The sequence below is a fragment of the Lysobacter fragariae genome (assembly GCF_054779775.1).
Map to the genome: position 1 here is coordinate 57672 of NZ_BAAGXP010000003.1, position 113696 is coordinate 171367.

Genomic DNA, 113696 nt, shown 5'->3' on the forward strand with positions numbered 1-113696 from the left:
GAGCCTGGGTGACGGTTTCGCCTGCGGCCTGCGCGCCAACGGCAAGCCCGAATGCTGGGGTTACATCGACCAGCAGCAGGTGCCGGTCCAGGAGGCCTTCATCGCGATCAGCGCCGGCGCGCGCCACGCCTGTGGCCTGCATGCCGACGGCAGCGCGCGCTGCTGGGGCGAAAACTGGGCCGGACAGGCGACACCGCCGGCGGAACTGTTCACCGCCATCAGCGCGGGCGCCTTCCATACCTGCGGCCTGCGCCCGGATGGACACGCGCAGTGCTGGGGCGAGAACGGTTCGGGCCAGACCACGCCGCCGCCGGACAGCTTCGTCAGCGTCACCGCGGGCGTCCAGCACACCTGCGGCGTGCGTCCGGACGGCCACGTGACCTGCTGGGGCGCCGTGAACTGGAACTACGACTACGAGCCCCCTTCGCCGTCGTCGCCGATGCCGCCAATTCCGCCGCAGGAAACCGTGTTCGGCATGGGCCAGCTGGCGGCGGGCGACTGGCACGACTGCCAGCTCAATGCGGAAGGGCAACTGAGTTGCTGGGGTGGCTTCCCGCAGGATCCGGAACCCTGGTCGCGCTTCAGCGCCGTCTCCAGCGGTCAGGACGCCACCTGCGCTCGCGACGACAGCGGTCACCTGCGTTGCTACGGCAACAACGGCATGGTGCGCGAGGGCCTGCCATTCGAACCGATGCGCCAGTTCGACCTGGGCTACGAACACGCCTGCGGCGTGGCGGCGCTGGATGGGTCGCCCAAGTGCTGGGGGCGCGAAACCAACGGCAAGACCGTGCCGCCCGCGGGCCTGTTGTTCCGCAACACCAGCGCCGGCCTGATGCACAGCTGTGGCGTCGGCGTCGACGGCAACGGCCAGTGCTGGGGATTCAACGGTGATGGCGAGACCAATATTCCGCCGCTGCCGCCCGAGTGGGGCTTCCTCGATGTTCAAGCCGGCGAGCGGCACAGTTGCGGTCTCGACAGCGCCCTGCACATCCGCTGCTGGGGCATGAGCCCGCCGCCGTACGATCCCAGCGACTACAACCCGGCCCACAACCCGGACTTCGCCACCTTCCGCGCGCTGTCGGTTGGCGCGTACCACAGCTGCGCGATCCGCACCGATGGCAGCCTGCTGTGCTGGGGTGAGAACTGGAGCGGCCAGCTGCAGGCGCCGGAAGGCACCTTCGTCGCCGTGTCCGCTGGACACAGCCACACCTGTGCGATCCGTACCGATGGCACCCGCGCGTGTTGGGGCGATCCGTGGCTGAGCCCGCGACTCGTGCTCGATCCCGACCGCGTTCCTGAAGTGCGTCCGGGCCAATGGCTGGACGTGTCGTTCCAGCTGCGCAGCGAGTCGGCGTACCAGCTGCGCGATCCGCGTTACGCCATCGTGGCGGGCACGCTGCCGATGGGCTTCTGGTTCGATCCATACGGCATGTTGCGCGGTTCCTCGAACGAAGCCGGTCGTTACCCGATCACCATCGAAGGCCGCGACCGCAACGGCTTCGCCGCACGGCGCGATTTCGTGCTGTCGATCGACGGCACGCCGCCGGTGATCGAACCGCAGGTCAGCGGCACGCAGGGCGAAAACGGCTGGTACATCGGCCCGGTATCGCTGGCGTGGTCGATCACCGATCCGGAATCGGACATCCTCGGCCACTACGGCTGCGACCCGGCGACCATCGACTACGAGGCGCCGGAAGCCCACTTCCTCTGCGATGCCGCCAGCGCTGGCGGACCGGCGCACCAGGAAGTGATCGTCAAGGTCGACCTGGTCGCGCCGCTGAAGCCGGAGGTGACCGCCACCATCAGCGGGACGCAGGCTACGTTTGCATTCGTCGGCCATGACGCCGCGTCGGGCATCGAGCACTACGAGTGCAGCGTGGACGGTGCGGCGTACGGCGCTTGTGCTGCGCCGCTGCAACTCCAGGTCGCCGCGGGCCAGCACAAGCTGCAGGTGTTCGCCGTGGACGGTGCTGGCCATCATGGCGATGTCGCCGAATACCTGTGGATGACCGATACCACCCCGCCGACCATCGCCGACACGATCGACGGCATCCGCGGACTGGGCGACTGGTACATGAGCGATGTCCAGGTCAGCTGGACGGTGACGGATCCGGATTCGCCGATCACCGAAACCAGTGGTTGCAACACGGTGACCCAGGCCACGCAGACGCCGGGCGCCGGCTTCACCTGCACCGCCACGAGCGCTGGCGGCGCGGCCAGCAAGGAAGTCGTCGTCAAGGTCGACAAGGAGGCGCCGGAAACGATCCTGCAATCCGCACCGGACGCGCAGACCAACAGCCTGACGGCGACCTTCGCCTTCACCGGGCAGGATTCGCTCTCCGGCGTGGGTAGTTTCGTGTGCATCCTCGACGGCGGCGCCCCCACCATCTGCAGCAGTCCCTTCACGCGCGGCGTGGGCGATGGCAACCACACCTTCGTCGTGCGCGCCTATGACCAGGCGGGACTGCGCGACCTGACGCCGGTGACCTACAGCTGGGTGGTCGACACCTCGCCGCCGCAGGTCACGCCGACCGTCACGGGTGTGCAGGGCAGCAACGGCTGGTACACCGGCAACGTGCAGGTCAGCTGGTCGGTGGCCGACGATTCGCCGATCACCACCAACACCGGCTGCAACACGGTGACGGTCACCACCGATACGTCTGGCGCCAGCTTCACCTGCACCGCGACCAGCGCCGGCGGCACCACCACGCGCACGGTGACGATCAAGCGCGACGCCACCGCACCCGTCGTCACCGCCGCGGCGACTGCCGCGCCGAATGCGGCCGGCTGGTATCGCGGCGACGTGACCGTCGGCTTTACGTGCGGCGATGCCGCTTCCGGCGTCGTGTCATGCCCTGCGGCGCAGGTGCTGGGTGGCGAAGGCAATGCGATCGCCTCGTCGGCCCGCACCGTAATGGATGACGCCGGCAACAGCGCAACGAGCAACGTGGTGACGGTGAACATCGACCGCACCGCGCCGACGCTCGCTCCGACGGTGACGCCGGGCACGCTGCTGCTCAACGCGGTGACCACGGCCAATCCGAATGCCAGCGACGCGCTCTCGGGCATCGCCCTCAAGCAGTGCGGGGCGTTGGCCACGGGCACGGTCGGCAACAAATCGGTGACCTGCACGGTGACCGATGAAGCCGGCAACAGCGCCAGCGGCAGCGGGAACTACAGTGTCGTCTACGGTTTCAACGGATTCAGTTCGCCGGTGCAGAACCCGTCGGTGCTGAACGTGTTCAAGGCCGGTCGCTCGATTCCGCTGCGCTGGCGCGTGATCGACGCGCAGGGCGCGCCGGTCACCAGCCTGGGCTCCGCGTCGGTCGCCGCGCTGGCGATCACCTGCCCCAGCGCCACCGAAAACCGCATCAGCATCTACGGCGGTAGCAACGGGCAGTTGCAGAATCTCGGCAACGGCTACTACGGGCTCGACTGGGCAGCGGCGGCATCGCTACGCAATGCTTGCCGCCGGCTCGAGCTCAACCTGGGCGATGGCGTGGCCCGCCCCGCGCAGTTCAAGTTCAACTGAGTCACTACTCAACCGGATCGATTCAATTGAATCGTTTCGACCAGATCGCCCCGAGCGGCGGGCCTAGCGCCCGCCGCTTCGGAGCTTGCGGTCCGTCATGCGCGACGTCACCGAACCCGCGTAAGCTGCCTGCATGATCGAAACCGACGATCCCTCCGTCATCGCGCGCCAGCTAACCGAGTTGAAGCTGGAGCACCGCGACCTCGACCTGGCCATCGAACGGCTGGCCGCCGACCTCGCCGCCGATGAACTGGCAATCAAGCGGATGAAGAAGCGCAAGCTGTGGTTGAAGGATTGCATCTCCCGGCTGGAGTCGGCGCTGATTCCCGACGAGCCGGCGTAGGGCGGGTCTTGACCCGCCACGGGCGCGCAGTGGTGAAGACCCGCTCCAACACGATGCAATGATGGAGCGGCGGGCTCAGGCCCGTTTCAACACGACGCGGTGACGCAGCAGCGGGCCAAGGCCCGCCTTACGTTGTCGACGGCGCGTCCGGCTTCGCGCTCTCCGGGCTGATCTTCTCGATCGTGTGCCGCAGCTCGCGGCCCAGGATCACCTTGGCGTCCTTCGCCCAGGTGGCCAGGCGCTGGTCGAAGGCCAGCTTGCCGTTCTCGTCCGGCCACACCAGCCGGAGCTCGCGCAGCTTCTGGATGAAACCGCGGAACAGCGACTTGTCGAAGAACTCCGGTGCCGCCGGCGCGTACAGCAACGACAGGCGTTGCGCGGCGAGGTGGCAATGGCTTTCCAGTTCGCCCGACGACAGCGTGCCGGCGCCGTTCTTCACCAGCACCGAAATCGCGATGTAGTAGCGCTCGAAAGCCTGCTGCAGCGAATGGCCGATCGCGCGCAGGCGGAACACCTCGTCGGTCTGGCCGGCGTTGCGGGCCAGGATGCCGCCGTCGTCGTCGCTCACGCGTTCGAGCAGGCCTTCGCCGATGAACAGGTCGACGGTGCGGGTCAGGCGCTCGCCGAATTCGTCCTCGCTCCACGGCAGGAACAGCTCGGCCTGCAGGAACGGATACACGCTGCGACCCAATTCCAGCACGCGGTTGAGGCTCATGCGCCGGTTGTGCTGGAAGCAGCAGGCAATCCACGCCGCCGCGGTGTACAGGTGCAGGACGTTGTTGCGGAAGTAGGTGAGCAGCACCGCCTTGTCGTCATCGTGCACGCCGAGCACGTCGCCGAGCGGATGCCTGGTGCGTTCGAGGACATTGATCTCTTCGCCATGGGCGATGATCTGTTCGGGCGTGTGCGGCGTCACCGTCACGCGACCGGAATACGGCAGTTCCGCCAGCAGCTTCTGCGACAACGCGATCTGCGCGCGCAGGTCTGCCTCGCCCATCGCGTGCTTGGGCGTGGACAGCAGCGCCAACGCGAGCAGGTTGATCGGATTGACGTCGGCGGCGCCGTTGATGTTGGTGTTGATGCGCTGCGCCAGCGTGTCGACGGTGTCGGCGAGCCACGCAGGCTTTTCGTCCTCGGCCACCGGCTTGCCGTCCCAGTCGGGCGCGTGTTGCGCCAGCACGTCGCCCAGGCGGATCGGTTCGCCGAAGTTCACCACCACCTGGCCGTAGTTGCTGCGCAGCACCTTCGGGATGCCCATCAACAGGCCGAAGATGGATTCCTTCTCCTTCGGCTTGCCGGTGAGCTCGTCGAGGTAGCTGTTGCCTTCCATCAGCTTCTCGTAGCCGATGTATACCGGCTGGAACAGCACCGGCCGCGTGGGCTGGCGCAGGAAGCCGCGCACCGTCATCGAGATCATGCCGCCCTTGGGCTGCAGCAGGCGCCCGGTACGCGAGCGTCCGCCTTCGGTGAAGTACTCGATCGAGTAGCCGCCGGCGACGAGCTGCGCGACGTATTCGCTCAGCACCGCCGAATACAGCACGCTGCCGCGGATGCTGCGGCGGATGAAGAACGCGCCGCCCTTGCGCAGGATGCTGCCCACCACCGGCAGGTTCAGGTTGACGCCGGCCACGATGTGCGGCGGCACGATGCCCTTGGTGTAGAGCAGGTAGCTCAGCAGCAGGTAATCCATGTGGCTGCGGTGCGACGGCACGTAGATCACTTCGTTGCCCGGCGCTTCCTGCTTGAGTTTTTCCAGGTGGTGCACCAACACGCCGCGGTAGATGCGGTTCCACACCGGGGTGAGGATGAAGCTGAGCGAGCGCACTACCGGATGCGAATAGTCCGCGGCGATTTCGTAGGCGTAGGAATGCGCCTTCTTCCACGCCTCGGTGAGCGAGGTCTTGTCGCGCGCGGCCTGGTCGGCGATGGCTTCCTTGACCGAGTCGGCGGCCAGCACGCTGTCGATCAGCAGGCGGCGGGTCGACAGGTCCGGGCCGACCACGGCCGCGCGGATGCGGTGGAAGTGGGTGCGCAGCACGCGCGAGAACTTGCGCACCGTGCGTTCGGGCGGCAGTCCTTCGTCGAGGATGCCGCGCAGCGACACCGGCGGGGCGAACTGCACCAGGGTGTCGCGGCCATTGAGCGCGATCGCCAGCAGGCGGCGGAAGCGGCCGACGATGGTCCAGTTTTCCGAGAACAGCACCGAGAACCAGCCGCTGCTCTTGTCCGGCGAACGACCGACGAAGATCGACACCGGCACGACCTGCACGTCCAGTTCCGGGCGGTCGCGGTGCGCGTCGAGCAGGCGCGCCAGCGAGGCCGAATGGGTCTTGGCCGACGCCGGCTGTTCGCCGGTGAGCGGCCCCAGCGGGTTGACGACGTTGGCGTTGCGCCGCGACAGCGCGAGGTAGGCGCGCTTGCGGCCGACCGGGTCGCCCGGCAACGGCTGCAGCGGCGAAGGCAGGCCGGCCTGGCGGCAGGCGCGCTCCAGGATCAGGGCGTTGGACAGCCCGTAGTCCTCCAGCACGTAGCAGACCGGGCGGCCAGCCAGTGCGGCGACGTGTTCGGCGGTGGTCGCGGGCTCGATGGTGAGGTCGACCCACGGCTCCAGCAGCCAACCCAGCAGGCGCATCCAGCCCGGGCGCCGGACGGACGGCGATGGGCGCGGCGCGTCTGCGGGGTTGGCCGCGGCCGGCGGTGGTGCCGGGATCGCCAGTTCGGCCTGGCCGGGGGTGAGGTGGGGGGGCGCCGTGGGCGGCGGTTCGGCCACGGGCTCGGCCGGGGCGGCTTCGGGGGCGTGGGATTCGGAGGCGTTGGCTTCAGGAGCGGCGGTCTCGGCAACGACAGCTTCGGGCGCGGCGCTTCCGGCAGTGCCCACCCCATCCGCGGGCAGTTCGCCAGACGGTTCGGTAGCATTTTCAGCGGGTTGCGTGGCCGCAACCGGAGCGGCCTGGCGCCGGGAATCGTCGTCCGGAAAGAGGGAAGTCTGCTTCGGCATCCGTCGGATTATGCCCGCACCGGCCTGCGGGAACGTGGCGGTGGCGTGTTCAGGGTCGCCGGGCGGGGTTTTTCAGCAGGGCTGTCGGCAGAGCTTCGCCAGGCGGTCCTGCCAGGGTTGAGGACGTTCCGGACGGCTCAGGGGTGCATCGCGGCGGGCGCCGGTTTGCCGCCCGTGGACGGCTCGGCCGTGGCGGTGAGGGTTCCGGCGCCGGCCTCGACTTCGGCCCGGCGCAGCAGGTCGGTGAGGTACCAGCGCCCGCCGCGGCGCTCGACCAGGACGATGGCGTCGATGGGCTGCCCGGCCATCGCGTACTGCAGGCGGACGCGGGCATGGTCGCCGGTCTGCTGGTCGAGGCGGACCTGGAGGCCGGCGAGGGACGCCTTCAACCCCAGCCCGTAGTCGTCGGCGACCTGTCCCAGCCGCTGCACGAAGGGTCCCAGTCGTTCCAGGCTGGCATCCATCCCGGCCTTCCTCAGACCGTCCGCTCCGGCCAGCCCAGTACTGCGCGCGGCCAGCGCCAGCTGCGGGATCGCCTTGCGCGCGTGGGCGAGGTCGGCGAGCGGCGCGCGCTGGCCCCAGCGGGTCAGCGCGGCGATCAGCTGGACGTAGTGGTCGCGCTCGACGTCGCTGTACGCCGCTTCCTGGCCGACGTAGCGGGTGGCGAACAGGCCCAGCGTCGCCGCCGCCGTGCGCAGCTCGATGCGTTCACCGGCGAACTGCAGCCGGTAGGTCGCCAGCAGGCGCTGTTCCGAGCCGGGTGCCGCCAATGCGGTGATGAAATCCTGGAATTTGGCGTCCAGCGGCAGCTCGGTCAGTGGCCACAGGGTGTGGCCTTGCGACCAGGCGGTGGCGAGCCGCGCGTGCAGGTCGGGCGGGACGGCGTGGCGGGCATAGGCGTCGAGCTCGCCTTTCCGCAGGTCGTCGACGAGCTGCCGCACCGCCTGCGCGGGCGCAGCCGCGCCCGCGCCGTCGGGCGCGGCGAGGCGGTCGCAGCCCGGGGCGAGGACGAGGAGGCAGAGCAGGGCGCCGACGCGGACGCGCCGGAGGAGGGACGAGGACATGAATGCGGATTCCCGATCGCTGCCGCGAGTTTCACGGGGACTTGGCGGAGGTACAAGCCAAACTGGTCGCGCTTCCGGCGCCGGCTGCCCTGTCGTGTGGGGACAGAAAGTGACGCGACCGCCCTTCCGGTGGGTCGGGAATCAGCTGGCCTGCCGTCGGCGTCGCACTTGCTGACCGGGTCTTCACGAAAGCTGAATCCGCGTTTGGTCCACTTCGTGATGGTTGGCACGCTTCATGCGTTATCGTACCGACCGTCACGTGTCGTTAACGTTCCACCGCATCCGGAGAGTCCCATGAAGTCCAGCAACACCGCACTGCTTGCCCTCGCCCTGTTCGCCGCGGGCGCACCGAGTGCCTACGCCGCCAACGCCGCCGCCAATTTTGGCGTGCAGCTGATCGTGCAGAACTCCTGCACCATCACCGCCGGCAATGGCCCCGCCGACATGGACTTCCTCACCGTTACCGGCAACATCGCCACCAACATCGATGCGCAGACCGACCTCACGGTCAACTGCAACAACAACGCGCTGTACCACGTCGGCCTCAATGACGGCCTCCATGCTGCGGCGGGCCAGCGCCGGATGTTCAGTGCGGCTACCGGCGATTTCGTCAACTACGATCTGTTCACCACCTCCGGCCGCACCGTCCGCTGGGGCGTCACCGCCGCCGGTGGCACCGCGACCGACGTCGACGGTACCGGCACCAATGCCAACCAGACCCTGACCGTTTACGGCCGCGTCCCGGGTGCACCGGTGCAGTCGGTCGGCGCCGGCACCTACAACGACACGATCATCGCTACCGTCGAGTTCTGATCGTGCGGCGTGCCTGGACCATCGCGCTTGCGGGCGCGCTGGGCCTGTTCGCGTCGGCGGCAGGGGCGCGTGGTCAGCTGCAGGCGGGCCCGACTCTCGTCGAGCTCGCCCCCGGGGCCACCGCGGGCCGATTGACCCTGTCCAACACCGGCGACGCGCCGGTGGCGGCGCAGGTGCGTGCGTTCGCGTGGAGCCAGGAGTCGGGCGAGGACAAACTGCGCCCGACGACCGATCTCGCGCTCAGCCCGGCCATCGTGCAGATCGCACCCGGCGCGAGCCAGGTGGTGCGGGTGGTGCGGATCGGGCCGGCGAACGAAACGGCCGTGGACGCGACCTACCGCGTCGTGGTCGATGAACTCCCCGGCGCGGACACGGCAACGCAATCCGGCATCCAGTTCCGCATGCGCTACGTGGTGCCGGTGTACCTGCGCTCCGCCAGCGCCACGCCGCCGGCATTGACGTGCCGACTGCAGTCCGCCGAGCTGGCGTGCCGCAACAGCGGTGGCCAGGCGGCGCAACTGGGCGCCAGTCGACTGGTAGATGGCAAGGGTCATGCCCTGCCGTTGAGCCCCGGGTTGTTCGGGTACGTACTGCCTGGAAGCGAGCGCCGTTGGGCATTGCCTGCCGCGTCGCCGGCGCTCGCCGAGCTTCGACTGGAAACCCGGATCAATGGCAAGTCGGCCACAGTCCCCGTTGCCGGTACACCGTAAGTCACTGGCCTTCGCCGTCGGCGCGGCCTTGGTCGCGTGCGCGGCGACGGCGAGCGCAGGCACCGGGACGGACGCGGCTTCAATTTCCCTGGGTGAACTCGACCTGCCCGAAATCGGCAGCGCACCCGGAGCGGCGGCCAACGACCAGCCGCTCTACCTCGAGGTCTACTTCGACGAGCGTCCGCGCGGCCAGCTTGTCCAGGTGCGACTGCGCGACGGACGGCTGCACGCCACCGTCGACGAGTTGAAATCGATTGGAATCGTGGTGGACCCCGCGCTGGCGAGTCCGGCCGATGGGCTGGTCGCGCTCGACGCCGTGCCCGGGCTCGCCTACCGCTATGACGTGCCAGCGCAGCGCCTGATATTCACGCTCGCGCCGACGCTGCGGCCGAACCAGGCGTTGGGTTATCGCGCGCCGCAGCCCGTCGAGGCCTCGCGCGGAACCGGCCTGCTGCTCAATTACGACGCCTACGCGCGCCGCTTCGACGGGCACGACACGGCTTCGCTCGCCACGCTGCTGCGTGGGTTCGGGCGTTTTGGCGCGATCGAGACCAGCGCGCTCAGTCGCGCCGGCGACGGTGGCGGCGATGCCTACCAGCGCCTGGACACGCGCTGGACGTGGAGCGATCCGGCCCGCATGACCACCTGGACCGCGGGCGACCTCATCAGCGGTGGCCTGGGTTGGACGCGGCCGGTGCGGCTGGGCGGCCTGCAGTGGCGCCGCAACTTCGGCGTGCGCCCGGATCTCATCACCTTTCCGGTGCCGCACTTCGCCGGGCAGGCGACGGTGCCGTCCTCGGTCGAGTTGCTGGTGAACAACGTCCAGCAGTTCGGCGCGGAGGTGGACGACGGGCCGTTCGTGCTCGACACCTTTCCGCACCTGACGGGTTCGGGCGAAGCGACCCTGGTCGTGCGCGACGTGCTGGGCCGTGCCACCCGCACCAGCGTGCCGATCTATGTCGACCACCAGCGGCTGGCACCGGGCCTGAGCGACTTCAGTCTCGAAGCCGGACAGTTGCGACTGGGCTACGGCGGCGACAACGACCGCTATGCGGACGATCTAACCGCCAGCGGCAGTTATCGCCGCGGCGTCAGCAATGCGGTGACGCTCGAAGCGCACGCCGAGTACGGCCCGGACCTGCGTGTGGGCGGGCTCGGGGCCGTCTGGGCGCCGGGCGGCTACCTGGGCGTGGTGACCGCCGCGCTCGCACGCAGCGACGGTCTGGCGCAGGGCAGCCAGCGCACTGTTGGCTACCAGTGGATGAGTCCGAAGTTCGGCATCGACCTGCAGGCGCAGCGGCGCAGTCGCGGGTTTCGCGACCTGGGCGATCTGGCCGATGGCGGCAACGAACCCACCTCGCTGCGTGCGGAGGATCGCGCGTCGATGTGGTGGTCGATCCCGCGCGGCAGCATCGCGCTCTCGTGGCTGCATTGGCGCAACCGCGGCGGCGACACCGATCGCATCAACACGCTGTCGTGGTCGCAGGTGATCGGTCGCGAGCTGTTTGCCAGCCTCAACGTGTTCGACAGCGGCCGTACGGGCCGCGGCGTGAGCCTGAATCTCAACCTGCCCCTGGGGCGGCAACGCGACGCGTCGTTGTCGGTCAGTCGCAGCCATGGCAATACCGATACCGTCGCTGCGCTGCGCCAGTCGGCCCCGTACGACGGCGGCTGGGGCTGGGACCTGCAGGCCGGCGACAGCCGCGGTGGTCACGCGCTGGCGTCGGCCAACGTGCGCGGTCGCCATGGTGAAGCGGCCTTCGGTGCCGATCATTCCGATGGACGCAACGGCTACTTCGCCCAGGGCAGCGGCAGCCTGGTGTGGATGGGTGCGGCCGCATTCGCCAGCCGCCGGGTGGGCGACGCCTTTGCCGTGGTCGATGCGCGCATCGGCGGGGTGCCGGTGCTGTACGAGAACCGCGAATTCGGCAGGACCAACGCACGCGGCTACGTCCTGTTGACCGACCTGCGCGGATGGCAGCGCAACCGCATCGCCATCGATCCCGATGGCCTGGGCGTCGGTTACCGCCTCCCGCCGCTGGAGCAACTGGTCACGCCGGCAGACAGCGGCGCAGTGATGGTCAGCTTCGACGTGGCACGCACGCATCCGGCCCTGGTCACGCTGCTGGATCGTGCCGGCCAGCCGGCGCCGGCCGGGTCGCGCGGAACGGTTGCGGGAAGCGGCGCCGAATTCCTGGTTGGCCTGGACGGAGAGGCCTACGTGGATGACCTCCCCGATGGCGGTACGCTGGAGCTGGAATTGGCCAGCGGGCGCTGTCGCTATCCGCTGCCGTCCGGCCGCGACGCGTCCGGTGTAACCCGATTGGACCCGCAGCATTGCCAGGAGGCACCATGATCCGTCGCCAGATCCTTTCGCTGTTGGCTCTGCTGCTGTCGGTGCTGGCTCCGGCGGCGTGGGCGCAAAGCTGCACGACGGCGGGGCAACCGCTGGCCTTCGGCGTCATGGGCACGCCGACCGCACAGCGCGACACGACCGCGAATATCACCGTGACCTGCAGCGGTGGCGCCGCGAATGGCTCGTTACGCGTGTGTCTGGGCATCTCGGCGGGTACCGGCGGGGTGACGCCTACCAATCGCCTGCTGGTGAACGGCGGCAACAACGTCGCTTACCAGATCACCACTACGCCGGGCGGCGCCAATTGGGGCGACAACATCGGTGGTCGGCCGGGTTCGGAGGTGACCGTCCCGCTCAACGGCAGTGGCAGCGGATCCGCCAGCACGACCATGTTCGGGCGCATCGGTGGCGGCCAGAACGTCGTGGCGACCACCTACAGCTCAACGCTGTCCGTGCTGGGGCGCATTCCCAGCGGCGGCTCGCCCTGCGTCAACGGCACCGGCTCGGCATTGCCGACGACGACGTTCCTGGCGTCGGCCAACCTGACCGGCACCTGCACCATCAGCGCGGTACCGCTCAATTTCGGTATCGCCGCCAACCTGTCCAGCCCGATCGATGCCAGTGGCGGATTGACGGTGACCTGCAGCAACACCCTGGCCTACAGCGTCGCGCTCAACGCCGGTACGACCACGGGCAACACCATCGCCGCGCGCAAGCTCGCGCTGGGTGGCGCGGGGGCGGGGGTAGTCAGCTACCAGCTCTACCAGGACAACCCGCGCACCATCGTCTGGGGAGACGGGGTCGCCGGCGGAAGTGCGTGGGTGGGGACCGGTTCGGGCACCGCGCAGACCCTGACGGTCTTTGGCCGGGTGCCGGCCCAGGCGACGCCTGCCGGCGGCACCTACACCGACACGGTGACGGCGACGGTCACGTACTGAGTGTTTGCCCACTGGGCTTGCCTGCCGCGGTCGTGTTTCGCGCGGTTGCCGGCATGCGGGCAAAAGAAAGGGAGGCCGGTGGGGCCTCCCGCAAATCCGGCGCGAGGCCGGAGGACTTGGTTGTGGCGCGGTTCCGGCAAGGCCGGGCGGGATCAGGCTAACCGCAATCAAAAGCTGATGCAATACTTGAATTTATGCGATGTAACTTATTGATTTACTTTGATGCGTCGTCCAGAGCGGCCTGCTTGGCGGCTCGGCGGGCGGCTTCGGGTTGTCCCCATTCGTTGTCGAACAGCGCCGGCTCCCAACTGCCGTAAAGCGGGTTGGGCAGGGCCCACCAGCGTTCGCCGATCCACTTCAGGTACGGGGCGATGGCGTCGCGGCGGCCGTCGCGGGTGTTGGCCACGATCTGGACGAAGTCGCCGACCTGGTCGCCGAACTGCATCAGCACGCGGTAGTCGCGGGCGACGCGCTGGCGTCGGCAGGTCTTCTCGGATCCGTTCTGCTCGCAGCCATCGACCACGGTGCCCAGGCCGAGGAACTGGCTGGCGTCCTCCAGCGGGAAGCCGGCTTGCCGCAGGTTCGCCACGGTCGCCTCGGCGAGGCTCGCGTCGCGATTGCTGATGTAGAAAACGGTGACGCCCTTTTTCGCAGCGGCGTTGAGGAATTCGACCGCGCCGGGCAACGGCTTCGCCTTGCGTTCGTTCACCCATGCGCCCCAGGCGGCCTCGTTGAAACCGCGGTGCTCGCGGATCTGCCGCACCGAACTGGGCGAGTTGTCGAGCACGGTTTCGTCGACGTCGACGATGATCGCCGGTGGCAGCCGCGCGGGATTGTTGCTGCGCTCGTCCTTGGGCAGCGCGTCCCAGTGCCGGTCGCGCAGGGCCGCGTCGAGGCGCTGGCCGGCGGCGCGGTAGATCGCGGTGTAGACCAGGTCGCGTTCGACCGAAGTCTGGAACCACACGGTGGCGTTGAGGCTGTCGTCGGCCGGCGGATACTGTGACTCCGCGGCGCTGCCGATGGCGGTCGTGGATTCCGGCGCCGTGGTGGCCGGGACGCTGGCACAGCCGGCGAGCAGGGCGAGCGGGATGAGCAGGACGGGAAGGCGCATGGATAGGCTTCGCTGGAAACTCGGCGTGAGTTTAGCCGAGCGTTGCTACGCGTCCGTGGCGGGTTCGCGATGGATTTGCGAATAGCGAAGTCGCTTCGCGATGAAGTCGCCGCCTGCGATCAGGCCGCCGCGACCTGCAGCGACACCTGCTTCTTCCCGCCTGCGACCCACTGCGTGCCGACTTCGCGGAAGCCGAACTTCGCGTGGAAGCGGCTCGAGGCTTCGTTGAACGGTTCGATGTAGAACTCGCACGCGATCGTGCCGACGCCGTGCTGGCGCGCGAACGCGAACAGGTCCTCGTACAGCAGCCGACCGATCTGCCGGCCCTGGTGCGTACCGGCCACCGCGATGCGGTCGATGTAAAGGAATGCGGCGTGGCGTTGCGCGAACCACAGGTAGTTGGGGCTGTCGTAAGCGGCGCCTTCGCGGAACGCGAGCAGGAACGCCACCACCGTGTCGCCGTCGCACGCGACGCGGTGGTACGTGGCCTGCGCATGCAGCTGCGCCAGGCGCGCCGCATCCAGCGGGCTCATCAGGTCTTCGGACTCAAGATTGAGTGCGAGGATCGCGGCGAGGTCGCGTTCGGTGGCGTCGCGAACGACAGCATCGTGAGCGTCGAGCGCCATCGTCATCCGTCCAGCAGCGCCTTGATCGCAGCGAAACCGGCGCTCGCGCGCTCCTGCTTGCGCACCGCGTCGGCGACCGGGTCGGCGCCGTCGCGCTGAAGTTCCGCCGCGGGCAGTTCGTCGAGGAAGCGGCTCGGCTTGAGCCGCATCTTGTCGCCCCAGCGCTGTGCTTCGCGCGAGTGCGACAGCCACAGCTGTTCCTTCGCGCGAGTGATGCCGACGTAAAGCAGGCGACGTTCCTCGTCCAGGCTGCCTTCCTCCAGCGCCATCTCGTGCGGCAAGGTGCCGTCCTCGCAGCCGACGATGAACACGTAGCGGAACTCAAGCCCCTTGGCGCCGTGCATCGACATCAGCCGCACCTGGTTGCCGGCGTCGCCCTTGTCGGCGTGCGAAAGCAGCGCGAGCTGCGCGGCGAGTTCGCCGGGACCGGAGCCCTTGCCGCCGTCGAACCAGCCCGCGAGTTCCTCGAGGTTTTCCTTGCGCCGCAGGAAGCTGGCTTCGTCCTTGCACTGCGCGCGGATCGACGCGAGCATCCCCGACTTTTCGCCGAGCACGCGCACCAGTTCCGCCGGGCTCAAGCGCTGCGCGTCGCTGCGCAGCGAACGCACGATGCCGGTGAAACCATCCAGCGCATTCGCCGCGCGCGGCGCCAGCTGCTTCAACGCACCGACCGACTCGGCCGCACGCGACATCGGCATGTGCTGTCCATGGGCGAGCTCGGCCAGTTTCGCCAGCGTGGTCGCGCCGACTTCGCGCTTGGGTGCTTGCACCGCGCGCAGGAAGGCCGCGTCGTCGTCGGGATTGGCGACCAGGCGCAGCCAGGCGAGCGTGTCCTTCACTTCCTGGCGTTCCAGGAACGCAGTGCCGCCACTGAGGTGGTAGGGCACGCGCAGCAGCTGCAGCGCTTTTTCCAGCGCGCGCGACTGGTGGTTGCCGCGGAACAGGATGCAGAAGTCGCTCCACGGCGCGGCGTTCTTCTGCGCGATGAAATGGATTTCGGAGGCGACTTTCTCGGCTTCGTGCCCGTTGTCGCGGCATTCCCACACGCGGATGCGTTCACCATCGGGCTGGTCGCTCCACAGCGTCTTGGGGTACTCGTGCGGGTTGTGGGCGATCAGTGCATTCGCTGCGCGCAGCACGCGGTTGCTGCAGCGGTAGTTCTGCTCGAGCTTGACGATCTCCAGCGCCGGGTAGTCCTTCGACAGCTGCAGCAGGTTGTCGGGATTGGCGCCGCGCCAGGCGTAGATCGACTGGTCGTCGTCGCCCACGCAGGTGAACAGGCCCTTGTCGCCCGCCAGCGCCTTGAGCAGGCGGTACTGCGCGTCATTGGTGTCCTGGCATTCGTCGACCAGCAGGTAGCCGATGCGCTCACGCCAGCCCAGGCGCATGTCCTCGTCGGCTTCGAGCAGTTGCACCGGCAGGCGGATCAGGTCATCGAAGTCGACCGCGTTGAATGTTGTCAGTCGCGCCTGGTACTTCTGGTACAGGATCGCCGCGTCCATCTCGCGCGGGCTCTGCGCCTTGGCGAGCGCCTCGTCCGGCGACAGCCCGGCGTTCTTCGCCCGCGAGATCAGATTGCGCGCGTTGTCCAGCACGTCCGGCTTGCTGCCAGGCGGCAGCAGGTCCTTGAGCTGCGCGCCGGTGTCGTCGCTGTCGAACACGGAGAAGCCGCGACGCAGGCCGGCCTTGGCGTGCTCGATCTGCAGGAACTTGAGCCCCAGCGCATGGAACGTGCAGATGGTCAGGCCTTCGGCGGCGTCGCCCTTGATGCGCTTGGCGACGCGCTCCTTCATCTCGCGCGCGGACTTGTTGGTGAAGGTGATCGCGGCGATCCGGCGTGCCGGCATGCGGCCCGACGAAATCAGGTGCGCGATCTTCTCGACGATCACCCGCGTCTTGCCACTGCCGGCGCCGGCGAGGACGAGCAAGGGACCTTCGCAGTGCAGGACCGCGGCGCGTTGTGGGGGGTTGAGGCCGTGCATTGGACATCGGGGCGAAGCGGGCGCCCATTGTAGGGCGGGCCCTGGCCCGCCGCTGCCGCAAACAGCGGGCGCTTGCGCAAAAGCGCGAACCTGTTGCGGATGCCCGTTGCGGACGCCCGGTGCCCGTACCGGCGGGTCGAGACCCGCCCTACACTTCACAGCATGGCCAAGCTCTACTTCTACTACTCGGCGATGAACGCCGGTAAGACCACCACGCTGCTGCAGTCCGCGCACAACTATCGCGAACGCGGCATGCGGGTGCTGATCCTCACGCCGAGGCTCGATGATCGCGCCGGCAGCGGCACGGTGGCGTCGCGCATCGGGCTGAAGGCGCAGGCGGTCGCTTTCGATCGCTCTGACGACCTGGAACGATGCGTGCGCGAGGACATCGACGCGCACGGCAAGCTCAATTGCGTACTGGTGGACGAAGCGCAGTTCCTCTCCAAGCCACAGGTGTGGCAACTGTCCGAAGTGGTGGATGCGTTGCGCGTGCCGGTGCTGTGCTACGGATTGCGCACGGACTTCCGTGGCGAGCTGTTCGAGGGCAGCCAGTACCTGCTGGCGTGGGCGGACGAGCTGAGCGAGATCAAGACCATCTGCCACAGCGGCGCGAAGGCGACGATGACGGTGCGCGTGGATGAATCCGGCCACGCAGTGCAACAAGGACCGCAGGTGGAGATCGGTGGCAACGATCGCTACGTGTCGGTGTCGCGCGCGGAGTTCAAGAAAGTGATACGCGGCGAAAGCACCATCGACGCACTGCCGGACCCCGCACAGCCACCACTGCTGTGAAGCGCCAACGCGGCGCGCGCAACGATCATTGCCGTGGCGCGACCGCCGTGCCGCAATGGTCGCGGACCACGCCGACGGCGCGGAATACGACACCGCCCTCCGGCAGCGCGGCCTGCATCTCGTCCATCAGGGCATCGAGCTCCAGTCGCGCCTGGTCGGGTGCGCTGGTGCAGCGCGTTTCGCTGGCGTAGGCACGTGCGAGCCAGACCGCCTTGCGCAGCTCCGGGTCGGCCTCGCGCCGCTGGGCGGTGGTCGCGAGGAACTGCAGCGCGGCGATGTCGCCATCGCGCGCGAGCAGGCGCGCCTGCGACAGTTCCGCGCGCAACGTATGCGAATGCTTCGCGCCGTAGCCCAGGCGCGTCGTCGCCACTGCCTGCTGCAGCGCCGTGCGCGCGGCTTCGTGCTCGCCCAATGCGTCGCTGACCTCGCCGATCATCCGGTCGGTATCGCCGACGATGCCGTGCTGCGCGCCGAACTGCGCCTGGCGCAGGCGCCGGGACTCCAGAAGCAACGGCAGCGCCTTCGCGTCCTCGCCGACGTCGTGCAGGACCATCGCCTGGTTGAACAGGCCACTGGCGAGCATCGGCTTGTCTTCGCCCTTGCGCCAGATCGCGACCGCGCGTTCCAGCGACGATCGCGCCGTCTCCAGGTCGCCGCGCTCCCATGCGGTGATGCCCAGGCTGTTGTAGTTGAGCGCGACGTCCTTGTTCTCCCTGCCCAGGCGCGCGACGAGCCAGGCCTGGGTGTCGGCGAACTCGGTTTGTGCCTCGGCGAATCGGCCCTGGTCGACATACAACGCGGCCAACTGCCGGCGCGCATCGACGCTGGCGCGGTGGTCGTGGCCGTGCAACTGCAATGCCAGCGCCAGGGCGTCGCGGCAGTCGCGCTCGGCGCCGGCGGAATCGCCCTGCTGGCGTCGCAGCGAGCACTGCTTGCGCTGGATGTCGATGGCCAAGGGGTTGCGCTCGCCGACGCGACGTTGCAGGTAGGCGAGTGCTTCATCGAGTTCGCGCAGCGCGATCGCGGTTTCGCCGACGTCGCCGTGCAGGCCTGCGATATCGATCATGTTCTCGACGATGCCTGCTTCGTCGGTGGGCGTCTCGCGGCGAATCGCCATCGAACGCTCGAACATCTGCCGCGCGCCCTGGCGTTCGCCGATCGCGCGGCGGCAACGGCCAAGCTGCGAATAGAACTCGCTGGACTGCGTCGGCAGCTGCGCCTGTTCGTTGCGTGCCAGGGCGAGCGCGGGCTGCATCAGGGTGATGCAGTCGCGCGTGCGCCCGAGCTGCGTGTCCATGTGTCCACGCAGGGTGAGTGATTCCAACTGCAGGCTGGCCGGGATGTCCTTGCCGGCATCGACGATCACGGCCTGACGCAGCAGCAGCGATTCGGCCTCGGGATAGTCGCCCAGGCCCAGGCGCAGGCGGGCGAGCAGGCCCAGCAGTTCGGCGCGCGTGCGCGGTTGGCGCGCGGGTTCGTTGCGGTCGCGCTGTTCGGCCGCGGTGAGCAGCGAGCGCAGGTCCATCGATTCGCCGGGCGCGGCGCCGCCGGCGTATTCGAACAGGCCGACCATGAAATCCTGCATCGCCTGTGCCCGCGCGGCTTCGGCCAGCGCCTGGTTGGCCTGCCATGCCACCAGGCTCAGCGCGATCGCCAGCACCAGGGTCACCGCGGCGGCGGTCACCAACGCCCAGCGGTGTCGCGCCATGTACTTGCGCATGCGATAGCCGACGCTCTGCGCCCGCGCCTGTACTGGACGTCCTTCGGCGTAACGGCGCAGGTCCAGCGCGAGGGCTTCCACCGACGGATAGCGCTGCTCGGGTTTCTTCGACAGCGTCTTCAGCACGATGTTGTCGAGGTCGCCGCTGACCATGCGCGCGCGCCGGCGCAGGTCGGAGGTGTCGATGTCGACGCGCGGCGAGGTGTCCGTCTCGATGCGGCGCAACAGCGTCTGCGAGGGGCGCAACGGGTCGGTGACCAGGATCGCTTCTTCCCACGCTGCGTCGCTGTCGCGCTTGAGCCGGTAGGGCTTGCGGTCGGTGAGCAGTTCGTAGAGCACCACGCCGAGCGAATACACGTCGGTCATGGTGGTGATGGGTTCGCCGCGGATCTGTTCGGGTGCGGCGTAGTGGAGGGTGAAGGCGCGCACCCCGGTGCGGGTCTGGTCCACCAGCGGCACGTCGCTGTCGAGCAGCTTGGCGATGCCGAAGTCGAGCAGGCGCACTTCGCCCGCCGGCGTGACCAGGATGTTGGACGGCTTGAGGTCGCGATGGACGATCAGGTTGGCGTGCGCGTGGCTGAGCGCATCGCAGATCTGCTGGAACATCTGCAGCCGTTGCGACAGCGAGGTGTTGAGCTGGCGGCAATAGTCGGTGATCGGTTCGCCGTCGACGTATTCCAGCGCGAGGTACGGCAGGCCGTCGGCGGTGACGCCGGCGTCGAGCAGGCGCGCGATGTGCGGGTGCGCGAGCCGCGCGAGGATCTGCCGCTCGCGGGTGAAGCGCAGGCGCAGGTTCGCGTCGGTGAGCCCGGGTCGCAGCAGCTTGAGCGCGACGCGGCGCTGGTACAGGCCGTCGGATCGCGCCGCCAGCCATACCTGGCCCATGCCGCCTTCGCCGAGCATCCGTTCCAGGCGATACGGACCGACTTCCATCCCCGGCATCGCGCCACGCGTGGAAACCAGCGGCTCGGCGAGGAAGTCGGTGCGTTCCTCTTCCAGCGCGATCAACGCTTCCAGTTCGACCGCCAGCACCGGATCCTCCGCGCGCAGCTCATGCAGACGCTGCGCGCGTTCGTCGTCCGGCAGCTCGAAGAGGGAATCGAGCAGCGGTGAGAGGCGTTGCCAGCGCTCGGGATCCATGGGGCGGTCGTCGGCTCGCGATGATCGGTTGTCGTTGGATGCGGTGCCCGGCAGTCAGAACGCTGTTGCGTCCGCAGTCCAGCCGCGAACCGGCAACCCTAGTCTTTCAACGACGCCAGCAGGAACAGCCGCGCCTTCTGCCAGTCGCGACGGATGCTGCGTTCGGAGCGTTCCAGCAGTCCGGCGATTTCCATCTCCGACAGGCCGGCGAAATAGCGCAGCTCGACTACCTGCGCGAGTTTCTGGTCGACCGCGGCGAGCTTGGTCAGCGCCACGTCCAGGCCGAGGGTTTCCTCGTCCAGGCGCACGCCGCCTTCGACGTCCTCGGGCAGGTCGGTGACACGGTGCAGGTCGCCACCGCGCTTCTGTGCCAGGCGCTGGCGGGCGTAATCGACCACCACGCTGCGCATGGCCGAGGCGGCATAGGCGAAGAAATGCGCGCGATCGTCGAAGCGGGCTTCGCGGCGACCGATCAGCTTGAGGTAGGCCTCGTGCACCAGCGCGGTGGCGTCGAGTGTCTGCCCGTGCTGGCCGGCGAGCTGGCGGCGCGCCATGGAATGCAGTTCCGAATACAGCCGCGCGAGCACGTTGTCGAGCGCGCCGCGATCGCCCCCGCGGGCGGCGTCGAGCAGCAAGGTGATATCGGCGCTGTCTGCCATGCCTCTCCCCAATCCTTGCCGCGAATATAAACCCTTTGGTTTGCCGGGGCAGGGGTCTGGCCGATTGCGGTACGGCCCTGCGTTCGAAACTTTTCGGCCCGACGGGCAGGTATGGAAGGCTGCCGGCGAGCGGATCGGGTTACTTCTGGCAATGCCCGCACCACACCGTCGCTCGCTGGCCGATGGCCGCCTGCTTCAGTGGCCGCCCGCAACGCGGGCACGGTTCGCCGCCGCGGCCGTAGGCGGACAGTTCCAGTTCGAAGTAGCCCGGCAGCCCGTCCGGGCTGATGAAATCGCGCAGCGTGGTGCCGCCCCGGTCGATGGCATGCGCCAGGATCCGTTTCACCGCATCGGCGAGCAGCACGTAGCGTTCGCGCGAGACCCTGCCGGCCGCGCGCAGCGGCGAGATACCGGTGGCGAAGAGCGCTTCGGCGGCGTAGATGTTGCCGACGCCGACCACCACCTTCTGGTCCATCAGGAAGGTCTTCACCGGCGCCTTGCGGCCGCGCGAGAGTTCGAACAGGTAGTCCCCGTCGAACACCGCGCTGGCGGCGGCCGCGTCGACAGTCGCGCCGGATGCGTCCGGCAGCGGCTCCGGGCCCAGGTCGCGCAGGAGTTCGTGGACTTCGCCCGGCGGTTGCCACAACAGGCAGCCGAAGCGGCGCGGATCGGTGAAGCGCAGCACGCGGCTGCGACTTTCGCGCCCGCCGCCTTCCAGCGCGATGTCGACGTGGTCGTGCGGGTTCACCGGCGTGGTCGCGGGCAGCACCCGCAGGCTGCCGGACATGCCCAGGTGCAGCAGGGCGCTGCCGGCGTCGGTGTGCAGCAGCAGGTACTTGGCGCGGCGACGCACGGCGTTGATGCGCTGGCCCGGCAGGACCTCGCGGATCTCAGTCGGGATGGGCCAGCGCAGGTCGGGCCGGCGCAGCACGACGCCAGCGACGCGACGGCCTTCGACATGCGGCGCCAGGCCGCGGCGGGTGGTCTCGACTTCGGGCAATTCGGGCATGGCGGCAGCGTACCCGCGGCGTGCGCGCTGGCATATCGTGGGCGGCATGTCTTCCGCGCCGATCGAAGCCGCGCCGCCGCCCCCGGGCCTGCGTGCGCATGCGCTGGAGGAACATGCGCTGGCAGGCGATGCATTGGAAGGCCATGCATTGGAAGAGCTCGACGCCGCCATCGGCCACCTCGCCTGGCGCGGCGGTCGCCGGCACGAGGGCGTGCACCAGGCGCGCAAGTCGCTGCGCCGCGTTCGCGCGACCCTCGCGCTGGGTGGCGAGCGGCTGGGCCCGGGCGCGGGGCTGGTCGACCGGGCGCTGCGGAAGCTCAATCGTGGCCTGTCGCGGTTGCGCGATGCGCACGCGCTGGTGGAAACCTTCGACCGCCTGCTCAAGGCGGGTTACGACTCCCGCACGACGGCGCTTCTCGGCCGCGCGCGCCGCATCGCCGCCGCGCGGCGGGCGAAGGTGGCGGCCCAATTCCAGCGCGACGACGCCGACCTGTCGCGCCGCCGCGCGCTGCTGGGGGTCCTGCGCGCCACCCTGCTGGCGCTGCCGTGGGACGCGGTGCACGCCGGACAACTCGAAGCCGCCACCGCGCACAGTCGCGCGCGCCTGGATGCCGCGCGTGCCCGCGCCTGCCGCAGCGGCCGCGACGAGGACTGGCATGCCTGGCGTCGTCGGGCACGCCGGGTGTCGCAGCAGCGTCGGGCCCTGGCGGCCATCGGGCTCGATCCGGGCAAGCAACCCGGCTTCGACAAGCACGTCACCGAGCAGTTGGGCCTGGCGCAGGACCTGACCCTGCTCCTGGACCATTGCGGCCGGCGCTCCTGTTTCGCCAGGAACGACCGCGCCGCGCTGCGCGCCTTCGCCGAACCCGAGCTGGCGCGCCTGCGCCAGCAGATCGCCGCCGCCGCGCCGTGACCCGGGAGCCCACTCCGACGTGAACCGGTTTGCACGAAGAAAAGGCTGAACAGGCAAAGACTTAGCCCTTGGCCCGGGCGGTCACGACCCCCATCACAAAAGCGGCTTCCATACCGAAGCGCACGTCACCGGACAGTGGCAAACTTCCGGCCGGGGTCGCGCGAAGCACCGCTCTGTCCATCCATCGCCTCTCATCAGGCCTGCTCCCGTCAGGTCTGGCGCGTCCCGCCGGAGTTTCCATGTCTTCTCTGCTCGATTTCCTCGCCGGCGGCCTGCTGCAAGCCGGCATCGGCACGCTGGCGATCTACTTCCTCGTCGCGACCCAGCTCACCATCTTCTCGGTGACCCTGTACCTGCATCGCAGCCAGGCGCACCGCGGGGTCGACTTCCATCCGGTTGTCGCCCACTTCTTCCGTTTCTGGACCTGGCTGTCCACGGCGATGGTCACCAAGGAATGGGCCGCCATCCACCGCAAGCACCACGCCAAGTGCGAGACCGAGGAAGACCCGCACAGCCCGCAGGTGAAGGGCATCGGCAACGTCTTCTGGCACGGCGTGGAGCTCTACAAGGAGGCCCGCGACGACCGCGCCAGCATCGAGCAGTACGGCAAGGGCTGCCCGGAAGACTGGATCGAGCGCCACCTGTACACGCCGCACGCGACGATGGGCCCGACGCTTTACCTGATCATCAGCTTCGCGCTGTTCGGTTTCGCCGGCGTGGCGCTGTGGGCGCTGCAGATGGCGTGGATCCCGTTCTGGGCCGCCGGCGTGGTCAACGGCATCGGTCACTGGTGGGGCTACCGCAACTTCGAAAGCGCCGACACGTCAACGAATCTCTCGCCCTGGGGTGTGTGGATCGGTGGCGAGGAACTGCACAACAACCACCACGCCTTCCCGTCGTCGGCGAAGTTCGCGCTGCGCAAGTGGGAAGTCGACATCGGCTGGGTCGTGATCAAGGCCTTCGAGGCCGTTGGCCTGGCCAAGGTGCTGCGCATCGCGCCCTCCCTGAATGTGCGCCCGAACATCAACATGCCCGACGGCGAGACGATGAAGGCGCTGCTCGCGATCCGCTTCCAGGCGATGACCGATTACTACCGCAGCGTCACCTTGCCGGCACTGCGCGAGGCCAAGTTCAAGCTGCCGCGCAAGCTGCGCCGCGGCCTGGCCGATGGCGGCCGTTGGCTGGATGAGGACAAGCGCGCGAAGCTGCAGTCGTGGCTGGCCGAGCGCCCGCGCATGGCGCAGCTGGCCGAGTTCCGCGCCCGCCTCTCGCAGGTGCTGGACGAGCGTTCGCATGACGCGCAGGCCACGCTGGCGAAGCTGCAGGCGTGGTGCGCGGAAGCCGAGGCTTCCGGCAACGCCGCGTTGCAGGCGTTCTCGATGCGCATGAAGGGTTACGCGATCGCACCGGTGCGCGCAGGCGCCTGACCCGCAACTCATGGATATGGAATACGAAGGGGCGGCGACGCCCCTTCGTCGTTTTCGAGGCGGGCCGCCGCGATCTGCTGCCGGGAGCCTGCCGTTGACAGTCGCCGTCGAAAATCCGCTGCCGACATCGCGGCAAGCCCGAATGGGCGCCGCGTATCTGGTTGAATCGCGGCGCAGCGTGGCGTGGCTGAATCGCCGCATGAGCGAAGCGGCTTTCGCGGTTTACCCGGCGCCGGAAAGTCGGCAGTCTGCGCGTGGTTGCCCGCCACGTTTCGCTGGGCCCTGCCATGATCGGACGCAAGCCATGAGCAAGCCCGCCGCCACCGTTGCTACGCGCATGACCATCGCAGGGATGCCCTTCGCATGCATGGCCCTTGCATTCGCGGTGTTACCCGCGATCTCCCTCGCACAGGTCACCGCCGCCGACCAGTACCTCTCGCGCATGGACGTGGACCGCGACAGCCGCGTCGCGCTCACCGAATACCAGGCGTGGATGGGCTATGCATTCGAGCACATGGATACCAACCATGACGGCCTGCTCACCGCGAACGAGCTGCCCGGCGGCCGGGGACGCACCGTCAGCCTGGCCGAACATCGCGAAACACTGGCGGCCGCGTTCCGTCGGCAGGACGCGAATGGCGATGGTTTCCTGAGCGCGAAGGAACTGGCCGCGCCGCCACGCTAAGGAACGTCTGAATATCTCGAATGCCATCCCGAGCGTGGCGAGGGATCGGCTACCTGCTGGAAACAGATCCCTCGCTACGCTCGGGATGACAGGGCAGGGTTGGTAAGGCCTGCATTCCAGGGCCTGACGGCGACAACCTCCGGTGTTGCCACGGCTGTCGGTCATCGCCCCAGCAAAGCGACTTTCACACCGGAGGCATCGAAGCAAAAGAAAACGGCCGCAACTGCGGCCGTTTCCTCGGGTGCTGGCGCAAGCGTTACCAGATCTTCACCCGGTCGTCCGGCGCGAGGTAGAGCTTCTCGCCGGACTGCACCTTGAACGCGTCGTACCACGCGTCGATGTTGCGGACCGTCATCGCGCGATACGCGGCTGGCGCGTGACCGTCGGTGAGCACGCGCTGGCGTAGTGCGGCATCGCGGATCTTGTTGCGCCAGGCCTGGCCGTAGGCGAGGAAGAAGCGCTGGTCGCCGGTGAGCCCGTCGATCACCGGCGATTCCTTGCCACCCAGCGACTTGCGCCACGCCATGTAGGCGATGGTCAGGCCGGACACGTCGGCGATGTTCTCGCCGGACGTCTGTTCGCCGTTGACGTGCAGGCCGGGCAGCGGCTCGTAGGCGCTGTACTGCGCGGCCAGCTTCGCGGTGGCTGCCTTGAAGTGCTTCGCATCCTCCGGCGTCCACCAGTTGGCCAGGCGGCCCTGCGCGTCGAATTCGGCGCCGGTGTCGTCGAAGCCGTGGCTGACCTCGTGGCCGATCACCGCGCCAATGGCGCCGTAGTTCGCAGCGGCGTCCGCAGCGGGATCGAAGAACGGCGCTTCCAGGATCGCCGCCGGAAAGTTCATCGCGTTCTGCAAGGGCAACTGCACGGCGTTGATCGTCTGCGGTGTCATCCACCACTCGCCACGATCCACCGGCTTGTCCAGCTTGCCGATCTGGTGATGGTATTCCTGCAGTTCCGCGCGCAGGCGGTTGCCCAGCGCGTCGTCCGCGCGCACGTCCAGCGCGGAGTAGTCGCGCCAGGTGTCCGGATAGCCGACGCTCACGCGCATCGTCGCCGCCTTCTCCTTGGCCTTCTCCTTGGTCTGGGGTGTCATCCACGCCAGCGAGTCCACGCGCTCGCCGAACGCGGCGAGGATGTTGTGCACCATCTCCTCGACCTGCGCCTTGGACGAAGCCGGGAAGTACTTCTTCACGTAGAGCTGGCCGACGGCGTCGCCCAGCGCGTTGTTGGTGGCGTCCAGTCCGCGCTTCCAGCGGTCCTTCTGCTTGGGCGTGCCCTGCAGCGCGGTGCCGTGGAAGCCGAAATGCAGGTCGGCGTAGGCCTTGGGCAGTAACGCGGCGTTGTGGTCGAGTGCGTGGACCGTGAGGTAGTCCTTCCAGGACTGCAGCGGTTCGCTACCGACCAGTTTCGCGATGCCGCTGATCGCGCCAGGCTGCCAGGCGACGACGGTCTTCTGCGAAGACAGGCCGGCGGCGTCGAAGAACGCGGGCCAGTCCAGTCCCGGCGCCTTCTGCGCGAAGCCCGCCGTGTCCCAGGGGTTGTTGGCCTTGTGTACGTCCTGCGAGTCGATGATGGGCGCATGCGCCTTGGCGATCTTCGTTTCGAGTGCGAGAACGGCCTTCGCCTTGTCCTGCGGATCGGCGATGCCGGCCTGCTTGAGCAGCGCGGCGACGTAGGTTTCGTACTGCTGCCGCGCCGTCGCCATTTCCTTGTCGGCCGAGAGGTAGTACTCGCGGTCGGGCATGCCCAGCCCGCCCTGCATCAGGCTGGCGACGTAATGCTCCGGATCCTGCAGGCCCTGCGCGACGAACACGCCGAACAGGTTGTCGGTCTGGAAGTTGGTCGCGTTGAGCGGATCGGTGTCGGCGCGCACGCCTGCACCGAGCACGCGGGCGAGGTCGGCCTTTGATGCGATCGCGTCGATCTTCGCCAGCTCCGGCTTGAGCGGCGCCAGGCCGCGCGCCTCGATGCCGGCCTCGTCCATGTAGGCGGCGTAGTAGTCGGCGATGCGGCGCTCGTTGCTGCCGGCGGCGGGTTGCGCGGCCGCGAGCGACTTCACCAGGTCGGCGTTGCGCTGCTCGGCGCGTTCGACCAGTACGGTGAAGGTGCCGTAATTGGAGCGGTCTTCCGGGATGGTCGTGGCCTGGCGCCACGCGCCGTTGGCGTAGCCGTCGAAGTTGTCGCCGGGCTTCACCGACTTGTCGATGCCGGCCAGGTCCACGCCTGCGGTGGGCGCGGCGGCCGGTTGCGGTGCCGTAGCGGCGGTGTCGGCGGTCGGGCCGGCGGACTCCTGCTTGCAGGCGGTGACGAGCGCGCATCCCAGCGCGACGAACAAGGCGCTGCGCAGCAGCGTGGCGGAGCGGGAAGCGGGCATGGCGGTCTTCGGCAAGGGAGGCGGGTCCCCACCTTAACCGCGTCGCTCTTTGCATCATGTGTCGAAAGTCATCGCCACCGATGCGGAGCCGTGGTCAGTGCGGGGGATCGCGAAACCATGTGCCGGCGGCCAACAGCTTGGGGCACACTGGCAGGCCCCGACTCAGGAGCGCGCAATGTCGCAGCCAGACGTCTATCTCGTGCCGGACGCCTTTGCCGCGCAGGCGCGCATCAAGGCCGACGACTACGCGCGCCTGTACGCGCAATCCGTCGCCGCGCCGGACGCCTTCTGGGCCGACGTCGCCCAGCGCATCGACTGGATGAAGGCGCCGACGCAGGTTCGCGACGTGAACTTCGCGGTCGACGACTTCCACATCCGCTGGTACGCCGACGGCGAGCTCAACGCCAGCGTCAACTGCCTGGATCGCCACCTGGCCGCGCGCGGCGACCGCACCGCGCTGATCTTCGAGCAGGACGATCCGGCGAAACCCGCGCAGCACATCAGCTACCGCGAACTGCACGCACGCGTGTGCAAACTCGCCAACGCGCTGCGTGCGCTCGGCGTCGTCAAGGGCGACCGCGTCACCATCTACCTGCCGATGATTCCCGAAGCCGTCGCGGCGATGCTGGCCTGTGCCCGCATCGGCGCGATCCACTCGGTGGTGTTCGGTGGCTTCGCGCCGCAATCGATCGCCGACCGCGTCCACGACTGCCGCAGCAAGCTGATCATCACCGCCGACGAAGGCTGGCGCGGCGGCAAGCGAATCCCGCTCAAGGCCAATGTCGACGCCGCGCTGAAACTGCCCGGCACCCACTCGGTGGAAACCGTCCTTGTCGTGCGCCACACCGGCGGCGCGGTCGACATGCAGATGCCGCGCGACCGCTGGTACGCCGCCGTGGTGGACAACCAGCCCGCGACGTGCGAACCCGAGCGCATGAATGCCGAGGATCCGCTGTTCATCCTCTACACCTCCGGCAGCACCGGCAAACCCAAGGGCGTGCTGCACACCACCGGCGGCTACCTCGTCTATGCGAGCTACACGCACGAAGCGGTGTTCGACCTTCGCGACGACGACATCTACTGGTGCACCGCCGACGTCGGCTGGGTGACCGGCCACAGTTACATCGTGTACGGACCGCTGGCGAACGGCGCGACGTCGCTGGTGTTCGAAGGCGTGCCCAACTACCCGGACGCCTCACGCTTCTGGCAGGTGATCGATCGCCACAAGGTCACGATCTTCTACACCGCGCCGACCGCGATCCGCGCGCTGATGCGCGAGGGCGACGCGCCCGTGCGCAAGGCGTCGCGCGCGTCGCTGCGCCTGCTTGGCAGTGTCGGCGAACCGATCAATCCGGAAGCGTGGCGCTGGTATCACGAAGTCGTGGGCGACGCGCGTTGCCCCATCGTTGATACCTGGTGGCAGACCGAAACCGGCGGCATCCTGATCACCCCTTTGCCGGGGGCGACCGATCTCAAGCCCGGTTCGGCGTCGAAGCCTTTCTTCGGCGTGCAGCCGGCACTGGTGGACGCCAATGGCGCGCTGCTCATCGGTGAAGCCGAAGGCAACCTGGTCCTGCTCGATTCATGGCCCGGCCAGATGCGCACGGTCTACGGCGACCATCCGCGCTTCATCGAAACTTATTTCAAGACCTATCCGGGCATGTACTTCACCGGCGACGGCTGTCGTCGCGATGCCGACGGGTACTACTGGATCACCGGCCGCGTCGATGACGTGATCAACGTCAGCGGCCACCGCATGGGCACAGCGGAAGTGGAAAGCGCGCTGGTGTCGCACCCGAAAGTCGCCGAGGCGGCCGTGGTCGGCTTTCCGCACGACATCAAGGGGCAGGGCATCTACGCGTACGTGACGTTGAAGGCGGGCGAAGCCAGCAGCGACGAGCTGCGCAAGGAATTGATCGCCCATGTGCGCAAGGAGATCGGTCCGATCGCATCGCCCGACCACCTGCAGTGGGCGCCGGGACTGCCCAAGACGCGCAGCGGCAAGATCATGCGGCGGATCCTGCGCAAGATCGCAGAGAACGCACCGGATCAGCTGGGCGATACCAGCACGCTTGCCGATCCGTCGGTGGTCGAGGCGTTGGTGCGGGAGCGGCGCGACGCCTGACCGCCAGCCCGGTAGTGCGCTCCGCTCGGAAGGCTGTTCTTGTACGGCCCGGGTTGGGCGCTGACGTCGCAAGCGCTTTTGCGGGTCCTTCAGCCACCACTGCCGTGCAACGCGGTGCCGTGCACGAGATAGTGATTGAGTCGCGCTTCCCAGTCGCGCATGAACTGTTCGTAGTACGCCGGCGTGAACGCGGCGACGAAGGCATCGCCCTCGGCGCCCAGGCTGGTGTGCGTGTAGGTCACCTGCGCCTGCGAACCGGCTTGCGTGGCCTGCACCTGGATCGACAGGCGACACGCGGTGACCCCGGGGGTGATCTTGAGCATCTCCACGAAGCCGGCGTGCGGTTCGTGGCGGGTGACGTACCAGATCGCGTCGGCAGGATCGGCGGCGGTGACGAAGACGCAGTCGGTTTCGGCGACACCCGATTCGCTCAGCACCAGCAGCGGGTTCCAGCCTTCGATCCAGTCGGCTTCGCGCACGGGGCACAGCAGCGGAAACACGCGCTCCGGTGCGGCGACCAAGTGTTGGGTATAGCTGTGTGCGGCACGGTTGGGCTTGCGGATGTTCATCGTGTTGTCCTCGCGGTTGGAAAGTCTGCGGCGTCGCCGCCGGGCGACGGATCCGCAAAAAGAAGAAGCCCGCCTTGCGGCGGGCTTCTGTATTGCATCCAACAAGCCGGAAGGCGGCTTACTTGATCTTGCCTTCCTTGTAGATCACGTGCTTGCGAACGACGGGGTCGTACTTCTTGACCTCCATCTTGTTCGGCGTGTTCTTCTTGTTCTTGTCGGTGGTGTAGAAGTGGCCGGTGTTGGCCGAGGAGATCAGGCGGATCTTGTCGCGCTTGGAAGCCATGGTTCGATCCTCCTCAGATCTTCTCGCCGCGTGCACGCAGCTCGGCAAGGACGGAGTCGATGCCGTTCTTGTCGATGGTGCGCAGGGCAGCGGTGGAAAGACGCAGCTTCACCCAGCGGTTTTCGCTGGCAACCCAGATCCGGCGTTCATGCAGGTTCGGGAGGAAACGGCGGCGGGTTCGGTTGTTGGCGTGCGAGACGTTGTTACCCGTCTGCACGCGCTTGCCGGTAACTTGGCATACGCGGGACATACGCACCTCGAGAGGTAATGAGTGCTTCCCTTGGCCAGGGAGGCGGCGGCTCCTCCGTCGCGGTGTTCTGCGGCGGCACACGATTCAGGGTCTTGGTGGGCTCCACAGGGTGGAGTTCCGCTGCCGGCGGTGGGTCGGGATCGTGGTCCCGGGGGCCACCCGGTCCTGCCCCAAGGGGCGACCGGACGCAGCGAGCCGCGCATTATGCATGCGCCGGCGCGGCCAGGCAAGTACTTATCCACAGGCTGGCGGGGCCGTCACCTGCCAGCTCCAATGGCGTCGCACGCAGGCATAGGGCGGGTCTCGACCCGCCATCGACGAGGTGGTCCCATCCGGTTCCGCCTGGCCGGGAACGCCTGGCGAAAACAGCTAGCGGGAACGGGAAGCCATCGGCTGCGCCAATGGCGGGTCGAGCCCCGTCCGACGCTAATGCGTCGCCTTGTCCCGGTGCCAACCGCGGTGCTTGATGTCCAACCACAGGCTGTAGGCGGCGGTGAAGGCCGGGAACAGGTTCTGGATGATCCCCACCGAGTCCTGCTTGGACGAGAACAGGAAGTAGGCGAGGGTCATCGCGCTGCCGACCAGGCTCATGTACCAGAACAAACGGGGAATGACCGGCTTGCCGTACCGGCGCGACGCGACGAACTGCACCAGCCAGCGCCCGCCGAACATCAGCGCGCCGGTCAGGCCGATCAGCTTCCACGGCGACATGTGCAGGCCGGTCCAGGCCAGCCAGGCGATCGGGGTGTTCATCAAATCGGCGTGCATGGTGTTTTTTCCGTGTTGACGGTTTCTGGTTGGCGTTCAGTTGCCGGCTTCCAGCCGTCCGCGCGATCCGTCGCCCCGGCGACCGCGCATGACCAACAACGCGACTGTCAGATTTCGCGCACGTCGGTGCGCTTGCTGCGCGTGATCAGCCATGCCACGCCACGCAGGTCGGCCAGGCCCACCAGTGCGCGACCGAGGTTGGTGTACTTGGACACGCCGGCGGTGCGGGCGCGGTGGTTCACCGGCACGCTGACCGTCTTCCAGCCCGCGCGCTGCATCAGTGCCGGCAGGTAGCGATGCATGTGGTCGAAGTAGGGCAGGTCCAGGAATGCCGCGCGCTCGAACAGCTTGATGCCGCAGCCGGTATCGGGCGTGTCGTCGCGCAGCATGCGTGCGCGGATTGCGTTGGCCCACTTCGATGCCCAGCGCTTGCTGCCGGTGTCCTGGCGATTGACGCGCCAGCCGGCGAACAGCTTCACGTCGTCCGCGGACTGCGTGCGTTGCGCCAGCATCTTCGGGATGTCGGCCGGATCGTTCTGGCCATCACCATCGAGCGTGGCGATCCACGTGCCGCGCGCGGCCTTTACGCCGGTGCGCACCGCGGTGCTCTGGCCGCTCTGGCTGACGTGGTGCAGCACGCGCAGTTCCGGCACTTCCGTCTTGAGCTGCTGGAGCGTGGCGAGGGTGTTGTCGCGGGAGTGATCGTCGACGTAGACGATCTCGAAGTCGGCCGTCCCGCGTAGTGCAGCCACAATTTCGCGCACCAGCGGCGCGACATTGTCCTGCTCGTTGAACACGGGCACGACGACGGAAAGTTGCGGGGCCATTGGGGTCATCTGCGGATACGCGTAGTGCCCGCCGTGGGGCGGACGGATGGGGAACGATGGCCGTGCATCCTACCCGGCTCGTGTTCAGACTGTCTTAAAAGGCCGTAACCGCAGGTCAGGCGCGGTCGCCGAAGTAGTCCCGGCACCAGGCCACGACCGGCGGCAGGCCGACTTCGATCGGTGTGCGCGGCTCGAAGCCGAACGCGGCGTGTGCGCGCGAGGTGTCGGCCATGGTCTCGACCATGTCGCCCGGCTGCATCGGCTTGTAGACCTTCTGCGCGGGGCGGCCGGCGGCCTGTTCGATCACCGCGATGAACTGCTCGAGTTCCACCGGGGTGTGGTTGCCGAGGTTGAATACCCGATGTGGGGCTGCCCCATGCGGCGGTTCGCCCGCCGGTGGATTGTCCAGCGCGCCCAGCACGCCGTTGACGATGTCGTCGACGAAGGTGAAGTCGCGGCGCATCTTGCCGAAGTTGAAGACGTCGATCGGCCGACCCGCCAGCACCGCGCGCGAGAACAGTAGCGGCGCCATGTCCGGGCGACCCCACGGACCGTACACGGTGAAGAAACGCAGTCCCGTCGCGCGCAGGCCGTAGAGGTGCGCGTAGGTGTGCGCCATAAGCTCGTTGGCGGCCTTGGTCGCCGCGTACAGCGAACGCGGCTGGTCGACGCGCTGGTCTTCGGAGAACGGCGGCGTGGCCGAATCGCCGTACACCGACGACGAACTCGCATACGCCAGGTGCTGCACGCCGCGATGGCGGCACAGTTCCAGCAGGTTGACGAAGCCAACCAGGTTGCTGTCGACGTAGGCGTGCGGATTGGTCAGCGAATAGCGCACGCCCGCCTGCGCGGCGAGGTGGATGACGCGCGTGGGCTTCACTTCGTCGAACAGCGCGGCCAGGCCATCGCGGTCGGTGAGGTCGAGCGTGCGGATGTCGACGCCGGGACACAGTGCGGCAACGCGATCGCGCTTGATCTGCGGGTCGTAGTAGTCGTTGTAGTTGTCGAGGCCAATGACGGATTCACCGCGGGCCTGCAGTGCGCGGCACGTGTAGGCGCCGATGAAGCCGGCTGCGCCGGTGACGAGAGTGGTCATGGAGGAATTTTATGGTTTCGGTGGTGCCCACGCCGCCGCCATCCGAAGGCGGAAGGCGCTGACCCGGGTCAGGAGCACTCTGGAACGAACAGCGAATCGGGCAGGAATCGACGCGGCCAGATCAGCCGCGTCGCGTCACGCAGACTTCGGGCGCAGCTTTTCCAGCACGCCGTCCAGCGAATCCAGGTCGTGGTAATGGATCACCAGACGACCCTTGCCGCCGCGGCCGTGCAGCACGTTCACGCGGGTGTTGAGCGATTCCGACAGCTCGCGTTCCAGCGCGGCGATGTCGGCCTGCGGCTTGGCCTTGGCCGGCTTGGCGCGCGGCGTGTCGGCGACCTTGCCGGCGGCGAGCAGTTGCGCGCGGTGTTCGACTTCGCGCACCGACCAGCCGTTTTCCGCGGCCTGGCGCGCGAGCGCGATCGCGGCCTGCGGCGCCAGCGTCAGCAGCGCGCGGGCGTGGCCCATTTCCAGTGCCTTGGTTTCCAGCAGCACGCGGATGTCGACCGGCAGTTCCAGCAGGCGCAGCAGGTTGGAGACCGCCGCACGCGAACGACCGACCGCGTCGGCGGCCTGCGCGTGGGTGAGGTCGAATTCGTCGATCAGCCGCTGCAGCGCGACGGCTTCTTCGAGCGGATTGAGGTCTTCGCGCTGGATGTTCTCGATCAGCGCCATCGCGACCACGGTGCGGTCGTCGACCTCGCGGATCACCACCGGAATTTCGGTCAGTCCGGCCAGTTGCGAGGCACGCCAGCGGCGTTCGCCGGCGATGATCTCGTAGCTCTTGCCGCCGATGTCGCGCACCACGATGGGCTGGATCACGCCCTGGGCGCGGATCGAGTCGGCCAGCTCGGTGAGCTTGCCCTGGTCCATCGTGCGGCGCGGCTGGTACTTGCCGGGTGTCAGCGCGTCGACTGGCAGCGTGCGCAGGGCGTCGCCGGGCTGGGCTTCCACCAGCGCGGGCGCTTCGGCGGCGGCCTTGGGGCCGAGCAGCGCTTCCAGTCCGCGACCCAGTCCGCGCTTCTTCGGCGCGCTCATGCCGCGGCCTCCTTGGTGACCGTCTTCGCGGCCTGGTCGCGCTCGCGCTGGCGGCGCAGCACTTCGCCGGCCAGGCCGAGGTAGGCGATGCCGCCGCGGCTGGCACGGTCATAACCGACGATGCTCTGGCCGTGGCTGGGCGCTTCGGCCAGGCGCACGTTGCGCGGCACGATGGTGCGGAAGACGCGGTCGCCGAAGTGCTTGGTCAGTTCCGCCGACACCGCGTTGGCAAGGTTGTTGCGCACGTCGAACATGGTGCGCAGCACGCCTTCGATCTCCAGCTGCGGGTTGAGGCGCGCCTTGAGCGCCTCGATGGTGTCGAGCAGGGCGCTGATGCCTTCCAGCGCGTAGTACTCGCACTGCATCGGCACGATGATCGAGTCGGCGGCGGTCAGCGCATTGAGGGTGAGCAGCGACAGCGCCGGCGGGCAGTCGATCAGGATGTAGTCGTAGTGCACGCGCATCGGCGCGAGCGCGGCCTTCAGGCGCTGCTCGCGGTCGGGTTCGCTCATCAGGCTGATTTCGGCCGCGGTCAGCTCGATGTTGGCCGGCAGCAGGTCGAAGTCCTCGGCAGTGCGCTTGAGGATGGCGGTCGGCTCCGCCTCACCCAGCAGCACGTCGCAGATCGTGTCCTCGATCTCGCGCTTGTCGATGCCGCTGCCCATGGTCGCGTTGCCTTGCGGGTCGAGGTCGACCAGCAGCACGCGCTTTGGCGTCTTGGCGAGGGCGGCGGCCAGGTTGACCGCGGTGGTGGTCTTGCCGACTCCGCCTTTCTGGTTGGCGACAGCGATGATGCGGGCCATGCGGCTCGTTGCCTCGAGGTGATGCGGTGGTTGGCCAGGACATGGCCGGACCGGGGATTATGCCCGGCCGGGGCGGGCTGTGAGGGCGCAGTGGGTCCGGGATTGCGTGCGTGGTCTTCCGGCTACGTCAAAACGACTGCGCGAGTCGTCCGGAAGGTCTCCCGACCAGGTTGAAACGACTCCCCGAGTTGTCTGGAAGGTCTCCCGACCGCGCCGAAGCGACTACCCGAGTCGTCCGGAAGGTCTACCGGCCACGTCAAAACGACTGCGCGAGTCGCCCGGAAGGTCTCCCGACCGCGTCGAAGCGACTACCCGAGTCGTCTGGAAAGTCTCCCCACCACGTCGAAACGACTGCGCGAGTCGTCCGGAAGGTCTACCGGCCACGTCAAAACGACTGCGCGAGTCGTCTGGAAGGTCTCCCGACCACCTCGAAACGTGGTCGCCGGGGGTGTGGAAGTCGTAGGGCGGGCCTTGGCCCGCCTTCCGGTGTTCCGGGTCGCCCGAAGGCGGGCCAGGGCCCGCCCTACGCGCGGCGGACTTCGATCAGGTGGCGTTCGCCTTCGACGCCGGGCACGCGGAGGGGGTGCGAGGCGGTGACCGCCCAGCCGGCCGGCAGCGCCGCGATCTCGTCGGCCGGATACACGCCCTTCATCGCCAGCAGCACGCCGTCGGGTTTGAGCAGATGGCCGCCCAGTTCGATGATCAGCGGCAGCGTCGCCAGTGCGCGGGCGGTGATGGCGTCGTGGGCGCCTGGCTCGGCGACGGCCTCGATGCGCGATTCGGCGACGCGGACGCCCGACAGGCCGAGCTGGCGGATGGCTTCGCGCATGAAGCGGGCCTTCTTGCCATTGCTCTCCACCAGGGTCACCCGCAGGCCGGGTTTGACGATGGCCAGCGGGATGCCGGGCAGGCCGGGGCCGGTGCCCAGGTCGGCGAGGCTGCCGCCGGCGCGCGCGATGGCGTCGACGTAGGGATGCATCGCCAGCGAGTCGAGCAGGTGCTTGCCGACCATCTCGCGCGGGTCGCGGATGGCGGTGAGGTTGTAGGTCTGGTTCCAGCGTGCCAGCAGCGCCAGGTAGGCCAGCAGCGGTTCGGCCAAAGCCGGGTCCAGCTGCAGGTCGCGCAGGCCGGCTTCCAGCGTCGGGCGCAGGTCGGCGGGGAGGGTGGGGGTGTTCATGCGGGGCGCAGTATGAGTGACGGGGTGGGGCGTGAGGAGCGGGCGCGGCGGCGTTCACCCGGGCCAGTCGCGCCAGGCGAGCGCGGCAACGTAGCCCGGGGTGGGGACCACTTCTCGCAGGGTCCAGTCAGCGGGAACGCCGAGCCGGGGGTCGCATTCGACCAGTTGCAGGCGGTCGTCGCGTTCGACGAAGCGAAGCCGCTCCAGTCCAAACGACAGGCCGTGGCCGTGCGCCTTTAGGACCGCTTCCTTCGCGCACCATAAGCGCAAAAAGGCCAGATCACGCTGCGATTGGTCGCCAAAAGCGGCTAACCAGTCGTGCTCGTGCCGGGTGAAGAAGCGCCGGGCCAGTTCCAGCGCCCGCGGGCGGGCATGCACCAGCTCGCAATCCACGCCGAGTTGCACGCCTTCCCCGAGCGCCACCATCAGGCCCTGCCCGCTGTGGCTCCAGCTGCAATCCAGCCCGGCCGGTAGCCGGGGTCGGCCGCGCTCGTCGCGGACCAGCGCCAGCCGTTCCGGGGGCAGGTCGAGTTGTGCCGCCAGCCAGTCCCGGGCGATGGGGTCGGTCGGGGTGCCGCGGGCGTGGGCGTGCCAGGACCAGCGCAGCGGGCCGTGGTGGAAATCGCGGTAGTTGGCGGCAGACAGGGACATGAAGGCTGGATTTGACCCCTTCTGACGTAAAGTAGCCACAGGGGATGCGACCCGGGTTCCGGTCGCGGGAAGTTCAAATGTCAGCAGTGATCCAGTCCGTTGCGGGGGAGCCGCAGTGCGCCCGCACGGCGTTGGTCGTGGGTGGGCTTGGCCGCGCCATCGCGTTTGATGGCAGCGGGTGCATCGATCACGCGCGTTTCGCCCGCGAAGTCCGCGGCGTCGCCGCGCTGCTGCCGGACGCCGCCTGCGCCATCAACCTGTGCGAGGACCGCTACCGGTTCCTCGTCGCCTTCTGTGCCGCCGCGCTGCGCGGCCAGACCACGCTGCTGCCGCCTTCGCGCGCGCCGGCCGTGGTCGCCGAGGTGCAATCCCAGCATCCCGGCAGTTACTGCCTCGATGACGGTGATGCGTGTTCCCAAGCATCGATCGGCGCGTCCGCGGCGCAGGTGCGTCTGCCGGCGACATTGCCGCAGCGCGACGGCGCAGAGCTCGCGATCGACGACGACCTGCTGATCGCGATCGGCTTCACCTCCGGCAGCACCGGCCGGCCCAAGCCGAACCCGAAGACCTGGGCCGCGTTCCGCGCCAGCACCGCGCAGAACCTGGTGGCGCTGGCCGACCTGCTGGATGAAGGCAATGGTGTCAGCGGATCCGCCACGACACCGCTCGTGGCCACCGTGCCATCGCAACACATGTACGGCATGGAGATGTCGGTGTTGCTGCCGCTGCTGGGTGCGATCTGCGTGCACGGCGCGCGTCCGTTCTTCCCCGACGACGTCGCCCGCGCGCTGCGCGACGCGCCCACGCCGCCGTTGCTGGTGACCACGCCGGTGCACCTGCGTGCGCTGGTCGGCGCGACGGTCGAATTCCCGCCGCTGCGTGGCATCGTCTGCGCCACGGCACCGTTGTCGCGCGAACTTGCCGCTGGCGCCGAGCAGCGTTTCGGCTGCGAAGTGCGCGAATTGTTCGGCTCCACCGAAACCTGCGTGATCGCGCGTCGCCGCACCGCACGTGACGATGCCTGGACCCCGCTCCCCGGCGTGCGACTGTCGCCGCAACCCGATGGCACCGCCGTACAGGCGCCGCACCTGCCGCAACCGGTGGTGCTGGCCGACCTGGTCGAAATCCACGCCGATGGTCGTTTCGAACTGCGCGGCCGCAATGCCGACATGTTGGAGATCGCCGGCAAGCGTGCGTCGCTGGGTGATCTCACCCGACGCCTGCTGACGGTGCCGGGCGTCGACGATGGTGTCGTCTTCCAGCTCGATCCCTGCGAACGCACGGGCGTGCGCCGCATCGCCGCGCTTGCCGTGGCGCCGACACTGACCGAAGCGCAGATCCTCGCCGTGCTGCGCGGGCATGTGGATCCGGTGTTCCTGCCGCGTCCGCTGCGTTGCGTGCCGGCGTTGCCGCGCAACGACACCGGCAAGTTGCCGCGCGATGCGCTGACCGGATTGCTGCGCGACCTGGCTTGAGTTCGCGCGGAAATGCCGCCCAGGAGTCCCGCCCAGAAATGTTCGAACGACGTGATGGCGACGTGACATTTTCCGCGGAATCACCGTGCGTTCGGGTTCCTGAGTGCGCGTTCAGGTTCCTGACACCTCCATCACGCCGCCAACAACAGACTTCTCTCGCCCCTCATTCAGGGCGAGCAGCTTCCTTCCTTTTGAAACCAAGGAGAGCGACATGACGGCAATGGGATTGATCATCTGGTTGGTCGTCGGCGGCATCATCGGCTGGCTGGCGAGCCTGGTCATGAAGACGGACGCGCAGCAGGGATTGCTGCTCAATGTCGTCATCGGCATCGTCGGTGCCTTCCTGGGCGGCTGGATCGGCAACATCACTGGCCTGGGTGGCGCGGACATCAATGACGGCAACTTCAGCCTGCCCAGCCTGCTGTTGTCGCTGGTGGGTGCGATCGTGCTGCTGGCGATCGTCAACCTGTTCCGGCGAGGGCGTGTACGCTGACGAAGGGATCGTGACGTGAAAAGAAAAAGCCCGGCTTGTCCGGGCTTTTTCTTTTCATCAGGTGGGGCCATCTTCGGTCGATAACAGCCAGCCGATCCGCATTCGTCGATCAATCCAACTCCACCCACACCGGCGTGTGATCGCTCGGCCGTTCCCAGCTACGCGGGGCAGTGTCGATGCCGCCAGCGATGCAGCGCGCACGCAACGCCTCGCTCACCAGCACCAGGTCGATGCGCAGGCCCCAGCCGCGCTCGAACGCGTTGAGGCGATAGTCCCACCAGCTGTGCTGGCCGGCTTCCTCGTTGAACAGGCGGAAACTGTCGTGCAGGCCAAGATCCAGCAGTGAGCGCAGCGCGTCGCGTTCCGGCGTGGAGCACAGGATCTTCTCGCGCCAGCGCTTGGGATCGTGCACGTCGCGATCGTCGGGGGCGATGTTGAAGTCGCCCAACACCACCAGATTGGGATGCTGGCGCAGCTCTTCCGTCAGCCATTCGCGCAGCGCCGCGAGCCAGCGCAGCTTGTAGTCGAACTTCTCGCTGCCGACGGCTTCGCCATTGACCACGTATAGATCGATGATGCGCAGCGCCTGCGGCGAACCTGGCTCGCCCCCGACGGTCGCGGCGAGCACGCGCTTCTGCGGATCCTCGAAACCCGGGATGGCGGTGATGCATTCGCCGGTGAACGGCAGGCGGCTGAGCACGGCGACGCCGTTGTAGGTCTTCTGTCCGCAGAACACGCTGCGGTAGCCCAGCTCCGCCAATGCATCGTCGGGGAACTTCATGTCCTCGAGCTTGGTTTCCTGCAGCGCGACCACGTCCGGCGCGAACTCCTGCAACCAGCGTTGCAGGTGAGGCAGGCGGACGTTGAGGGAGTTGACATTCCAGCTGGCGATTTTCATGCGGCGCAGTGTAGCGCGCCGTGCTTTTCTCCCTCCTTTTCGCGCAGCGAAGGGGAGGGCCGGGGAGGGGTGCTGTTGCTTGTTTGTTTCCCTTGTGCCCGAAAAAGCAAAGTCAAAAGCACCCCTCCCCGGCCCTCCCCTTCGCCTGCGGCGAAAGGGAGGGGGCAGTAAACTGCCCGCATGAACAACGTCCGCCCCTACCTCGACAAGACGCCGGTGCTCGGCGAGCGTGCCTACATCGATCCCGCCGCGACGGTCATCGGCGACGTCATCCTCGGTGACGATGTTTCGATCTGGCCGGGCACCATCGTGCGCGGCGACGTCAATTTCATCCGTGTCGGCGCGCGCACCAACATCCAGGACGGCACCGTGGTGCACGTCAGTCACGACGGGCCGCATGCAAAGCTTGGCGGTTTCGCCACGGTGATCGGCGAGGACGTCACCATCGGCCACAAGGCGATCATCCACGCCTGCCGCATCGAGGACGCCGTCCTGGTCGGCATGGGTGCGGTGATCCTGGATGGCGCGGTGGTGAAGAAGCACGGCTTCGTCGGCGCCGGCGCGCTGGTCGCGCCGGGCAAGGTGGTGGGCGAAGGCGAGCTGTGGCTGGGCAATCCGGCGAAGAAGGTGCGCATGCTCAGCGACGCTGAGATCGAGGCGCTGTACTACTCAGCAGGACATTACGTCCGCCTCAAGAACAACTACCTGAACCCACTTGTCTGAGCCCGCTCGTCGAACCCATCGACCTGAACCGGTTTGAATGCTGATCTGGAATGGCCGGTCTGAGCGCTCCGGGTGAACGTGCCAGCTTGGTCCGCCGCCGGGCACACAGGCGACGTCGCGGTTGGCGCTTTCACGCTGGCCGTCTAAAGTCATCGTGGAACCACGGGGGACTCATGGAGCGTTACCAGCCGCGTCCGGCGCCGCGAATCGCATGCGCCGACAAGACCGAACGCGGCGCACGGCGGAGCTGCGCTTGAGCAACGGCGCCGTGCTCGACACCTACCGCGAAGTGGTGACGCCCGAAGGCGTCGCCCTGCACCTGCCGGCCGCCGGTCCGGTGCCGCGCGCGTTGGCCTGGCTGATCGACTTCGCCATCCGTGCCGGCGTGATGTTCGTCGCCGGCATCGTCCTGGGCGTGCTGGGGACCAGCGGCGCCGGCCCGTACGCGGTGACGCTGTTCATCGTGTTCTGGTTCTATCCGGTGCTGTTCGAGGCGCTCGACAACGGGCGCACGCCCGGCAAGCGCGCACTGGGCCTGCGCGTGATCGCCGCCAACGGTGCGCCGGTGGGCTGGCTGGCTGCATTCACCCGCAATCTCATCCGGGTGGTCGACCTGCTGCCGTTCGGTTATGCCACCGGGCTGGTCGCCAGCCTGGCCGATCCGTGGGGGCGGCGACTGGGCGACATGGTTGCCGGCACGCTGGTCGTGCACGCCACGGTCGAGCAGGAGAGCCGGTCCGCGGTGGAGAACGTCGCGCTCGCCCCGAGCGTGCCGCTGCTGCCGCACGAGCAGGTCGCGCTGGTGGCCTACGCCGAGCGCGCGCCGCAGCTGACGCGTGAACGCCAGGAAGAACTGGCCGACCTGGCCGAGCCGCTGGTGCATGCACGCGGCGCCGTGGCTGTGCAGCGCCTGTACGGCATCGCGAACTGGTTGCTGGGGCGGCGATGAGCATCCGAATTTCGACCCCGACCCCGTTACGGCCGTCCGTCGCATGAAGCAGGAAACCTTTGTCCACCGCCATCGCGCCGAGTGGGACGCGTTCGAGCACTGGCTCGATGTGCGCGGCGAGAGTGCGAAACGCGCACGCCGCGAGCGTCGCGGCTGGGAAGGCTTGTCCGACTACGAGATGCCCGCGCATTACCGGCGCCTGTGCCAGCAGCTCGCGCTGGCGCGGCGTCGCGGCTACAGCCCGGTGGTGACCGATCGCCTGCAGCAGCTGATGGATCGCGGCCATGGCGTGCTGTACCGCACGCCGGCTGTGCGCGTGCGCAAGGCGGTGGAGTTCCTCGCCGCTGGCTTCCCGCGCCTGGTGCGTGAGGAAAAAGGCGTGATGCTGGCCGCCGCGCTGCTGTTCTGGGTGCCGCTGGTCGCGGTCTTCATCGCGATCCAGCTGGAACCGAACCTGTCCAGCGCCATGTTCGACCCGATGCAGCTCGCGCAATTCGAATCGATGTACGACCCAGCCGACGCGGCACAGAAACTCGGTCGCGACAGCGGTACGGACCTGGCGATGTTCGGCATGTACATCTGGAACAACATCAGCATCGGCTTCCGCACCTTCGCGCTGGGGCTGATTTCCGGGATCGGTTCGGTCTACGTGCTGGTAAGCAACGGCCTGGTGATCGGCGGCGTCGCCGGACACCTGCAGGCAGTGGGCCACGGCGACCCGTTCTGGCGTTTCGTCTGCGGGCATTCGGCGCCCGAGCTCACCGGCGTGGTGATCGCCGGTGGCGCCGGCCTGCGCATCGGCATGAACCTGATCGCGCCCGGACAGCGTTCGCGCGCCGATGCGCTGGCCGACGGGGGCCGACGCGGCGCGCTGTTGTGCCTGGGCGTGTTTGCGATGCTGACGTTCGCCGCCTTTGTGGAAGCGTTCTGGTCGTCGATCGGCTGGATGCCGGCGGCGATCAAGTATTCGGTGGCGGCATTGCTGTGGGGCGGGATCGCGGTGTGGTTGTGGCGCGGCGGACGCGCCGGCGCGACCTTCGATGATCTTGCGGTCATGCGGTCGCAGCGCGCCGGGGCCTCGCGCGCATGAGGATCGAAGACCTCACCGTCGCGCTGCGGCCGCGCAGCGCCTGGGAAGCGGGTGAACTCGGCAGCGCGCTGGTGCGGCGGCACGCGGCCGCGGTGTGGGCGCCATGGCTGGCGCTGACACTGCCGCTGTTCGCGCTCGCCAACCTGCTGTGCTGGTCGATCGATACGACGTGGCTGGCGGGGCTGCTGATGTGGTGGCTCAAGCCCGCCTTCGATCGCGTGCCTTTGTATGTGCTGTCGCGTGCGGTGTTCGGTCACGTGCCGCCGCTGCGGGAAACGCTGCGCGCACAGCTGAGCTGGGGGCTGCGCTGGCTGCCCGCCTACCTGCTGTGGCGACGCCTGGGGCCATTGCGCTCGGTCTACCTGCCGGTGGATTTCCTCGAAGGCGGCCGCGGTGAAGCCGCGCGTGCGCGGCGTCGTGCGATTGGCGCGCCGATGTACGGCGTGGGCTCGCTGCAGACGGTGGTGTTCGCCAACTTCGAACTGGCGATCTGCCTGGGACTGGTGGTCGGGGTGATGCTGTTCGTTCCCAATGAATTCGCCAGGGAAACCGCCGCACGCCTCTGGAACGTGATGGAGTCGCAGCCGACCTGGTTGCAGCTGTGCATCAACGCCGTGATGTGGACGGCCACCAGCTTGGTGGAGCCGTTCTACATCGGCGCGGGCTTCGGGCTGTACCTCAACCGTCGCACCCAGATCGAAGCATGGGACATCGAGATCGTGTTCCGGCGGTTGCGTGCCCGCCTCACCCAGGCGGCCTCGCCGCTGCTGCTCGCGTTGTGCGTGGGGCTGTGCGCGGTGGGCATGGGTTGGCCACGCACGGCCGCGGCGCAGGATGAGCCGCCGCCCCATGAGATGCGCCAGTGCGGGCGCACGGACACGGCTGCGACAGAGTCTCCGGGTGGCGACAACGCGACGTTGCGCAGCGTGTTCGGCGTGGACGCGAGTGTTCATGAGGATTGGCGCCAGTCGGTGAAGCGTGCGTACGACGACCCGCGCGTCACGCCCCATCGCACGGTATCGCGCTGGGTGCCGCGCAATCCGCAGGAGCGCGCGGAGCGCAAGGGCGACTTCAGTGGGCTCGGCCAGCTGTTCGCGCTGATCGGCGAGTACGGGTTGTGGGTCGTGGTGGGCGTGTTGCTGTTGGCGTTGGCGCTGACGTCGCCGCGCTGGGTGGCGTGGCTGCGCGATGCAACGGCGCGTGAGCAGCGCGAACGGGGCGAGGTCAGTCGCGAGACGGTGCTCGCCGACGACGCGCCACTGCCCGAGGACATTCCCGCTGCTGCACGCCGGCTGTGGCGCGCTGGCCGCGAGCGCGATGCGCTGGCGCTGCTCTACCGCGCCAGCGTCGACGCGATGGTGCGACGTGCCAACGTGGTGCTGGTGCCCGGTGCGACCGAAGCCCACACGCTGCGCGCATCGCGGCAGATGCCGTCGGCCGAGGACCGTGATGCCTTCGCCCGTGCCGTGCGCACGTGGCAGATCGCCGCCTACGCACACGGGTTGCCGGCCGCGGAGGAGTTCGACGAACTGCTGGGCGTGCTCGCGCGACGCTTCGGCTGGCAGGGCGCGGGGGCGACGCCATGAGCGTTTCCCGGGAGGCACAACGCAACGCGTGGCTGACCGTGCTGGGCCTGGTGGTAGCCGGTGCGCTGACCGCGTGGTTCCTGTTTACCTACAAGCGCGTGCAGGTGCGACAGGAGATGCCGCGCATCGGCGAGGCGCGTACCAATCCGCTGTTCGCGCTCAAGCTCGCGCTCGAGAAGGACGACATCCGCGTCAACGCGCGTCGTCGCTTGCAAATGCTGTCGGGCACGCGGTCGCAGCCGCAGGTGAAGCTGGCGCCACGCGACACGCTGGTCCTGTTCAACGACCCGCGCACGCTCACCAGCGAGGAAGTTTCGACGCTGCTGCGTTGGGTCGAAGGCGGCGGCCACTTGATCGTGCGCACGCCGCCGCACGGTTTCATGGCGAGGAATGCGCCGACGCCGCTGCTGGAGGCGCTCAAGCTGGTGCCACTGCCGGACAACCGCGAGAGCGAGTGTGAGACGTTGCATACAGGCCGGGCCGACAACCTGCCATTGCTGCGCAAGGGCAGCCCGGGGCCGGTGCCGACGTTGGCGCCGGATGCGGGCGACAACAGCGATGACAGCAATGCGCCCGCATCCGTCGACGACGACAAGGCGAGCGCCGACACGGCAGACGCGCGCAGCACCGGCTACCTGTTCTGCGGTGCGCGCCGTTTTTCGCTCACGGGCGCAAACCCGGAGCGCAGCTGGGGCGACCTGAGCAACGGCTATGTCTTCGCGCGAATCGTGCGCGGCGCCGGGCGGGTTGATGTGCTGGCCGATCTCGATCCGATCGACAACGACCACCTCGGGGACCGCACCAACGCCGACTTCGCGCGCCAGCTACTCGCGCCCAACTACCGCGCGGGCACCGTGCACCTGGTCTATGCGGCGGAGATGCCCTCGTTGTGGTCCACGTTGCTGTTGCGAAGCTGGATGGCGTGGGGACCGCTGTTGCTGGCGCTGCTGCTGTGGCTGTGGGCGCGCATGCAGCGCCAGGGGCCGCTGCTGGTCGCGCCGCCGGCCGAACGCCGCTCCCTGCTCGAACACATCGTCGCCAGCGGCGAACACGCCTACCGTTACGGTTACGCCCACCTGCTCTACGCCGCCGTGCGTAACGCATTCCTGGCGCGCCTGCGCCGGCGCGATCCACAAGCCGCAGCGCTGGAGGGCGAACCGCAGCTGGCGCTGCTCAGCCAGCGTTTCCCCGACATTGCGACGCACGATATCCGTGACGCCCTGATGCCTCCGTTCGCCAACGACCACGCCGCGTTCCGTTCCCGCATCGCCACCCTGATCCGACTGAGAAACCGACTATGAGCGACACCCCGCTTTCACAAGTGCTGGTCCCGCCGCTGGCTCCGGACCACGTCGCCACGCCGCCGCGCATCACGCCCATCACCGGCGACGCACTTGCGCAACGCGCGGTCGCGATCCGCGATGAAGTCGGCAAGGCGTTCATCGGCCAGGCCGATGCGCTCGACCAGGTGCTGATCGCGCTGCTCGCCGGCGGCCATGCGCTGATCGAAGGCGTGCCGGGCCTGGGCAAGACCTTGCTGGTACGTGCGCTGTCGAAGGCACTGGACTGCGGCTACGCCCGCGTGCAGTTCACCCCGGACCTGATGCCGAGCGACATCAGCGGCCACGCCGTGTACGACCCGAAGACGGAAACCTTCAACATTCGTCGCGGCCCGGTATTCACCAACCTGCTGCTCGCCGACGAAATCAATCGCGCGCCGGCGAAGACGCAGTCCGCACTGCTTGAAGCCATGCAGGAACTGCAGGTGACGATCGAAGGCCACAGCTTCGAACTGCCGCCGCCGTTCCTGACGCTGGCCACGCAGAACCCGGTCGAACAGGAAGGCACCTATCCGCTGCCGGAAGCGCAGCTTGACCGCTTCCTGCTCAAGGTTTTGATCGGTTATCCCTCGCGCAATGATGAGAAGAAGATGGTCGCGGCGGTGAGCCAGGGACGCATGGCATCGGACTTCGACCTGTCGCAGGTGAAGACCGTGGTCGGCCCGCAGGAGATCGTCGCGATGCAGCTTGGCACCGCACTGGTGACGGTGGACGACGCGGTGATCGACTACGCGGTGCGCATTGTCGCCGCCACGCGCGACTGGGCCGGCATCTCGCTGGGCGCGGGTCCGCGCGGCAGCCTTGCGCTGGTGCGGGCCGCGCGCGCGCAGGCGGTGCTGGCAGGTCGCGATTTCGTCACTCCCGATGACGTGCGCGAGATCGCCAAGCCGGCGCTGCGCCACCGCATCGCCCTGGCGCCGGAACTACAGATCGAAGGCCAGGAACCCGACGATGTGCTGCACGCGCTGCTGGCCAAGGTGGAAGCGCCGCGGCAATGACGCAACGGGCGACACCACCGCGCGGCTGGCCACGCCCGGCACCGGCGATGCTGGTGCTGTTCGTGCTGTGGGCGGGCGTCGGATTGGCGGCGAGCATCGGCTACCTGCCGGCGATCGCATGGCAGGCGAGCGGCGCGGTGCTGGCACTGATCGCGGCGTTGGACGCATGGCGTGTTTCGCGGCAGGCCACGCCCGGCGTGCAGCGTCGCGTGCCCGATACCTGGCCGATCGGCGTCGAACGCCCGGTCACGCTGAAGCTGGAAGCCGCCGGTGCGCAGCAACTGGACGTCTTCGACCTGCATCCAGGCAGCTGGGCGATGCAAGGATTGCCGCGGCGCCTGCAGCTGCGACGCGGTGAGAGCGCGAGCCTCGACTACGCGCTGAAGGCCAACGCACGTGGCGATTTCAGCTTCGACGGCGTGCAGTTGCGCCTGCACTCGCCGTGGCGGTTGTGGCGGCAGTCGCGCGTGGCCGGTGCGCCGCAGAAGGTGCGCGTGTTCCCCAACTTCGCGCCGCTGGCACGCTTTGCGATGTTCAGCGCGGAACAGGCCTCGCGCCTGGTCGGTGCGCACGTGAAGCGTCGTCGTGGCGAAGGCACCGACTTCCACCAGATGCGCGAATACCGCGTCGGCGACAGCCTGCGCCAGATCGACTGGAAGGCCACCGCGCGTGCACGCCGCCTGATCTCGCGCGAATACCAGGACGAAAAGAACCAGCAGCTGGTGCTGCTGCTGGATACCGGTCGCCGCCTGCTTGCGCGCGATGGCGAGCTGGCGCATTTCGACCACGTGCTCGACGCAGCGCTGGTCGTGTCGTATCTCGCACTGCGGCAGGGCGATGGCGTCGGCCTGCTCGCCGCGGGTGGCGACAGCGCGTGGGTCCCACCGCAGCGCGGCGTCGGTGCGATCGACAACCTGCTGCGCGCCAGCTATGCGCTGCAACCCAAGCCGGTGGCGACCGACTTCCTGCAGGCGGCGACGGAGCTGTTCCTGCGCCAGCGCCGTCGTGCGCTGGTGATGCTGGTCACCAACCTGCGCGACGAGGACATGGACGACCTGCTCGCCGCCGTGCAGATGCTGCGCAAGCGCCACCTGGTGTGCGTGGCCAGCCTGCGTGAAGGCGCGCTGGATTCCACCTTGGCGCAGGACGTGGGCGACCTGCCGGCCGCGATCCGCGCCGGTGCCACCGCGCAGTACGTCGAACAGCGCAATGCCGCGCACGATGCACTGCGCCACCACGGCGTGATGGTGCTGGACGTCGCCTGCGATCAACTGGCGGCCGCGCTGGTAGAGAAATACCTGGACGTGAAGCGGGGCGGCTTGCTGTAAGGGCGGGCCTTGGCCCGCCGTTCGCTTAGCTCGCGATCGACGGTCTCGGCGACCGCGTACGTCAGGGTTGCGTCACCCGCTCCAGTGTCGCAATCCACGCCAGTGCCTCGTCACGGTCCGCGCCGCACATCGATGCCTGCGGCTGCAATGACGCACAGAAGGCCGGTCGTTCCGGCTTGCCGAACAAGCGGCAGCGGTAGTTCTCGTCCAACTGCACGCAGGGAATGCCGGCCGGCTTGCCGTGCGGCATTCCGGGAATCGGCGAGGTGATCGAAGGCGCGATGCAGCAGGCGCCGCAACGTTCGCGGCAGTTCATGGCGTTGTGCGGGGCCAGGAGGTCAGGACAGAGCAGGTCACGCGATGCGGATCAGTCCGCCGTGACCAGTGCCGCGTCGCGTTCGCGCAACATCGCGTATACGGCATCGGTCTCCGGGCGCACGTGATGCCAGCGCTGGAAGCTCTCGGCGGCCTGCTCGACCAGCATGCCCAGTCCGTCCACGCCGTCGTGCGCCCCCGCGGCCTTCGCCCAGGCAAGGAAGGGAATTGCCACCTCGCCGTAGCTCAGGTCGACGGCGGCGCTACGCGGTGCGATGAGGCTCATCGGCAGCGTCGGCAGGCCGCTTTCACGCGCGGCGGACGTGGCGTTCACGATCAGGTCGAAGCTGCCCAGCGTGCGCAGGTCGTCGAAATAGCGCGGATGCACGCGACCTGGCTGGCCGAGCGCGTCGGCGAGCGCATCGGTGCGTTCTGCGGTGCGATTGACGATGAACAGTTCGCCGATGCCGGCATCCAGCAACGCCGGGGCCACGCCGCGGGCGGCGCCACCGGCACCGACCAGCAGGGTGCGGCGCGCGCGCAGGTCCAGGCCCTGGCGTTCGGTCAGGTCGCGCACCAGGCCCACACCGTCGGTGTTGTCGCCGTGCCAGCCGGTCTCCGAGCGGATGAGGGTGTTCACCGCGCCGGCGCGCTTGGCGGCGTCGCTCAGGTAGGTGCAGATCTGCGCTGCACGGGTCTTGTGCGGCAAGGTGATGTTGGCGCCGATGCCGCCTTCGGCCGCGAACTCGGCCAGCACCGCATCGAAATCCTCCGGCGCCGCGTCGATCGCGGTGTACTCCAGCGCGATTCCGGCCTGTCGCGCGAACTGCGCGTGGATGCGCGGCGACAGCGAGTGGGCGACGGGGTGGCCGATGACGGCGAAACGCTGGACGGAAGCGTGCAATGCGGACATGGCGGCTCCTTGGCGCGGAATACGTGGAAGACAACGCGATCGGTGGGCCGGATCGGCCGCGCCATGGTTCGAGTTTACTCCCGCGTGCAGCCGGTGTGCCGCGCGCCACGATTTGCGATGGCGTCCGTTTGGCAAACTGTCCACATTCCACACCCAGCCCCACAGGATTTTGCCGATGCGCTTACTTCCCATCGCCGGACTGGCACTCGCGTTGGCACCTGTCGGACAGGTGCGGGCCCTGGCTGAATTCGGCATCGAAGGCATGGGCGTGGTCTCCACGCCGGCCGCCGAAGTACGCGCGACCATCAGTCCCGATGGCCGGCACATCGTCTGGGGCAGCACCGACCGCAGCGGCGGCGCCGGCGGCTGGGACCTGTGGCAGGCCACGCTGAAGGACGGCCGCTGGCAGGACCCGCGGCCGCTGCCGATCAATACGAAAGCCAACGACTTCGATCCGATGTTCAGCGGCGATGGTCGCTGGCTGTACTTCTTCTCCAACCGCGATGGTGGCCTGGGTGGCGACGATCTGTACCGGGCCCGCGTCCGCGACGACGGCAATTTCGGCGCGGTGGAAAACCTCGGCCCGGGCGTGAACAGCAAAGGCGACGAATGGGCGCCCACGCCCAGTCGCGACGGCGAGGCGCTGCTGTTCGCCAGCGACGGTTTCGGTGGCGCCGGTCGCCACGACCTGTTCGTCGCGCGCTGGGACGGGAGCGCGTTCGTGAAGCCCACCGCGGTGCCCGGCGTGAATACGAAGGCCGACGATTTCGACGCCGCATGGCTCGACGACGGTCGCGCGATCGTCTTCGCGCGCTCGGCGAACGTGGACGAGAAGCCGATCCAGCTGTTCGTCGCGCAATGCGACGGCAAGCGCTACGCGGGCGCATCGCCGCTGACGCTGTCGTTCAATACGGCCGACTCGTGGACGTTTGCGCCGGCGGTCGACTGGAACAAGCCCGGCGAGCTGCTGGTCAGCGGTGCGGCGAAGGCGCCGCGCGCGGGCAAGCTGGACATCTACCGGATGAAGGCGCCGACGGCGACGGGGAAGCCGGGCTGTCGGTGATGCGGCATGCCATTCGCGGCCCGTAACTCGCGGGCTGCGGTCAGGTAGCGTCAGGCCCGTCGACGCGCGTTACGGATGCGTCGCGCCAGGGCCATCGGGATCCCGGCCACGAGTGAAAGCGCCGAATAGGCGACCAGCGCCATGCACACCACGATGACACCGGCGCCCAGCACCAGCGATGCCAGTGCTGCGACGAATCGGGATTGCCGCACGCTCCGAAGCAGGCCCATGCCGGACGTTACCCGCGGGCCGCCGAACGTTCCAATCAGCCTTCGCGCAACCAGCGCGCCGCATCCAGCGCGAAGTAGGTCAGCACCGCATCTGCACCGGCGCGCTTGATCGAGGTCAGTGCTTCCAGCGCGCAGGCGCGCTCGTTGATCCAGCCGTTGAGTGCGGCGGCCTTGAGCATCGCGTACTCGCCGCTGACCTGGTAGACGAACGTCGGCACGCCGAATTCGTCCTTCACCCGGCGCACGATGTCCAGGTACGGCAGGCCCGGCTTCACCATCACCATGTCCGCGCCTTCCTCGATGTCCTGCGCGACTTCCTGCAGCGCCTCGTCGGAGTTGGCCGGGTCCATCTGGTAGGTGTACTTGTTGCCCTTGCCGAGCGCGCCGGCCGAACCCACCGCGTCGCGGAACGGTCCGTAGAACGCGCTGGCGTACTTGGCGCTGTAGGCGAGGATGCGGGTGTGGATGAAACCCTCGCCTTCCAGTTCGCCACGGATGGCGCCGATGCGGCCGTCCATCATGTCGCTGGGCGCGACGATGTCGGCGCCGGCGCGCGCATGCGACAACGCCTGCTGCACGAGTGCTTCCACGGTTTCATCGTTGAGCACGTAACCGCTGTCGTCGACCAGGCCGTCCTGGCCGTGCGAGGTGTACGGATCGAGCGCGACGTCGGTGATCACGCCCAGCTCCGGGAAGCGCTGCTTGAGCGCAAGCACCGCGCGCTGCACCAGGCCGTCGTCGGCCCACGCTGCTTCGGCGGTAAGCGACTTGGCTTCCGGCGCGGTCACCGGGAACAGCGCCAGTGCCGGCACGCGCAGTTCGCTCGCCTGCTCAGCGACCTTGAGCAGTTCGTCGATCGACACGCGTTCGATTCCGGGCATCGAAGCGATGGCTTCGCGTCCCTTCAGTTCATGCACGAAGACCGGATAGATCAGGTCGTTCGCGGTCAGTACGGTCTCGCGCATCAGCCGGCGCGAGAAGTCGTCGCGGCGCATCCGCCGCGGGCGCGTGTAGGGGTAGCTCATGGGCGGCATTGTACGGGCCGGCCCACGACTGAATCCAATCACGGCAGTGTAGATGCCGCGCCCGCGGCCTGTGCCAACGAACCGCGGAGCTTTTGGATGGGCTACCCAAAAACAGATCCCTCGCCGCGCCCGGGATGGCAGCGATTTCCGTGGGCTATCGCGGATACACCTGGTAACGCAGCGGCTTCACCGCGATCAGGCTGCCCAACGCCGGCGTGTCCACGTCCGGAGTGGCGGCGAAGTCGAATTCCAGCGGCCGAGCCTGGCCTTCGATGTCGAGCTCCAACGTGACGCGATCGGCGAGGCGATGCGCCGCGACCACGCGCGCGCCCCAGCCTTCGTGGTTGCGTACCAGCGCGAGATCGTGCGGGCGCACATACAGGCGTGCGGCGCCATCGCGCGTGTCCGTGGCAAAGGCGTGCGACTGTCCGGTGGTGATGAACCGGCCCGCTTCGACACGACCTTCCAGCGCATTCGCGCGGCCGATGAAGTCGAACACGTATTCCGACGCCGGCGCGCTGTAGATCTCGTGGGGCGTACCGACCTGCTCGATGCGGCCTTCGCGCAGGACGACGACGCGGTCGGCGAGCTCCAGCGCTTCTTCCTGGTCGTGGGTGACGAACAGCGTGGTCTGTCCGGTCTGCTCGTGCAGGCGGCGCAGCCAGCGCCGCAGGTCGACGCGCACCTTGGCGTCGAGTGCACCGAAGGGTTCGTCCAGCAGCAGCACGGTCGGATCGATCGCGAGTGCGCGGGCGAGGGCGACACGCTGGCGTTGGCCGCCGGACAGCTGCTCGGGATAGCGCTCGCCCAGTTCCGGCAGCTGGATCAGCGACAGCAGTTCGTCGACCCGGCGCTTGATCGTCGCCTTGTCCGGCCGCTTCGAACGCGGACGACTGCGCAGGCCGAAGGCGATGTTCTCGGCCACGGTCATGTGCTTGAACAAGGCGTAGTGCTGGAACACGAAGCCGACATTGCGCTCGCGCAGGCTCAGGCGCGTCGCGTCCTTGCCGCCGAACAGCACCTGACCGCTGTCGGCGTGCAGCAGGCCCGCGATCATGCGCAGCAGCGTGGTCTTGCCGGAGCCGGACGGACCCAGCAATGCGACCAGCTCGCCCGAAGCGACGTCGAGGTCGACCGCGTCGAGCGCGGCGACATCGGTGTAACGCTTGCTGAGCTGGCGGATGTGCAGTTCCATGCCGCGACGGGGCACCTCAGGCGTGATGTGGCCCGATGATGACCCATCGGCGGCGTGCCGTGGGGCGGGGTGGGCGCCGGTCGTGCGGGCGTCTTCGAGGGGGAATCTCACCACGTTCATGTCGGGTCGTCGCGTTGGTAGTCGGGGGGCGGATCGGTGTGTTCGGATCGGTGCGGGGTGGTATCAGTGGCGTCGGTGCGTCTTGGCCGCGCCTCGGCTCGCATGGACGCGGATTTGCATCACCGGCGCACCGGGCAGGGACAGGTCAGTGCGCATCACTCAATGCCTCCGATGGGTCTTGGCCAGCGCATCGCCGTGGCGTGCCTCCAGCCAGAACTTCACCACCAGCGTCACCAGCGCCAATCCGCTCAACAGCGACGCCGCGGCAAACGCCGCCGTGCTGTCGAATTCGTTGTAGAGGATCTCGATATGCAGCGGCAGCGTGTTGGTGAGTCCGCGGATGTGTCCGGACACCACCGACACCGCGCCGAACTCGCCCATCGCGCGCGCGCCGCACAGCAGCACGCCGTACAACAGGCCCCACTTGATGTTGGGCAGGGTGACGCGGCGGAACATCGTCCATGCGCCGGCGCCGAGCGATCGTGCGGCCAGTTCCTCGTCGCTGCTCTGCTGCTGCATCAGCGGGATCAGCTCGCGCACGACGAACGGGAAGGTGATGAACAACGTCGCCAGCACGATGCCCGGCCGCGCGAACAGGATCTTGATGTCCCACGCTTCGAGCAGCGATGCGAACCAGCCATGGGTGGTGCTGAACAACAGCACCAGGCACAGGCCGGCCACCACCGGAGACACCGCGAAGGGCAGGTCGATCAATGCAAGCAGGACGCGCTTGAACGGAAATTCAAAGCGCGTCACCGCCCACGCCATGAACGTGCCGAAGATCGCGTTGACCGGGATCACGACCGCTGCCGTGAACAGCGTGAGCTTGAGTGCGTCGAGTGCGTAGGGTTCCTTGAGCGCCGCCCACCACGCGTGGAAGCCGTCGCCGAACGCCGCGCCGAGCACCATCAGCAACGGCAGCACCACCAGCAGCGCGATGGTCGCGACCGCCAGGGTGATGAGCAGCCAGCGCAGCCACGTCGGTTCGGTGAGGTGTTTCGTGCCCGCCGTGCTCATCGCGAACCTCCCCTGCGCTCGTGCGCGAACAGCAAGGGAATCGCGTTGATCGCCAGCAGGCACAGGAACGACGCCGCCAGCAGCAGAGCGGCTATCGCAATCGCGCCGTTGTAGTCGTATTCCTCCAGGCGGATGGTGATCAGCAACGGTGCGATCTCGGTCGCGAACGGCTTGTTGCCGGCGATGAAGATCACCGAGCCGTACTCGCCCAGCGCGCGGGCGAACGCCAGCGAGAAGCCGGTCAGCAGCGCCGGCAACAACTCCGGCAGGATCACCCGGCGCAGCGTGGTGAAGCGGCTCGCGCCGAGCGAGGCCGCGGCTTCTTCCTGCTCATTGCCCAGCGCTTCCAGTACCGGCTGCACCGTGCGTACGGCGAATGGCAGGCCGATGAAGATCAGGGCGATGACGATGCCCAGCGAGCTGTAGGCGACCCTGATGCCGTATGGCTCGAGCAGGCGGCCGACCCAACCATTGGGCGCGTAGATCGCGGTCAGCGCGATGCCGGCGACTGCGGTGGGCAAAGCGAAGGGCAGGTCGACCAGCGCATCGATCAATCGCCGGCCGGGGAACTCGTAACGCGTGACCACCCACGCGATCAGCCCGCCCGCGAACAGTGAAACCAGCGCCGCAATCAGCGACGCGCTGAAGCTGAGTTTCAACGCCGCCTGCACGCGCGGGTCCTGGATGGCGTGCAGCCAGCCATCGACGCCCAGGCCGGCGGCGCGCACCGTCAACGCGAGCAACGGCAGCAGCACCACGAGGCTCAGCCACGCCAGGCCCAGCCCCAGACTGAGGCCGAAACCGGGCAACGGCCGGCGCACGCGCGGTGCTTTGAGGGACGGGAGTGCGACTGCGCTCATCGTGGTGCGTGCTTCCGTTGTGACGGGTGGTGTCGGTGGGGCGGACGAGACTGGCGCCGCCATCCGGGCGGCGCCAATGTCTTTGCTTCGTGGTTACTTCGGCTGGTAGATGCGATCGAAGAAGCCGCCATCGGCGAAGTGCTCCGCTTGCGCCTTCTTCCAGCCGCCGAAGGCGCCGTCGATCGTGACCTGCACCACCTTCGGGAACTCGGCCAGTTCCGCGGCCGGCACCTTGTCCGGTTCGGCCGGGCGGTAGTGATGCTTGGCGGCGAGGCGCTGCCCTTCCGGCGTGTACAGGAAGCGCAGGTAGGCTTCGGCCTGCTTGCGCGTGCCGTGCTTGGCGACGTTCTTGTCGACCCAGGCCACCGGCGGCTCGGCCTTGATGCTGATGCTGGGCACGACGATCTCGTACTTGCTGCGTGTGTCCGGGTCGGCGAGGGTGAGCAGGGCTTCGTTTTCCCACGCGATCAGCACGTCGCCGATGCCGCGCTCGACGAAGGTCGTGGTCGCGCCGCGCGCGCCGGTGTCGAGCACCGGCACGTTGCGGAACAGGCGCGTGAGGAAGTCGACGACCTTGCCGCCATCGCGATACTCACGCGACGCCCACGCCCACGCGGCGAGGTAGTTCCAGCGCGCGCCGCCGGAGGTCTTGGGGTTTGGCGTGATCACCGCAACGCCGGGCTTGGCCAGGTCGGCCCAATCCTTGATGCCCTTGGGATTGCCCTTGCGCACCAGGAACACGATCGTCGAGGTGTACGGCGCACTGTTGTGCGGCAGCCGCGATTGCCAGTTGGCCGGCAGCAGCTTGCCGTTGCTGGCGATCGAATCGATGTCGCCCGACAGCGCCAGTGTCACCACGTCGGCTTCCAGACCGTCGATGACCGAGCGCGCCTGCTTGCCCGAACCGCCGTGCGAGGCGCGGATCGTCAGCGTTTCGCCGGTCTGCTGTTTCCACTGCGCGGCGAACGCGGTGTTCACCTCCGCGTAGAACTCGCGCGTGGGATCGTAGGAGACGTTCAGCAGTTCGACGTCCTTGGCGCTGGCGGTGCCGGCGAGCAGGACACCGCCAAGGAGGGCGCCGCCAAGCAGGGCATGGGCGAACAGTCCGTTGCGGAAATGGGAGGTCATGGTCGTCGGTCTCCTCAGAAGGAAATCTGTGCGCGGGTGAACAAGGTCTTCTCATCCTCGCGGTCGCCGCCGTTGGCAGCGCCGCCGTCGAAGGTCGCCTGGGTGTAGTTGGCGACGAGTTTCAGGTTCTGGGTGAGATACCAGTTGAGGCCGACGCTCCATGCCTGCGCCCGGCTGGCGGCGCTCGCCGGATCGGCGAACAACGGAAATGCGTCGTCGTCGACATCGAGTTCACCGTAGCGCGCCACCAGTTCCAGGGCGCCCCAGCCTGCCGCACCGGTTGTAAAAGGATGGTTAGGCCGTGTGACACCGCGGTACGAGGCGTCCTCGCCGGTCAATACCCAGCTGCCTACGACCTGCCAGGCAGTGTTTTCCAGGTGTACGGCGCGGCCGGCATTGGCGCCGGTGGCCAGGCGCACTTCCTGTTCGGAGGTCACGTACTCGCCCAGCAGCCCGATCGGGCCGGCGTAGTAGTAGGCCTGCGGCGACCAGCGACGGCGCAGGCCCGCGGCGGCGGCGTCGCTGCGGTAGCCGAAGAGTTGGACCTGGCCCGGCGTGCGGTAGCGCGGCAGGAAGTTGCTGCCGGTGCCGGTGGTGTCGCCGACGCTGGCGGCCAGGCCGAAGCCCAGGCCGGACCACGCGTTCGCATCGTTCTTGAACGGCTCCCAGAACACGCGCGCGGCGGCTTCCAGCTCGTTGTCCGGATTGCTGGACACGGCGTCGCGGCCGTCGACTGTGCCGTTGAACACGCCGATCGCGTAGTTCAGCGTGCTGCTGGCGAACTCGCCCTGCAGCTGCACGCCGTAGTCGCGTGCGGGCGTGAGCTCGGTGGGCAGGCCGCGCTCGATGACGGCCAGGCCGGCGGTGGACTGCAGCTGTTCCAGTCCGAAGGGCGCCTTGAACTTGCCTACGCGCAGGGTGGCGCGGGGGTCGAAGCGCAGGTCGACGTAGGCATCGTTGAGCGTCGCGGTGTCACCGGCCAGCTGGGGCTGGATGCGGAAACCGACCAGCGGGCCCCAGCTTCCTTCCAGCGTCGGTTCCGCGCGGCGTAGCAGGAAGCCGTCGTTCTGCGGGTTGCGGTCGTCGCCAACGAAGAAGCGGCCGTCGGCCTGGACCAGGGCCTTCAGCTTGACCTCGATGCCGTCGCTTGCCGGCGACTTGATCGACAGGCCCTTCGGGCTGAGGCTCACCACCGGATCCTTCGCCGCCTTTGCCGCGCTTTCCTCGGCCTGCAGCTCCAGCTTGCGTTCCAGTACGCGCAGGCGCTGGTCGAGGCTGGCCAGGTCGTTGCCTGCGGTGTCCGGGGCCGCCGTGGCGTCCGCGGGCGCGGTGGTGCCGAGGCGTTGTTCCAGCGCCTGCAAGCGGCGGGTCAGGGCCTCGATCTGGCGTTGCTCGGCCGTGCTGTCGCCGGCGGGGGAAGGGGTGTCCTGGGCAAGGACGGGTGCGCTGGCGCTCAGGGCCAGCAGCAGAAGGGGGCGTACCAGTGACATGGCTTCTCCTGGGAGTCGAGAAGCACCTCCGGTGGTCCGGTCAGTGCCGTTGGGGATTTCGGCCTGCAACAGGCAGGCCGGTACGGGCTTGGGGATTCGATCAGCGCGGTTCGAAGCGCAGCTTCTCGCTGCGGGTGATCTGCACGATCCGGGACTGGTGGACGGTGATTTCGACGGTGCCGAAACGGGTGCCGCGGATCGCTTCGAGGACTTCGCGCTCGTGATCGAGGATCGCCGCGTCGGGTCCGGCGGTGCCGTGGCCGCCGGGCTGTGGCTGGCCAGGTGCCGCCAGGGTGGCCGGTTGCAGATCCACGGAGGAGGGTCGCTTGCTCATCAAGGGTCTCCGGTTCGGGTGCGATTCCTGGGTTCCTGCTGGGTCCGATCGTTGAGCGCATGCAGGGTGCACTGGTCCAGCACGCCGGACAGGGCCTCGCGGGTCGCCCGCATCAGCTCGCGGATCGAGCAATGCTCGGGGTCCACGCAATCGGTGCACGGCTTGTAGTCGGTGATGCTGGCGCAGCGCACCGGTGCCAGCGGGCCGTCGATGGCGCGGATCAGGTCGCCGACCATGATTTCCGCCGCCGGCCGTGCCAGTGCATGCCCGCCGGCCTGGCCACGCCGGCTCTGTACGAAGCCCGCCCGGCGCAGGTCGACCAGGATCGTCTCCAGGAACTTCTCCGGGACGCTGGCTTCCTTGGCAATGGCACGCGCCTGCAGCCATTCCTGCCCCCCCTGGGCGAGGGCGCACATGGCACGCAATCCGTACTTGGCCTTCTGGGTCATCATTTCCTATCGATTTAATATGGATTAATCGGGGTCGTCAACCCGGGTAGCGGCATAAGGACATGCCACGGGCGTATGACACCTGCGACGGGGCCAGTAGCATTCGGAGGATGTCCCGACGCCCGCTTCCCGTCCTCGCCACCGCCTGCCTGCTGGTGCTTGCGGTGCTCGCGCTGCTGTGCTGGCTGGCGCCACTGGCCAGCCGGTTCGGCCCGCAATTGCCGGATTGGGGGGCGATGTCAGTCCGGCCGGGCGTCGGCGGGCACTGGTTCGGCACCGATGCGATCGGGCGCGACGTCTTCGCCCGCACCCTCGCAGGCGGGCGGCTGTCGCTGACCATCGGGCTGCTGTCTAGCATCGTCGCGCTGGTGATCGGGCTCGGTTATGGCGCGGTGGCCGGCCTGGCTGGCGGCCGCGTCGAACGCGCGATGCTGCGCGTGCTCGATGTCTTCAGTGCGTTGCCATTCCTGCTGGTGGTGATCCTGCTGCTGACCCTGTTCGAGCGCTCGCTCGGGTTGCTGCTGGCGGCAATCGGCGGCTACGTCTGGATCGATCTCGCCCGGGTGATGCGCGCGGAGGCCGCGCGCCTGCGCGAGGCGCCGTTCGTGCTGGCGGCGCAGGCGGCGGGCGCGGATTTTTCGCAGCGGCTGCGCTGGCACGTGCTGCCGAATCTGCTGCCGCTGGCGTTCGTTTACCTCGGCCTGATCCTGCCGCAGGCCATCCTGGTGGAAAGCTTCCTCGGCTTCCTCGGCCTGAGCGTCGACGAACCTTCGGCGAGCTGGGGCACGCTGCTGAGCGAAGGTGTGCAGGAACTCGACAGCGCACCGTGGACGCTGCTGTTCCCGGCGATATTCCTGGTGACGACGCTGGCGGCGTTCCAGTTCCTTGGCGACGGGCTGCGCGACTGGCTGGACGTGCGGGGTGAAAGCGGACGGGGTGGAAGCGGACACGATGAAAGCGGGCACCTCGAGCGCGAGAGTGCGGCCGCATGAACGAACCGGTGATTGCCCTGCACGACCTGTCCGTCGCTGTCGGCGGACGCACGTTGCTCGGCCCGCTGTCGCTGCAGTTGAACGCCGGCGAATGCCTTGGCCTGGTCGGCGAGAGCGGTAGCGGCAAGAGCCTCACCGCATTGGCGTTACTCGGGTTGCTGCCTACCGGCCTGCGTGCGCAAGGACTGCTGCGTGGTAACGACTGCGATATAGCGCTGGCGTCGCAGCATCGTGCGGCGCTTCGGACAGGCGCCTCGCGCGACCACGCCGCCCTGCGCGGCCGCGTTCTCGGCTGGGTGCCGCAGGATCCGCTCGCCAGCCTGCATCCGTTGCGCACGGTTGGTTCGCAGCTGGTTGAAACCCTGCGCGTGATGCGCGGCGTCTCGCGCGACGACGCCAGGCGCGAAGCGCAGGCGCTGTTCGCCCGCGTGCAACTGCCCGAACCCGTCGTCGCGCTGCGCAAGTACCCGCACCAGTTCTCCGGTGGCCAGCGCCAACGCATCGCGATCGCGCTGGCGCTGGCGGCACGACCGCGCGTACTGATCGCCGACGAACCCACGTCCGCGCTGGATGCGCGCATCGCGCGCGAGATCCTCGACCTGGTGGACACGCTGCGACGCGAGGAAGGCCTGTCGCTGCTGTTGATCAGCCACGACCTGCCACTGGTGGGGGCGTATGCGCAGCGCCTGCTGGTGCTGCGGCGAGGCGTCGTGGTGGAGCAGGGCGAAACACGCACTGTGTTCGCCGCCCCGCAACACGCCTACACGCGGGAACTGCTTGCCGCGGACCGACTGGAACCTTTGCCGGCGTCGAATACGACATCGCCGCTACTGCTGCGCGGTGAACACCTGCGGGTGCGCTATCCGCGTGCGCCGCGTGATGCGCTCGATGACGTCTCCATCGATCTGCATCGCGGCGAAGGCCTGGCGCTGGTCGGCGAAAGTGGCAGCGGCAAGAGCACGCTCGGGCGGGTGCTGTTACGACTGTTGCGCGGGGCGCATGGCAGCGTTCGCTTCGATGGCGTCGAACTCGCCACGCTTGATCGCGCACGACTGCGACAGTTGCGCGCGCGCATGGGCGTGGTGTTCCAGGATCCCTACGCCTCGCTCGATCCGCGCCTGCGCATCGCCGACGTCGTTGCCGAACCGTTGCGCATCCACGGACGCGGCGATGGCGCTTCCCGTCGTGTCCGTGCCGCCGAACTGCTGCAGGCAGTGGGACTGGAAGCGACGATGCTCGATCGCTATCCGCACCAGTTCAGCGGCGGCCAGCGCCAGCGCATCGCGATCGCGCGCGCACTGGCGACCGATCCGGACCTGCTGGTGTGCGATGAAGCCGTGTCCGCGCTCGACGCGCACCACCGCGGCGCGATCCTGCAGTTGCTGGCGAGACTCAAGCGCGAGCGCGGGCTGGCGCTGCTGTTCGTGACCCACGATCTCGCTGCCGCGGCAGCGGTGGCCGAGCGCATCGCGGTGTTGGAGAACGGGCGTATCGTCGAAACCGGCGTGACGGCCGATGTGCTGCGGGCGCCGCGACATCCGCATACGCAGGCCCTGCTGGCCGCACGTCCCGCCGCGTAGTGCTGAGCTTGATCGGCACTACGCGTGCGCTGCCGGGAGAAGCGTGTCGAGCGAACAAACCGTGCCGAGCAAGCTCGGCGCTACGGACGCCACGGAACGACGGCCTGGTGCGTTGCCTCGGGTGCCAGGCAAGTCCGGCGCTACGGGTCAGATCAGCCCGCCGCCCATGCTCAGCCGGATCGCCGCCACCACAATCACGATGCCGTTGAGCACCAGTCCGGCCTTGGCGCGGCCGCGCTTCTCGCGGCTGGTCAGGGCGATGCCGATCGCGGCGATGACTGCGCCCACCGCGGCGAAGGGGATGAGCAGCCAGTTGGTGATGCCGATGACCGGGATCAGCGCCAGCACCATCCAGCACATGGCGACGATGCCCCAAAGCAGACTGATCACACCCATCGACGTTTTCCTCGAAGCGGGCCGCAGCGCGGCCGACGGACACAAGATGGCGTCGTGCGAGGGTAGGTTCAAGTGAGCCAACGGCAGGGGTCGCGTGCGCCCTGCAGATCAGGATGCATGCGAGCCGTCGATTTCCACCCGCAGCTCGCGCCGGCAGATCGCCGCATGCAGGACGACGAAGCACACCGATGGATCCAGTTTCTCGCGCAGCCGCTGCGCGACGTGCGTCATTTCGGCACGGTCGCGCACGTACACCTTCAGGTGCGTGCCTGCGCCCATGCGCGGGGGCACGTCCGCGCGTCGCGCGTGCGCGATCGCGAGCAGGCTGTCGAGGTTGACCAGGGTTTCGTCGAGTTGCGCGGCAACGTCGTCGGCGTGGCGCGATTCGTGTCCGACCACCGCGGCGGTGCCGGATAGCAGCAACGGCATCGACGGGCTCGCGGGCAGCATCGCGCGGGCAAAGCTCGGCGGCTGCGGCCCGTACTGGCGCGGGTAACGGTAGGCGCTGACCTGGCGCGGGTTCTCCAGCGGCGCGCCGGATTCACGCGCCGCCAGCCAGTACACCTGCAGGCGGCGCAGGTCGTCGCTGCGGCCGATGGCGGTCGCGGCGGGCAGGGCCTGCGCGTCGAACTCGCCCAGCCCGCGCGCCCGGCCGACGCAGAACACGCGGTAGCGCTCGGCATCGCCATCGCCCGAGGTGATGCCGTCCAGGTAGTTCCACATGCGCAGCAGGTGCGGATAGCCGCGCGCACGGGTGAATTCGATCAGGCGCGCGTAGATCGCGGCGGCGGTGGCTTCGATGTCGCCGTCGCTGGTGGCTGCCCCGGTTTCGTTGACGCCGATCTCGTCGATTTCGATCGCGCCGAACTGCAGCGCACCGTCTTCCGCCCAGGCGACGTTGCCATCGCGTCCGTGCGTGACCGGGCCGCAGCCGCGCCAGCATTCGAGCGGTGCGGGGCCTGCGGGTTGCAGACCGACGCGCAGATAACGCGGGTCGTCGTGATGCGGCGCTTGCGTACCGAAGCCGAACACGGCGAGGGTGTCGGCTTCGGCGAGCACCGCTTCCGGCGCCGCGTCGACGTAATCCACCTGCAGCTGCGCAGGCATGGCGAGATGTTGCACTGCGCTCACGGGTTGCCCGGCTGCAGCGTGTCGCCGCTGAAGTCGTCCTTCACCGCGCGCTTGCGGCGCAGCCAGCCACGCAACGCGCGCGGCGCCAGCTGCAGTGCGGTCAGCGCGTAGATCAGGCGGAATACGCGCAGGCGCTTGAGCACTTCCGGGTTGTCGAAGACGTCGCCGGCCAGCATCGAGATCACGGCCTGTTCCACCTGCCACACGTTGCGCGGATTGTTGAACAGGTGCTGCATCACCGGCGTGTTGAAGCGGTAGATGAACCACTGGAAGTGCTTCAGGCCGCGCTTGAGGCGGCCGACCATCGCCGCCTGCAGCTCGGCTTCGCGCGCCGGTTCGCGCAGTGCGCCGTCGACGACGTCCGCGGCCTGCTCGCCGCTGTTCATGCCCAGGTACACGCCCGAGGAAAACACCGGATCGACGAATGCATACGCGTCGCCCACCATCACCCAGCCCGGGCCGGTCATCCGCGAGCAAGTGTAGGAGTAGTTGCCGGTCACGTGCACGGGCGCGACGCGTTGCGCGTCGGTCATGCGCGCGGCCACCTGGTGCTCGCCCATGATCGTCTTCATCAGGAACGCTTCGCTCTCGCCGCGACGCTGCTTCAGGTATTCCGGGAAGCACACCGCGCCGATGCTCATCACGTCGTTGCGCAGCGGAATCAGCCACATCCAGCCATGGGAGAAGCGCTGCACGGTGATGTTGCCGGCGTCATTGCCCGGGCGACGTTCCACGCCGGTGAAATGGCTGAAGATCGCTGCCGACGCGTGCAGGTTGTTCTTCTGCTTGAGCTTGAACTGGTTACCGAAGAAGGTGTCGCGGCCGCTGGCGTCGACGATGTAGCGCGGCTTCACCGTGAAGGTGCTGCCATCGGCGTTGCGCGCGTGCGCTAGGCATGGGCGGCCGTCGGCATCGAACTCGACCGACTCCACCTTGACCCGTTCGCGCGCGTCCACGCCGTTGGCGCGGGCGTTGTTGAACAGCAGCTGGTCGTATTCCTCGCGCTTGACCTGGTAGGCGTAACCGAACACCGGGTTGAGCGCGCGATCGAAGCGGAACGTGTTGTAGGCCAGGCCATTGCCCTGGCCGTCGCCGACGATCGGGAATTCCGCGCCGGGCTTGAAGGTGCCGATTTCCTTGACCTGTTCCAGCACGCCCAGGCGCTGCAGGATCGGCAGGTTCATCGGCAGCAGCGATTCGCCGATGTGGAAGCGCGGGTGGCTGTCCTTCTCCAGCAGCAGCACCTTGCGGCCCTTGCGGGCGAGGAAGGTGGCCGCGGTGGTGCCGGCTGGCCCGCCGCCGATGACCAGGACATCGACTTCGAGTGCGTCGACTTCGACTGCATCGACTTCGAGCGGGGTTTGGCTGGGGGTCCGGGCGCCTTGCGGGGCGGTGGAGTCTGCGTTCGGGGCGGCCGTCGGGGCGGCCGGCGTCAGGTGCGGATCGGTCATCGCGACATGATAGTCGGTGCCCCAAGGGCTGTGATGCGTCCGTGACGCTTGCGTGACGGGTCCCGATGCTGGATCGTTGCGCCCCCGACCTGCCGCAAGTACTGGATTTTCCGATGTCTGAACAGACCTCCGCCGAACTCGAGCTGGCCCAGCTGCTGGTCGAAAGCCTGAACCTGGAGGGCGTGGCGCCGGACGGGATCGACCCGGAGGCACGCTTGTTCGGCGACGGCCTGGGCCTGGATTCGATCGACGCGCTGGAGCTGGCGCTGGCGATCTCGAAGCAATACGGGTTCCAGCTGCGCTCGGACAGCGAGGAAAACCGCCGGATTTTCGCCTCGCTGCGCGCCCTGTCGGCGCACGTCCAGCTGAACAAGGCGGCCTGACCGCCATGGTCGACGCGAGGATCCGCGCCGCGGCGCGGGTGGCCTTCGCGCTCGCATATCCCTTGCTGGCGCACTGGGCCAGCCACGATGGCACTGGCTGGGCTGCGGCCGTGGCCTTGGGCGACCTGATGCTGGTGCTCCTGGTCGACCCGCTGTTGCGCGGTCGCGCCTGGGCCTGGGGGCTGTTCGCCGTGCTCGTAGCTGGACTGGCGGCGCTGTCGCGCACGCCGCAGACGCAGGTATTGCTGCTGGCGCCACCGGTGTTGTTCCTGGGCCTGCTGGCCTGGCTGTTCGGCCGCACCCTGCGTGCGCCGCGCGATCCCGCGATCACCCGGATAGTGGCCGCGATGGACCGGACCACGCCGGCGCAACTGCCGCCGGAGCTCTACCGCTATACCCGCAACCTCACCGCTGCGTGGGCAGTCCTGCAGGCCGTGCTGGCACTGGTCAACGGCGGACTGGCGCTGGTCGCGGTGCCGGGCGGGGTGCTGGCGCAACTGGGCTACGTGCCCGCCGGGATGGTGCCGGCCTGGGCGATCCCGCGGCAGTCGTGGTCGCTGATCGCCAACCTGCTCAACTACGGCGTGGTCGGCGGATTTTTCCTGGGCGAATACGCGCTGCGGCGGCGGATCTTCCCGCATCGGCCGTACGACAACTTCTTCCAGTTCCTGCGCCAGATGGCGCAGCTGGGGCCGGAGTTCTGGCGTGGGGTGTTCCGGTAGGGCCCACCGTGCGCCCGCGATCACGAGGGTGTTGCGGCCGCGCCCGCGGCTGATGGATTTTGGACACGAGTCGCTTCATCGTCCAAAAAGAACCAGATTTCTCGCTACGCGCCGGATGGCAAAAGGCCCGCGACCTGGCATCGCCGGCCGCCGGCGCGGCATCAATAACACCCGATGCCCCGGCTGAGCCGTGGGCCGGCGCGGCATCAATAACCCCCGATGCCCTGGCTGAGCCGTGGGCCGGCCCTTCACCCCATTGCATAATTGCCGCCCCAGCGTCGGCACCCTACTCGTTGCATGCACTTCACCATTCCCCACGACCATCCCAGCCTGCCCGGACACTTCCCCGGACGCCCGCTCGTGGCCGGGGTCGTGGTGCTGGACCGCGTGGTCGACGCGATCGAGGCCGCCCACGGTCCGCTGGGGCCGCTGCGCCTGCCGCAGGTGAAGTTCCAGCAGCCGCTGCTTCCCGGCGAAACCGCGCGCATCGCGTTGGAGTCGCGTTCGATGGAGGCCGGCGGGTGCGCGTGGCGCTTCCGCGTGCTGCGCCAGCTGCCCGGCGGCGGCGATGGCGACCTGCTCGCCAGCGGCGAAGTGGTCGTGGCATGAGCGACGGACACTGGAAGCAGCGACCCGAGGGCGGCGGCTTCTTCGCCATCTGGCTGATCCGGACGATTGCCCGTCGCGGCGGCCGCCTCGTCGCGCGCCTCCTGCTGTGGCCGATCACCGGCTACTTCCTGCTGCTGCGCGGGCCGGAGCGGCGCGCCTCGCTCGCCTACCTCGCCCGCGTGCTGCCCCGGCCGCCGGGTCTTCGCCACGTGGCGCGGCACATCCACACGTTCGCATCCACCATCCTGGATCGCGTGTTCCTCCTCAGTGGGCAGATGGAGCGCTTCGACATACGCGTGAGCGGGTTGGAAGCGCTGGACGCGCAGATGCAGCTTGGACGCGGCGCGCTGGTGTTCGGCTCGCACCTGGGCAGCTTCGACGCCCTGCGCGCGTTGGCCACGCGCCGCCCCGGGATCCGCGTGCGCGTGCTGCTGGACAAGAAACACAACGCGGCGATGCAGCAGCTGCTCGACGCACTCAACCCCGAGCTGGCGCGCGGGATCATCGATGCCGGCCAGGACGGCCCGACCATCGTGCTGGCGATCAAGGAAGCCGTCGACGCCGGTGAGCTGGTCGCGCTGCTGGTCGATCGCGTGGCGACGGGCGAGTCCTTCGTGCCGGCGCCGTTCCTTGGCGAGGAAGCCCGCTTCCCGACCGCGCCGTGGCTGATCGCCGCGGCACTGCATGTCCCGGTGACGCTGGCCTTCGGCCTGTACCGTGGCGGCAACCGCTACGACCTGGTGTTCGAGCCGTTCAGCGGCCCGATAACCGCGCCACGCAATAACCGCATGCAGGTGATCGCCGGCCTGGTGCTCGACTACGCCGCGCGCCTGCAGCGACACACGCTGGACGCGCCCTACAACTGGTTCAACTTCTACGACTTCTGGCAGACCGATGATGCGACTGTTGCTGTGCGCGACCCTGCTGCTCGCCGCGACCTCCCTGCAGGCCGCATCGCCTGAGGCGAAGGGCGACCAGCCGGTGGGTGCCGACTGGATCCTCGCCAAACTGGCACGACCAGCGCCGATGCGCACGGCGTTCGTCGAGCTGCGCGGTTCGGTCCTGCTGAAAAAGCCGCTGCGCCTGCAGGGCGAATACCAGCGCCCCGACGACGCGACCCTCGTGCGCGAAGTCACCGCGCCCTACGCCGAGAAAACCACGATCCGTGCGGGCGAAGTGGAGATCTCGCGCAATGGACGCACGCCGCGGCGTTTTTCGCTGGCGCGGGTGCCGGAACTGGCAGGGTTGCAGGCGAGCTTCGGCGCGCTGCTCTCGGGCGACCGCAAGCTGCTGGAACAGCACTACCGCCTCGCCACGCAGGGCACGCGGCAACGCTGGACGATGACGCTCACGCCCACCGACGCTTCCATGGCGAAGCAGCTGCAGGCGATCACGCTCTACGGTCGTGGCGCGGAATTGCGCTGCATCGAGACGCAGCCGGCGCGTGGACAGATCCAGCGCACGCTGCTGGCCGGCGCGGCGCAGGCGGCGACCGGCGTGAATGGCGCAGGCGCGCTGGCGACGCTGTGCTACGGCGGCGCCAAGCAGCAATGAACTCGCCCACGAAGACGCGGCACACCGGAATTGATGATGCCGCGCGGGCGGCCCGCCCACGACGTCACACACACACCGGATCAATGATGCCGCGCGGGCGGCCCGCCCACGACGTCACCGCACACACCGGAATCAATGATGCCGCGCGGGCGGCCGACCATTCTCGGCGCCTGGCCTTCCCATCATGAGTAACGCAATGCGCTTCCCATCGACGCCGAACCAGCGTGTCGCACTCGCGCTGCTGTGGCTGGTGCTGCTTGCGCTGGGCGGCTGGGCGATCTCGCGCCACCTGGCGTTGTCGGGCGACCTGCGCAAGTTCATGCCGGCCGCACGCACGCCGGCACAGAAGCTGCTGATCGACGAACTCGGTGAAGGCCCGGGCTCGCGCCTGCTGCTGGTCGCGCTTTCAGGCGACAAGGCGGAAACGCTGGCCGCGCAATCGATGGCGCTGCACGACGCGCTGGCGACGCAGGACACCTTCAAGCTGGTTGCCAACGGCGGACAGACCGGACTGGATGCGTTTCCCGAACGCCTGCGTCCGTACCGTTACCTGCTCTCGTCCACGCTCGATACGCAGCCCTTTGACCGCGCCTTCCTCGCCGACGAACTGGCGCAGCGCGAACAGGACTTGGGCTCGCCGGCGTCGGGTCTGATCGAGCCGCTGCTGCCGAACGATCCGACGCTGGAAACGCTGAAGCTGGCGGAAGCCTGGCAGCCGGCCAATGCGCCGCAGCGCCTGCACGGCGTGTGGTTCGACGCGAAGGGACACGAGGCATTGCTCGCGGTGGAGACGCGTGCAGCGGGTTTCGATCCCACCGGGCAACAGGCGGCGGTGTCCGCGATCAGTGATGCCTTCGCGCAGGCGCATGGCAACAGCAGCAGTCGACTGACGATCAGCGGGCCCGGCGCGTTCTCCGTCGAGATCGGCGGTCGCACCGCGCGTGAAGCGGGATGGATCGGCACCATCGACTCGATCATCTTCGTGCTGCTGCTGTGGCTGGCGTATCGCAGCTGGAAGGCGCCACTGCTGGGCGGCCTGCCGCTGGCCAGCGGCGGACTGGCGGGACTGGCCGCGGTGACGTTGCTGTTCGATGGCGTGCACGGAATCACTGTTGCGTTCGGCTTCACCCTGATCGGCGTCGCGCAGGACTATCCGATCCATCTGTTCTCTCACCAGCGCGCGGGGCTGTCGCCGTGGGCGAGCGCGCGTGCGTTGTGGCCGACGCTGGGGACCGGTGTGGCCTCCACCTGCATCGCCTACTTCACCTTCATGGTGTCCGGCGTCGAAGGTTTGAAGCAGCTGGCGGTATTCACCGTCTTTGGTCTCGGCGTGGCCGCACTATCGACGCGATTCCTGCTGCCCGGCCTGATCGATCCGGCGCCACGCGATGCCGCCGATTCGGCGCGTCTGGCGCGTTGGTGGCAGGTGCTGTCGCGATGGCCGCGGTTGAATGCAATCGCTTACGTCGTGGTTGCCGCACTCGGCATAGCAGTCGCGGCCTGGGCGCCGGGTGCGTTCTGGCAGAACGATCTCTCGCGCCTCACGCCCGTGCCCGCACCCGCGCTGGCGCGCGACGCGCAACTGCGCACCGAGCTCGGCGCGCCCGACGTGCGCTACGTGATCGCGCTGCAAGGTCGCGATGCGCAGTCGGTCCTTGCCGCGTCGGAAAAGCTGCAGCCGGCGCTGCGGCAGTTGCGCGATGCGGGGGTGCTGGAAGGCTTCGACCTCGCCGCGCGCTATCTGCCAAGTATCGCAACGCAGCAAGCGCGACAGCAGCGGTTGCCGGACGAGAAGGCACTGCGGCGCGCGTTCAATGCCGCGGTCGCGGCCAGTCCGTTCGAAGCCGATGCGTTCGACGGTTTCCTCATCGATGTCGCCACCGCGAAATCCGCGCCACCGCTGACCCCGCGCGACCTCGAAGGCACGCCGCTGGCCGCGAGTGTCGGCGGCCTGTTGCTGGAGCGCCCGGACCACGCGACCGCGCTGGTGTCGCTCAGTGGACTGGCCGATCCCGCCGCCGTCGCGCGCGTGGCCGCACGCCATGGCGCGCAGCTGCTCGACCTGAAGCAGGCGTCGGAATCGCTGGTCGCGCAGTATCGCCAGCGCGTGCTGTGGGCGCTGGCGTTGGCCGCGCTGCTGCTGATCGCGACAGTGGGCATCGCGCTGCGCGACGTGCGCCGCGTGCTGCGCGTGCTGGCGCCGATGGCGCTCACCACGGTGCTGATCCTCGCAGTGCTGCGCGGCATCGGCGTGGAGCTCAACCTGTTCCATCTGGTCGCGCTGATCCTCGCGGCCGGGCTGGGCCTGGATTACGCGTTGTTCTTCGACCACGCCGGCGACGATCGCGACGAACAGCTGCGCACGCTGCACGCGGTGATCGTGTGCAGTCTGACCACGCTCGTTGTTTTTGCACTGCTCGGCTTGTCGTCAATCCCGGTGCTGCGCGCGATCGGCAGCACGGTGGCGCTGGGCGTGCTGTGCAATTTCGTCTTGGCGCTGCTGATCGCGCGGCAGGCGTCTGCGCCCCACGGCAAAACCGCCGACATGGCCACGGGCGATGCCGCGGCGGCGGCCCACGACAATGACAAGCCGACGCTTTCGCCTCAGGCGGAAGTCGACTCCCCATGATCGATCGCGCCGAGATCCTGCAACTGATCCCGCACCAGGGCGCGATGTGCCTGTGGGATGAAGTCATCGACTGGAATGCCACGCGGATCCACCTGCGCGCGTGGAACCACCGCGATTCCGGGCATCCGCTGCGCAGCGATGGCCAGCTGCGCGCCGTCCATCTGTGCGAATACGGTGCGCAGGCGATGGCGGTGCATGGTGGCCTGCGTGCACGCGAAGGCGGCGGCAGCGCGAAGCCGGGCGTGCTGGTGGCGCTGCGCGGCGTCGAGCTGCACGTCGGACGCATCGACAACCTCGATGGCGACCTGCACTGCGAAGCGCAGGTGCTGGTCGAAGGCGAGGACAGCCAGCAGTATTCGTTCCACATCCACCACGGCGACACGCTGCTGGCGCAGGGGCGCGCGGCGGTGATGCTGCAAGCCGAACAGGACTGATGGCTATGCAAATCCTCGACAACACCGCCCGGAAACGCGCGCTGGTCACCGGTGGCAGTGGCGACATCGGCAGCGCCATCTGCGCGCAGCTGGCGGCGCAGGGCCTGCACGTGATCGTGCACGCCAACGCCAACCTCGCGCGGGCCGATGAAGTCGTTGCGCGCATCCACACTGACGGCGGCAGCGCACAAGCCGTGGCGTTCGACGTCGCCGACGGCGATGCCGCGCGCGCCGCGATCGAACAACTGCTGCAGGACGGCGCCATCCAGGTTGTCGTCAACAACGCCGGCATCCACGACGACGCGCCCATGGCCGGCATGAGCGACGCGCAGTGGAAGCGCGTGATCGACGTGTCGCTGCACGGCTTCTTCCACGTCACCCAACCGCTGCTGCTGCCGATGGCACGCACGCGCTGGGGTCGCATCGTCAGCGTATCGAGCGTGGCTGCGGTGCTCGGAAATCGCGGCCAGACCAACTACGCCGCGGCCAAGGCGGCACTGCATGGCGCGACCAAGTCGTTGGCGCGGGAAATGGCTTCGCGCGGGATCACCGCGAATGTCGTCGCGCCCGGCGTGATTGCCGGGCGCATGGCCGAGGACGTTTTTTCGCCGGAACAGGTGAAGCAGATGGTGCCGGCGGCGCGGGCGGGGAAGCCGGAGGAAGTCGCCGCACTCGTGGGATTCCTGTGTTCCGACAGCGCCGGCTATGTCAACGGCCAGGTGATCGGCATCGATGGCGGCATGAGCTGAAATCCCGCCGGAAAGAGCGGAAAGCGCCCCGAAATGCGGCTAGACTCCGTCCGCCCCGCCGGCAGTTCGGCGGGCATTGAAATGGGGAAAACCTGAATGTCTCGACTGCTTCGCTACGCGTTGCTGCTGCTGGTCCTGTGCGCACCGGCCGCATTTGCCAAATCCAAGATGGCCCCGGCCGCCGACCAGAATCCCAAGCCCGCCGAAGGCAAGGCGATGGTGGTGTTCCTGCGCTCCTCGTTCGTGGGCAGCCTGATCGCCTCCTCCGTGTACGACGCGCCCGATTCGGGCGACACCTTCTTTGGCGTCGTGATGAGCAAGGACAAGCTCGCCGTGCAGGTGGAGCCGGGTGAACACCGCTTCATGGTGATTTCGGAAAATGCCGATTTCATGGACGCCACGCTCGAAGCCGGCAAGACCTACTACGTCCTGATCAAGCCGCGCCCCGGCGCGTGGAAGGCGCGCTTCTCGCTGATCCCGATCCACAACAAGGCGGATGCGGAGTACAACCTGCAGATGGCCGATTTCGCGAAGTGGATGGCTGCGACCACCTACACCGAGAAGACGCCGGACGCCGAAGCCTGGTACACGGAAAACAAGGCCAGCATCGACGAAAAGAAGACGGGCTACCTCGTTAAGTGGAACAAGATGGCGCCCGAAGACCGCGCCGTGCTGGTGCTGCACCCGGAAGACGGCGTCGTCGCCACGCCGTAAGGCTGAACGACCGCTCGTTCGCCCACGAAGCGCCCCTTAGCGGGCGCTTCGTCGTTCCGGATGGACGGAAGGCGCGAAACAGGCGCAACATCCGCGAAGAAACAACCGGCCGAGGTCTCCCAATGCGCGCACACATTGTCCTCGCGACTTCCGTCGCCATCGCACTCGCCGGCTGCGCCAGCGTCCACCACGTCATGCTTGCCCCGCCGCGCCCAGCCATTGCCGAGCAGCAGGTGAAGGTCTACCAGGTGCCGCCGAAGCGGTATGAGGAAATCGCGCGGCTGGATGCCACCAGCGCGGTTGGCTTCGGCACGCAGGGCCAGACCAATGCCGCCATCAACCGCCTCGCCCGTGAAGCGGCCAAGCTCGGCGCCAATGGCGTCCTGCTGCTGGGCGTGGATACGGTGGGCTCGCCGGTGAACCTGGGCGTGGGCGGCGGCACCTACGGCCGCCACGTGGGGGCATCGGTCGGCATGGGTATTCCGACCTCGCAGCGTCGCGCCGACGGCATCGCCATCTACGTCATCGAGGAATGACGACATCCTCGACCGCGGGCTGGGTGGTCCGACGGCCGGAGAACAGCGTCAGCAGCGGTCCGGTCATCACCGTGGTCAGCAGCGCCATCAACAACAGCATGGTGAACAGGTCCGGTCCGATCACGCCGGCATCCAGGCCCAGCTTGAGCACGATCAGTTCCATCATCCCGCGTGAATTCATCAGCGCGCCGACGGCAAGGCTGTCGCGCCAGTTCTGACCGGCCAGGCGCGCACCGGCCGCGCCGCCCAACAGCTTGCCGCCGATCGCCGCCAGCAGGATCAACGCCAGCGCGCCCATGCCGGCGGTGCTGAATGCATCGGGGGTGGTGTTGAGGCCGGCGAGGGCGAAGAACACCGGCATCAGCACGATCACCGCCAGGTGTTCGACGCGCTCGATCAGCGTGTGCAGCAGGCGGTCGTCGCGCGGCAGGCAGGTGCCGAACAGGAAGGCGCCGAACACCGCGTGCAGCTGCAGCCACTCGGTCGCCGCCGCGCAGGCCAGCATCGTGATCATCAACGCCGCCAGCACCATGCCGGACGGCTGTCCGTCGTGGGCGTGCCGGGCGAGCAGGCGCGCGAACAGCGGGCGCAGCACGCCGAACACCACGACGACCATCGCCACCAGGCCGGCAAACGCGCGGGCAAAGCCGCCCCATCCGCCCTTGGCGGCGAGCAGGGTCATCACCAGCGCGAGCAGGATCCAGGCCATCACGTCCGCGATCGCGGCCGAGCTCAGCGACAGCTGCCCTATCGGCGTGCGCGTCATGCCGCGCTCCTTGAGGATGCGCGCCATGACCGGAAACGCGGTGATGGCCAGTGCGGCGGCCATGAACAAGGCGAACGGCCAGAACGCGATGCCGGGCGGAACCAGCTGCGGATACAGCACTGGTGCGATCGCCAGGCCGAGGCCCATCGGCAGCAGCACGCTGAGCACGCCGACCGCGCCAGCCGCCTTCAGCTGCGCACGGATGCCGCCGGGGGCGCGCAGTTCGACGCCGACGATGAACATGAACAACACCAGCCCCAGCGTCGACAGCGACGACAACGCAGGCAGCGACTGCTTCGCGAACAGTTCGGCATGGAAGTCCGGGAACAGGGCCCCGAACACGATCGGCCCGAGCACCAGGCCCGCGGCCATCTCGCCGATCACCGGCGGCTGGCCCAGATAGCGCAGCAGCAGCCCGCACGCGCGCGCGGTCGCGAGGATGATGACGAGTTGCAGCAGCAGGACGTGGGACATGGGCGTGATGTCGTATGGCTGACGGGTGTCGCGCGGGCGACTTGTAGAGCGGAGCAGAGCTCCGCTCTACGCGATGGATGCTTGGTGCGGTGCCAGGAGCCTCTTCCCTGTCATCCCGAGCGCAGCGAGGGACCTGCTTTTAGCGGAGAAACAGCAGATCCCTCGCTGCGCTCGGGACGACAATGACGCGGTCGAACCATCCCTAGGTCGCCACGTCGCGTGCCGGTACGGAAGCGAACTCCCCGGTGGGATCGAAGATCACGGGCGGGTTGGCGCGCGTGGCGCGGTATTCGCGCACCACGCTGCCGTAGCTCCACACCTGCTTCACCACGTGCGAGGTGATGCGGTAGAGGTCGTGCAGCGGGCGGAAGTGGCTCTTGCGGAACTGCGGGCCGTCGGCCTGTGTGCCCTGGTAGCGCGATTCGATCGGCACCGATACGCAGCGCACGCCCAGTTGGCGCGCCGCGCTGATCAGGATCTGCGCTTCGAAGACGAAATCCTCGCCCGGTACGTCGCCTAGCGCTGCCACGCTGGCCGGATAGAAACGCTGGCCGCTCTGCGTGTCGGCGATGAGGAAACCGCAACCCCATGCGATGCCCCAGTCGCCGAACTCGTTGGCCAGGCGGCGGTAGCCCGGCTGCGAAGCGCGCTTGCGCAGCCGGGCGCCGATGACGATGTGGTCGGGGTAGTGGTTCGCCGCATCGAGCAGGCGCGGAATGTCGGCGGCGTCGTGCTGGCCGTCGCCGTCCATGGTGATGACGCCGCGCGCGCCGCGACGCAGCGCTTCGGCAAAGCCGTCGCGCAGGCCGGCGCCCTTGCCCATGCGCGTGGCGTGGCGCAGCACGGTGACGGGCAGGTCGGCGATGGCCTCGCCGGTGCCGTCGTCGGAGCCGTCGTCAATTACGATCACGTTCGGGCAAGCGCGCAGCGCGCCCTCGACGACGCCGCGGATGCGCAGCGCCTCGTTGAGCGCGGGAATGACGATGTAGATGTCGTTGCGATTGATCATGCAGTCGTACGGGAGGCGTCGTCAGGAGGTGATGCGGATGTCGAGCACGCGTCCGGGCCCGGCGTGGATCCGTGCCTGCCCGTGTCCGCTGGCAAGCGCGTCGAACAGCGGCAGCATCGGCGCCATCGCGTTGCCGGCGGCGCGATGGCCCAGCGCACCGTCGTTGTTTTCCGGCGTGCCATCGGCGAACTCGAACTGCAGCGACGTCGCGCCTTCGCGCGCGTGGCGCGACAGCACCAGCGCTGCGCCCAGCAGGCCTTCACTGCGCGATACCACGGCGAGCGGGCCGGCGGACGTACTGTCGTAGGCGACCAGCAGCACGGCGTCGGCGCCACTGTCGAGTTGCGTGACCGCTTCGACCAGGCCCATCGCGAAAGTCGCATCGAATGCGCTCATCGCCGTAGCCGGCTGCATCGCGCCGGCGCCGATCGTCCAGTAACCTGCCGCCGCGTTGTGCACGGAGTTGTGGAAGCGCGTGGGCGAAATCGCCCGCGGCTCGGCGGCGAGCGTCGCACACATGTAGTCGGTGATGGCCAGGTCGCCGTGCATGGACGCGAACACCGATGGCAGCGTGTGCGGGTCGCGGCCGGCGGCTGCGCACGCAGCGAGCGCGACGTCCAGCGCCACGGCGACTGTCTCCGGTGCGCGGCGCCGTTCGTTGGGAGCAAGCAGCTGCGGCGAGGGACGCGCGGGGGCTTCCTCCGGCAGTGTGCCACCCCGTGCGAACGCACGTGCGGTGTCCCAGTTGGGCAGGCCCGCGGTCCAGAAACCGATGCCCTCGATGACGGCGTGCAGCATCATCGCGGACCCGCCTTGCCGAACACCAGCGAGCAGTTGTTGCCGCCGAAGCCGAACGAATTGTTCATCGCATGGCGGATGTCGCGTTGCGCATTGGCGAACCGGATCTGCGCGCCGCAGGCATCGTCCGGCGTGGTGCTGTTGAGGATGCCCGGCAGCTCGCCGTGTTCAAGCGCCAGCAGCGCGAACACCGACTCGACGATGCCGGCCGCGCCGAGCGTGTGGCCCGTCCAGCCCTTGGTCGAGCTGGCGTGCAGCGAATCAGGGAACAGCGCCGACACCGCCAGCGCTTCCACCGAGTCGTTTGCTGGCGTGGCGGTGCCATGCAGGTTCAGGTAGCCGACCGCATCGGGCGCGATGTCCGCGCGCGCCAGCGCATCGCGCATCGCCAGTTGCGCGCCCAGTCCCTGCGGATGCGGCGTGGACATGTGGTGGGCATCGCTGGACTCGCCATAGCCTTGCAGCTGCAGGCCGCCGGTTTCGCCCGGCGCCACGCGCTCCAGTACCGCATAACCGCCAGCTTCGCCCAGCGATAGGCCGTTGCGGTCGGCATCGAACGGGCGGCACGGTTGCGCGGATACCAGTTGCAGCGAATTGAAGCCGAACAGCACGCTGCCGCACAGCGTATCGATGCCGCCAACCAGCGCGGCATCGCACAGGTTGGACGCGATCAGCCGCGCGGCCTGCGCGAATACCTTGGCGCTGGACGAACACGCCGTCGCCACCGTCACGCACGGGCCGCGCAGGCCGGTTGCCAGCTGCACGAAGCCGCCGAGCGAGTGTGGGCTGTGCACGTTGGGGCGGTCGAGGTCGGCCGGAAAGGCGCCGTTTTCCAGGCGCGCGTAGGCCTCTTCGGTCGCGGCGATGCTGGAGGTGGAGGTGCCGATCACCACGGCCACGCGGTCGGCGCCGTGGCGTGCGACGACGTCGGCCAGCGCCTCGCGCACGCCATCGTGCTGCAGGGCGATCCAGGCGAGGCGGTTGTTGCGGCACTCCCAGCGTTCGAATCCGGCCGGCAGCGGCTCGTCCTCGATGCCGTCGACGCGGCCGATCCAGCATTCCAGCGCCTCCTGGCCGGGCGCCAGCACCGGGAAATCGTTGGGCCGCAGCCCGCCGCGGCGCTCGCGCAGGGCTTGCGCCTGGGCGGCACTGCCTCGGCCGAGCGCGGTAGTGGCGGTGTAGGCCCGGATGGCCACCGGCGCCATCGGCGCGGGGCGGATTTGTGACGACATCGGTGACAAGCGGACTTCCCGGGCTTTTGTTGGCGAATCTGGCAGCCGCGGGAGTATAGCCAGCCGCCCGCAGGCCCATGCGAAGGGCGGCAGGATCGCGCGGCAAGGCCGCATCGCCGATGCCAAAGTGCGCGCCGGGACGTATCCTTTGCGGCCCGCGGCGGGGACGCGCGCGGATTGCCAACCAGACGATCAAGGGGAAAAACGATGCGCTTTCTGTCCATGCTGTTCGCGGGTCTGTCGCTGTTCGCATTCGCCGGGGGCGTCCAGGCCCGAGTCCAGCCGCTGACCGATCCGGCGCCGGTCTCGATCCCGTCCGGTGTCGACCAGGCCAAGGTGGTCAAGGACATCAAGCGCGCCCTGATGGGCCGCGGCTGGGAAGTGACCGCCGAGAACCCGGGCGAGATCGACTCCACCCTGCACCTGCGCGACCACGTGGCCCGCATCAAGATCACTTACGACGAAAAGCAGGTGAAGTTCGCCTATGTGGACAGCGCCAACCTCGACTATCGCGAGAAGAAGGGCGTGCGCTACATCCACGGCAACTACCTGGGCTGGATCAACTACCTCACCACCGACCTGGCGACCAACTTCACGCTGACGGCTGGCGAATAAGTCCTGCGGCCGCGGCGTCAGTCGATGCCGCGGCTTCGTTCGCAGATATTCCGTTGATGGGCACGCGCACCTCCCACCGGGTTTCCCTGGCGCTGGACCGCGACGTGCTGCGCGCCGGCGTGGTCGCACTGTCGGCCTGCGTGCTCAGCGCCGGCCTGGTGTACGTGGGTTACGTGGTCCACGTGTGGCGAGTGGCGCGACGTGCGCCGTGCGAGCCAGCGCAGGGCGAATGCGTGTTGCTGTTCGGCAAGAACGCGCCGGGTGGGCGCATCGATGGCGATTTCGCCGCGCGCCTGGATCGCGCCGTGCTGTTGTGGCGCGGTGCCCATCCGCCGGATCGGCTGGTGCTGCTGGGCGGCGGCGCGCGCGATGAGCGCAGCGAGGCCGAGATCGCGCGCGACGGCCTGCATGCGCGCGGCCTGGCCGGCGACGTGTCGCTGCAGCTGGAATCGCAGTCGCGCGACACCCTGCAGAACCTGCGCAACGCCCGCCTGCTGCTGGGCGATGCCGCGCGCCCGCGGGTCACGCTGCTAAGCAATCGTTATCACCTCGCGCGTTGCGCGCTATTCGCCCGGCAGCTGGGTTTCGACTGGGAATTGTGTGCAGCCGAACCGCGCCTGTCGCTGCGACCACAGACGCTGTGGCGCATCGCCGGCGAAGCGGCCTATGTGTGCTGGATCGACGTGGGCACGCGCTGGGCGCGGCTGACCGGCAATCGCCGGATGCTCGAACGGGTGACGTAGGGCGGGCCTTGGCCCGCCGTTGAACGTCGGCAAGAAATCATCGCTTCAACGCGCAGCAACGGTGAGCGGTTGATGTCGATCCGTGTTGCTGCCGTGCGGTGCCCGATTTCCGCCGCGCATGGCGGGTGTGGCGGGTCGAGACCCGCCCTACCGTTTCGCTGCAACGCAGTGAAACGCTGCGCCACGGCTACGCTCCGAGCGTTCGCGATTACTTCGCCATCTGCGCCGGCACGAACTCCTCGCGTACCGCCTTGGCCAACAGCGCCGGCGGCAGCATGCCCTGGTCGAGCAGGAAGTCGTTGAAGGCCTTGCGGTTGAACCTGTCGCCCAGCGCGATCTCGGTTTCCGCACGCAGCTGCATGATCCGCGAGTAGCCGTAGAAGTAGCTGCCGGCCTGGCCGGGCGCGCGCACCGAGTAGCGGTCGACTTCCTGCCGCGCCATCGCCTTGGAATAACCGACCTGTTCGGTCAGCACCTTGAATGCGGTGTCGCGGTCGGTCAGGCCAAGGTTGATCATCGGGTCGAGCATCGCGCGCGCCGCGCGCAGCAGGCGGAACTGCAGTGCGATCAGCTGCCCTTCCAGTGGTTCGTAGGGAACCATCTCGGCTTCGGCATACAGCGCCCAGCCTTCGACGTTCACCGAGTTGAACGCATACAGCGTCCGCGCCAGCGACACGCCGCGCTCGACCATCGCGGTGAATTGCAGTTCGTGGCCGGGACGGCCTTCGTGTGCGGTCAACGTCCACGCGCCCGCGGGGAAGTTGAAGTCGTCGTACGGACCGTCGGCGCCGGCGTTGGGATTGCCAAGCGGCAGCACGAAGGTGCCCTGCTGGCCCGTGTTGCCCACCAGCGGCGCGGGCAGGAAGTGCGGCGCCGGTTGCGCGGCGCTCTCCGCGGCCGTGCCCAGGCGCATCTGCATCGGCCGTTGCGGCAACGACACGACCGCATTCCTGGCGATCAGGCGGTCGAGTTCGGGCATCACCACGTTGCGATAGTGCGGTTCGATCTCCTCGTTCTTCAGCTGCGGCTGCTTGAGCTCGCGAATCACATCGACGTAGTTGGTCGACTTGAGGCCTTTTTCCTTCGCCACCAGTGGCGCCAGCTGCTGCATGGCGTTGCGGGTTTCCATGAACTCCAGCTGTGCGCGTTCGATCAGCGTGCGCGGGGCGATGTCGATGCCGACGCCCTTCAGCTGCAGGGCATAGAGTTCATCGGGCAGCTTGTAGTCGGTGCGTGCGGTCGGCAGCACCGTCGTCTTCGACCAGGTCGCGTATCCATCCAGCTGCTTGTCGAGCGCATCGAGCGACGCGGCCGCTTCGCCATCCAGCTTGTACTTCGCGAACAGCTCGCGGATGCCCTGCTGGTAGGTCTTCATGTTGTCGATCGACTGCTGTACCTCGATCTGCGTGGGCTGCACCAGGCCCTTCTCGCCGCGTTCGTCGTAACGCTGGCGTGCCAGCGTCGCCAGCGGCGTGGTGCCGGCGGCGAGACCGACATAGCGCTGCAACCGCTGCACCGCCTTCGCGCGGCGATCGGCCGGCGTCTGGTCGGACAGCAGCGACTGCACGCCCTGGAACACGGTTTGGCCGACGTCCAGCCACGGCCGCGTCAGGCGCTCGTTGACTGCGCTGGCCTCGATCGCGTCGTCGGCGGCGTGCAGCAGGATGGCGACGTCCTGTTTCACGTTCGCGTTGGTCTCGCTGGCGGCCTTGGCGACGAGGGCGGCCTTGGCCTTGGCAGTCGCATCACGGAAACGCTTGCCGTAGCCCGGGCCATAGTCGAACACCTGGTCGTCGAAGCCCGGAATGCCGAAGAACGACACCTGCTCCGGCTGGAACGGGGCCTGCGCGAGGATCAGGACCTGCGTGTATTCGTTGCTCTTGGCGACCCACGCCGGCGGCGCGACTGGCTTGCCGGCCGTGGGCGTGTCCGCCGCGCCCTGCGCGATTGCGGCGGTCGGCGCGATCAGCGCCAGGGAGATCGCAAGGACGAGCGGCTTGAACATGGCGAGTCACCGGTGGGAAGTCGGCGCAGCATGGGGCCCGCGGGAGGGCGGGGCCATGCGCCGAAGGTCACGGGAGCGGAATGTCGCCGTGCAGGACGGCGCCCGCTCCCGATCCGCCGCGCCGATTCACCCGCCCGGCTGCAGGCACCGATCCAGAAACGCCTCCGTAACCCGCAGCCGATGCAGCAGGTCCGCGCCCTTCAGGCCGTGCTTCGCGCCGGGATACGTCATCAGCTCGAACGGCTGGCCGCGCTTCTGCAGCGCGCTCATCAGCGCGGTGGAGTTGGAGAACAGCACGTTGTCGTCGGCCATGCCGTGGATCAGCAGCAGCTTCGACTTGAGGCCATCGATGTGCTGCAGCACGCGCGCTTCGCGATAGCCGGCGACATTGTCGGCGGGCAGGTTCATGTAGCGCTCGGTGTAGTGCGTGTCGTACAAGCCCCAGTCGGTGACGGGTGCGCCGGCAACGCCGCAGGCGTACTGGTCGGATGCCTTGGCCAGCAGCATCAGTGTCATGTAGCCGCCGTTGGACCAGCCGTGCACGCCGATGCGCTTGCCATCGACCCACGGCTGCGACTTGAGCCACTTGATGCCTTCCAGCTGGTCGGCGACTTCCACCGTGCCCTGCTTGCCGTACAGCGCGCCGCCGAATGCTTCACCGCGCCGCGGCGTGCCGCGATTGTCGAGCGAAAACACCACAAAGCCCTGCTGCGCCAGGTACTGGTTGAACCAGTGGTCGCCGCGACCGGGCCAGCTGCGCGTCACCGTCTGCGTCGCCGGGCCGCCGTAGACGTAGACGACGACGGGGTAGTGTTTCGACACGTCAAAACCGGCGGGCTTGACCAGGCTGTAGTGCAGCGTGGTCTTGCCGTCGGCCGCGGTGAGCGTGCCGAACTCCATCGGCCGCTGCGCGTCGCGGTACTTCGCGTAGGGGTGGTCCGCCTTGGTGATGTCGTTTTCCAGCAGCGTTGCCAGCAGCGTGCCGTCGTTGCGGAACAGCTGCAGCTGCGGCGGCGTGGTCGGGTCGTTCCAGTTGTCGACGTAGACGCTGGCGTTGTCGGCGAAGCGCGCATCGTGCTTGCCGTCCTGCTTCGACAGACGTTCGATGCTGCCGGTTGAACCGCCGGCGAGCGGCACGCGATACACCTGCACGTCCAGCGGCGAATCCTTGCCGGCGCTGAAATAGACGAAGCCCGCGGCCTCGTCCACCGCCAGCACGCCATCCACCGGCCAGTTGCCGGAGGTGAGCGCGGTGGCCTTGCCCTTGGCATCGATGATGTAGAGATGTTCGAAGCCGCTGCGCTGGCTGCTCCAGAGCAGGCGGCCGTCCTTGAGGAAGCGCAGGTCGTCGTGCAGCGGCACCCAGGTCTTGCTGGTTTCGGTGGCCAGCGTGCGCTGCTTGCCGTCGTCCAGGTTGGCTTCGATCAGTTCGAGCTTGTGCTGGTTGCGCGATTGCCGCTGGAAGGTCAGGTGGCGCGCATCGCGCCAGTCGACGCGGGCCAGGTAGATATCCGGATTCTTGCCCAGGTCGATCCACGCCGGCTGCGCGCCTTCCTTCGGCGCGATCGTGGCGAGCTGGATCAGTACGTTCCTGTCGCCGGCGGCCGGGTAGCGCTGCTCGACCACGTCGGTGCGGTCGGGGTAGACCTCGTAACGCTTCTGTACCGGCACCGGGGTTTCATCGATCCGCGCGAAGGCGATCGCCGAATCGTCCGGCGCCCACCAGTAGCCGGTGTGGCGGTCCATTTCCTCGTCGGCGACGAATTCCGCGACGCCGTTGCCGATGGTGTCGCTGCCGTCCTTCGTCAACTGGACCTGCTTGCCCGTGGCGAGGTCGATCACCCACAGGTTGCGCGCGCGGATGAAGCTGACGAAGCCGCCCTGCGGCGACACCTTCGGGTCGGTGGCGAAACCTTCGCCATGGGTCAGCTGGCGCACCGCGTCCTTATTGCCGGATTTGCTCAGGTCGTACAGGTACAGCTCGCCGCCCAGCGGGAACAGCAGCGACTTGCCGTCGGGTGCCCACTGGTATTCGACGATGCCGCTGAGCGCGGCGGTGCGCTGGCGTTCGCGGCGCGCCTTCTCTTCGTCGCTGAGCACTTCCTCGCCGGCGAGCACGTCATTGCTGTCGACCAGCAGTTTCGTTTCGCCGCTGGCGACATCAAACGCCCACAGGTCCAACCGGTTCTTGTTGCTGGCCTTGCCGCGCAGGAAACTCACGCGGCTGCCATCGGGCGCGATGCGCGGCTTTTCCAGGCTGGGGCCGGACAGCGGCGCGTCGCCGGCGATGGCTTCCAGCGTGAGCTTGCTCGGCGCGACGGACGGGGGCGTGGATTGGGCGTGTGCGCTCATGGCGAATGTGACGGCGGCGAGGAAAGCGGTCCAGCGCATGGGCGCATGCTCCGGGAATGGTTAGGATTCCCGATTCTAGAGTGGCTGCGACCCGTTGCTGTCATCCCGGATGGGCAGTGGGTCCGGTTTCGCGAATTGCCTTTCCTGAGTGCGCATCCAAAACCCGAAGTTCTGCCGCCATCCCCGCGAAGGCGGGGATCCAGCGACTTCAACCCGCCCACGGGAGTTTTCCATGCAGTGGATGATCTATGGCGCCAACGGCTACACCGGCCGGCTGATTGCGGCCGAAGCGGTAAAGCGCGGCCTCCAGCCCGTGCTGGCGGGGCGCAACGAGGCCGCGCTGCGCGCGATGGCCGAGGAGCTGGGACTGCGCTGGCGCCTGTTCGGGCTCGAGCTTCCCGATGCCGTGCGCGAAGGGCTGCGCGACATCGACCTGGTGCTGCATTGCGCAGGACCGTTCTCGGCAACGTGTGCGCCGATGCTCGAAGGCTGCCTGGCCGCGCGGACGCACTACCTGGACATCACCGGTGAGATCGACGTCTTCGCGCATTGCCACGCGCAGCACGCACGTGCGCAGGAAGCCGGGATAGTGGTGGCGCCGGGCGTCGGTTTCGACGTGGTGCCCAGCGATTGCCTCGCCGCGCAGCTGCATCGCGACAATCCGTGGGCGACGTCGCTGGTGCTGGGCTTCGAAGGCGGCGGCGGATTCAGTCCCGGCACGGCGAAAACCAGCGTGGAAGGCCTCGGTTACGGCGGCCGCGTGCGCGTGAATGGCGAACTCATGCGCGTGCCGCTGGCCTACAAGACCCGCACGTTCACCCGCGATGGCGTCGACCGCATGGCGATGACGATTCCGTGGGGCGACGTGTACACGGCCTACGTGAGCACCGGCATTCCCGACATCGAGGTCTACACCACCGCGTCGCCGAAAACGATCGCCGGCGTGCGACGCCTGCGCCTGCTGGGCCCGCTGTTGCGCACGAAGGTGGCGCAGCGTTTCCTCAAGGGGCGCGTGGAAGCCAGCATCAAGGGCCCGGACGAAGCCACGCGCGCCAGCACGCAGAGCCATTTCTGGGGCGAAGTGCGCGGCAACGGTCGCGCGCAGGTGCGACGCATGGTCACGCCCAACGGCTATGCGCTGACGGTGACGGCGTCATTGGGCATCGTCGACTGCTTCCTGCAGAACCCTGCACCGGCGCCGGGTTACTACACGCCCTCGCAGTTGATGGGGCCGGACTACGTGCTGGAATTGCCGGGCGTGGCCATCGAAGGGCCGCGCGACGATTGATCTCTGGCGACACGGCAGACATCGTGGGGCCTTGGCCCGCCTTCGCGTGATGCGTGAAAGCATGCTCGGGAGGCCAACACGCATGTGTTGGCGCCGGTGGATTGCACGACTTCGCATGCGTGAAAGCCGGCGGGCCAAGGCCAGCCCTACGCGTGCGAAGCATCCAACCGACTCATTCGGCAAAGGCAGCGGAGCAGAACATCGCTTTGCAGGTTCACGCGACTTGGCAGCGTCACCATCCACCGCTACCCTGCCGCTCCCCTGAAATTCCGCAGGAAACGCCGATGTCCGACGTGAGCCCCGCCATCCGCCTCAACCCGCTGCCCGCGCTGATCTTCTCGTCGCGTTGGCTGCAGCTGCCGCTGTACCTGGGGCTGATCGTCGCGCAGGGCGTGTACGTGTTCCTGTTCGGCAAGGAACTGTGGCACCTGATCCACGACACGCCGCGGCTGAGCGAGCAGGACATCATGCTGATCGTGCTCGGCCTGATCGACGTGGTGATGATCTCCAACCTGCTGATGATGGTGATCGTCGGCGGCTACGAGACCTTCGTCTCGCGCCTGCGCCTGGAAGGCCACCCCGACCAGCCCGAGTGGCTCAGCCACGTCAACGCCAGCGTGCTGAAGGTGAAGCTGGCGATGGCGATCATCGGCATCTCCTCGATCCACCTGCTCAAGAGCTTCATCGAAGTCGGCATGGTCGGCGGCCACCCGCTGTGCAGTACGCCGGCCGGCATCGAGGCGGTGAAACTGTTGCAGCCGCTGATCGACGCTGGGCAGAAGCTCAAGGCCTGCACCTCGGTCACCGCGGACGGCGTGATGTGGCAGACCATCATCCACGGCCTGTTCATCGTGTCCGCGATTGGCATTGCCTACACCGACAAGCTGATGACCGGCACGTCCAGCCGGCGCGAGAAGGAAGCGCACCACTAGCGCTGCGCGCGCCGTGCAGGCGCCGCGAGCGCGTGTCAGCGCCGACCCATCACCGCGCGGCGCAGTTGCACTGCGTCGCGCCGTGTCGAGAAGTGCAGGGTGTCGGCATCGCGTTCGATGCCGAGTTCCGCGTAGGCCGCATCCAGTGCGGGGAATTCGCGCGAAGCGGCATAACGTCGGAACAGGCGCGTGAACAGGTCGCTGCCGGCGACCGTGTCCAGCTGGCCGATGAAGTCTTCCGGGGCGACCTCGCCGGTGCCGCGCAGGCAGCAACGCGCGTAGCGATCCAACACCGCGTCCAGGCTGCTGCCTTCGCGTCGCAGGGCGAGATCGGCTTCGAGCCAGTACGCTGCGCCGGCCCAGTAGACGCGCATCGTGCCGCGACGACTGCGGCTCAGTTCCGCCAATGGCAACGCGCTGTCTTCCGCGCGACCGCGGCCGAAGCCCGCGTCCAGCTGCTGCCATGCCCGCGCTTCGTCAAATAGGCCAACGCGGGCACGCAGCACGTTCTGGTAGTAGCTCGCCAGGCCTTCCGACAGCCAGCGGCCGTCGTCGCCGAGGTAGGGATGGAACAGGTGGGCCAGTTCGTGCACGGCGGTCCAGTCCGCGCGCAGTTCCGCCAGGGTGGCGCCGCGACGCACGAACAACAGCACGGCGACGTCGTCGCGCCGCAGGGTCTGCCCCCACGGCACCGGGCTGCGATCGCGACTGCGGATTTCCTCGATCCGCACCGTCGCCCGGGGCAGCGGATAGCGGCCGAAGGCGGCCAATTCGGCCTGTGCGGCTTCGGCAAGCCAACGTTGCAGCTCATCGCTGCGCGCGGGTCCAACCGGTCCGACCACGCGGACACGCAGCGTGCTGTCGCCGGAGCGGAGCACATGCGCGGCATCCTGTCGGGCAGCGGAAGCGGATTCCGAGGCCGCGTCGGACGCGGAGGGCCCGGGCGTGCGATCGGACGTAGGATCGGGCGCAGCATCTGGCACCCGGGCAGGCGGGCGCCCCGACGCGGCAGCGAGGGGCAGCAACAGCAGCAGGGGCAGCCAGCGCAGCGGCATGGGGAATTCGACGACGCGATGCGGGCAAGGTTCCCGATCCCCGCGCGATTGTCATGTGCTGCTGCTCCCGGGCTTTCCCGGGTCCGGCCTTTCCGTCGCGTGTTCTCCTGCCACGCGACGCCCGCCCGGTAGAATGCCCGGATGGATGTTTCGTACCTGCTCGACTCGCTCAATCCCGCCCAACGCGAAGCTGTCGCCGCACCGCCCGGCCACTACCTGATCCTTGCTGGCGCCGGTTCGGGCAAGACCCGCGTGCTCACCCACCGCATCGCCTGGCTGAACGAGGTCGAAGGCGTGCCCGCGCACGGCATCCTCGCGGTCACCTTCACCAACAAGGCGGCGGGCGAAATGCGCGGCCGCGCCGAACACCTGCTGCGGCACGGTGCGCGCGGCATGTGGATCGGCACGTTCCACGGCATCGCCCATCGCCTGCTGCGCCTGCACTGGCAGGAAGCGAAGCTGCCGGAAGGCTTCCAGGTCCTCGACAGCGACGACCAGCTGCGCCTGGTCAAGCGCGTGGTGCAGCAGCTGGAGCTGGACGAAGCACGCTTCCCGCCGCGGCAGATCGTGTGGTGGATCAACGCGCAGAAGGACGAAGGCCGTCGTCCGCACAACCTGCAGCCCGAACGCAACGACGAATGGGCCGACGTGATGCACCGCTGCTATGCGCTCTACCAGGAGCGCTGCGATCGCGCCGGCCTGGTGGATTTCGCCGAGCTGCTGCTGCGCGCGCACGAACTGCTGCGCGACAACCCGGCGCTGCTGGCGCACTACCGCCACCGTTTCGGCGAGATCCTGGTCGACGAGTTCCAGGACACCAACTCCGTGCAGTACGCGTTCGTGCGCGTGCTCGCCGGCGACAGCGGCCACGTGTTCGTGGTCGGCGACGACGACCAGTCGATCTACGGCTGGCGCGGCGCCAAGGTCGAGAACATGCAGCGCTTCCTGCGCGATTTCCGTGCTGCTGACGGCGGCGCCGCGCAAACCATCCGCCTGGAGCAGAACTACCGCTCCAGCGCCAACATCCTCGACGCCGCCAACGCGGTGATCGCGCACAACCCCGACCGCCTGGGCAAGAAACTGTGGACCGACACCGGCCATGGCGAACCCATCGACCTGTACGCCGCCTACAACGAGATGGACGAGGCGCGCTTCGTCATCGAACGCATCCGCCAGTGGGTGCGCGACGGCGGCGGCCATGGCGATGTCGCGATCCTCTACCGCAGCAACGCGCAGTCGCGTGCCTACGAAGAAATGCTGATCGCCGAGCAGCTGCCGTACCGCGTGTACGGCGGGCTGCGCTTCTTCGAGCGCGCGGAAATCAAGGACACCCTGGCGTACATGCGCCTGATCGCATCGCGCGTGGACGACGCGGCGTTCGAGCGTTCGGTCAACACGCCGCCGCGCGGGATCGGCGAGCGCACGCTGGACGAAGTGCGCCGCCGTGCCCGTGCCGACAGCGTGCCGCTGTTCGAGGCCGCCCTGCGCCTCACCCACGACACCACGCTCACCGCCCGCGCCCGCAATGCGCTGGCCGGATTCCTGATGCTGATCGAAAGCCTGCGCACCGAAGTCGAGCCGATGCCCCTGCAGGAAAAGATCGACCACGTGCTGGTGCGATCGAACCTGCGCGAGCACTACGCCAACGAATCGCGCGGGCAGCTGGATTCGCGCACCGACAACCTCGACGAACTGGTGTCGGTAGCCTCGCGTTTCACCCGTGGCGAAGATGAAGACGAGGCCGCGGCGATGCCGGAACTGGTCGCGTTCCTCAGCTACGCCGCATTGGAAGCGGGCGAAGGACAGGCGCAGGCCGGCGAGAACAGCGTGCAGCTGATGACGCTGCACAGCGCGAAAGGCCTGGAGTTTCCGTTGGTGTTCCTGGGCGGGCTGGAGGAGGGCCTGTTCCCATCACTGAAATCGGCGGAGGAGGCCGGACGCATGGAGGAAGAACGTCGCCTGGCCTACGTCGGTATCACCCGTGCACGGCAGAAGCTGGTGCTCAGCTACGCCGAGACCCGACGCATCCACGGCATGGACATGTACGGCACGCCGTCACGATTCCTGCGCGAAATCCCTGCTGCACTGCTCCATGAGGTGCGCCCGAAGGTGCAGGTCTCGCGTCCGGTCTACGGCAATTCGCCGCGCCGACCGCTCGCTGTCGACCGTGGTCATCCCGCGCTGGAACTGCCGGGCTTCCGCCTGGGCCAGGACGTGCGGCATCCCAGTTATGGCCTGGGCGTGGTGACCGATATCAGCGGCAGCGGCGCCTACGCCAACATCCAGGTGAATTTCGAGGTCGCCGGCAGCAAGTGGTTGAAGCTGGCGACGTCCAACCTGCAAGCGGCATGAGTCATGCCGCGCGGGGCGGTTGGAAGCCGGCGGCGGCCGCCTGGTTCGGAAAATGATGGGCGTAGCGAAAAAAACCCGCAAAAAAATGCAAAAGATGCTTGGCGCGCCGGCTTTTGTGCCCTACATTCCGTGTGCCGAGGGGTTTTTCCAGGCATACCTCAACCAACTCTCCATACCGGGGGAATCATAAAAATGGCGAAGACCAAGAAAGCTGCTCCGAAGAAGGCCGCTGCCAAGCCGGCCGCTCCCAAGCCGATCAAGGAAGTCCTGGGCAAGTCGGGCCTGGTTGCCCACCTGTCCGAGGCCACTGGCGTCGTCGCGAAGGACGTCCGTTCGATCCTGGGCGCACTGGAGTCGGCCGTGCACGCTTCGGTCAACAAGAAGGGCGCGGGTGCATTCACCCTGCCGGGGCTGCTGAAGATCAACGTGGTCAACGTTCCGGCCAAGCCGAAGCGCAAGGGCATCAACCCGTTCACCAAGGAAGAACAGTGGTTCGCCGCCAAGCCGGCCACCGTCAAGATCAAGGTGCGCGCGCTGAAGAAGCTCAAGGACGCTGCGGCCTGATCACCGCATCGCGATGCGGCGCACGCTAGCGCCGCGTCTGCCGCAAGACAGCTCGAAGCCCGTGGCCAACGCCGCGGGCTTCGCGTTTTCAGGGGTGTGGCTCTAGCCGAAAGCCTCTGGAATTCGCAGCGTTACCGGCGTTCCCCGCGTCGCTGTCCATCGCGCACCCGTCACGACGTGTCGTCAATGCCGGCTTCAGCCGGCGCTGCAACCGGCGCTCAATTCCACTCGAACAGCTTCCACAGCACCGGCGACACCGGTCCGTCGGTTTCATCGCGGTCGATGCGGCCGTCGTGGTTGCGGTCCTGCAGGTAATACGGCGCGCCCCGGTTCGGGGTGACCTTCACCACCTGCAGTTTTCCGGCGACACGGTATTCGTCGACGCGGTCACCATCGACGATGCGGGTGGTGACCTGTGCGTCATTGAGGCCTGCGGTCGGGTCGCTCGTGGTGGCGCAGGCAGCGAGGGCGAGGACAAGCAGGGCAGGAATGGCAGTACGCATGGCCCTTCTCCGGTTCCAGATGCGCCAAGGATACGCGTGGCGGGTGCTCCCGGCGTGACGCATTTGTGGTCCGTCGTGCGGTCGCTGCGCGGGCCGTAGAATCGCCGCATGAAACGACTCGTACTGATCGACGGTTCCAGCTACCTCTACCGCGCCTTCCACGCGCTGCCGCCCTTGACCAACGACGCCGGTGAGCCCACCGGGGCCCTGTTCGGGGTGGTCAACATGTTGCGCGCCACGCTCAACGAGAAGCCCGACTACGTCGCCTTCGTCGTCGATGCCCCCGGTCGCACGTTCCGCGACGACCTGGACCCCCAGTACAAGGCCCACCGCCCGCCGATGCCGGACGACCTGCGCGCGCAGGTGCAGCCGATGTGCGACATCGTCAACGCGCTCGGCATCTCCATCCTGCGCATCGACGGCGTGGAAGCCGACGACGTGATCGGCACGTTGGCCCTGCAGGCGGCGGACGGGAGCATCGACGTCACCATCTCGACCAGCGACAAGGACTTCGCCCAGCTGGTGCGACGGGCCGAGAACGCCGCGGGCGTGGCGCTGGTCAACACCATGAGCGGCAGCCGGCTCGATTCGGATGCGGCGGTGATGGAGAAGTTCGGTGTCCACGCGAACCAGATCATCGACTACCTGGCGTTGATGGGCGACAGCGTCGACAACATCCCCGGTGTGGAGAAATGCGGTCCGAAGACCGCCGCGAAGTGGCTCGCCGAATTCGGCACGCTCGATGGCGTCATCGCCAACGCCGACAAGGTCAGCGGCAAGATCGGCGAGAACCTGCGCCGCGCGCTGGATCGCCTGCCGCTCAACCGCACGCTCACGACGATCAAGACCGACGTCGCGATGGATGTCGCACCGACCGACCTAGTGTTGCGTGACCGTCACGTCGAGGAGCTGCGTGGCCTGTACGCGCGCTACGGCTTCAAGCAGGCATTGCGCGAACTCGGCGGCGAGGGGATGGCACCCGCCGACGCGAAGGTCAGCGTGCGCGGCACCGCAGCGGGCTATGCGCGTTCGACGGCAACGACGGCGGAGTCCGCGCCGGACCCAGCATTGTCCGCGCCGGGCGAGTACGAATGCCTGCTCACCCAGGCACAACTGGATGCCTGGGTCGCGAAACTGCAGTCCGCCGACGAATTCGCTTTCGATACCGAGACCGATTCCCTCGATCCGATGCGCGCGCAGCTGGTGGGCCTGAGCTTCGCGGTGGAGACCGGGCACGCCGCCTATCTGCCGCTGGGTCACATCTATCCCGGTGCGCCGGCGCAGCTGGATCGCGCGGCCGCGCTCGCGCAGCTGCGGCCGCTGTTCGCCGATCCGGCGAAGAAGAAACTCGGCCACCACGGCAAGTACGACCTGCACGTGTTGGCGCGCCACGGCATTGAAGTCGCCGGCTATGCGGACGACACGATGCTGGAGAGCTTCGTGTACAACGCCACGGCGACGCGCCACGACATGGATTCGCTGGCGCAGCGCTACCTGGGCTACGAGACCATCAAGTACGAACAGGTCGCCGGCAAGGGCGCCAAGGCGATCTCCTTCGCCCAGGTCGCGCTGGACGATGCGACGCGCTACGCCGCCGAGGACGCCGACGTCACCCTGCGCCTGCATCGCGTGCTGTCGGCAAAACTGGCTACCGAACCGGCGCTGGAGCGCGTGTACCGCGAGATCGAGATGCCGCTGGTGCCGGTGCTGCGCCGCGTGGAAGCCAACGGCGTGCTGGTCGATGCCGACGAACTGCGCCGCCAGTCCGTTGATCTGGGCAAGCGCATGCTCGCCGCGCAGCAGAAGGCGACGGAGCTCGCGGGGCGGACCTTCAGCCTGGATTCGCCCAAGCAGCTGGGGCAATTGCTATTCGAAGAGCTCAAGCTGCCGGCGTTGGTGAAGACGCCCAGCGGCCAGCCTTCGACGAATGAAGATGCGCTCGAGGCGATCGCCGACCAGCACGAGCTGCCACGGGTGATCCTGGAATACCGTGGCCTGGCCAAGCTGCGCAGCACCTACACCGACAAGCTGCCGGAGATGATCAATCCGGACACCGGACGCGTGCACACCAGTTATCACCAGGCTGGCGCGGCGACCGGACGCTTGGCGTCGAACGATCCCAACCTGCAGAACATCCCGATCCGCACCGACGATGGTCGCCGCATCCGCCAGGCGTTCGTCGCACCGCCCGGGCGCAGGTTCGTGTCGTGCGACTACTCGCAGATCGAGTTGCGGATCATGGCGCACATCTCCGAAGACGCCGGCCTGCTGCGCGCGTTCGAATCCGGTGTCGACATCCACCGCGCGACTGCGGCGGAAGTGTTCGGCAAGCCGCTCGACGAGGTCAGCGGCAACGAGCGCCGCGCGGCGAAGGCGATCAACTTCGGCCTCATGTACGGCATGGGCGCGTTCGGCCTGGCGCGCCAGCTGGGCATCGCGCGTGGGCAGGCGCAGGACTACATCGCGCTGTACTTCAGCCGCTATCCGGGCGTGCGCGACTTCATGGAGCGCACGCGGCAACTGGCGCGCGACCAGGGGTATGTCGAGACGGTGTTTGGCCGCCGCCTGTACCTGGAGAACATCAGCGCCCGCAACGCCGGCCTGCGCGCCGGCGCCGAGCGCGCGGCGATCAACGCGCCGATGCAGGGCACCGCGGCGGACATCATCAAGCGCGCGATGGTCGACATCGATGCGTGGCTGGCGCCGCATGCCGATCGGGCGAAGATGGTGCTGCAGGTGCACGACGAACTGGTGTTCGAGGTCGATGCAGACTTCCTCGACACGCTGCTGGCGCAGGTGCCGCAGCGGATGTCGGCGGCGGCGCAGCTGAAGGTGCCGCTGGTGGTCGATAGCGGGGTGGGCGACAACTGGGATCAGGCGCACTGAGGGCGTTGCCGCCTGGCCGCTCCACGACGCGTGCATCTTCGGTTTTTTCGCCCGTCCGGCAGCGCCTGGACCGATGGGTGCACCCGATTCAGTTGGGCCGGAATCCCGGATTTGCGGCACTGCGGGACGAGCGGAATTGATCCCTTCTGGCGGAAGGGTGCGAAACGCGCAAGATCACCGACGTTTGCCGATCTTGCTGGAATGAATCGGTCCTGAATCCAACAAATCCTTAACCTGATTCTTCACGAACCATCCATGCAGACAGTGGTCTTATTACTCGCGACAGGTGCAACGCCTGTCGTAGATCTCTCCCTCCCCTGGAGTGATCCCCAGGAGTGAAGGCCCCTCCCCAGGCCCAACTCCTCCGGCCCCGCTGGCTCCCCCTGCCTGCGGGGCTTTTTATTGCCTGCGCTTTTTGCGCAGGCAATAAAACCCAAAGTTTGCTGTGCAAACTTCGGGCCCCGCTATGTGCTTCCACACCCCGCGGCTTCGCCGCGCCCCCTGACTCAGGGGGCTTCCCTCCAGAAATGACGTAGCGTCGGTTTGTGCGCGCCTAGCTTGGGTGTGGGTCATCATGGCGACTGATGCCGGGGGCTTCTCAATGATCGATCTGTTCGCTTCGCCGTTGCCGTGGTGGGAGTTCGTGCTGCGGGCGATGGTCGTGTATTTCGTGGTGATGGTGCTGGTCCGCGTTTCAGGCAAACGTGCGGTGGGGCAGTTCACGCCGTTCGACCTGGTGCTGCTGATACTGATCGGCAACGCGGTGCAGAACGGATTGAACGGGGGCGACAATTCGTTGAAGGGGGCGCTGATCCTGTCCTGTTGCCTGATTGCGCTGAACTACGCAGTCGCTTTCGCGTCGGCACGCAGTGCGCGGGTGCGCCGTTTCGTTGAGGGCGAGCCGGTGATCCTGGCGCGCGATGGCCAGGTGTTCCGTGATGTGCTGCGAAGGGAGCTGGTGAGTCGCGCCGATTTCGACAAGGCGATGCGCGAAACCGGTCTGTTCGAGCCCGAGCAGATCCGCTTGGCCGTGCTTGAAACCAATGGTCACATCACCATCATCGCGCAAGCGGAGAAACCGCCGCGCAAGTGACGTAGGGCGGAATCCGCAACGCGGCTTCCGCCATGGCTATGGTGATGGTGGCGTTTCCGCCGGAAGCCGCTTCGCGGATTGACCAGCTTCGCTGTTGAGAAGCGCTTCGACCTACCAACGGTCACGCCAATTCAGTGAGCCAGTCGCGTGGTCGCAGGTAGTCGGCCAGCTTCGCTTCGGCGCTGTCGGGTTCCGGGGTGTAGCCGTACTCCCAGCGCACCAGCGGCGGCAGGCTCATCAGGATCGACTCGGTGCGGCCGCCACTCTGCAGGCCGAACAGCGTGCCGCGGTCGAAGACCAGGTTGAACTCGACGTAGCGGCCGCGCCGGTACAGCTGGAACTGGCGCTCGCGTTCGCTGTAAGGCACATCACGGCGGCGCGCGACGATCGGCAGGTAGGCATCGAGGAAGCCGTCGCCCACCGCCCGCTGGTAGGCGAAATCGCGCTCGAAATCCTCGTGCAGGTCGTCGAAGAACAGCCCGCCCACGCCGCGCGTCTCGTTGCGGTGCTTGAGCAGGAAGTAGTCGTCGCACCACTGCTTGTGCGCGTCGTAACGCGCCTGTCCGCCGAAGGGCTCGCACAGCGCCCGCGCCGTGCGGTGCCAGTGCAGCACGTCCTCGTCCACGGGGTAGTACGGCGTAAGGTCGAAGCCGCCGCCGAACCACCAGGCGACGGTTTCGCCATCGCGCACGGCGCGGAAATGGCGGACGTTGGCGTGGGTGGTGGGGATGTGCGGATTGCGCGGGTGGAACACCAGCGAGACGCCCACCGCACGCCACGATGCGCCGGCCAGCTCCGGTCGTGCAGCGGTTGCCGAAGGAGGCAACTTCGAGCCGGAGACATCCGAAAATCCGATGCCAGCCTGCTCGAACACCGCACCATCGCGCAGGATGCGGGTGCGCCCACCGCCGCGGATCGCTGATGCGCCGGCGCTGGCGTCATCGCGCGTCCAGTTGTCTTCGACAAAGCGCGCGGCGCCGTCGATCGATTCGATGGCAGTGCAGATGCGGTCCTGCAGGCCAGTGAGGTAGTCGCGGACGCGATCGAGGTCGGGAAGCGCATTCATTCGCGCATTGTAGCCAGCCGCCCTGTGCGGGTAGGCCGCGCAGGCCGGTTGGCGTCAGGCCGTCGGCTTGCCGTCGAGCACCAGCTGGGCCAATGCGACGTCGCCCTGCGCCAGCAACTGCACCGGCGTCTGCTGGAAACCGGTCAGCACCATCGCCTCGCCGATGCACCATTCGCGCTCGTTGTTGGTGAGCGCGCGCTGCCCGGCGACGACGGCCTGCAACGTGGTGCGCGTGGGCGTGCCATCCGCGGCTGCCGCTGGCGCGGGCTTGCGCAGCCCGCCACCGCTGGAGACGGCCTGCAGCAACATCTGCATGCGTTGCTGCGCCAGTTCCGATTCGCTGCCGCCCAGCGTGTCCGCCAATGGCACCGCATTGGCCAGCGCCGTGCGCAGCGCCGAGAGCTCGGCGGTGGTCTTCGCCAGCGTCGCCTGGGATTGCTTGAGGTCGTCCTGCAGCGACTGGATCTCGTCGTCCTCGTCGCCGAGCGCGTCGATGTCCAAGCGCTCGAGCACCCGCTCGGACAGCTGCCTGAACAGGTCCGCGTGGGTGTGGCGCAGTTCGCGTGCGACGCTCTGCCAGGCGTACGCCACGCGCTGCACCGGCGGGGGTTCGGCGTTTTCGGGGCGCTGGGCTTCGATCCGCTGGCGCACGCCGGCTTCACCCAGTTCGATGATCATGTCGTCGAGCTGTTCGCGCAGTGGCGAAATCTCGAAATGCCGGTCGGCCTTGCGCAGCGCGGTCCGGCAATCCAGCAACAGGTTACGTAGCTCGATCATGGCGGCCTCCCCGTGACTGCCCGCGGACAAGATAGCGCGCCCGCGACGATCCGACGAGTTGCCCGACGGCTCCGGTTGGGCCGGAGCCGTCGTCGTCGCTGTCAATGCGATGGCTTGAGAGTGCGTTCGAACAGTTCGAGGATGCGCCGGTATTCGTCGTACCAGGCATCGGGATGGGTGAAGCCATGCCGTTCCATCGGGTACGGCGCGATCTCCCACTTGTCCTTGTGCAGCTCGATCAGGCGCTGGGACAGCATCACCGAGTCCTTGAAGAACACGTTGTCGTCGATCATGCCGTGCGCGATCAGCAGGTTGTCCTGCAGGCCGTCGGCGTATTCGATCGGCGAGGAGGCGCGGTAGGCCTCCGGGTCGAGCTCGGGCGTGTTGAGGATGTTGCTGGTGTACTCGTGGTTGTACTGCGACCAGTCGCTGACCGGGCGCAGCGCCGCGCCTGCCTTGAACGTGCCCGGCGAACGGAACAGCGCCATGAAGGTCATGAAGCCGCCGTAGGAGCCGCCATAGATGCCGGCGTGATCCTTGTCGCCCTGCTTGTTGGCGACGAGCCAGTCCAGGCCGTCGAGGTAATCCTCGAGTTCCGGATGACCCATGTTGCGGTAGATCGCGGTGCGCCAGTCGCGGCCGTAGCCTTCCGAGCCGCGATAGTCGAGGTCCAGCACGATGTAGCCGCGCTGCACCAGCAGGTTGTGGAACATCTGCTCGCGGAAGTAGTTCGGATAGCGCGCGCTGACGTTCTGCAGGTAGCCGGCGCCGTGCACGAACATCACGATGGGGTATTTCCGGCCGGCTTCCAGTTGGCTCGGGCCGTAGTACTTGCCCCAGACGGTGCCGGCGCCGTGCCTGCTGGGCACCTGCACGTATTGCGGTTGCAGCCAGTCGCGCGACTTGAACGCGTCTTTGCGCGTGTCAGTGAGTTGCGTGGCGTCGCCGCCACCGTCCGTCTTCACTACCGACAGCTGCGGCGGCAGGTAGCTGCGCGAGTGGCGGACGAGCAGCTGGCTGCCATCGGGTGAGAGCGAGAAATCCTCGGCGCCGTCGAGCGCGGTGAGCTCGCGCACGTCGCCGCCCTTGCGGCTGGCGGAACACACTTCGTAGTCGCCTGGCGCCTTGCGGTTGCACAGGAAATAGAACGTCGCGCCGTCACGCGACAGCTGTGGCGCGGACACTTCCCACTGGCCCGACGTGAGCGCGCGCGGCGTGCCACCGTCGCTGAGGTACAGGTGCGAGTAGCCGGTCTGCTCGGACAGGAACCACAGCTGGCCGTCCGGGGTCCAGCCGAAATCGTTGAAGCCCCAGTTGATCCACGCTGCATCGGTGAGGCGATGGCGCGACACCAGCGTCGCGTGGGCGAGGTCGACGCTGGCGATCCAGCGATCCTTGTTGTCGATCGCGCGGACCATCACCGCGACCTGGTGACTGTCGTCGCTCCAGTGGATCGACGACGGGCCGCTGTTGTCGCCGCTGGTGAGTACCTGCACGTCGCGATTGCCCTTCAGCGGATCCTTTTTCGCGGCATTGCGCAGCGCGGCGAGCGGATCGTCCTTGATGCCGGGAAGCGCATCGAACTTCAACTCCGTCACCTTGCCGGCGTTGACGTCGACGAGCCACAGCTTCTGTGCCAGCGGTGCGTTGCGACCGACGCGGGTGCGCACGTCCTCGACTTCCTCGTAACCCGATTCGGTCACGTACTTGGGCATCTTGCCGGCCTGGCCTTCGGCGGCGTCCTTGGCGTGGGTGACGACCAGCAGCCAGCGACCATCGGGCGAGAGCGCGCTGCTGGCGATGGCGACGTCGGCGCCCAGGTAAATGGGTGTGGGCGAACGGGTGGCGTCTTCGCGCTGCCACTGCCGGTCCTGCGTCCGCGTTGCCTCGCGCGTGGCCTTGTCGCCGCGCAGCGTGGCAAGCATGCGCAACTGGCGATCGCGCAGGTCATCGGGTTCCGGTGCGGCGTCGGGATCTTTTTCCGCCTTCAGGATCGCGGCATCGCTGACACCGGCACCCGCGCGCCAGCGGTACCAGTCGCTACCGGCCTGGAAGCTGAGGCTGCCGTCCGGGCCCCACTGCGGCTGGGCTTCGTCCGCCTGCGTGCGCGTCACCTGGGTGAGTGCACCCGAACGCAGGTCGCGCACGAACACGTCGCCGTTGCGAACGAACGCCATGTGCGTGCGTTGCGCATCGAACACCGGCTGCGCGGCATCAAGGTCGGCGCGCGCGGTGCCTTCGACCCGCTGCGCCGTGCCGCCGTCGATGCCCTGGCGCCAAGTGTCGCGGATGGCGGCGCCTTCGCGCTTGAGCTGGTACTGCACGTGGCGGCTGTCCCACGACCACCACGCCTGTTCGACCGGCGGACCGATCCAGTCGGGGTCGGCCATGGCCTGGTCGAGGGTGAGCGGGGTGGTCTGCGCCGAGGCGGTACTCGACAGCAGCATCAGGGCGAGAGGCAGGCAAACGATACGCATTCGGGCCGGTCTGTATGGAAAACCGACGCAGGGTAGCAGCCACGGGCTTTGCGCAATCCCGCCATCGGTCATGGCTGCAGCGTCCGGTTTCCCGATTTTCGAGTCGCCGGCGGACTGCGCTGGTGGCGCCGCGCGGATCTGCGCCTGTTCGCGGCGATTGCGGCGGCGCACAATACGCACCCGCGGCGCCCCTCACGTGCCGCGGAGACGTTGCGTGAATGCATCGCTGCTCTGGTCGGACCTGTTCTCGCCGTTGTTCCTGTCGCGGGTCCAGTTCGGGTTCGTCATTTCCTGCCACATCCTGTTCCCGGCCTTCACCATCGGCCTGGCGAGCTGGCTGGCCTTCCTCGAATTCCGTTGGCTGCGAACGCGCGATGCGGTGTGGCGTGACCTGTACTTCTTCTGGTTGAAGATCTTCGCGGTGTCGTTCGGCATGGGCGTGGTCAGCGGCATCGTCATGAGCTTCCAGTTCGGCACCAACTGGGCGGTGTTGAGCGAGAAGGCGGGCAACATCCTCGGGCCGCTGCTGTCGTACGAGGTGCTCACCGCATTCTTCCTCGAAGCAACCTTCCTCGGCGTGATGCTGTTCGGCGCCAGGCGCGTGTCGGACAAGCTGCATTTCTTCGCCACCTGCATGGTCGCGCTGGGCACGTTGATCTCGACGTTCTGGATCATCTCGGCCAACAGCTGGATGCAGACGCCGCAGGGCTACACGCTGAATGCGGGCGGCGTGTTCGAGCCGGCGAGCTGGTGGGCGATCGTGTTCAATCCGTCGTTCCCGTATCGCCTGGCGCACATGGTGCTGGCGGCGTTCATCACCACCTGCTTCGTGATTGGCGGCGTCAGCGCGGGTTACCTGCGGCGCGGCGTGCACGTCGACGCCGGCCGGCGGATGCTGAAGCTGGCAGTGGTATTCGCGGCGATCGCGGTGCCGGTGCAGGTGTTCGTCGGCGACCAGCATGGCCTGAATGTCGGCGAACACCAGCCGACCAAGCTCGCGGCGATGGAAGCGCACTGGGAGCAGGGGACGAAGGGCGAGGGCGTGCCGCTGATCCTGTTCGCGCTGCCGAACCAGAAGGCCGAGCGCAACGATTACGAGATCGCGGTGCCGAAGCTGGGCAGCCTGATTCTCACTCACTCGCTCGATGGTGAAATCCAGCCGCTGAAAGCGGTGCCCGCCGATGAGCGTCCGCCGGTGGCGCCGGTGTTCTTCGCGTTCCGCGTGATGGTCGGACTGGGCATGGCGATGCTGCTGCTGGTGCTGGCGTCGTTGTGGATGTGGCGTCGTCGACGCCTGTTCGATTCAACCTGGATCTTGAATGGGTGGCGCGCGATGACCCTGGCCGGATTCGCCGCGATCCTCGCCGGCTGGTACGTCGTCGAGATCGGTCGCCAGCCTTATGTGGTCTACGGATTGCTGCGCACGGCGAATGCGGTGACGCCGACGCTGGCCGTCGGCAGCGTGGCGACGTCGCTGGTGGTGTTCGCGCTGGTGTACTTCACCGTGTTCGGCGCAGGCGTGTGGTACCTGCTCAAGTTGATCCGCAAGGGCCCGCAACCGCACGAGCCGGCACCGCAGAGCGTGCACGGCGACAAGACGCCGGCGCGACCGCTTTCGATCGGCGATATCGGGGAGGTGCCGTGATGGCGTACTGGCTGCCTGTCGCGTGGTTTGGCGTGATCGGATTCGGCGTGCTGATGTACGTGTTGTTGGATGGCTTCGTGCTCGGGCTCGGCATCCTCGCGCCGTTCGCCGAGGACGAGCACCAGCTCGATCACATGATGAACACCGCTGCGCCGATCTGGGACGGCAACGAAACCTGGCTGGTGCTAGGCGGCGCTGGCCTGCTCGCGGCGTTTCCGAAGGCGTACGCGGTGGTGTTGTCCGCGTTGTACCTGCCGGTGCTGCTGATGTTGATCGCGCTGGTGTTCCGCGGTGTCGCGTTCGAGTTCCGCTTCAAGGCGACTCGGGCGAAGCCGGCGTGGGGTGCGGCGTTCGCCCTGGGCTCGATGTTCGCCGCGTTCGCACAGGGCGTGATCCTGGGCGCGCTGGTCGAAGGCATGCCGCTGCAGGGCGGCAAGTATGTCGGCGGGGCATTCGGCTGGTTCAGCCCGTTCTCGATGCTGACCGGCGTCGCGGTGGTGTTCGGATACGCGTTGCTCGGTTCGACCTGGCTGATCCTCAAGACCGAAGGCCGCATGCAGCAGATCGCGCGGACGCTGACACGGCCACTGGTGCTGGTGGTGGTCGCTTTCATGGGGCTGGTCAGTGCGTGGCTGCCGTTCCTGGACTCGCGAATCATGGCGCGCTGGTTCGAAGGCGGAAATTTCTGGTGGTTGGCGCCGGTGCCGCTGCTGGCGCTGTGCAACGCCTTCGCGCTGTGGCGCGCGGTGATGAAGCCCGACCGCGATGCCGCCCCGTTCCTGCTGACGCTGTGCTTCTTCGCGCTGGGCTTCGCCGGGCTGGTGCTGGGCATCTGGCCAAACATCGTGCCGCCCTCGATGACGATCTGGGATGCGGCATCGCCGCCGTCGTCGCAGGGCTTCGTCGGCGTGGGCCTGGTCGTGCTGCTGCCGGCGATCCTGGGTTACACGTGGTGGTCGTACAGCGTGTTCAAGGGCAAGGTCGCTGCGGACGCGGGGTATCACTGAGGCGGGACGCCGTGGTCCGGCGTGGCGCTTTCATTGCAGCGGCTTCGACGCTGCGGCTTCTGGCTGCGGCGCTGGCGCAGGGTTCCACCCCAGAGGGCCCGCGCGACTGCGTCAGTGCAGCGACTCAACGAAGCCGCTTCGTCGAAGCGGCTTCTCGGTTGGACCGCGATCGCCGACGCCTGAACACGCGGCCAGGCCTGCGGCCTGAACCCGCGGCTTCAGCGGCGTTTCTCCGCGCCGGTACTGACAGGTATGCTGTGCAACGAAGTCCCGCGGCGAGCCGTCCCCCGACCCGCAATGCAAGCCTACGTCTACAAGAGCCTTCGCAAGGCCGACACCTACGTGTATCTGAGCGCGCGCGACGACTTCGCGCGCCTGCCAGAACCGCTGCGCGCGCAGTTGGGTAACCTGCAGTTCGTGATGGAACTCGCCCTGACCCCGGAGCGCAAGCTCGCCCGCGAGGATGCGGCCGTCGTCCGCGAGAACCTCGTGGCCCGCGGTTTCCACCTGCAATTCCCGCCGACGGCGCAGGACCCGATGACGGAGGACTGGGGCACCGATGGCTGAGGCGATTGCAGCAGCCACGCCCCGGTCGCGCGGGACGACAACTTCGCGATGGCCGCTGTGGGCGGCGCTGGCCGCCGGTGTGGCGTTGACGGTGCTGGCCGGCTTCGGTGGCGTGGTGGCGGCGGTGGCGGGCAGCCTGGCCCAGCCCGCGTTTGCATTGGCAGCTGCGCAGTGGCGCGGCCGTACCTTCGCCGAGCCGCGTGCGCTCCTGCGCGAAGCCGGCTGGCTCACCGTCCTGTGGGGCACGGCGCTGGCGCTGGTGTTCGCGGTCGTCAGCTGGCCCCTGTCCGCGCTGCTGCAGGGCGGCTCGCTGTTCGCCGCACTCGGGCTGAGCCTGGTGGGCGGGATCGTGCTGATCGGGCTGTGGCGGTTGTGGCCGTTGTGGCATGGCCTGGAGAACGAGGGCGGCACGCTCCGCCAGCATTGGGACGAGCTGGGCGAACTGGAACCCGGCGCGTGGCGCGGTCTCGCGGTTGCATCGATCGTCGGTGTCGTCGCAGCGGTCATCGTGGTCCTGTCCTGGCAGGGCCTGCTGGCGTCACCGGCGCGCTGGGGACTGGCAGGCGTGCTGGCGGTGGCTTCGCCGCTCCTGCACTGGCTGCTGCAGCGCGTCGCGCCGGCGGACTCGCTGCCGGAAATCGAGCTGCCCGAGCCCGCGGTGTCCGAAGTCGATGACGCACTAACCGAACCTTTCGCCGGCGCACCGCTGGAACCGCTCCTGTATTCCGCAGCGCGCGCCGGTCGCGTCGAGCAGGCGCTGCAACTCATCGATGCCGGCGCCAACGTGCATGCGCCGCCGCCGGTGGACGAACGCGACCAGCGCAGCCTGGCCGTACTGGCTGCGGTGCTGCCGGACCTTCGCCTGCTGCGCGGACTGATCGCGCGCGGCGTGGACCTCAACGAGTCGCACGCCGGCACGACGCCGCTGCTCGCCGCCACGCGCGACAGCTGGCACGGCCGGCCCGACGCGGTGATGACCCTGCTCGCCAACGGCGCCGATCCGCGCGCGGTCGACCTGGACGGCAACACCGCGCTCCACCACGCCGCGCGCAGCTCGGATCCGGGCGTCGCCGCGCTGTTGCGCGATGCCGCCGCCGAAGTCGATGCGCTCAATTTCGAAGGCATTTCGCCGCTCGGTGTCGCCTGCGCCGCGGGCAACTGGCGCCTGGCCAAATTCCTGCTCGAACGCGGCGCGAAACCCGAGCCCGCCGGCGGCCAGCCGACGCTGCTCGCCGCCGCCGGCACCGAGGAAGACGACGCCGCCGGCGTGCAGCTGCTGCTCAAGCACAAGGCCAAAGTCGATGCGCGCGACGTGCAGGGGCGCAGTGCACTGCACGAAGCCGCCTTCGCCGGCCACGCCGAGATCGTCGAGGTGCTGCTCAACGCCGGCGCCGATCCCGCCGCGACCGACCGCCTCGCGCGTACGCCCGTGCTGGAAGCCGCGCGTGGCGGCCACCTGCCGGTGCTCGAACGCCTGCTGGCGCAGTTGCCGCGTGGAGGCGTCGCCGAGGCGGCCGCCATCGACGCGCATGGTCGCGGTGCACTGACGCTGGCGGCGATGTCGGAAAACGCGACGCCAGCGCTGATCGATCGCCTGCTGACCCTCGGCCTGGAGCCGGAACAGCGCGACTTCGAAGAGAAGCGTGCGATCGACCGCGCCGCCGAAGCCGGTCGCTGGGCGCTGGTGGCCGCGCTGGATCGCGCGTATCCGCTGCCGTCGGCAGTGAGCGATGCCGCGGAAACCGCGGACGCCCCGTTGCCCGACCGCGCGCCGGCGGCGTTGCTGCGCGAAGGCCTGCACGAGCGTCGCGGCGCCGAACTTGGCGGACTGGCACAACTGCTCGGTGCCGCCGAACTGGGCGCACTGCTGCACGACGAAGCCCCGGCGCCGGGCCCCGAACAGATCGAACGCCTGCTCGCCTGGGGCGCCGACCCGGGCATGCGCGACATCGCCGGCGATACACCGCTGTTCGCGCTGCTGTCGCGTGGTCCGTCCGCACTGCCGTCGTTGCACGCCTTCCTGCGTCGTGGCGTGTCGCCGGCCGGCGCTGGCGGCCTGGCACGCTTCCTCGCCGCGTGCTCGGCGAGCGAACAGGCGGCGCGCGGCCTCGAATACTTCGCCCTCGACCTGCTCGAGCGCGGCGCCGATCCGTTTGCGCCGTCGCCCGGCGGCGATCCCCCGCTGGCGCTGGCAGTGCGGTTGGGTTGGACGCGACTGGTGGACAGGCTGCTCGCCATCGGCGTCAACCTGGACACCCGTGACGGCCACGGCATGAGCGCGTTGCACCTGGCCGCCGCGCTGGGTCGCGAGGCGATGCTGAAGACGCTCGTCGCGCACGGCGCGTCGCCGGACCTGCTCGCCGCCGACGGCCAGACGCCGCTGGGCGTGGCGCTGGCAACGGGCCGTCGCGACTTGGCCGACTGGCTGGACTGGCGCGGCTGGCCGCTGCCGCGCCGGCCGCTGCATGCGCAGGACGTGCCGTCCGCGGCGATCGTCGGCGATGCCGACGCGGTGCGACGCCTGCTCGACCTCGGCCTGCCAGTGAACGCGATCGACAGCCAGGGTTGCAGCGCATTGCTGCGCGCAGCCGGTGGTGGTCATCGCGCCGTGGTCGACCTCTTGCTCGCGCGCGGCGCCGATCCGCAGCTGACCGCCAATTCCGGTGCGACGCCGCTGTCGGCGGCGGTGAGCATGCGCCACGTCGAGATCGTCGATCGCCTGATCGCCGCCGGTGCGTCGCTGGAACAGCGCTTGCCCGGCGACCTCACCGTGCTGATGGTGGCCTGCGCGCTGGGCCTGCCCGACATGGCCGCGCGCCTGCTTGCGGCTGGCGCGGACGTGCACGCGACCGACGGCCAGGGTCGCATGGCACTGCATTGCGCGGCGATGTTCGGCTTCACCGCGCGCGAACGCGCCCGCTTGGTCGCGTTGCTAGACACGCTGCTGCTCGCTGGCGCCGAAGCCGACCTGCCCGCCGCCGGCGCTACGCCGCTGCTGCTGGTGCTGGGTGCGCGCGCCGAACCCGGTTCCGCCGCCGACGAGGACGTACTGATCGCCGGCATGGACCAGCTGCTCGACCACGACGCCCGCCTCGACGCGCAGGAATCGCGCGGTTTCGGCCCGCTGCACCTGGCCGCGCTGCATGGCCTGCTGCGGGTGGCGCAGAAGCTGCTGCGCGCTGGTGCCGATCCGATGCTGCGCGACGCGCTCAACCGCACGCCGCGCGAGATCGCGGTGATGCGCGGCTTCGTCGATATCGCCGCCGAACTTGCCCCGCCGCCTCAGGCGCCCGGTGGTGGTGGCGGTACGGACGTGTCGATGGCGCGGTTCCTGCGGGATCGCTGACGATAGATCGCTGAGGTAGATCGGTAGGGCGGGTCTTGACCCGCCATCGCGACATCCGGATGGCGTAACCAATCCGCCTTCTGCGGCGCGTTCGGGATGGGGCTTCGCCGTGTCGTAAACGACGTCCGCTGACGCGACACGCGGGTTCGGAAGCGGACGTTCTTCGTGACTGCCGGCGGCGGGCCAAGGCCCGCCCTACACGCCTGAATCCTCGCGCGCGATGTCCCCGAGCACGCCTTCGCCGACGTCCGCGCTGAACAGCTCCTCCAGCTCGCGGCGCGCATCCTGCACCGTCTGCAGCAGCGCATCTTCGTCGTCGTGGACCATGTACTGCGCACGCAGCAGGCGTTCGTCGTGCTCGTGGAAGCGTTGCGTGTGCTCCCGCGCGGTCTCCGGCGCGATGCCCAGCTCTACCAGCACCTGCTCGCCCAGTTTCAGGCTGGAATGGTAGGTCTCGCGCATCACCTTCGCGCCCAGGTCCATCAGTTCCCAGGCATGCCGACGATCGCGCGCACGCGCATGCACGACGGCGTCCGGATACAGCCGGCGGATCGCCTTCACCGTGCGGGTGTTGGTCTCCTGGTTGTCGATCGCGACCACGAACACCTTGACGTTCGCCGCGCCCGCCGAACGCAGCAGGTCCGGACGCGCCGGATCGCCGTAATAGATGAGGTTGCCGAAGCGCCGGGAGAAATCCACCTGCTCGATGTCGTTCTCGATCGCGATGAACGGCGTGCGGTGCGCGGCCAGCAGGCGCGCGACGATCTGGCCGAAGCGACCGAAGCCCGCGATCAGCACCTGCGGATGGTTGTCGGGAATCGCATCGAACGCGCGCTTGGTCTTCACCGCCGGATGCGAGGCCAATGCCCGCGTGGCGGCGATCACCAGCAGTGGCGTCAACGCCATCGACAGGCCCACCGCGGCCACGAGGCGATCGCGCAGCGCGTTGTCGAACACGCCGGCCTTCACCGCTTCGCCGAACACCACGAAGCCGAACTCGCCACCCAGCGCGAGCACCGCCGCCAGCTGCAGCGATTCGCGCTTGTCCAGGCAGCCCGGCTTCATGCCGATCGCGAACAGCAGCACCAGCTTGATCGCCATGAACGCGGCGACTATCCCGGCGATCAGCATCGGCTCGGCCAGCACGCGATGCAGGTCGATGCTCATGCCCACGGCCATGAAGAACAGGCCCAGCAGCAGGCCCTTGAACGGGTCGATCTGCGATTCCAGCTCGTGGCGGTATTCCGAGTCGGCCAGCAGCACGCCGGCGATGAACGCGCCCAGGCCTGCGGACAGTCCCGCGATCTGCATCAGCCACGCCGCGCCCAGCACGGTGAGCAGCGCGGCGCCGGTGAACACCTCCGGCATCTGCGTGCGCGCGACGACGCGGAAGACCTGGCGCAGCACGATGCGCCCGCCCAGCACCAGCGCGGCGATCGCGCCCACGGCCTTGGCGACTGCCAGCCACGCCGGGCCGTCGCTGCCTGCCTGCGCGTGCCCCAGCAACGGGATCGCCGCGAGCAGCGGAATCGCGGCCAGGTCCTGGAACAGCAGGATGGCGAAGGCCAGGCGACCGTGCTCGCTGGTGAGCGTCTTGCGCTCGGACAACAGCTGCAGGCCGACGGCGGTGGACGACAACGCCAGGCCCAGGCCGACGACGACGGCCGCCTTCCAGCCCAGTCCACCCGCGAACATCGCTGCCAGCGCCAGCGCGATGCCGGTCAGCACCACCTGCGCGCCGCCCGCGCCGAATACCGGCCGGCGCATCACCTTCAGGCGCGAGGGCGACAGCTCCAGCCCGATCACGAACAGCATCATCACCACGCCGATCTCCGACGCGGTCAGCACCGGCGCGGCGTCGTGGATTACCCGGATTCCGTACGGCCCCAGTGCCACGCCGGCGGCGAGATAGCCCAACACCGCCCCCAGGCCGAAACGCCGGAACACCGGCACCGCGATCACCGCGGCCAGCAGGAACACCAAAGCGAGTTGCAGACCGCCACCGTGCATGCGCACCTCCGTGGATGATTATGCGGTCGCGCCGTGGTCATCGACCGTTGATGCGAGACCGTCGGCTATCCTGCGCGTCTTCGCAACCGGATCGAGGAATTGGCATGGACGTGTGCATCCAGCGTGCACCCCGATGGATCGTGGGACTGTTGGCCATGCTCTGCCTGCTGCCAGGCGGCGCGACCTTCGCCGCCGCGCGGGGCGAGGTGAGCACACAGGTCGAAGCGAGCATGCTGGTCACCGGCATGATCGACGTCGACGAGCAGGGCAAGGTGACGGGCTATACGCTGGACCAGGAAGGCAAGCTGCCGGCGGGCGTAGTGGAGGTGCTGGGCAAGTCCGTGCCCGGCTGGGCCTTCGCCCCCGTCGTGGTCGACGGCAAGCCGGTGAAGGCGCGGACCGACATGGGCATCCGCGTGGTCGTGCACAAGCAGGAGGATGGCAATTTCGCCATCGAACTGCGGGGCATGTCATTCGGAATGCGGTCGGGCGATCCGTCCGAGCAGGTGGGCGTGTCGCGCCTTACGCCGCCGGGTTATCCGGGGTCGGCCGCCCGTATGTTCATGACGGCCACGGTCTACCTGCTGGTGAAGGTCGGTCGCAATGGCAAGGTTGAGGACGTCATCGACGAGCAGGTAAACCTTTCTCACATCGGCACTGAAAAGGCCATGGCGAATGGCCGCGAGGCGTTCGCCGCGGCTGCCATCGAGCAGGCGCGCAAATGGCGTTTCAAGCCACCGGCCCAAGGGCCCGAGGTCGACGCGCCGTTCTGGACGGTGCGCGTTCCGGTCGTGTTTTCCGTGGAAAGCCTGCCGCCGGGCTATGGCCAATGGCAGGGCTACATTCCCGGCACGCGCCGGAAGGCGCCTTGGGAACAGGAGGACGAAGGCCTGGCCTTCAGTCCTGACGCCTTGCCCTCGAGCGGGATCTTCCAGCCCGACAGCCGCTGGCGCCTGCTGAGCATGGGGCCCTGATCCTGTCGACAGCTGCCCGCACCTGAGCCGCGCGATCGCCGCGCGGAGTTCGTCAAACAGGCGGATCGCGCTATCTTCCGCGTCTGGGAAATCACCGTTTTTTTTGGGAAGGAACCATGAGGGTATCCATGCGATTCGTGCGGACGGGCCTGCTCGCTACGCTGTGCCTGCTGTTGTGCGCTACGGCGCTGGCCGACGGCCCCAGGGGCGTACGCAAGCGCGCCGAGGCGAGCATGCTGGTCACGGGCATGATCGAAGTTGATGAGCAGGGCAAGGTCAGCAGCTACGCCCTCGACCAGCAGGACAAGCTGCCCGCGGGCGTGGTTGACTTGCTGGGCAAGTCGGTGCCGGGCTGGGTCTTCGCCCCGGTCCTGGTCGACGGCAACCCGGTGAAGGCGAAGACCGACATGAGCATCCGCGTCGTCGTGCACAAGCGCGAGGACGGGAACTATGAAGTCGAGCAGCGCGGCGTGTCCTTCGGCACCACTTCGCGCGATCCGGCCGAGCGTGCAGTCGCGGCACCGGCACTGACGCCGCCTGACTACCCGCCGCAGGCCGCCAGACTGGGTCTGGAAGGCTCGGTCTACCTGCTCCTGAAGGTGGGACGCGACGGCAAGGTCGAGGACGTCATCGCCGAGCAGGTGAACCTCGGCTTCGTCGCCAGCGACAACGATATGGTGGTCTATCGCAAGATGTTCGCGAAGCCGGCGATCGCGCACGCACGCACCTGGACCTTCAACCCGCCCACGAGGGGCGAAGAAAAAGACGCGCTGTTCTGGACGGTCCGCGTGCCCGTGGTATTCAACATGGGCCGCACTGTGTCGCGCTACGGCCAATGGAGCGCCTACATCCCCGGCCCTCGCCAGCGCGCTTCCTGGGAGGAGGCGGACGAAGGCGTCGCCTTCAGTCCCGACGCGCTGCCGGCCGGCGGCGCCTTCCAGACCGACGCACGCTGGCGCCTGTTGAGCTTGGGTGGCTGATCGGCAGCACCTGTTCGTTGTCGGTCGTGCCATGCGAGGGCGCTGACCCGTCCGTCGGTGTCCGCGTCGCGACGCTACCCGCGTGGTAGGGAATGGGGCGCAGTGCTTGCATTGCCCGCACATCCACGGTGGAGGCCAGGCCATGACCCGTACCGTTGTCTGCCGCACCGCATCGCTTTCGTTGCTGATCCTGCTGGCCGTCAGTTCCGCACACGCGGCCGACACCGCCAGCGGCTACTTCCGCATGGACAAGGCGAAGCTGGAAGTGAAGCACGCGCTGGCCGTGGTCGAGGACGAATCCGACCGCGACGCCCCGCATACGCTTGTGTTCCTCAGCGCCGTGCCGCTGGATGCGCGCAAGGTTGCCGCTGCCTTCGACGCGATGGACGCGGTGCGCGAGTTGGAGCCGGCCGGCGGCTTCGTGCGCATCTGCCTGGATGCGCAGGGCGGCGAGTGCGGGATGTTCTTCTCGCCGGAAGGCTTCAATACCGGCGGCTACGGCGAACTCAAGCTGGACGACGCGGGCGCCAACCGCATCAAGGGCGCATGGACGCTGGCCAAGCCGGACACGTTCTTCGAGCAGGAATACCAGTACGACCTGCATTTCGACGCCGCGATCACCGCTGCGCCCGGCACTGACCTGCCGGCGGGTGGCGGCGAACCGGGCAAGGCCTACAACGCCTACCTTGGCGTGCTCGCAAAGGGCGACATTGCCGCGCTGCGGACCCTGTCCGGCGAGGAAGGGCAATGGCGCTTTCCCGTCGACGACGACACCCAGTCCAAGGAATCGCTGAAGTCGCTGCGCGACGGCCAGCCGTTGCACGCGGAAATCTCGCGCGGCCGCGTCGACGGCGACCACGCGGTGCTGTGGGTCGAAGGCGTGGATCGCGACGAAATCCGTCGCGCCGGCCGCGTGCGGATGGAGAAGGTCGGCAAGAGCTGGACGTTCAAGGATGCCGATCTGGACAGTGTCGAGGAGTAACGCCTGTTCCTCGTGTCCGTCGGACGGTTCGTGGCGGCGTTGGAGTTGATGGACGATCTGGCGTGAGGGTGGCGAGATGGCCCGGCTTGCCGGCGGCCTGAAACTGAAAGCACCGCTGGCTACCCAGGCCTCTGAAACACACGCGCCTGGGCAGCGTCCGGACGGCACCGAGCGGCATGCAATCGAATTCTTGCGACCAACTCCATCGCGTCCCGCGATCTGACGCAGAATCCCGGGATCGTCCAGCCAGGTGATGTCCCGCGTGCACACGAAAGCCGGTGAACTTACCTTCCACCACCCGCTCGCCTTCTGGTTCGGCTGCGCGCTGATCGTCGCCGGCGTGTTTTCGCACGCGCCGATGTTCCTGATGGGGCAGTACACGCACTGGCAGATGGTCGGCATGCCGATGGACCACTGGATGCTGGCCGGCATGGCGGCGATCCCGATCGGCCTGGGCTTCGCCGCCTACGGGTTGATGCCGCGCCTGGCGTTGATGCGGCGCGCGTCGCAGGGAGATGCCGGACACTTGCACTTCCATGTCGCCGATGGCGTGCCGCTCAACATCGAACACTGGAAGCTGGTCGGCGTACTGGTGGTCGCGCTCGCGGTGGACGTGATGAAGCCGGCGACGCTGGGCTTCGTCATGCCGGGTATGAGCGCGGAATACGAGATCACCAAGCCCACGGCCAGCCTGCTCGCGCTGGTCGCGCTCACCGGCACGACGGTGGGTTCGGTGCTGTGGGGACGCGTGGCGGACCTGTTCGGCCGGCGCGCGGCGATCCTGCTCGGCGCGCTGATGTTCATCGGCACCGCGATCTGCGGGGCGATGCCGGCGTTCGGCTGGAACCTGGCGATGTGCTTCCTGATGGGCGCGTCCGCCGGCGGCCTGCTGCCGATCACCTTCACCCTGATGGCCGAAACCGTCCCGGCCGCGCATCGTGGCTGGCTGCTGGTGGCGCTCGGCGGCATCGGCACGTCGGCCGGCTACCTGCTGGCTGCAGGTGCGGCGGCGACGCTGGAGCCGATGTTCAGCTGGCGCGTGTTGTGGCTGCTGGGGCTGCCGACCGGCGCGATGATCGTGTTCCTGTACCGCTTCATTCCCGAGTCGCCGCGGTTCCTGTCCAACGCGGGACTCGAACACCAGGCACGCGCAGTGCTGCGCAAGTTCGCCGGTGGTGCGGCAGATGCAGTGGAAACCGACGATCCGGCCCATCCCGGCGCACCGAAGATCGACGACCAGCATCCCGTCGTCGGAATGCGCGAACTGATGCGCGGCCGCCACGCGCGCATCACCTGGGGCCTGCTGGTGTGCGGCGTCGCCTGGGGGCTGGCGAACTTCGGCTTCCTGCTGTGGCTGCCGGTCAACCTGACCGAACTGGGCGTGGATCCCAAGCTGGCCAGCGCATTGCTGGCGAAGTCGGCGATCTACGCGCTGCCCGGAATCGCGGTGGTGATCTGGCTCTACCACCACTGGAGCAGCTTCAAGTCGCTGGTGTTGTTCATCGGCCTGACCACCCTGTCGCTGCTGGCGTTCTTCGCGATGGGCGCGCTGCAGGTGCGCTCGGATGCAATGACGGTCGTGGCAACGGCCAGCCTGCTGGTCAGCATCAGTGGCGTGATCGCGATGCTCATTCCCTACGCGGCGGAGATCTATCCGGTGCACCTGCGCGGCACCGGCTCGGGCTTGATCGCGGCGAGCTCCAAGTTTGGCGGCATCCTCGGTGCCGGGCTGGGCGTGCTGGGCTTTTTCAGTCACTTCGCGTGGTCGGCGCTGCTGATCGCGGTGCCGATGGCGGTGTCCGGCGTGATGCTGCTGCGCAGTGGCATCGAGACGCGCGGGCATGGGCTGGAAGAGATACAGGATGTGTTGTCGGGTTGAAGGGGTGGGCTCCGGGGCGAAGTCGCGTCCCGGAAGATCGCGTTTCACTTCTCTTCTGGCGCGCGGCGGCGCGTTTGGCGGAGCTAGGGTGTAAGTTCCGTCGTGCGCCATGCAATCGTTTGCATCGGTCGCTTCGACCGTGCGGTATTAGGCTGTCGTGATGCCCGGATCCCATGACGCGATGCGCACACCTGCCTCCCTGCTGGTCATCTTCGGCGCCACCGGCGACCTGGCGCAGCGGATGCTGTTCCCTTCGCTCTACGGGCTGATCGCCGACGGCCTGTGCCCGGACGCGCTGCGCATCCTCGGCACCGCGCGTTCGGAGTCGGATGTCGAAGCTTTCCGCGCGCTGGTCGCCGATGCGGTCAACCGCAACGTGCCCGCCGCCGAGCGCAACGAATCCACCCTGCAGGCACTGCTGCAGCGCATCGACTACCTCGCGGCAGACACTGGCGATGCCGCTTCGATGCAGCGCCTGTGCACGCACATCCAGTCGCTGCGCACGGGCGACATCGTCTACCACCTCAGCACCGCGCCGCGCTTCTACGCACCGATCTGCGAAGCGCTGGGCGCGCAGGGGCTCGCCGGCGAAGGCACACGCGTGCTGCTGGAAAAGCCCATTGGTCACGACCTCGCCAGCGCGGTCGCGATCAACGACGGCGTGACCCGCGTGTTCGACGAGGAGCGTGTGTTCCGCGTCGACCACTACCTGGGCAAGGAGGGCGTGCAGAACCTGCTGGCCCTGCGCTTCGGCAACGCGATGTTCGAGCCGCTGTGGAACGCGCGCCACATCGCGCAGGTGCAGATCACCGTGGCCGAGACCGTCGGCGTGGAAGGCCGCGGCGACTACTACGACAGTTCGGGCGCGATGCGCGACATGCTGCAGAACCACCTTCTGCAACTGCTGTGCCTCACCGCGATGGAGCCGCCGGCGCGCTTCGAGCCCGCCGCCGTGCGCAACGAGAAAATCAAGGTCCTGCGCTCGTTGCGTCCGATCGGCCGCAACGACGTCACCACCGAAACCGTCACCGGGCAATACACCTCCGGCGCGGTGGATGGGAAAGTCGTGCCGGGCTACCTCGACGAACTCGGTCGCGCCAGCCGCACCGAAACCTTCGTCGCCTTGCGTGCGCACATCGACAACTGGCGCTGGTCCGGTGTGCCGTTCTACCTGCGCACCGGCAAGCGCATGCCGCGGCGCAGTAGCGAAATCCACCTGCAGTTCCGCGCCGTGCCGCACTCGATCTTCGGCGGCGCGCATGTCGAGCCCAATGCGCTCACCATCCGCCTGCAGCCCGAGGAACGCATCGAACTGCGCCTGATGAGCAAGACGCCGGGGCTGGATCGCAGCGGCATGCGCCTGTCGCAGGTCGCGCTGGACCTGGACATGCACGAGGAATTTTCCACGCTGCCGCGCCGTCCTGCGTACGAGCGCCTGTACCTGGATGCGCTGGAAGGCAACGGCACGCTGTTTGTGCGCCGCGACGAAACCGAGGCGGCGTGGGAATGGGTCGATGCGATCTTCGACGGTTGGCGACACGCCAATGTCACGCCAAAACCCTATCCGGCCGGAACCTGGGGCCCGGCGAGCGCGGTGGCGATGGCCGAACGACAGGGACACAGCTGGCGTGAGTGAGACGGAGCGCTGGCCGTTGGACCGGACGATACGCACAGGGCGGCGCGATGGCGTGGCTTGAACACGATTACGTCGACGCCGGCGCGCTCGCTGCCGGCGTGGCCATCGCACTGGAATCGACGTGCGTTGACGGCCTCGCCACACGCGGTCGCGCGACGCTCGCACTCGCGGGCGGGCGCACGCCGTGGCCCGCGTACGAGCGCCTGGCCACGAAATCGCTGGCGTGGTCGAACGTGACGGTCATGCCCTCCGACGAGCGTTGCGTTCCGCACGATCATCCCGCCTGCAACCTGCGCGGCATGCGTGACATCTTCGCGTCGGCCGCAGGGTTGCGGATCGAATCGCTGACCACGCCCAATGGTGATCCTGATCGCTCGCAGGCGCACGCTCAGGCCATGCTCGCGGCACTCGCCGAGCCGTTCGACGCCGTGGTGCTGGGCATGGGCAACGACGCGCACACCGCGTCGCTGTTCCCGGGCGCCGTGCAGCTGGCTGCTGCGCTGGATCCCGCAAGCAACGTCGATGCCTGCCGCATCGATCCCGACCCGCTTCCGCCTGAAGCCCCGTTTCCACGCATCACTCTCACTGCGCCGCGCCTGCTGCGGACGCGTAGCATGCACCTGGTGCTGACCGGCGAAGGCAAGCTGGAGGTACTGCGGCGCGCGCAGGCGGAGAACGACCCGCTGCGCCATCCTGTCGCTGCCGTGCTGCATGCCCCGGACGTGCTGGTGCAGATTCATTGGAGCCCGTGAACCCATGACCACGCTGCATCCCACTGTCGAGCGCGTCACCCGACGCATCGCGGAACGCAGTCGCTCCACGCGCGACGACTACCTTGCGCGCACGGACGCGGCGCGTGAACGCGCACCGGCGCGCTCGCGCCTGGGCTGCGGCAACCTCGCGCACGGGTTCGCCGCGGCGGGCGATGACAAGTCGATGCTGCGCGACGGACGCGGTGGCAATATCGGAATAGTCACGGCGTACAACGACATGCTTTCGGCGCACCAGCCGATGGAGCACTACCCGACACTGATCCGCATGGCCGCGCGCAATGCCGGCGGCAGCGCCCAGGTAGCCGGCGGCGTGCCGGCGATGTGCGATGGCGTGACGCAAGGTCGCACCGGGATGGAGCTGTCGCTGTTCTCACGCGACACTATCGCGTTGGCGACGGCGGTGTCGTTGTCGCACGAAATGTTCGACGCGGTGCTGTGCCTGGGTGTGTGCGACAAGATTGTGCCGGGCTTGCTGATAGGCGCGTTGAGCTTCGGTCATCTGCCGGTGATCTTCGTGCCTGCCGGGCCAATGACCTCTGGCCTGCCGAACAAGGAAAAGGCCGCCGTCCGCCAGCGTTACGCGCAGGGACTGGCCACGCGCGAGGAGCTGCTGGAAGCCGAGGCCGCGTCGTATCACGGCGCCGGTACATGCACCTTCTACGGCACCGCCAATTCCAACCAGATGCTGATGGAAGTGATGGGCCTGCACCTGCCGGGCACCGCCTTCGTCAACCCGGGCACGACGCTGCGCGACGCGCTGACCGTCGCCGCCACCGAGCAGGCCCTGCGCATCACCGCGCTTTCCGATGGCTACCGGCCACTGGCACACACCATCGACGAGAAAGCGATCGTCAACGCGATGGTCGGACTTGCGGCCACAGGCGGTTCCACCAATCACGCGCTGCATCTGGTGGCGATCGCGCGCGCCGCGGGGGTGTTGATCGACTGGGACGACCTCGACGAACTTTCCCGCGTCACTCCGTTGCTGTCGCGCATCTATCCCAACGGCAGCGCCGACGTGAACCATTTCCACGCGGCCGGCGGATTGGGTTTCGTCATCCGCGAACTCATCGATGCCGGCCTGCTGCACGCCGACATCGCCTGCGTGTACGGCGGCGACCTGCGCCAGCAGGCGCACGAGCCCTGGCTGGACGGCACGACACTGCGCTGGCGTGATCCACCATCGGCTTCGCTCGACACCACCATCGTGCGTGGCGTCGCCGAGCCGTTCG

Annotated in this window: 96 protein-coding genes and 2 pseudogenes (2 of these 98 cut by a window edge); 52 read left to right on the top strand and 46 right to left on the bottom strand. The window is 68.0% G+C overall.

The genetic code is table 11. The features are described 5' to 3' along the window. Nucleotides 1-3532: the 3' portion of a PxKF domain-containing protein gene (locus ACYVD7_RS05115; RefSeq protein WP_460759935.1), read on the top strand. Its footprint begins 527 nt before the window's first position; only the last 3532 of its 4059 coding nucleotides appear in the window; the start codon falls outside the window, past its left edge; its stop codon occupies nucleotides 3530-3532. A 133-nt stretch (nucleotides 3533-3665) separates the two neighbouring features. Next, complete coding sequence (locus tag ACYVD7_RS05120) at nucleotides 3666-3875, top strand: YdcH family protein (protein ID WP_460759938.1); 210 nt, start codon at nucleotides 3666-3668, stop codon at nucleotides 3873-3875. Nucleotides 3876-4002: 127 nt separating this feature from the next. Here ACYVD7_RS05120 and plsB read toward each other — a convergent pair whose 3' ends face one another. Together plsB and ACYVD7_RS05130 are read right to left on the bottom strand one after the other, a co-directional pair. Further along, a complete protein-coding gene (plsB, locus tag ACYVD7_RS05125; RefSeq protein ID WP_460759940.1) occupies nucleotides 4003-6873 on the bottom strand; it encodes a glycerol-3-phosphate 1-O-acyltransferase PlsB in 2871 nt (956 codons plus the stop codon). Nucleotides 6874-7010: 137 nt separating this feature from the next. After that, nucleotides 7011-7937 (bottom strand): hypothetical protein, encoded by a 927-nt coding sequence (locus ACYVD7_RS05130; protein ID WP_460759943.1) that lies wholly within the window; start codon nucleotides 7935-7937, stop codon nucleotides 7011-7013. A gap of 294 nt (nucleotides 7938-8231) precedes the next feature. Here ACYVD7_RS05130 and ACYVD7_RS05135 point away from each other — a divergent pair, with 294 nt between their 5' ends. From ACYVD7_RS05135 to ACYVD7_RS05150, 4 genes are read left to right on the top strand one after another with little or no spacing between them, the layout of a single operon-like run. Beyond that, on the top strand, nucleotides 8232-8750 hold the full coding sequence (locus tag ACYVD7_RS05135; RefSeq protein ID WP_460759946.1) for a Csu type fimbrial protein: 519 nt from the start codon (nucleotides 8232-8234) through the stop codon (nucleotides 8748-8750). A 2-nt stretch (nucleotides 8751-8752) separates the two neighbouring features. After that, on the top strand, nucleotides 8753-9460 hold the full coding sequence (locus ACYVD7_RS05140) for a fimbrial biogenesis chaperone (RefSeq protein WP_460759949.1): 708 nt from the start codon (nucleotides 8753-8755) through the stop codon (nucleotides 9458-9460). Continuing rightward, nucleotides 9444-11816 carry a fimbria/pilus outer membrane usher protein gene (locus ACYVD7_RS05145; protein WP_460759952.1) on the top strand — a complete coding sequence of 791 codons (2373 nt, stop codon included), beginning with the start codon at nucleotides 9444-9446 and terminating at the stop codon, nucleotides 11814-11816. Before ACYVD7_RS05140 ends, ACYVD7_RS05145 begins: the two co-directional genes overlap by 17 nt. After that, nucleotides 11813-12754, top strand: a complete 942-nt coding sequence (locus ACYVD7_RS05150; protein WP_460759955.1) for a Csu type fimbrial protein — start codon at nucleotides 11813-11815, stop codon at nucleotides 12752-12754. Before ACYVD7_RS05145 ends, ACYVD7_RS05150 begins: the two co-directional genes overlap by 4 nt. Nucleotides 12755-12968: 214 nt before the next feature. Here the strand turns inward: ACYVD7_RS05150 and ACYVD7_RS05155 are convergent, their stop codons facing one another. The 3 genes from ACYVD7_RS05155 to ACYVD7_RS05165 all read right to left on the bottom strand — a co-directional run bounded on the left by ACYVD7_RS05155 (nucleotide 12969) and on the right by ACYVD7_RS05165 (nucleotide 16473). Then, nucleotides 12969-13865, bottom strand: a complete 897-nt coding sequence (locus tag ACYVD7_RS05155; protein ID WP_460759957.1) for a 5'-nucleotidase, lipoprotein e(P4) family — start codon at nucleotides 13863-13865, stop codon at nucleotides 12969-12971. 119 nt (nucleotides 13866-13984) lie between these two features. After that, nucleotides 13985-14491, bottom strand: a complete 507-nt coding sequence (locus ACYVD7_RS05160; RefSeq protein ID WP_460759960.1) for a GNAT family N-acetyltransferase — start codon at nucleotides 14489-14491, stop codon at nucleotides 13985-13987. 2 nt (nucleotides 14492-14493) lie between these two features. Next, nucleotides 14494-16473: a UvrD-helicase domain-containing protein gene (locus tag ACYVD7_RS05165; RefSeq protein WP_460759962.1), complete on the bottom strand. Its 1980-nt coding sequence runs from the start codon at nucleotides 16471-16473 to the stop codon at nucleotides 14494-14496. Between the two features lie 162 nt (nucleotides 16474-16635). Between ACYVD7_RS05165 and ACYVD7_RS05170 the strand changes: the two genes are divergently transcribed. After that, complete coding sequence (locus ACYVD7_RS05170; protein ID WP_460759965.1) at nucleotides 16636-17265, top strand: thymidine kinase; 630 nt, start codon at nucleotides 16636-16638, stop codon at nucleotides 17263-17265. A gap of 25 nt (nucleotides 17266-17290) precedes the next feature. Here the strand turns inward: ACYVD7_RS05170 and ACYVD7_RS05175 are convergent, their stop codons facing one another. The 3 genes from ACYVD7_RS05175 to mutM all read right to left on the bottom strand — a co-directional run bounded on the left by ACYVD7_RS05175 (nucleotide 17291) and on the right by mutM (nucleotide 21793). Further along, nucleotides 17291-20125 (bottom strand): serine/threonine-protein kinase, encoded by a 2835-nt coding sequence (locus ACYVD7_RS05175; RefSeq protein WP_460759967.1) that lies wholly within the window; start codon nucleotides 20123-20125, stop codon nucleotides 17291-17293. 98 nt (nucleotides 20126-20223) lie between these two features. Beyond that, on the bottom strand, nucleotides 20224-20784 hold the full coding sequence (locus ACYVD7_RS05180; protein ID WP_460759970.1) for an ECF-type sigma factor: 561 nt from the start codon (nucleotides 20782-20784) through the stop codon (nucleotides 20224-20226). 139 nt (nucleotides 20785-20923) lie between these two features. Further along, the gene (gene mutM / locus ACYVD7_RS05185) at nucleotides 20924-21793 is read right to left on the bottom strand and encodes a bifunctional DNA-formamidopyrimidine glycosylase/DNA-(apurinic or apyrimidinic site) lyase (protein ID WP_460759972.1); all 870 of its coding nucleotides are present in this window, start codon (nucleotides 21791-21793) and stop codon (nucleotides 20924-20926) included. Between mutM and ACYVD7_RS05190 the strand changes: the two genes are divergently transcribed. From ACYVD7_RS05190 to ACYVD7_RS05200, 3 genes are all read left to right on the top strand, one after another. Next, nucleotides 21792-22706 carry a CHAD domain-containing protein gene (locus ACYVD7_RS05190; RefSeq protein WP_460759974.1) on the top strand — a complete coding sequence of 305 codons (915 nt, stop codon included), beginning with the start codon at nucleotides 21792-21794 and terminating at the stop codon, nucleotides 22704-22706. The two genes, mutM and ACYVD7_RS05190, sit on opposite strands and share 2 nt — an antisense overlap. 239 nt (nucleotides 22707-22945) lie before the next feature. Further along, nucleotides 22946-24133 carry a DesA family fatty acid desaturase gene (locus ACYVD7_RS05195; RefSeq protein WP_460759977.1) on the top strand — a complete coding sequence of 396 codons (1188 nt, stop codon included), beginning with the start codon at nucleotides 22946-22948 and terminating at the stop codon, nucleotides 24131-24133. Nucleotides 24134-24485: 352 nt separating this feature from the next. Further along, on the top strand, nucleotides 24486-24818 hold the full coding sequence (locus tag ACYVD7_RS05200) for an EF-hand domain-containing protein (protein WP_460760219.1): 333 nt from the start codon (nucleotides 24486-24488) through the stop codon (nucleotides 24816-24818). 256 nt (nucleotides 24819-25074) lie between these two features. Here the strand turns inward: ACYVD7_RS05200 and ACYVD7_RS05205 are convergent, their stop codons facing one another. Further along, on the bottom strand, nucleotides 25075-27192 hold the full coding sequence (locus ACYVD7_RS05205; RefSeq protein WP_460759981.1) for a M13 family metallopeptidase: 2118 nt from the start codon (nucleotides 27190-27192) through the stop codon (nucleotides 25075-25077). A gap of 175 nt (nucleotides 27193-27367) precedes the next feature. Between ACYVD7_RS05205 and acs the strand changes: the two genes are divergently transcribed. Then, nucleotides 27368-29317, top strand: coding sequence for an acetate--CoA ligase (acs, locus tag ACYVD7_RS05210; protein WP_460759984.1), 1950 nt, complete (start codon nucleotides 27368-27370; stop codon nucleotides 29315-29317). A gap of 89 nt (nucleotides 29318-29406) precedes the next feature. Here the strand turns inward: acs and ACYVD7_RS05215 are convergent, their stop codons facing one another. The 10 genes from ACYVD7_RS05215 to ACYVD7_RS05260 form a co-directional block, all read right to left on the bottom strand. Then, nucleotides 29407-29886, bottom strand: a complete 480-nt coding sequence (locus ACYVD7_RS05215) for a hypothetical protein (protein ID WP_460759987.1) — start codon at nucleotides 29884-29886, stop codon at nucleotides 29407-29409. Between the two features lie 118 nt (nucleotides 29887-30004). Beyond that, nucleotides 30005-30169, bottom strand: coding sequence for a 50S ribosomal protein L33 (rpmG, locus tag ACYVD7_RS05220; protein ID WP_036168663.1), 165 nt, complete (start codon nucleotides 30167-30169; stop codon nucleotides 30005-30007). Between the two features lie 13 nt (nucleotides 30170-30182). Then, nucleotides 30183-30419 carry a 50S ribosomal protein L28 gene (rpmB, locus tag ACYVD7_RS05225; protein WP_460759989.1) on the bottom strand — a complete coding sequence of 79 codons (237 nt, stop codon included), beginning with the start codon at nucleotides 30417-30419 and terminating at the stop codon, nucleotides 30183-30185. Between the two features lie 426 nt (nucleotides 30420-30845). After that, nucleotides 30846-31187: a lipid-A-disaccharide synthase N-terminal domain-containing protein gene (locus ACYVD7_RS05230; protein ID WP_460759992.1), complete on the bottom strand. Its 342-nt coding sequence runs from the start codon at nucleotides 31185-31187 to the stop codon at nucleotides 30846-30848. A gap of 107 nt (nucleotides 31188-31294) precedes the next feature. Then, a complete protein-coding gene (locus tag ACYVD7_RS05235) occupies nucleotides 31295-32014 on the bottom strand; it encodes a glycosyltransferase family 2 protein (RefSeq protein WP_460759994.1) in 720 nt (239 codons plus the stop codon). A 115-nt stretch (nucleotides 32015-32129) separates the two neighbouring features. After that, complete coding sequence (locus ACYVD7_RS05240; protein ID WP_460759997.1) at nucleotides 32130-33110, bottom strand: NAD-dependent epimerase/dehydratase family protein; 981 nt, start codon at nucleotides 33108-33110, stop codon at nucleotides 32130-32132. 135 nt (nucleotides 33111-33245) lie between these two features. Then, nucleotides 33246-34148, bottom strand: coding sequence for a ParB/RepB/Spo0J family partition protein (locus tag ACYVD7_RS05245; protein ID WP_460760000.1), 903 nt, complete (start codon nucleotides 34146-34148; stop codon nucleotides 33246-33248). After that, nucleotides 34145-34951 (bottom strand): ParA family protein, encoded by an 807-nt coding sequence (locus ACYVD7_RS05250; RefSeq protein ID WP_460760003.1) that lies wholly within the window; start codon nucleotides 34949-34951, stop codon nucleotides 34145-34147. The genes ACYVD7_RS05245 and ACYVD7_RS05250 overlap by 4 nt, the downstream gene beginning before the upstream one ends. A gap of 523 nt (nucleotides 34952-35474) precedes the next feature. After that, nucleotides 35475-36128, bottom strand: a complete 654-nt coding sequence (rsmG, locus tag ACYVD7_RS05255; RefSeq protein WP_460760006.1) for a 16S rRNA (guanine(527)-N(7))-methyltransferase RsmG — start codon at nucleotides 36126-36128, stop codon at nucleotides 35475-35477. A 54-nt stretch (nucleotides 36129-36182) separates the two neighbouring features. After that, entirely contained in the window at nucleotides 36183-36779 is a 597-nt protein-coding gene (locus ACYVD7_RS05260) for a 4'-phosphopantetheinyl transferase family protein (protein WP_460760009.1), read from the bottom strand. 77 nt (nucleotides 36780-36856) lie between these two features. Between ACYVD7_RS05260 and ACYVD7_RS05265 the strand changes: the two genes are divergently transcribed. Next, nucleotides 36857-38254, top strand: coding sequence for an AMP-binding protein (locus ACYVD7_RS05265; RefSeq protein ID WP_460760011.1), 1398 nt, complete (start codon nucleotides 36857-36859; stop codon nucleotides 38252-38254). A 220-nt stretch (nucleotides 38255-38474) separates the two neighbouring features. After that, a complete protein-coding gene (locus tag ACYVD7_RS05270; protein WP_460760221.1) occupies nucleotides 38475-38747 on the top strand; it encodes a GlsB/YeaQ/YmgE family stress response membrane protein in 273 nt (90 codons plus the stop codon). 109 nt (nucleotides 38748-38856) lie between these two features. Here the strand turns inward: ACYVD7_RS05270 and xth are convergent, their stop codons facing one another. Beyond that, nucleotides 38857-39645, bottom strand: a complete 789-nt coding sequence (gene xth / locus ACYVD7_RS05275; protein WP_460760014.1) for an exodeoxyribonuclease III — start codon at nucleotides 39643-39645, stop codon at nucleotides 38857-38859. Nucleotides 39646-39825: 180 nt separating this feature from the next. On the opposite strand from xth, the gene ACYVD7_RS05280 reads away from it, so the two are divergent. From ACYVD7_RS05280 to ACYVD7_RS05310, 7 genes are all read left to right on the top strand, one after another. After that, entirely contained in the window at nucleotides 39826-40368 is a 543-nt protein-coding gene (locus ACYVD7_RS05280) for a gamma carbonic anhydrase family protein (RefSeq protein WP_460760016.1), read from the top strand. 211 nt (nucleotides 40369-40579) lie between these two features. Continuing rightward, nucleotides 40580-41317, top strand: coding sequence for an RDD family protein (locus tag ACYVD7_RS05285; protein ID WP_460760019.1), 738 nt, complete (start codon nucleotides 40580-40582; stop codon nucleotides 41315-41317). A gap of 43 nt (nucleotides 41318-41360) precedes the next feature. Further along, nucleotides 41361-42407, top strand: a complete 1047-nt coding sequence (locus tag ACYVD7_RS05290) for a stage II sporulation protein M (protein WP_460760022.1) — start codon at nucleotides 41361-41363, stop codon at nucleotides 42405-42407. Then, nucleotides 42404-43993, top strand: coding sequence for a DUF4129 domain-containing protein (locus ACYVD7_RS05295; RefSeq protein WP_460760024.1), 1590 nt, complete (start codon nucleotides 42404-42406; stop codon nucleotides 43991-43993). The genes ACYVD7_RS05290 and ACYVD7_RS05295 overlap by 4 nt, the downstream gene beginning before the upstream one ends. After that, complete coding sequence (locus tag ACYVD7_RS05300) at nucleotides 43990-45294, top strand: DUF4350 domain-containing protein (RefSeq protein ID WP_460760026.1); 1305 nt, start codon at nucleotides 43990-43992, stop codon at nucleotides 45292-45294. The genes ACYVD7_RS05295 and ACYVD7_RS05300 overlap by 4 nt, the downstream gene beginning before the upstream one ends. Beyond that, complete coding sequence (locus tag ACYVD7_RS05305; protein WP_460760029.1) at nucleotides 45291-46331, top strand: AAA family ATPase; 1041 nt, start codon at nucleotides 45291-45293, stop codon at nucleotides 46329-46331. Before ACYVD7_RS05300 ends, ACYVD7_RS05305 begins: the two co-directional genes overlap by 4 nt. After that, entirely contained in the window at nucleotides 46328-47659 is a 1332-nt protein-coding gene (locus tag ACYVD7_RS05310; protein ID WP_460760031.1) for a DUF58 domain-containing protein, read from the top strand. The genes ACYVD7_RS05305 and ACYVD7_RS05310 overlap by 4 nt, the downstream gene beginning before the upstream one ends. Nucleotides 47660-47720: 61 nt before the next feature. On the opposite strand, the gene ACYVD7_RS05315 is transcribed toward ACYVD7_RS05310, so the two are convergent. Continuing rightward, a complete protein-coding gene (locus tag ACYVD7_RS05315; protein WP_460760034.1) occupies nucleotides 47721-47975 on the bottom strand; it encodes a YkgJ family cysteine cluster protein in 255 nt (84 codons plus the stop codon). A 51-nt stretch (nucleotides 47976-48026) separates the two neighbouring features. Further along, entirely contained in the window at nucleotides 48027-48887 is an 861-nt protein-coding gene (gene aroE / locus ACYVD7_RS05320) for a shikimate dehydrogenase (RefSeq protein ID WP_460760036.1), read from the bottom strand. 175 nt (nucleotides 48888-49062) lie between these two features. Here aroE and ACYVD7_RS05325 point away from each other — a divergent pair, with 175 nt between their 5' ends. Next, nucleotides 49063-49950, top strand: a complete 888-nt coding sequence (locus ACYVD7_RS05325; RefSeq protein ID WP_460760038.1) for a TolB family protein — start codon at nucleotides 49063-49065, stop codon at nucleotides 49948-49950. Between the two features lie 50 nt (nucleotides 49951-50000). Here ACYVD7_RS05325 and ACYVD7_RS05330 read toward each other — a convergent pair whose 3' ends face one another. The 9 genes from ACYVD7_RS05330 to ACYVD7_RS05370 form a co-directional block, all read right to left on the bottom strand. Beyond that, entirely contained in the window at nucleotides 50001-50180 is a 180-nt protein-coding gene (locus tag ACYVD7_RS05330) for a hypothetical protein (protein ID WP_460760041.1), read from the bottom strand. Between the two features lie 35 nt (nucleotides 50181-50215). After that, on the bottom strand, nucleotides 50216-51205 hold the full coding sequence (gene hemB / locus ACYVD7_RS05335; protein WP_460760044.1) for a porphobilinogen synthase: 990 nt from the start codon (nucleotides 51203-51205) through the stop codon (nucleotides 50216-50218). A 154-nt stretch (nucleotides 51206-51359) separates the two neighbouring features. Then, complete coding sequence (locus ACYVD7_RS05340) at nucleotides 51360-52400, bottom strand: sulfate/molybdate ABC transporter ATP-binding protein (RefSeq protein WP_460760046.1); 1041 nt, start codon at nucleotides 52398-52400, stop codon at nucleotides 51360-51362. A 279-nt stretch (nucleotides 52401-52679) separates the two neighbouring features. Beyond that, the gene (gene cysW, locus ACYVD7_RS05345) at nucleotides 52680-53537 is read right to left on the bottom strand and encodes a sulfate ABC transporter permease subunit CysW (RefSeq protein ID WP_460760048.1); all 858 of its coding nucleotides are present in this window, start codon (nucleotides 53535-53537) and stop codon (nucleotides 52680-52682) included. Next, nucleotides 53534-54397, bottom strand: coding sequence for a sulfate ABC transporter permease subunit CysT (gene cysT, locus ACYVD7_RS05350; protein WP_460760051.1), 864 nt, complete (start codon nucleotides 54395-54397; stop codon nucleotides 53534-53536). The genes cysW and cysT overlap by 4 nt, the downstream gene beginning before the upstream one ends. Nucleotides 54398-54490: 93 nt before the next feature. Beyond that, nucleotides 54491-55525, bottom strand: a complete 1035-nt coding sequence (locus ACYVD7_RS05355; RefSeq protein ID WP_460760053.1) for a sulfate ABC transporter substrate-binding protein — start codon at nucleotides 55523-55525, stop codon at nucleotides 54491-54493. Nucleotides 55526-55539: 14 nt separating this feature from the next. Then, nucleotides 55540-57015 (bottom strand): OprO/OprP family phosphate-selective porin, encoded by a 1476-nt coding sequence (locus ACYVD7_RS05360; RefSeq protein WP_460760056.1) that lies wholly within the window; start codon nucleotides 57013-57015, stop codon nucleotides 55540-55542. A 100-nt stretch (nucleotides 57016-57115) separates the two neighbouring features. Continuing rightward, complete coding sequence (locus ACYVD7_RS05365) at nucleotides 57116-57349, bottom strand: YezD family protein (RefSeq protein WP_460760059.1); 234 nt, start codon at nucleotides 57347-57349, stop codon at nucleotides 57116-57118. Then, nucleotides 57349-57801, bottom strand: coding sequence for an RrF2 family transcriptional regulator (locus ACYVD7_RS05370; RefSeq protein ID WP_460760062.1), 453 nt, complete (start codon nucleotides 57799-57801; stop codon nucleotides 57349-57351). The genes ACYVD7_RS05365 and ACYVD7_RS05370 overlap by 1 nt, the downstream gene beginning before the upstream one ends. A 107-nt stretch (nucleotides 57802-57908) precedes the next feature. Here ACYVD7_RS05370 and ACYVD7_RS05375 point away from each other — a divergent pair, with 107 nt between their 5' ends. Together ACYVD7_RS05375 and ACYVD7_RS05380 are read left to right on the top strand one after the other, a co-directional pair. After that, nucleotides 57909-58790 carry an ABC transporter permease gene (locus ACYVD7_RS05375; RefSeq protein WP_460760064.1) on the top strand — a complete coding sequence of 294 codons (882 nt, stop codon included), beginning with the start codon at nucleotides 57909-57911 and terminating at the stop codon, nucleotides 58788-58790. After that, nucleotides 58787-60370, top strand: coding sequence for a dipeptide ABC transporter ATP-binding protein (locus ACYVD7_RS05380; RefSeq protein WP_460760067.1), 1584 nt, complete (start codon nucleotides 58787-58789; stop codon nucleotides 60368-60370). Before ACYVD7_RS05375 ends, ACYVD7_RS05380 begins: the two co-directional genes overlap by 4 nt. A gap of 147 nt (nucleotides 60371-60517) precedes the next feature. Here ACYVD7_RS05380 and ACYVD7_RS05385 read toward each other — a convergent pair whose 3' ends face one another. From ACYVD7_RS05385 to ACYVD7_RS05395, 3 genes and pseudogenes are all read right to left on the bottom strand, one after another. Beyond that, entirely contained in the window at nucleotides 60518-60766 is a 249-nt protein-coding gene (locus ACYVD7_RS05385) for a hypothetical protein (RefSeq protein WP_460760069.1), read from the bottom strand. Nucleotides 60767-60874: 108 nt separating this feature from the next. Continuing rightward, complete coding sequence (locus tag ACYVD7_RS05390) at nucleotides 60875-61873, bottom strand: chorismate transformation enzyme, FkbO/Hyg5 family (RefSeq protein WP_460760071.1); 999 nt, start codon at nucleotides 61871-61873, stop codon at nucleotides 60875-60877. Between the two features lie 7 nt (nucleotides 61874-61880). After that, a pseudogene (locus ACYVD7_RS05395) lies at nucleotides 61881-63348 on the bottom strand (NAD(P)/FAD-dependent oxidoreductase); the annotation flags it as partial. Between the two features lie 113 nt (nucleotides 63349-63461). Here ACYVD7_RS05395 and ACYVD7_RS05400 point away from each other — a divergent pair. From ACYVD7_RS05400 to ACYVD7_RS05445, 10 genes and pseudogenes are all read left to right on the top strand, one after another. Continuing rightward, nucleotides 63462-63731 (top strand): phosphopantetheine-binding protein, encoded by a 270-nt coding sequence (locus ACYVD7_RS05400; RefSeq protein WP_460760074.1) that lies wholly within the window; start codon nucleotides 63462-63464, stop codon nucleotides 63729-63731. 5 nt (nucleotides 63732-63736) lie between these two features. Continuing rightward, a complete protein-coding gene (locus tag ACYVD7_RS05405; RefSeq protein WP_460760076.1) occupies nucleotides 63737-64453 on the top strand; it encodes a COG4648 family protein in 717 nt (238 codons plus the stop codon). Between the two features lie 297 nt (nucleotides 64454-64750). Then, nucleotides 64751-65062, top strand: coding sequence for a hypothetical protein (locus ACYVD7_RS05410; RefSeq protein ID WP_460760079.1), 312 nt, complete (start codon nucleotides 64751-64753; stop codon nucleotides 65060-65062). Continuing rightward, on the top strand, nucleotides 65059-66024 hold the full coding sequence (locus ACYVD7_RS05415; RefSeq protein ID WP_460760082.1) for an LpxL/LpxP family acyltransferase: 966 nt from the start codon (nucleotides 65059-65061) through the stop codon (nucleotides 66022-66024). The genes ACYVD7_RS05410 and ACYVD7_RS05415 overlap by 4 nt, the downstream gene beginning before the upstream one ends. Continuing rightward, nucleotides 65960-66616 carry a LolA-related protein gene (locus ACYVD7_RS05420; protein ID WP_460760084.1) on the top strand — a complete coding sequence of 219 codons (657 nt, stop codon included), beginning with the start codon at nucleotides 65960-65962 and terminating at the stop codon, nucleotides 66614-66616. Before ACYVD7_RS05415 ends, ACYVD7_RS05420 begins: the two co-directional genes overlap by 65 nt. 196 nt (nucleotides 66617-66812) lie before the next feature. After that, nucleotides 66813-69131: pseudogene (locus tag ACYVD7_RS05425) on the top strand (MMPL family transporter); the annotation flags it as partial. Nucleotides 69132-69241: 110 nt separating this feature from the next. Further along, entirely contained in the window at nucleotides 69242-69679 is a 438-nt protein-coding gene (locus ACYVD7_RS05430) for a phosphotransferase (RefSeq protein WP_460760087.1), read from the top strand. A gap of 5 nt (nucleotides 69680-69684) precedes the next feature. After that, nucleotides 69685-70428 (top strand): 3-oxoacyl-ACP reductase FabG, encoded by a 744-nt coding sequence (gene fabG, locus ACYVD7_RS05435; RefSeq protein ID WP_460760224.1) that lies wholly within the window; start codon nucleotides 69685-69687, stop codon nucleotides 70426-70428. Nucleotides 70429-70524: 96 nt separating this feature from the next. Further along, on the top strand, nucleotides 70525-71142 hold the full coding sequence (locus tag ACYVD7_RS05440) for a hypothetical protein (protein WP_460760090.1): 618 nt from the start codon (nucleotides 70525-70527) through the stop codon (nucleotides 71140-71142). Nucleotides 71143-71264: 122 nt separating this feature from the next. Continuing rightward, entirely contained in the window at nucleotides 71265-71678 is a 414-nt protein-coding gene (locus tag ACYVD7_RS05445; RefSeq protein ID WP_460760093.1) for a hypothetical protein, read from the top strand. Here ACYVD7_RS05445 and ACYVD7_RS05450 read toward each other — a convergent pair. The 4 genes from ACYVD7_RS05450 to ACYVD7_RS05465 all read right to left on the bottom strand — a co-directional run bounded on the left by ACYVD7_RS05450 (nucleotide 71665) and on the right by ACYVD7_RS05465 (nucleotide 75930). Then, entirely contained in the window at nucleotides 71665-72918 is a 1254-nt protein-coding gene (locus ACYVD7_RS05450) for a cation:proton antiporter (protein WP_460760096.1), read from the bottom strand. The genes ACYVD7_RS05445 and ACYVD7_RS05450 overlap by 14 nt on opposite strands. Before the next feature lie 202 nt (nucleotides 72919-73120). Beyond that, nucleotides 73121-73927, bottom strand: coding sequence for a glycosyltransferase family 2 protein (locus tag ACYVD7_RS05455; RefSeq protein WP_460760099.1), 807 nt, complete (start codon nucleotides 73925-73927; stop codon nucleotides 73121-73123). Nucleotides 73928-73948: 21 nt separating this feature from the next. Continuing rightward, nucleotides 73949-74725 carry a beta-ketoacyl synthase chain length factor gene (locus ACYVD7_RS05460; RefSeq protein ID WP_460760227.1) on the bottom strand — a complete coding sequence of 259 codons (777 nt, stop codon included), beginning with the start codon at nucleotides 74723-74725 and terminating at the stop codon, nucleotides 73949-73951. After that, the gene (locus tag ACYVD7_RS05465) at nucleotides 74725-75930 is read right to left on the bottom strand and encodes a beta-ketoacyl-[acyl-carrier-protein] synthase family protein (RefSeq protein WP_460760230.1); all 1206 of its coding nucleotides are present in this window, start codon (nucleotides 75928-75930) and stop codon (nucleotides 74725-74727) included. The genes ACYVD7_RS05460 and ACYVD7_RS05465 overlap by 1 nt, the downstream gene beginning before the upstream one ends. A 234-nt stretch (nucleotides 75931-76164) precedes the next feature. Between ACYVD7_RS05465 and ACYVD7_RS05470 the strand changes: the two genes are divergently transcribed. Continuing rightward, on the top strand, nucleotides 76165-76572 hold the full coding sequence (locus ACYVD7_RS05470) for a hypothetical protein (protein ID WP_460760102.1): 408 nt from the start codon (nucleotides 76165-76167) through the stop codon (nucleotides 76570-76572). A gap of 56 nt (nucleotides 76573-76628) precedes the next feature. Then, the gene (locus ACYVD7_RS05475; RefSeq protein ID WP_460760104.1) at nucleotides 76629-77315 is read left to right on the top strand and encodes a YdcF family protein; all 687 of its coding nucleotides are present in this window, start codon (nucleotides 76629-76631) and stop codon (nucleotides 77313-77315) included. A 208-nt stretch (nucleotides 77316-77523) separates the two neighbouring features. Here ACYVD7_RS05475 and ACYVD7_RS05480 read toward each other — a convergent pair whose 3' ends face one another. Together ACYVD7_RS05480 and ACYVD7_RS05485 are read right to left on the bottom strand one after the other, a co-directional pair. Then, complete coding sequence (locus ACYVD7_RS05480; protein WP_460760107.1) at nucleotides 77524-79320, bottom strand: DUF885 domain-containing protein; 1797 nt, start codon at nucleotides 79318-79320, stop codon at nucleotides 77524-77526. 126 nt (nucleotides 79321-79446) lie between these two features. Continuing rightward, the gene (locus tag ACYVD7_RS05485; protein WP_460760233.1) at nucleotides 79447-81672 is read right to left on the bottom strand and encodes a S9 family peptidase; all 2226 of its coding nucleotides are present in this window, start codon (nucleotides 81670-81672) and stop codon (nucleotides 79447-79449) included. Nucleotides 81673-81904: 232 nt separating this feature from the next. On the opposite strand from ACYVD7_RS05485, the gene ACYVD7_RS05490 reads away from it, so the two are divergent. Both ACYVD7_RS05490 and ACYVD7_RS05495 read left to right on the top strand, forming a co-directional pair. Next, nucleotides 81905-82960 carry a saccharopine dehydrogenase family protein gene (locus tag ACYVD7_RS05490; RefSeq protein ID WP_460760109.1) on the top strand — a complete coding sequence of 352 codons (1056 nt, stop codon included), beginning with the start codon at nucleotides 81905-81907 and terminating at the stop codon, nucleotides 82958-82960. A gap of 284 nt (nucleotides 82961-83244) precedes the next feature. Further along, complete coding sequence (locus tag ACYVD7_RS05495; protein ID WP_460760112.1) at nucleotides 83245-83892, top strand: TIGR00645 family protein; 648 nt, start codon at nucleotides 83245-83247, stop codon at nucleotides 83890-83892. 35 nt (nucleotides 83893-83927) lie between these two features. Here ACYVD7_RS05495 and ACYVD7_RS05500 read toward each other — a convergent pair whose 3' ends face one another. Further along, nucleotides 83928-84770: a hypothetical protein gene (locus ACYVD7_RS05500; RefSeq protein WP_460760115.1), complete on the bottom strand. Its 843-nt coding sequence runs from the start codon at nucleotides 84768-84770 to the stop codon at nucleotides 83928-83930. A gap of 318 nt (nucleotides 84771-85088) precedes the next feature. On the opposite strand from ACYVD7_RS05500, the gene uvrD reads away from it, so the two are divergent. Both uvrD and ACYVD7_RS05510 read left to right on the top strand, forming a co-directional pair. After that, complete coding sequence (uvrD, locus tag ACYVD7_RS05505) at nucleotides 85089-87299, top strand: DNA helicase II (RefSeq protein WP_460760117.1); 2211 nt, start codon at nucleotides 85089-85091, stop codon at nucleotides 87297-87299. A 192-nt stretch (nucleotides 87300-87491) separates the two neighbouring features. After that, complete coding sequence (locus ACYVD7_RS05510; RefSeq protein WP_460760120.1) at nucleotides 87492-87863, top strand: HU family DNA-binding protein; 372 nt, start codon at nucleotides 87492-87494, stop codon at nucleotides 87861-87863. 218 nt (nucleotides 87864-88081) lie between these two features. Here the strand turns inward: ACYVD7_RS05510 and ACYVD7_RS05515 are convergent, their stop codons facing one another. Next, entirely contained in the window at nucleotides 88082-88366 is a 285-nt protein-coding gene (locus ACYVD7_RS05515) for a DUF2782 domain-containing protein (protein ID WP_460760123.1), read from the bottom strand. Between the two features lie 108 nt (nucleotides 88367-88474). Between ACYVD7_RS05515 and polA the strand changes: the two genes are divergently transcribed. Further along, a complete protein-coding gene (gene polA, locus ACYVD7_RS05520; protein ID WP_460760125.1) occupies nucleotides 88475-91252 on the top strand; it encodes a DNA polymerase I in 2778 nt (925 codons plus the stop codon). Between the two features lie 601 nt (nucleotides 91253-91853). Then, complete coding sequence (locus tag ACYVD7_RS05525; RefSeq protein WP_460760128.1) at nucleotides 91854-92345, top strand: DUF421 domain-containing protein; 492 nt, start codon at nucleotides 91854-91856, stop codon at nucleotides 92343-92345. 121 nt (nucleotides 92346-92466) lie between these two features. Here the strand turns inward: ACYVD7_RS05525 and hemF are convergent, their stop codons facing one another. The 3 genes from hemF to ACYVD7_RS05540 form a co-directional block, all read right to left on the bottom strand. After that, a complete protein-coding gene (gene hemF, locus ACYVD7_RS05530; protein WP_460760131.1) occupies nucleotides 92467-93411 on the bottom strand; it encodes an oxygen-dependent coproporphyrinogen oxidase in 945 nt (314 codons plus the stop codon). Between the two features lie 54 nt (nucleotides 93412-93465). Continuing rightward, nucleotides 93466-94188 (bottom strand): hypothetical protein, encoded by a 723-nt coding sequence (locus tag ACYVD7_RS05535; protein ID WP_460760134.1) that lies wholly within the window; start codon nucleotides 94186-94188, stop codon nucleotides 93466-93468. 101 nt (nucleotides 94189-94289) lie between these two features. After that, entirely contained in the window at nucleotides 94290-96665 is a 2376-nt protein-coding gene (locus ACYVD7_RS05540) for a prolyl oligopeptidase family serine peptidase (protein ID WP_460760137.1), read from the bottom strand. 253 nt (nucleotides 96666-96918) lie between these two features. On the opposite strand from ACYVD7_RS05540, the gene ACYVD7_RS05545 reads away from it, so the two are divergent. The 4 genes from ACYVD7_RS05545 to ACYVD7_RS05560 all read left to right on the top strand — a co-directional run bounded on the left by ACYVD7_RS05545 (nucleotide 96919) and on the right by ACYVD7_RS05560 (nucleotide 103230). Continuing rightward, nucleotides 96919-98310, top strand: coding sequence for a cytochrome ubiquinol oxidase subunit I (locus ACYVD7_RS05545; protein WP_460760236.1), 1392 nt, complete (start codon nucleotides 96919-96921; stop codon nucleotides 98308-98310). Further along, on the top strand, nucleotides 98310-99317 hold the full coding sequence (cydB, locus tag ACYVD7_RS05550; RefSeq protein ID WP_460760140.1) for a cytochrome d ubiquinol oxidase subunit II: 1008 nt from the start codon (nucleotides 98310-98312) through the stop codon (nucleotides 99315-99317). Before ACYVD7_RS05545 ends, cydB begins: the two co-directional genes overlap by 1 nt. Before the next feature lie 297 nt (nucleotides 99318-99614). Next, nucleotides 99615-99884 (top strand): YcgL domain-containing protein, encoded by a 270-nt coding sequence (locus tag ACYVD7_RS05555; protein ID WP_460760143.1) that lies wholly within the window; start codon nucleotides 99615-99617, stop codon nucleotides 99882-99884. Continuing rightward, nucleotides 99877-103230, top strand: a complete 3354-nt coding sequence (locus ACYVD7_RS05560; RefSeq protein WP_460760146.1) for an ankyrin repeat domain-containing protein — start codon at nucleotides 99877-99879, stop codon at nucleotides 103228-103230. The genes ACYVD7_RS05555 and ACYVD7_RS05560 overlap by 8 nt, the downstream gene beginning before the upstream one ends. A gap of 195 nt (nucleotides 103231-103425) precedes the next feature. Here the strand turns inward: ACYVD7_RS05560 and ACYVD7_RS05565 are convergent, their stop codons facing one another. Further along, nucleotides 103426-105240 carry a monovalent cation:proton antiporter-2 (CPA2) family protein gene (locus tag ACYVD7_RS05565; RefSeq protein WP_460760149.1) on the bottom strand — a complete coding sequence of 605 codons (1815 nt, stop codon included), beginning with the start codon at nucleotides 105238-105240 and terminating at the stop codon, nucleotides 103426-103428. A gap of 104 nt (nucleotides 105241-105344) precedes the next feature. On the opposite strand from ACYVD7_RS05565, the gene ACYVD7_RS05570 reads away from it, so the two are divergent. From ACYVD7_RS05570 to edd, 7 genes are all read left to right on the top strand, one after another. Continuing rightward, complete coding sequence (locus ACYVD7_RS05570) at nucleotides 105345-106214, top strand: TonB family protein (RefSeq protein WP_460760152.1); 870 nt, start codon at nucleotides 105345-105347, stop codon at nucleotides 106212-106214. A gap of 128 nt (nucleotides 106215-106342) precedes the next feature. Further along, nucleotides 106343-107194 (top strand): energy transducer TonB, encoded by an 852-nt coding sequence (locus ACYVD7_RS05575; RefSeq protein WP_460760155.1) that lies wholly within the window; start codon nucleotides 106343-106345, stop codon nucleotides 107192-107194. Nucleotides 107195-107336: 142 nt separating this feature from the next. Next, nucleotides 107337-108176 (top strand): hypothetical protein, encoded by an 840-nt coding sequence (locus ACYVD7_RS05580; protein WP_460760158.1) that lies wholly within the window; start codon nucleotides 107337-107339, stop codon nucleotides 108174-108176. 262 nt (nucleotides 108177-108438) lie between these two features. Continuing rightward, nucleotides 108439-110055, top strand: coding sequence for an MFS transporter (locus ACYVD7_RS05585; protein ID WP_460760161.1), 1617 nt, complete (start codon nucleotides 108439-108441; stop codon nucleotides 110053-110055). A gap of 160 nt (nucleotides 110056-110215) precedes the next feature. Beyond that, nucleotides 110216-111691, top strand: coding sequence for a glucose-6-phosphate dehydrogenase (gene zwf, locus ACYVD7_RS05590; protein WP_460760164.1), 1476 nt, complete (start codon nucleotides 110216-110218; stop codon nucleotides 111689-111691). 47 nt (nucleotides 111692-111738) lie between these two features. Then, nucleotides 111739-112443, top strand: coding sequence for a 6-phosphogluconolactonase (gene pgl, locus ACYVD7_RS05595; RefSeq protein ID WP_460760167.1), 705 nt, complete (start codon nucleotides 111739-111741; stop codon nucleotides 112441-112443). A gap of 4 nt (nucleotides 112444-112447) precedes the next feature. Beyond that, a protein-coding gene (gene edd, locus ACYVD7_RS05600) for a phosphogluconate dehydratase (protein ID WP_460760169.1) crosses the window boundary here: on the top strand, nucleotides 112448-113696 show its 5' portion. The gene runs 599 nt beyond the window's last position; only the first 1249 of its 1848 coding nucleotides appear in the window; its start codon is at nucleotides 112448-112450; its stop codon lies off the right edge, out of view.

Excerpts from the sequence above, each read along its gene's own strand:
- ACYVD7_RS05120 (WP_460759938.1), top strand. The coding sequence starts at position 3,666 with ATGATCGAAACCGACGATCCCTCCGTCATCGCGCGCCAGCTAACCGAG.
- plsB (WP_460759940.1), bottom strand. The coding sequence starts at position 6,873 with ATGCCGAAGCAGACTTCCCTCTTTCCGGACGACGATTCCCGGCGCCAG.
- ACYVD7_RS05130 (WP_460759943.1), bottom strand. The coding sequence starts at position 7,937 with ATGTCCTCGTCCCTCCTCCGGCGCGTCCGCGTCGGCGCCCTGCTCTGC.
- ACYVD7_RS05135 (WP_460759946.1), top strand. The coding sequence starts at position 8,232 with ATGAAGTCCAGCAACACCGCACTGCTTGCCCTCGCCCTGTTCGCCGCG.
- ACYVD7_RS05150 (WP_460759955.1), top strand. The coding sequence starts at position 11,813 with ATGATCCGTCGCCAGATCCTTTCGCTGTTGGCTCTGCTGCTGTCGGTG.
- ACYVD7_RS05155 (WP_460759957.1), bottom strand. The coding sequence starts at position 13,865 with ATGCGCCTTCCCGTCCTGCTCATCCCGCTCGCCCTGCTCGCCGGCTGT.
- ACYVD7_RS05160 (WP_460759960.1), bottom strand. The coding sequence starts at position 14,491 with ATGGCGCTCGACGCTCACGATGCTGTCGTTCGCGACGCCACCGAACGC.
- ACYVD7_RS05165 (WP_460759962.1), bottom strand. The coding sequence starts at position 16,473 with ATGCACGGCCTCAACCCCCCACAACGCGCCGCGGTCCTGCACTGCGAA.
- ACYVD7_RS05170 (WP_460759965.1), top strand. The coding sequence starts at position 16,636 with ATGGCCAAGCTCTACTTCTACTACTCGGCGATGAACGCCGGTAAGACC.
- ACYVD7_RS05175 (WP_460759967.1), bottom strand. The coding sequence starts at position 20,125 with ATGGATCCCGAGCGCTGGCAACGCCTCTCACCGCTGCTCGATTCCCTC.
- ACYVD7_RS05180 (WP_460759970.1), bottom strand. The coding sequence starts at position 20,784 with ATGGCAGACAGCGCCGATATCACCTTGCTGCTCGACGCCGCCCGCGGG.
- ACYVD7_RS05190 (WP_460759974.1), top strand. The coding sequence starts at position 21,792 with ATGGCGGCAGCGTACCCGCGGCGTGCGCGCTGGCATATCGTGGGCGGC.
- mutM (WP_460759972.1), bottom strand. The coding sequence starts at position 21,793 with ATGCCCGAATTGCCCGAAGTCGAGACCACCCGCCGCGGCCTGGCGCCG.
- ACYVD7_RS05195 (WP_460759977.1), top strand. The coding sequence starts at position 22,946 with ATGTCTTCTCTGCTCGATTTCCTCGCCGGCGGCCTGCTGCAAGCCGGC.
- ACYVD7_RS05200 (WP_460760219.1), top strand. The coding sequence starts at position 24,486 with ATGCCCTTCGCATGCATGGCCCTTGCATTCGCGGTGTTACCCGCGATC.
- ACYVD7_RS05205 (WP_460759981.1), bottom strand. The coding sequence starts at position 27,192 with ATGCCCGCTTCCCGCTCCGCCACGCTGCTGCGCAGCGCCTTGTTCGTC.
- acs (WP_460759984.1), top strand. The coding sequence starts at position 27,368 with ATGTCGCAGCCAGACGTCTATCTCGTGCCGGACGCCTTTGCCGCGCAG.
- ACYVD7_RS05215 (WP_460759987.1), bottom strand. The coding sequence starts at position 29,886 with ATGAACATCCGCAAGCCCAACCGTGCCGCACACAGCTATACCCAACAC.
- rpmG (WP_036168663.1), bottom strand. The coding sequence starts at position 30,169 with ATGGCTTCCAAGCGCGACAAGATCCGCCTGATCTCCTCGGCCAACACC.
- rpmB (WP_460759989.1), bottom strand. The coding sequence starts at position 30,419 with ATGTCCCGCGTATGCCAAGTTACCGGCAAGCGCGTGCAGACGGGTAAC.
- ACYVD7_RS05230 (WP_460759992.1), bottom strand. The coding sequence starts at position 31,187 with ATGCACGCCGATTTGATGAACACCCCGATCGCCTGGCTGGCCTGGACC.
- ACYVD7_RS05235 (WP_460759994.1), bottom strand. The coding sequence starts at position 32,014 with ATGGCCCCGCAACTTTCCGTCGTCGTGCCCGTGTTCAACGAGCAGGAC.
- ACYVD7_RS05240 (WP_460759997.1), bottom strand. The coding sequence starts at position 33,110 with ATGACCACTCTCGTCACCGGCGCAGCCGGCTTCATCGGCGCCTACACG.
- ACYVD7_RS05245 (WP_460760000.1), bottom strand. The coding sequence starts at position 34,148 with ATGAGCGCGCCGAAGAAGCGCGGACTGGGTCGCGGACTGGAAGCGCTG.
- ACYVD7_RS05250 (WP_460760003.1), bottom strand. The coding sequence starts at position 34,951 with ATGGCCCGCATCATCGCTGTCGCCAACCAGAAAGGCGGAGTCGGCAAG.
- rsmG (WP_460760006.1), bottom strand. The coding sequence starts at position 36,128 with ATGAACACCCCCACCCTCCCCGCCGACCTGCGCCCGACGCTGGAAGCC.
- ACYVD7_RS05260 (WP_460760009.1), bottom strand. The coding sequence starts at position 36,779 with ATGTCCCTGTCTGCCGCCAACTACCGCGATTTCCACCACGGCCCGCTG.
- ACYVD7_RS05265 (WP_460760011.1), top strand. The coding sequence starts at position 36,857 with ATGTCAGCAGTGATCCAGTCCGTTGCGGGGGAGCCGCAGTGCGCCCGC.
- ACYVD7_RS05270 (WP_460760221.1), top strand. The coding sequence starts at position 38,475 with ATGGGATTGATCATCTGGTTGGTCGTCGGCGGCATCATCGGCTGGCTG.
- xth (WP_460760014.1), bottom strand. The coding sequence starts at position 39,645 with ATGAAAATCGCCAGCTGGAATGTCAACTCCCTCAACGTCCGCCTGCCT.
- ACYVD7_RS05280 (WP_460760016.1), top strand. The coding sequence starts at position 39,826 with ATGAACAACGTCCGCCCCTACCTCGACAAGACGCCGGTGCTCGGCGAG.
- ACYVD7_RS05285 (WP_460760019.1), top strand. The coding sequence starts at position 40,580 with ATGCGCCGACAAGACCGAACGCGGCGCACGGCGGAGCTGCGCTTGAGC.
- ACYVD7_RS05290 (WP_460760022.1), top strand. The coding sequence starts at position 41,361 with ATGAAGCAGGAAACCTTTGTCCACCGCCATCGCGCCGAGTGGGACGCG.
- ACYVD7_RS05295 (WP_460760024.1), top strand. The coding sequence starts at position 42,404 with ATGAGGATCGAAGACCTCACCGTCGCGCTGCGGCCGCGCAGCGCCTGG.
- ACYVD7_RS05300 (WP_460760026.1), top strand. The coding sequence starts at position 43,990 with ATGAGCGTTTCCCGGGAGGCACAACGCAACGCGTGGCTGACCGTGCTG.
- ACYVD7_RS05305 (WP_460760029.1), top strand. The coding sequence starts at position 45,291 with ATGAGCGACACCCCGCTTTCACAAGTGCTGGTCCCGCCGCTGGCTCCG.
- ACYVD7_RS05310 (WP_460760031.1), top strand. The coding sequence starts at position 46,328 with ATGACGCAACGGGCGACACCACCGCGCGGCTGGCCACGCCCGGCACCG.
- ACYVD7_RS05315 (WP_460760034.1), bottom strand. The coding sequence starts at position 47,975 with ATGAACTGCCGCGAACGTTGCGGCGCCTGCTGCATCGCGCCTTCGATC.
- aroE (WP_460760036.1), bottom strand. The coding sequence starts at position 48,887 with ATGTCCGCATTGCACGCTTCCGTCCAGCGTTTCGCCGTCATCGGCCAC.
- ACYVD7_RS05325 (WP_460760038.1), top strand. The coding sequence starts at position 49,063 with ATGCGCTTACTTCCCATCGCCGGACTGGCACTCGCGTTGGCACCTGTC.
- ACYVD7_RS05330 (WP_460760041.1), bottom strand. The coding sequence starts at position 50,180 with ATGGGCCTGCTTCGGAGCGTGCGGCAATCCCGATTCGTCGCAGCACTG.
- hemB (WP_460760044.1), bottom strand. The coding sequence starts at position 51,205 with ATGAGCTACCCCTACACGCGCCCGCGGCGGATGCGCCGCGACGACTTC.
- ACYVD7_RS05340 (WP_460760046.1), bottom strand. The coding sequence starts at position 52,400 with ATGGAACTGCACATCCGCCAGCTCAGCAAGCGTTACACCGATGTCGCC.
- cysW (WP_460760048.1), bottom strand. The coding sequence starts at position 53,537 with ATGAGCACGGCGGGCACGAAACACCTCACCGAACCGACGTGGCTGCGC.
- cysT (WP_460760051.1), bottom strand. The coding sequence starts at position 54,397 with ATGAGCGCAGTCGCACTCCCGTCCCTCAAAGCACCGCGCGTGCGCCGG.
- ACYVD7_RS05355 (WP_460760053.1), bottom strand. The coding sequence starts at position 55,525 with ATGACCTCCCATTTCCGCAACGGACTGTTCGCCCATGCCCTGCTTGGC.
- ACYVD7_RS05360 (WP_460760056.1), bottom strand. The coding sequence starts at position 57,015 with ATGTCACTGGTACGCCCCCTTCTGCTGCTGGCCCTGAGCGCCAGCGCA.
- ACYVD7_RS05365 (WP_460760059.1), bottom strand. The coding sequence starts at position 57,349 with ATGAGCAAGCGACCCTCCTCCGTGGATCTGCAACCGGCCACCCTGGCG.
- ACYVD7_RS05370 (WP_460760062.1), bottom strand. The coding sequence starts at position 57,801 with ATGATGACCCAGAAGGCCAAGTACGGATTGCGTGCCATGTGCGCCCTC.
- ACYVD7_RS05375 (WP_460760064.1), top strand. The coding sequence starts at position 57,909 with ATGTCCCGACGCCCGCTTCCCGTCCTCGCCACCGCCTGCCTGCTGGTG.
- ACYVD7_RS05380 (WP_460760067.1), top strand. The coding sequence starts at position 58,787 with ATGAACGAACCGGTGATTGCCCTGCACGACCTGTCCGTCGCTGTCGGC.
- ACYVD7_RS05385 (WP_460760069.1), bottom strand. The coding sequence starts at position 60,766 with ATGGGTGTGATCAGTCTGCTTTGGGGCATCGTCGCCATGTGCTGGATG.
- ACYVD7_RS05390 (WP_460760071.1), bottom strand. The coding sequence starts at position 61,873 with ATGCCTGCGCAGCTGCAGGTGGATTACGTCGACGCGGCGCCGGAAGCG.
- ACYVD7_RS05400 (WP_460760074.1), top strand. The coding sequence starts at position 63,462 with ATGTCTGAACAGACCTCCGCCGAACTCGAGCTGGCCCAGCTGCTGGTC.
- ACYVD7_RS05405 (WP_460760076.1), top strand. The coding sequence starts at position 63,737 with ATGGTCGACGCGAGGATCCGCGCCGCGGCGCGGGTGGCCTTCGCGCTC.
- ACYVD7_RS05410 (WP_460760079.1), top strand. The coding sequence starts at position 64,751 with ATGCACTTCACCATTCCCCACGACCATCCCAGCCTGCCCGGACACTTC.
- ACYVD7_RS05415 (WP_460760082.1), top strand. The coding sequence starts at position 65,059 with ATGAGCGACGGACACTGGAAGCAGCGACCCGAGGGCGGCGGCTTCTTC.
- ACYVD7_RS05420 (WP_460760084.1), top strand. The coding sequence starts at position 65,960 with ATGCGACTGTTGCTGTGCGCGACCCTGCTGCTCGCCGCGACCTCCCTG.
- ACYVD7_RS05430 (WP_460760087.1), top strand. The coding sequence starts at position 69,242 with ATGATCGATCGCGCCGAGATCCTGCAACTGATCCCGCACCAGGGCGCG.
- fabG (WP_460760224.1), top strand. The coding sequence starts at position 69,685 with ATGCAAATCCTCGACAACACCGCCCGGAAACGCGCGCTGGTCACCGGT.
- ACYVD7_RS05440 (WP_460760090.1), top strand. The coding sequence starts at position 70,525 with ATGTCTCGACTGCTTCGCTACGCGTTGCTGCTGCTGGTCCTGTGCGCA.
- ACYVD7_RS05445 (WP_460760093.1), top strand. The coding sequence starts at position 71,265 with ATGCGCGCACACATTGTCCTCGCGACTTCCGTCGCCATCGCACTCGCC.
- ACYVD7_RS05450 (WP_460760096.1), bottom strand. The coding sequence starts at position 72,918 with ATGTCCCACGTCCTGCTGCTGCAACTCGTCATCATCCTCGCGACCGCG.
- ACYVD7_RS05455 (WP_460760099.1), bottom strand. The coding sequence starts at position 73,927 with ATGATCAATCGCAACGACATCTACATCGTCATTCCCGCGCTCAACGAG.
- ACYVD7_RS05460 (WP_460760227.1), bottom strand. The coding sequence starts at position 74,725 with ATGCTGCACGCCGTCATCGAGGGCATCGGTTTCTGGACCGCGGGCCTG.
- ACYVD7_RS05465 (WP_460760230.1), bottom strand. The coding sequence starts at position 75,930 with ATGGCGCCGGTGGCCATCCGGGCCTACACCGCCACTACCGCGCTCGGC.
- ACYVD7_RS05470 (WP_460760102.1), top strand. The coding sequence starts at position 76,165 with ATGCGCTTTCTGTCCATGCTGTTCGCGGGTCTGTCGCTGTTCGCATTC.
- ACYVD7_RS05475 (WP_460760104.1), top strand. The coding sequence starts at position 76,629 with ATGGGCACGCGCACCTCCCACCGGGTTTCCCTGGCGCTGGACCGCGAC.
- ACYVD7_RS05480 (WP_460760107.1), bottom strand. The coding sequence starts at position 79,320 with ATGTTCAAGCCGCTCGTCCTTGCGATCTCCCTGGCGCTGATCGCGCCG.
- ACYVD7_RS05485 (WP_460760233.1), bottom strand. The coding sequence starts at position 81,672 with ATGAGCGCACACGCCCAATCCACGCCCCCGTCCGTCGCGCCGAGCAAG.
- ACYVD7_RS05490 (WP_460760109.1), top strand. The coding sequence starts at position 81,905 with ATGCAGTGGATGATCTATGGCGCCAACGGCTACACCGGCCGGCTGATT.
- ACYVD7_RS05495 (WP_460760112.1), top strand. The coding sequence starts at position 83,245 with ATGTCCGACGTGAGCCCCGCCATCCGCCTCAACCCGCTGCCCGCGCTG.
- uvrD (WP_460760117.1), top strand. The coding sequence starts at position 85,089 with ATGGATGTTTCGTACCTGCTCGACTCGCTCAATCCCGCCCAACGCGAA.
- ACYVD7_RS05510 (WP_460760120.1), top strand. The coding sequence starts at position 87,492 with ATGGCGAAGACCAAGAAAGCTGCTCCGAAGAAGGCCGCTGCCAAGCCG.
- ACYVD7_RS05515 (WP_460760123.1), bottom strand. The coding sequence starts at position 88,366 with ATGCGTACTGCCATTCCTGCCCTGCTTGTCCTCGCCCTCGCTGCCTGC.
- polA (WP_460760125.1), top strand. The coding sequence starts at position 88,475 with ATGAAACGACTCGTACTGATCGACGGTTCCAGCTACCTCTACCGCGCC.
- ACYVD7_RS05525 (WP_460760128.1), top strand. The coding sequence starts at position 91,854 with ATGATCGATCTGTTCGCTTCGCCGTTGCCGTGGTGGGAGTTCGTGCTG.
- hemF (WP_460760131.1), bottom strand. The coding sequence starts at position 93,411 with ATGAATGCGCTTCCCGACCTCGATCGCGTCCGCGACTACCTCACTGGC.
- ACYVD7_RS05535 (WP_460760134.1), bottom strand. The coding sequence starts at position 94,188 with ATGATCGAGCTACGTAACCTGTTGCTGGATTGCCGGACCGCGCTGCGC.
- ACYVD7_RS05540 (WP_460760137.1), bottom strand. The coding sequence starts at position 96,665 with ATGCGTATCGTTTGCCTGCCTCTCGCCCTGATGCTGCTGTCGAGTACC.
- cydB (WP_460760140.1), top strand. The coding sequence starts at position 98,310 with ATGGCGTACTGGCTGCCTGTCGCGTGGTTTGGCGTGATCGGATTCGGC.
- ACYVD7_RS05555 (WP_460760143.1), top strand. The coding sequence starts at position 99,615 with ATGCAAGCCTACGTCTACAAGAGCCTTCGCAAGGCCGACACCTACGTG.
- ACYVD7_RS05560 (WP_460760146.1), top strand. The coding sequence starts at position 99,877 with ATGGCTGAGGCGATTGCAGCAGCCACGCCCCGGTCGCGCGGGACGACA.
- ACYVD7_RS05565 (WP_460760149.1), bottom strand. The coding sequence starts at position 105,240 with ATGCACGGTGGCGGTCTGCAACTCGCTTTGGTGTTCCTGCTGGCCGCG.
- ACYVD7_RS05570 (WP_460760152.1), top strand. The coding sequence starts at position 105,345 with ATGGACGTGTGCATCCAGCGTGCACCCCGATGGATCGTGGGACTGTTG.
- ACYVD7_RS05575 (WP_460760155.1), top strand. The coding sequence starts at position 106,343 with ATGCGATTCGTGCGGACGGGCCTGCTCGCTACGCTGTGCCTGCTGTTG.
- ACYVD7_RS05580 (WP_460760158.1), top strand. The coding sequence starts at position 107,337 with ATGACCCGTACCGTTGTCTGCCGCACCGCATCGCTTTCGTTGCTGATC.
- zwf (WP_460760164.1), top strand. The coding sequence starts at position 110,216 with ATGCCCGGATCCCATGACGCGATGCGCACACCTGCCTCCCTGCTGGTC.
- pgl (WP_460760167.1), top strand. The coding sequence starts at position 111,739 with ATGGCGTGGCTTGAACACGATTACGTCGACGCCGGCGCGCTCGCTGCC.